This window comes from Planomonospora sp. ID91781, from assembly GCF_015711595.1.
GTDB lineage: Bacteria > Actinomycetota > Actinomycetes > Streptosporangiales > Streptosporangiaceae > Planomonospora > Planomonospora parontospora.
The window spans coordinates 1,758,372-1,873,714 of sequence record NZ_JABTEY010000001.1 but is presented as its reverse complement, the minus strand read 5'-3'; the positions used below and the strand labels follow the sequence as shown (position 1 = coordinate 1,873,714).

90 protein-coding genes and 1 pseudogene (1 of these 91 only partly in view) are annotated in these 115,343 nt (G+C 73.3%); 40 read left to right on the top strand and 51 right to left on the bottom strand.

What is annotated here, in order from left to right:
• A protein-coding gene (locus HS048_RS08735) for an amidohydrolase (RefSeq protein ID WP_196466647.1) crosses the window boundary here: on the bottom strand, positions 1–286 show its beginning. 956 nt of this gene lie to the left of the window's left edge; only the first 286 of its 1,242 coding nucleotides appear in the window; the start codon lies at positions 284–286; its stop codon lies beyond the left edge, outside the window.
• Positions 287–824: 538 nt separating this feature from the next.
• Between HS048_RS08735 and HS048_RS08730 the strand changes: the two genes are divergently transcribed.
• Positions 825–2,201, top strand: a complete 1,377-nt coding sequence (locus HS048_RS08730; protein ID WP_230880776.1) for a peptide ligase PGM1-related protein — start codon at positions 825–827, stop codon at positions 2,199–2,201.
• Here the strand turns inward: HS048_RS08730 and HS048_RS08725 are convergent.
• On the bottom strand, positions 2,160–2,426 hold the full coding sequence (locus tag HS048_RS08725) for an SCO4848 family membrane protein (RefSeq protein ID WP_230880775.1): 267 nt from the start codon (positions 2,424–2,426) through the stop codon (positions 2,160–2,162). The genes HS048_RS08730 and HS048_RS08725 overlap by 42 nt on opposite strands.
• A 109-nt stretch (positions 2,427–2,535) precedes the next feature.
• Here HS048_RS08725 and HS048_RS08720 point away from each other — a divergent pair, with 109 nt between their 5' ends.
• Positions 2,536–3,747, top strand: a complete 1,212-nt coding sequence (locus tag HS048_RS08720) for a D-alanyl-D-alanine carboxypeptidase family protein (RefSeq protein ID WP_084008232.1) — start codon at positions 2,536–2,538, stop codon at positions 3,745–3,747.
• A gap of 90 nt (positions 3,748–3,837) precedes the next feature.
• Here the strand turns inward: HS048_RS08720 and HS048_RS08715 are convergent, their stop codons facing one another.
• The 3 genes from HS048_RS08715 to HS048_RS08705 are packed head-to-tail and all read right to left on the bottom strand — an operon-like array spanning position 3,838 to position 7,225.
• Positions 3,838–4,779: a YihY/virulence factor BrkB family protein gene (locus HS048_RS08715; RefSeq protein WP_068896665.1), complete on the bottom strand. Its 942-nt coding sequence runs from the start codon at positions 4,777–4,779 to the stop codon at positions 3,838–3,840.
• Positions 4,780–4,814: 35 nt separating this feature from the next.
• Complete coding sequence (trpS, locus tag HS048_RS08710; protein ID WP_196466645.1) at positions 4,815–5,819, bottom strand: tryptophan--tRNA ligase; 1,005 nt, start codon at positions 5,817–5,819, stop codon at positions 4,815–4,817.
• A gap of 14 nt (positions 5,820–5,833) precedes the next feature.
• A complete protein-coding gene (locus HS048_RS08705) occupies positions 5,834–7,225 on the bottom strand; it encodes a hemolysin family protein (RefSeq protein WP_307832392.1) in 1,392 nt (463 codons plus the stop codon).
• A gap of 122 nt (positions 7,226–7,347) precedes the next feature.
• Between HS048_RS08705 and galE the strand changes: the two genes are divergently transcribed.
• Positions 7,348–8,307 (top strand): UDP-glucose 4-epimerase GalE, encoded by a 960-nt coding sequence (gene galE / locus HS048_RS08700; RefSeq protein ID WP_196466643.1) that lies wholly within the window; start codon positions 7,348–7,350, stop codon positions 8,305–8,307.
• A 34-nt stretch (positions 8,308–8,341) separates the two neighbouring features.
• On the opposite strand, the gene HS048_RS08695 is transcribed toward galE, so the two are convergent.
• The 3 genes from HS048_RS08695 to HS048_RS08685 all read right to left on the bottom strand — a co-directional run bounded on the left by HS048_RS08695 (position 8,342) and on the right by HS048_RS08685 (position 11,663).
• On the bottom strand, positions 8,342–8,887 hold the full coding sequence (locus tag HS048_RS08695; protein ID WP_307832549.1) for a hypothetical protein: 546 nt from the start codon (positions 8,885–8,887) through the stop codon (positions 8,342–8,344).
• Positions 8,888–9,185: 298 nt separating this feature from the next.
• The gene (locus tag HS048_RS08690; RefSeq protein ID WP_068896661.1) at positions 9,186–10,163 is read right to left on the bottom strand and encodes a malate dehydrogenase; all 978 of its coding nucleotides are present in this window, start codon (positions 10,161–10,163) and stop codon (positions 9,186–9,188) included.
• A gap of 42 nt (positions 10,164–10,205) precedes the next feature.
• Positions 10,206–11,663 carry an MDR family MFS transporter gene (locus HS048_RS08685; RefSeq protein ID WP_068896660.1) on the bottom strand — a complete coding sequence of 486 codons (1,458 nt, stop codon included), beginning with the start codon at positions 11,661–11,663 and terminating at the stop codon, positions 10,206–10,208.
• A 56-nt stretch (positions 11,664–11,719) separates the two neighbouring features.
• Between HS048_RS08685 and HS048_RS08680 the strand changes: the two genes are divergently transcribed.
• Positions 11,720–12,244 carry a PadR family transcriptional regulator gene (locus HS048_RS08680; RefSeq protein WP_068896738.1) on the top strand — a complete coding sequence of 175 codons (525 nt, stop codon included), beginning with the start codon at positions 11,720–11,722 and terminating at the stop codon, positions 12,242–12,244.
• A 136-nt stretch (positions 12,245–12,380) separates the two neighbouring features.
• Here the strand turns inward: HS048_RS08680 and HS048_RS08675 are convergent, their stop codons facing one another.
• On the bottom strand, positions 12,381–14,624 hold the full coding sequence (locus HS048_RS08675; RefSeq protein ID WP_196466641.1) for a serine/threonine-protein kinase: 2,244 nt from the start codon (positions 14,622–14,624) through the stop codon (positions 12,381–12,383).
• Between the two features lie 279 nt (positions 14,625–14,903).
• On the opposite strand from HS048_RS08675, the gene HS048_RS08670 reads away from it, so the two are divergent.
• Positions 14,904–16,499: a sigma-70 family RNA polymerase sigma factor gene (locus HS048_RS08670; protein WP_196466640.1), complete on the top strand. Its 1,596-nt coding sequence runs from the start codon at positions 14,904–14,906 to the stop codon at positions 16,497–16,499.
• 675 nt (positions 16,500–17,174) lie between these two features.
• On the top strand, positions 17,175–17,501 hold the full coding sequence (locus HS048_RS08665) for a hypothetical protein (RefSeq protein ID WP_196466639.1): 327 nt from the start codon (positions 17,175–17,177) through the stop codon (positions 17,499–17,501).
• A gap of 136 nt (positions 17,502–17,637) precedes the next feature.
• On the opposite strand, the gene HS048_RS08660 is transcribed toward HS048_RS08665, so the two are convergent.
• The 3 genes from HS048_RS08660 to HS048_RS08650 form a co-directional block, all read right to left on the bottom strand.
• Positions 17,638–18,855, bottom strand: a complete 1,218-nt coding sequence (locus HS048_RS08660) for an NADP-dependent isocitrate dehydrogenase (RefSeq protein WP_196466638.1) — start codon at positions 18,853–18,855, stop codon at positions 17,638–17,640.
• Positions 18,856–18,971: 116 nt separating this feature from the next.
• Positions 18,972–19,247: a DUF3017 domain-containing protein gene (locus HS048_RS08655; protein WP_068896654.1), complete on the bottom strand. Its 276-nt coding sequence runs from the start codon at positions 19,245–19,247 to the stop codon at positions 18,972–18,974.
• Positions 19,244–20,365: a citrate/2-methylcitrate synthase gene (locus HS048_RS08650; RefSeq protein ID WP_068896653.1), complete on the bottom strand. Its 1,122-nt coding sequence runs from the start codon at positions 20,363–20,365 to the stop codon at positions 19,244–19,246. Before HS048_RS08650 ends, HS048_RS08655 begins: the two co-directional genes overlap by 4 nt.
• 181 nt (positions 20,366–20,546) lie before the next feature.
• Between HS048_RS08650 and HS048_RS08645 the strand changes: the two genes are divergently transcribed.
• Positions 20,547–21,203, top strand: coding sequence for an FHA domain-containing protein (locus HS048_RS08645; RefSeq protein WP_068896652.1), 657 nt, complete (start codon positions 20,547–20,549; stop codon positions 21,201–21,203).
• On the opposite strand, the gene HS048_RS08640 is transcribed toward HS048_RS08645, so the two are convergent.
• From HS048_RS08640 to purN, 4 genes are all read right to left on the bottom strand, one after another.
• Complete coding sequence (locus HS048_RS08640; protein ID WP_068896651.1) at positions 21,200–22,057, bottom strand: bifunctional methylenetetrahydrofolate dehydrogenase/methenyltetrahydrofolate cyclohydrolase; 858 nt, start codon at positions 22,055–22,057, stop codon at positions 21,200–21,202. The two genes, HS048_RS08645 and HS048_RS08640, sit on opposite strands and share 4 nt — an antisense overlap.
• A 144-nt stretch (positions 22,058–22,201) precedes the next feature.
• A complete protein-coding gene (locus HS048_RS08635; RefSeq protein ID WP_068896650.1) occupies positions 22,202–22,384 on the bottom strand; it encodes a hypothetical protein in 183 nt (60 codons plus the stop codon).
• 526 nt (positions 22,385–22,910) lie between these two features.
• Entirely contained in the window at positions 22,911–24,455 is a 1,545-nt protein-coding gene (purH, locus tag HS048_RS08630; RefSeq protein WP_196466637.1) for a bifunctional phosphoribosylaminoimidazolecarboxamide formyltransferase/IMP cyclohydrolase, read from the bottom strand.
• A 139-nt stretch (positions 24,456–24,594) separates the two neighbouring features.
• Positions 24,595–25,221, bottom strand: a complete 627-nt coding sequence (gene purN, locus HS048_RS08625) for a phosphoribosylglycinamide formyltransferase (protein WP_084008214.1) — start codon at positions 25,219–25,221, stop codon at positions 24,595–24,597.
• Between the two features lie 80 nt (positions 25,222–25,301).
• Here purN and HS048_RS08620 point away from each other — a divergent pair, with 80 nt between their 5' ends.
• Positions 25,302–25,712: a hypothetical protein gene (locus HS048_RS08620; protein WP_068896647.1), complete on the top strand. Its 411-nt coding sequence runs from the start codon at positions 25,302–25,304 to the stop codon at positions 25,710–25,712.
• Between the two features lie 94 nt (positions 25,713–25,806).
• On the opposite strand, the gene HS048_RS08615 is transcribed toward HS048_RS08620, so the two are convergent.
• The 4 genes from HS048_RS08615 to HS048_RS08600 all read right to left on the bottom strand — a co-directional run bounded on the left by HS048_RS08615 (position 25,807) and on the right by HS048_RS08600 (position 30,594).
• Entirely contained in the window at positions 25,807–27,465 is a 1,659-nt protein-coding gene (locus HS048_RS08615) for a DUF6350 family protein (RefSeq protein WP_196466636.1), read from the bottom strand.
• A gap of 333 nt (positions 27,466–27,798) precedes the next feature.
• Entirely contained in the window at positions 27,799–28,674 is an 876-nt protein-coding gene (gene sucD / locus HS048_RS08610; RefSeq protein ID WP_068896645.1) for a succinate--CoA ligase subunit alpha, read from the bottom strand.
• Complete coding sequence (gene sucC, locus HS048_RS08605; RefSeq protein ID WP_068896644.1) at positions 28,674–29,855, bottom strand: ADP-forming succinate--CoA ligase subunit beta; 1,182 nt, start codon at positions 29,853–29,855, stop codon at positions 28,674–28,676. Before sucC ends, sucD begins: the two co-directional genes overlap by 1 nt.
• Positions 29,856–30,186: 331 nt before the next feature.
• On the bottom strand, positions 30,187–30,594 hold the full coding sequence (locus HS048_RS08600; RefSeq protein ID WP_068896643.1) for a cobalamin B12-binding domain-containing protein: 408 nt from the start codon (positions 30,592–30,594) through the stop codon (positions 30,187–30,189).
• Positions 30,595–30,812: 218 nt separating this feature from the next.
• Between HS048_RS08600 and HS048_RS08595 the strand changes: the two genes are divergently transcribed.
• The 3 genes from HS048_RS08595 to HS048_RS08585 all read left to right on the top strand — a co-directional run bounded on the left by HS048_RS08595 (position 30,813) and on the right by HS048_RS08585 (position 34,161).
• A complete protein-coding gene (locus HS048_RS08595; protein WP_196466635.1) occupies positions 30,813–31,667 on the top strand; it encodes a hypothetical protein in 855 nt (284 codons plus the stop codon).
• Positions 31,668–32,291: 624 nt separating this feature from the next.
• Positions 32,292–33,059, top strand: coding sequence for a hypothetical protein (locus HS048_RS08590; protein WP_068896641.1), 768 nt, complete (start codon positions 32,292–32,294; stop codon positions 33,057–33,059).
• Between the two features lie 208 nt (positions 33,060–33,267).
• Positions 33,268–34,161: a hypothetical protein gene (locus HS048_RS08585; protein WP_196466634.1), complete on the top strand. Its 894-nt coding sequence runs from the start codon at positions 33,268–33,270 to the stop codon at positions 34,159–34,161.
• A gap of 140 nt (positions 34,162–34,301) precedes the next feature.
• Here HS048_RS08585 and pcrA read toward each other — a convergent pair whose 3' ends face one another.
• Positions 34,302–36,548, bottom strand: coding sequence for a DNA helicase PcrA (gene pcrA, locus HS048_RS08580; protein ID WP_373868845.1), 2,247 nt, complete (start codon positions 36,546–36,548; stop codon positions 34,302–34,304).
• A 227-nt stretch (positions 36,549–36,775) separates the two neighbouring features.
• On the opposite strand from pcrA, the gene HS048_RS08575 reads away from it, so the two are divergent.
• Both HS048_RS08575 and HS048_RS08570 read left to right on the top strand, forming a co-directional pair.
• Entirely contained in the window at positions 36,776–37,495 is a 720-nt protein-coding gene (locus tag HS048_RS08575) for a PIG-L deacetylase family protein (protein WP_068896639.1), read from the top strand.
• 138 nt (positions 37,496–37,633) lie between these two features.
• Positions 37,634–38,377 (top strand): ABC transporter permease, encoded by a 744-nt coding sequence (locus tag HS048_RS08570; RefSeq protein ID WP_196466633.1) that lies wholly within the window; start codon positions 37,634–37,636, stop codon positions 38,375–38,377.
• A gap of 71 nt (positions 38,378–38,448) precedes the next feature.
• Here the strand turns inward: HS048_RS08570 and HS048_RS08565 are convergent, their stop codons facing one another.
• Both HS048_RS08565 and HS048_RS08560 read right to left on the bottom strand, forming a co-directional pair.
• Positions 38,449–39,384, bottom strand: coding sequence for a CPBP family intramembrane glutamic endopeptidase (locus HS048_RS08565; RefSeq protein ID WP_307832391.1), 936 nt, complete (start codon positions 39,382–39,384; stop codon positions 38,449–38,451).
• A gap of 87 nt (positions 39,385–39,471) precedes the next feature.
• Complete coding sequence (locus HS048_RS08560; protein WP_068896638.1) at positions 39,472–39,732, bottom strand: WhiB family transcriptional regulator; 261 nt, start codon at positions 39,730–39,732, stop codon at positions 39,472–39,474.
• Between the two features lie 265 nt (positions 39,733–39,997).
• Between HS048_RS08560 and HS048_RS08555 the strand changes: the two genes are divergently transcribed.
• Complete coding sequence (locus HS048_RS08555; RefSeq protein WP_068896637.1) at positions 39,998–40,543, top strand: PAS domain-containing protein; 546 nt, start codon at positions 39,998–40,000, stop codon at positions 40,541–40,543.
• On the top strand, positions 40,510–41,589 hold the full coding sequence (locus tag HS048_RS38740; protein WP_196466631.1) for a methyl-accepting chemotaxis protein: 1,080 nt from the start codon (positions 40,510–40,512) through the stop codon (positions 41,587–41,589). Before HS048_RS08555 ends, HS048_RS38740 begins: the two co-directional genes overlap by 34 nt.
• A 138-nt stretch (positions 41,590–41,727) precedes the next feature.
• Here the strand turns inward: HS048_RS38740 and HS048_RS08545 are convergent, their stop codons facing one another.
• Entirely contained in the window at positions 41,728–42,366 is a 639-nt protein-coding gene (locus tag HS048_RS08545) for a response regulator transcription factor (protein WP_068896635.1), read from the bottom strand.
• A 76-nt stretch (positions 42,367–42,442) separates the two neighbouring features.
• Positions 42,443–43,711 (bottom strand): ATP-binding protein, encoded by a 1,269-nt coding sequence (locus HS048_RS08540; RefSeq protein WP_084008211.1) that lies wholly within the window; start codon positions 43,709–43,711, stop codon positions 42,443–42,445.
• Positions 43,712–44,011: 300 nt separating this feature from the next.
• Here HS048_RS08540 and HS048_RS36960 point away from each other — a divergent pair, with 300 nt between their 5' ends.
• The 3 genes from HS048_RS36960 (at position 44,012) to HS048_RS08525 (ending at position 46,834) form a co-directional block, all read left to right on the top strand.
• The gene (locus HS048_RS36960) at positions 44,012–45,934 is read left to right on the top strand and encodes a PspC domain-containing protein (RefSeq protein ID WP_230880773.1); all 1,923 of its coding nucleotides are present in this window, start codon (positions 44,012–44,014) and stop codon (positions 45,932–45,934) included.
• Positions 45,924–46,160 carry a hypothetical protein gene (locus HS048_RS08530; protein WP_068896632.1) on the top strand — a complete coding sequence of 79 codons (237 nt, stop codon included), beginning with the start codon at positions 45,924–45,926 and terminating at the stop codon, positions 46,158–46,160. The genes HS048_RS36960 and HS048_RS08530 overlap by 11 nt, the downstream gene beginning before the upstream one ends.
• 98 nt (positions 46,161–46,258) lie before the next feature.
• Positions 46,259–46,834, top strand: a complete 576-nt coding sequence (locus tag HS048_RS08525) for an ABATE domain-containing protein (protein WP_068896631.1) — start codon at positions 46,259–46,261, stop codon at positions 46,832–46,834.
• Positions 46,835–46,877: 43 nt separating this feature from the next.
• Here the strand turns inward: HS048_RS08525 and HS048_RS36955 are convergent, their stop codons facing one another.
• Positions 46,878–47,930 carry a LysR family transcriptional regulator gene (locus tag HS048_RS36955; RefSeq protein WP_307832390.1) on the bottom strand — a complete coding sequence of 351 codons (1,053 nt, stop codon included), beginning with the start codon at positions 47,928–47,930 and terminating at the stop codon, positions 46,878–46,880.
• Positions 47,931–48,016: 86 nt separating this feature from the next.
• Here HS048_RS36955 and HS048_RS08510 point away from each other — a divergent pair, with 86 nt between their 5' ends.
• The 10 genes from HS048_RS08510 (at position 48,017) to HS048_RS36945 (ending at position 60,647) form a co-directional block, all read left to right on the top strand.
• Complete coding sequence (locus HS048_RS08510; RefSeq protein ID WP_068896629.1) at positions 48,017–48,697, top strand: type 1 glutamine amidotransferase domain-containing protein; 681 nt, start codon at positions 48,017–48,019, stop codon at positions 48,695–48,697.
• A 92-nt stretch (positions 48,698–48,789) separates the two neighbouring features.
• Positions 48,790–49,233: a VOC family protein gene (locus tag HS048_RS08505; protein WP_068896628.1), complete on the top strand. Its 444-nt coding sequence runs from the start codon at positions 48,790–48,792 to the stop codon at positions 49,231–49,233.
• A 34-nt stretch (positions 49,234–49,267) separates the two neighbouring features.
• The gene (locus tag HS048_RS38485; RefSeq protein ID WP_196466630.1) at positions 49,268–50,344 is read left to right on the top strand and encodes a pyridoxamine 5'-phosphate oxidase family protein; all 1,077 of its coding nucleotides are present in this window, start codon (positions 49,268–49,270) and stop codon (positions 50,342–50,344) included.
• A gap of 45 nt (positions 50,345–50,389) precedes the next feature.
• Positions 50,390–50,833, top strand: coding sequence for a nuclear transport factor 2 family protein (locus HS048_RS08495; RefSeq protein WP_068896626.1), 444 nt, complete (start codon positions 50,390–50,392; stop codon positions 50,831–50,833).
• Positions 50,834–51,034: 201 nt separating this feature from the next.
• Positions 51,035–51,568, top strand: a complete 534-nt coding sequence (locus tag HS048_RS08490; RefSeq protein WP_196466629.1) for a (2Fe-2S)-binding protein — start codon at positions 51,035–51,037, stop codon at positions 51,566–51,568.
• Positions 51,569–51,603: 35 nt separating this feature from the next.
• Entirely contained in the window at positions 51,604–54,114 is a 2,511-nt protein-coding gene (locus HS048_RS08485; RefSeq protein WP_374058774.1) for a xanthine dehydrogenase family protein molybdopterin-binding subunit, read from the top strand.
• Positions 54,111–55,001: a xanthine dehydrogenase family protein subunit M gene (locus HS048_RS08480; RefSeq protein WP_068896624.1), complete on the top strand. Its 891-nt coding sequence runs from the start codon at positions 54,111–54,113 to the stop codon at positions 54,999–55,001. Before HS048_RS08485 ends, HS048_RS08480 begins: the two co-directional genes overlap by 4 nt.
• Positions 55,002–55,149: 148 nt before the next feature.
• Complete coding sequence (locus HS048_RS08475; RefSeq protein WP_196466627.1) at positions 55,150–56,091, top strand: SRPBCC family protein; 942 nt, start codon at positions 55,150–55,152, stop codon at positions 56,089–56,091.
• Between the two features lie 311 nt (positions 56,092–56,402).
• Entirely contained in the window at positions 56,403–59,180 is a 2,778-nt protein-coding gene (locus HS048_RS08470; protein WP_196466626.1) for a CDP-glycerol glycerophosphotransferase family protein, read from the top strand.
• Positions 59,181–59,324: 144 nt separating this feature from the next.
• Positions 59,325–60,647 carry a glycosyltransferase gene (locus HS048_RS36945; RefSeq protein ID WP_230880772.1) on the top strand — a complete coding sequence of 441 codons (1,323 nt, stop codon included), beginning with the start codon at positions 59,325–59,327 and terminating at the stop codon, positions 60,645–60,647.
• On the opposite strand, the gene HS048_RS08455 is transcribed toward HS048_RS36945, so the two are convergent.
• The 11 genes from HS048_RS08455 to HS048_RS08405 form a co-directional block, all read right to left on the bottom strand.
• Entirely contained in the window at positions 60,637–61,728 is a 1,092-nt protein-coding gene (locus HS048_RS08455; protein WP_196466625.1) for a sulfotransferase, read from the bottom strand. The genes HS048_RS36945 and HS048_RS08455 overlap by 11 nt on opposite strands.
• Before the next feature lie 2 nt (positions 61,729–61,730).
• The gene (locus HS048_RS08450) at positions 61,731–62,738 is read right to left on the bottom strand and encodes a sulfotransferase (protein ID WP_191894009.1); all 1,008 of its coding nucleotides are present in this window, start codon (positions 62,736–62,738) and stop codon (positions 61,731–61,733) included.
• 324 nt (positions 62,739–63,062) lie between these two features.
• Positions 63,063–64,121: a sulfotransferase gene (locus tag HS048_RS08445; RefSeq protein WP_196466624.1), complete on the bottom strand. Its 1,059-nt coding sequence runs from the start codon at positions 64,119–64,121 to the stop codon at positions 63,063–63,065.
• A gap of 191 nt (positions 64,122–64,312) precedes the next feature.
• Positions 64,313–65,182, bottom strand: a complete 870-nt coding sequence (locus tag HS048_RS08440; protein ID WP_230880771.1) for a CDP-alcohol phosphatidyltransferase family protein — start codon at positions 65,180–65,182, stop codon at positions 64,313–64,315.
• 204 nt (positions 65,183–65,386) lie between these two features.
• Positions 65,387–69,052, bottom strand: coding sequence for a CDP-glycerol glycerophosphotransferase family protein (locus HS048_RS08435; protein WP_196466622.1), 3,666 nt, complete (start codon positions 69,050–69,052; stop codon positions 65,387–65,389).
• 76 nt (positions 69,053–69,128) lie between these two features.
• Entirely contained in the window at positions 69,129–71,159 is a 2,031-nt protein-coding gene (locus HS048_RS08430) for a glycosyltransferase (protein ID WP_196466621.1), read from the bottom strand.
• The gene (locus HS048_RS38735; RefSeq protein WP_068896619.1) at positions 71,156–72,151 is read right to left on the bottom strand and encodes a class I SAM-dependent methyltransferase; all 996 of its coding nucleotides are present in this window, start codon (positions 72,149–72,151) and stop codon (positions 71,156–71,158) included. Before HS048_RS38735 ends, HS048_RS08430 begins: the two co-directional genes overlap by 4 nt.
• A 197-nt stretch (positions 72,152–72,348) precedes the next feature.
• Positions 72,349–73,905 (bottom strand): hypothetical protein, encoded by a 1,557-nt coding sequence (locus tag HS048_RS08420; RefSeq protein ID WP_196466620.1) that lies wholly within the window; start codon positions 73,903–73,905, stop codon positions 72,349–72,351.
• On the bottom strand, positions 73,902–74,879 hold the full coding sequence (rfbB, locus tag HS048_RS08415; RefSeq protein ID WP_196466619.1) for a dTDP-glucose 4,6-dehydratase: 978 nt from the start codon (positions 74,877–74,879) through the stop codon (positions 73,902–73,904). The genes HS048_RS08420 and rfbB overlap by 4 nt, the downstream gene beginning before the upstream one ends.
• A complete protein-coding gene (locus HS048_RS08410) occupies positions 74,876–75,943 on the bottom strand; it encodes a glucose-1-phosphate thymidylyltransferase (protein ID WP_196466618.1) in 1,068 nt (355 codons plus the stop codon). The genes rfbB and HS048_RS08410 overlap by 4 nt, the downstream gene beginning before the upstream one ends.
• 114 nt (positions 75,944–76,057) lie before the next feature.
• Entirely contained in the window at positions 76,058–76,432 is a 375-nt protein-coding gene (locus HS048_RS08405; protein WP_255529570.1) for a GtrA family protein, read from the bottom strand.
• 199 nt (positions 76,433–76,631) lie between these two features.
• Here HS048_RS08405 and HS048_RS08400 point away from each other — a divergent pair, with 199 nt between their 5' ends.
• Complete coding sequence (locus HS048_RS08400) at positions 76,632–77,597, top strand: glycosyltransferase family 2 protein (RefSeq protein WP_068896614.1); 966 nt, start codon at positions 76,632–76,634, stop codon at positions 77,595–77,597.
• Positions 77,598–77,736: 139 nt separating this feature from the next.
• On the opposite strand, the gene HS048_RS08395 is transcribed toward HS048_RS08400, so the two are convergent.
• The 4 genes from HS048_RS08395 to HS048_RS08380 form a co-directional block, all read right to left on the bottom strand.
• Positions 77,737–78,504 (bottom strand): formyltransferase family protein, encoded by a 768-nt coding sequence (locus HS048_RS08395; RefSeq protein ID WP_196466617.1) that lies wholly within the window; start codon positions 78,502–78,504, stop codon positions 77,737–77,739.
• A gap of 103 nt (positions 78,505–78,607) precedes the next feature.
• Positions 78,608–79,762: a dTDP-4-amino-4,6-dideoxygalactose transaminase gene (gene rffA, locus HS048_RS08390; protein WP_374058756.1), complete on the bottom strand. Its 1,155-nt coding sequence runs from the start codon at positions 79,760–79,762 to the stop codon at positions 78,608–78,610.
• A 63-nt stretch (positions 79,763–79,825) separates the two neighbouring features.
• Positions 79,826–82,066 carry a hypothetical protein gene (locus HS048_RS08385; RefSeq protein ID WP_196466615.1) on the bottom strand — a complete coding sequence of 747 codons (2,241 nt, stop codon included), beginning with the start codon at positions 82,064–82,066 and terminating at the stop codon, positions 79,826–79,828.
• A gap of 337 nt (positions 82,067–82,403) precedes the next feature.
• Complete coding sequence (locus HS048_RS08380; protein ID WP_068896611.1) at positions 82,404–83,123, bottom strand: class I SAM-dependent methyltransferase; 720 nt, start codon at positions 83,121–83,123, stop codon at positions 82,404–82,406.
• Between the two features lie 334 nt (positions 83,124–83,457).
• Between HS048_RS08380 and HS048_RS08375 the strand changes: the two genes are divergently transcribed.
• A complete protein-coding gene (locus HS048_RS08375) occupies positions 83,458–84,312 on the top strand; it encodes a polysaccharide deacetylase family protein (protein ID WP_196466614.1) in 855 nt (284 codons plus the stop codon).
• 26 nt (positions 84,313–84,338) lie between these two features.
• Here the strand turns inward: HS048_RS08375 and HS048_RS08370 are convergent, their stop codons facing one another.
• Together HS048_RS08370 and guaA are read right to left on the bottom strand one after the other, a co-directional pair.
• Positions 84,339–85,517: an acyltransferase gene (locus HS048_RS08370; protein WP_307832389.1), complete on the bottom strand. Its 1,179-nt coding sequence runs from the start codon at positions 85,515–85,517 to the stop codon at positions 84,339–84,341.
• Positions 85,518–85,814: 297 nt separating this feature from the next.
• Positions 85,815–87,371, bottom strand: coding sequence for a glutamine-hydrolyzing GMP synthase (gene guaA, locus HS048_RS08365; protein ID WP_196467824.1), 1,557 nt, complete (start codon positions 87,369–87,371; stop codon positions 85,815–85,817).
• Positions 87,372–87,800: 429 nt separating this feature from the next.
• On the opposite strand from guaA, the gene HS048_RS08360 reads away from it, so the two are divergent.
• Positions 87,801–89,453 (top strand): glycosyltransferase family A protein, encoded by a 1,653-nt coding sequence (locus HS048_RS08360; protein WP_196466612.1) that lies wholly within the window; start codon positions 87,801–87,803, stop codon positions 89,451–89,453.
• 243 nt (positions 89,454–89,696) lie between these two features.
• Entirely contained in the window at positions 89,697–93,377 is a 3,681-nt protein-coding gene (locus HS048_RS08355; protein ID WP_196466611.1) for a response regulator, read from the top strand.
• Here HS048_RS08355 and HS048_RS08350 read toward each other — a convergent pair.
• A pseudogene (locus tag HS048_RS08350) lies at positions 93,378–94,565 on the bottom strand (DUF885 family protein); the annotation flags it as partial. It lies immediately after the preceding gene.
• A 183-nt stretch (positions 94,566–94,748) separates the two neighbouring features.
• Here HS048_RS08350 and HS048_RS08345 point away from each other — a divergent pair.
• Entirely contained in the window at positions 94,749–95,819 is a 1,071-nt protein-coding gene (locus HS048_RS08345) for a DNA alkylation repair protein (protein WP_196466610.1), read from the top strand.
• A 118-nt stretch (positions 95,820–95,937) separates the two neighbouring features.
• On the opposite strand, the gene HS048_RS08340 is transcribed toward HS048_RS08345, so the two are convergent.
• A complete protein-coding gene (locus HS048_RS08340) occupies positions 95,938–96,783 on the bottom strand; it encodes an NAD(P)H-binding protein (RefSeq protein ID WP_196466609.1) in 846 nt (281 codons plus the stop codon).
• An 86-nt stretch (positions 96,784–96,869) separates the two neighbouring features.
• Here HS048_RS08340 and HS048_RS08335 point away from each other — a divergent pair, with 86 nt between their 5' ends.
• A complete protein-coding gene (locus tag HS048_RS08335; RefSeq protein ID WP_068896603.1) occupies positions 96,870–97,283 on the top strand; it encodes a helix-turn-helix domain-containing protein in 414 nt (137 codons plus the stop codon).
• Positions 97,284–97,492: 209 nt separating this feature from the next.
• Positions 97,493–98,236 carry an N-acetyltransferase gene (locus tag HS048_RS08330; protein WP_196466608.1) on the top strand — a complete coding sequence of 248 codons (744 nt, stop codon included), beginning with the start codon at positions 97,493–97,495 and terminating at the stop codon, positions 98,234–98,236.
• Here the strand turns inward: HS048_RS08330 and HS048_RS08325 are convergent.
• The 3 genes from HS048_RS08325 to HS048_RS08315 form a co-directional block, all read right to left on the bottom strand.
• Positions 98,194–99,642 carry an aspartate aminotransferase family protein gene (locus HS048_RS08325; protein WP_196466607.1) on the bottom strand — a complete coding sequence of 483 codons (1,449 nt, stop codon included), beginning with the start codon at positions 99,640–99,642 and terminating at the stop codon, positions 98,194–98,196. The two genes, HS048_RS08330 and HS048_RS08325, sit on opposite strands and share 43 nt — an antisense overlap.
• Positions 99,643–99,781: 139 nt before the next feature.
• A complete protein-coding gene (locus HS048_RS08320) occupies positions 99,782–101,551 on the bottom strand; it encodes a GMC oxidoreductase (protein ID WP_196466606.1) in 1,770 nt (589 codons plus the stop codon).
• A gap of 44 nt (positions 101,552–101,595) precedes the next feature.
• Positions 101,596–103,161, bottom strand: coding sequence for a succinic semialdehyde dehydrogenase (locus HS048_RS08315; protein ID WP_196466605.1), 1,566 nt, complete (start codon positions 103,159–103,161; stop codon positions 101,596–101,598).
• Positions 103,162–103,270: 109 nt separating this feature from the next.
• On the opposite strand from HS048_RS08315, the gene HS048_RS08310 reads away from it, so the two are divergent.
• The gene (locus tag HS048_RS08310) at positions 103,271–105,448 is read left to right on the top strand and encodes a beta-propeller domain-containing protein (protein ID WP_196466604.1); all 2,178 of its coding nucleotides are present in this window, start codon (positions 103,271–103,273) and stop codon (positions 105,446–105,448) included.
• A gap of 68 nt (positions 105,449–105,516) precedes the next feature.
• Here the strand turns inward: HS048_RS08310 and HS048_RS08305 are convergent, their stop codons facing one another.
• Positions 105,517–106,461 (bottom strand): alpha/beta fold hydrolase, encoded by a 945-nt coding sequence (locus HS048_RS08305; RefSeq protein WP_196466603.1) that lies wholly within the window; start codon positions 106,459–106,461, stop codon positions 105,517–105,519.
• Positions 106,462–106,651: 190 nt separating this feature from the next.
• Between HS048_RS08305 and HS048_RS08300 the strand changes: the two genes are divergently transcribed.
• The 3 genes from HS048_RS08300 to HS048_RS08290 all read left to right on the top strand — a co-directional run bounded on the left by HS048_RS08300 (position 106,652) and on the right by HS048_RS08290 (position 111,641).
• Positions 106,652–107,599, top strand: coding sequence for a YafY family protein (locus HS048_RS08300; protein ID WP_196466602.1), 948 nt, complete (start codon positions 106,652–106,654; stop codon positions 107,597–107,599).
• 252 nt (positions 107,600–107,851) lie between these two features.
• Entirely contained in the window at positions 107,852–110,785 is a 2,934-nt protein-coding gene (locus HS048_RS08295) for a M36 family metallopeptidase (RefSeq protein ID WP_307832388.1), read from the top strand.
• Between the two features lie 160 nt (positions 110,786–110,945).
• Positions 110,946–111,641: a thermonuclease family protein gene (locus HS048_RS08290; RefSeq protein WP_196466600.1), complete on the top strand. Its 696-nt coding sequence runs from the start codon at positions 110,946–110,948 to the stop codon at positions 111,639–111,641.
• A 16-nt stretch (positions 111,642–111,657) separates the two neighbouring features.
• On the opposite strand, the gene HS048_RS08285 is transcribed toward HS048_RS08290, so the two are convergent.
• Positions 111,658–113,400: a glycerol-3-phosphate dehydrogenase/oxidase gene (locus HS048_RS08285; RefSeq protein ID WP_230880769.1), complete on the bottom strand. Its 1,743-nt coding sequence runs from the start codon at positions 113,398–113,400 to the stop codon at positions 111,658–111,660.
• 122 nt (positions 113,401–113,522) lie between these two features.
• Positions 113,523–114,293, bottom strand: a complete 771-nt coding sequence (locus tag HS048_RS08280; RefSeq protein ID WP_068896727.1) for a DeoR/GlpR family DNA-binding transcription regulator — start codon at positions 114,291–114,293, stop codon at positions 113,523–113,525.
• 103 nt (positions 114,294–114,396) lie between these two features.
• Between HS048_RS08280 and HS048_RS08275 the strand changes: the two genes are divergently transcribed.
• Positions 114,397–115,281, top strand: a complete 885-nt coding sequence (locus tag HS048_RS08275; RefSeq protein ID WP_196466599.1) for an SIS domain-containing protein — start codon at positions 114,397–114,399, stop codon at positions 115,279–115,281.
• The last annotated feature ends 62 nt before the right edge of the window (positions 115,282–115,343 follow it).

Below are 115,343 nucleotides of genomic sequence, written 5' to 3'. Positions count from 1 at the left end.
AGGGCACGTCCTTCTCGTCGGGCACCGGGAGCGCGTCGATGTCGGCCCGGAGCGCCACCGTCGGTCCCTCGCCGCTGCCGATCTCGCAGATCAGGCCGGTGCCGCGCGGCAGCACCGTGGGCACGAGGCCGGCGGCGCCCAGCCGCTCGGCGACGCGCTGCGTCGTGCGGTATTCGGCGAACGCCAGCTCGGGGTTCATGTGGAGGTCTCGGCGGAAGCCGATCAGCTCCGCCTCGCGCTCGGCGAGGAACGCGTCGAGTTCCCCCCGCAGATTACGCCCTCGCATTGGTCACCGTCCCATCCGCGCCAGCGGTCTGAATCCTCGACGCACGTGCCACTGCCCAGAATCACCCGATCCATGGGGCAGTCCTGTTGGAAAGCGGTCGCCGCACGGAAGGGCGCGGGCGGGTGCCCCGGACGGGCATCGCGGACACACCGCCGTGGACGACGGATCGCCGGCGCGGAGTCGGCAGGCCGAAGCGAGGCCACCGGCGCGTTGACGATGACATCGACTTTATCCCTCCTCAGCGGCCCCGCGCCGACATCTGCACCAAATGTTTTGTCGCCCCATACCCGTCTCCTGTCCCTCCTGACCCATCCGAACCATGACGAATGACTCGGATTAGCCAGGGAACGGTAGTCCTACCGGATGACGGGCACCTGGCACCCCGGGCCGCGGGGGGTTGAAACATCGCCCGACCTGGCAACTTCCATGACCTCGAGGTACCGCTCATCGAACCCGGCGGACTGATGCAACCGGAAAGAATGCGTGGTTCACTCCGCTTATGATCACTAATATCCCATTTGGGGAGAAGCACTCCAGATTGAGCATCTTCGAACCTAACGAGGGAACCGTGGTGGTCATCCCCTCGCTCTCACTGCCCCAGGACGAGCTCCGGATCATCACCGGGGCGCGCTGCTACGAGGAGCGGCTGCTCTTCCTGCTCTTCACCCTGAAACGGCCGGAGGTGAAGGTCGTCTACCTCAGCTCGGTCCAGGTGGACCCGGCGATCGTGGACTACTACCTGGGCTTCCTCGACGACCCGGGCGAGGCCCGCGGACGCCTTGAAATGATCAGTTTGGATGATCCGCGCCCCCTGCCGCTCACCGACAAGATCCTGAGCCGGCCCGACGTCCTGGCGCGGATCCGCAACGCGCCGGGCGACGTCCGGGACGCGTGGATGGTGCCCTTCGTGGTCAGCGAGTCGGAGGAGCGGCTATCCGGGCTGACTGGGCTGCCGGTCTACGGCCCGGCCACCGCCCTGGCCCACCTGGGTTCCAAGAGCGGGAGCCGGATGGTCGGCGACGAGGCGGGGGTCCCCCTCGTCCCCGGCTTCACCGACCTGCGGTCGCTGACCGAGGTCGAGCACGCGGCCCGCGCGCTCGGCCGGGGCGGCCGGCTGATGGTCAAACTCAACAACAGCTACTCGGGGCTGGGCAACGCCATCGTGGTCAAGGACGACCCGCGCCTGACCGCCTGCCGTACGAGCTTCTCCGCCGCCGAGGAGAACTGGGCCACCTTCGCGGAGAAGATCGCCGCGCGGGGCGCGGTGATCGAGGAGTTCATCGAGGACCGGCCGCTGCGCTCCCCCAGCGCGCTGGCCAGGATCACGCCCGGCGGCGCCTACGACGTGGTCGCCACGCACGAGCAGGTCCTCGGCGGCCCGAACGGCGACGTGTACCAGGGCTGCACCTTCCCCGCCAGCCAGGACTACCGCGCCGAGGTGGGCGAGTGCGCCGGGCGGATCGCCGCGGTGCTGGCCCGCCGGGGCGTGGTGGGGCTGTTCGGGATGGACTTCTTCGCCGTGAAGACCGACGGCGGCTACCGGACGCTGCTGTGCGAGATCAACCTGCGCATCGGCGGCACCACCCACCCCTTCGGGGCCGCGCTGCTCACCACCGGAGCCGTCTACGACCCCGGGACCGGCCTGCTGATGTGCTCGGGCCAGCCCAAGTACTACGTCGCCACGGACAACTGCGCCGTCCCCCGGCTGCGGGGCCGCAAGCCGCGGGAGGTCGTCGAGCTCCTGCGCGACCGGGGTCTCGGCTTCGACGGCGAGGCGCGGACCGGGAACGTGCTGCACCTGCTGGGCGCGATCCCCGAGTTCGGCAAGCTCGGCTTCACCAGCATCGGGAACTCCGCGGAGGAGGCCGCCGAGCTACACCGGCGGACCCTGCGGACGCTGCACCCCGCCGCGTAGGCCGCGCAGTCCCCGAAGTCCCCGAAGTCCCCGCAGGCCGCCCAGCCCGCGCAGGCCGATGAACCCGAGCACGAGCCCGAGCCCGACGTTGACCGCGACCAGGACGCCGTGCACCACGTAGAACGCCGTGGGGTGGCCGTCCTGCAGGTTGAACCCAAGGTTGATCCACTCGACGATCATGAAAGCGGCAAGCGCGACCAGAAATCCGGCGATCTTTCGCGACATTTGCATTATGTCCGTATCCCGCAGCGTGGCTCGTCCCGGGGCCGGGGATGAGCTCCCGCATGCGAACGCAGGCGAATCACCACAAAGCTACCCTGAGATCACTATGGGGATGAAACACGTCGCACCCGCAGGGGTGCTGCTCGCGACGGTCACCTTCCTGGGCGCGCCCGCGCAGGCCGTACAGGCCGCGCCGCCCGCGCAGAGCGTACAGGCCGCACCGCCCGCGCAGGCCCGGACCGCACAGGCCGCACCGTCCGCGTACGGCGCGCCGGCCGGGGCATGGGACCCCAGCGGCCGTGAACCCGTCGGCGGCGTGCGCCTGGGCGAACGGGGCATCGTCTTCCCCACCGGGCTGAAGGCCCCGCCCAAGACCTCGGCGAAGTCCTACGTGATCGCGGACGCCGACACCGGCGAGGTGCTCGCCGCCAAGAACGCGCACGGCCGCTACCTGCCGGCGAGCACGCTCAAGGCGCTGACCGCCCTGGCCCTCATCCCGAAGCTCGACAAGGCGAAGAAGGTCAGGCCGAGCAGGAACGCCGTCAACGTCGAGGGCAGCGCGGTCGGGCTGGTGCCCAAGCCGCTCTACACCGTCGAGGACCTGTTCAAGGCCCTGCTGCTGGTCTCCGGCAACGACGCCGCGGTGGCGCTGGCCGAGGCCAACGGCGGCCTGGACAGGACGCTCGCCGACATGAACGCCGAGGCCCGGCGGCTGCAGGCCTTCGACACGGTGGCCAAGACGCCCAACGGGCTCGACAAGCCCGGCCAGAGCAGCTCCGCCTACGATCTGGCGCTGATCGCACGCGCCGGCCTGGCCAACCCCGACTTCCGGCGGTACGTCAGCCTGAAGACGGACAAGTTCCCGGCGCCCAAGGGCTACTACGAGATCGGCAACCACAACAAGCTGCTCTGGCGCTACAAGGGCATGATCGGCGTCAAGAACGGCTGGACCTCCAAGGCTCTGGCCAGCTTCGTCGGCGCGGCCAAGCGCAACGGCCACACCGTCATCGTGACGATCATGCGGCACGACGGCTACATGTGGGAGGACATCGCCGACCTGCTCGACTGGGGCTTCGCCGCCCGCGGCAGGGCCGTCCCGGTCGGCCGCCTGGTCGAGCCCGTCCCCGAGCCGGCCCCGCTGCCGACCGCCCAGGCCCAGGCCGCGAACCCGCCCGCCCAGGGCCCGGCCGCGGCGCGGGAACCCGCCGGGGCCGCACGCCCCGCCGGGGATTCCGGCTCCGTGCTGCCCTACGCGGCCGCGGCCGCCGTCGCGGCCCTGCTCGGCGGCGCCGCCTGGCTGGTGTACGGCCGCCGCCGCTCGTAGTCCACGGAGCTTCCCCTCGGCGGCGCCGCCTGCCCGGTGTACGGCCGCCGCGGCTCGCAGTCCGCGGGGCTTCGCCGGAGCACGGCCCTCTCAGTCTCCGGCGGCCAGGGCGTCCCCGCCCGGCACCGGGGTCGGATCGGGCGGCGGGCCGAGGGAGGCGGTGGCCGTCCAGGCCGCGGTGTACATCACCACCCGGGCGGAGAAGTTGATCCAGATCAGCAGGCCGACCATCACCGCGAAGACCCCGTAGAGGGCGTTGTTCAGGGTGAACGAGAGCAGGAGCGCGGCGAGTTGCTTGAGCAGGGCGAAGGCGACCGCGCCCAGCAGCGCGCCGCGCAGCACCACCCGGAAGGGCTGGGTGGAGCGGCCCAACCAGCCCAGGACGATGAGGAAGACCACGGTGTCGGCGGCCACGCTGACCGCCAGTCCCGCCGCCCAGACCGCACCGGCTCCGGTGAGTCCTTCCGACCGGCCCAGCCACCGGGCCACGCTCCCGCTGGCCTGCGTGGCGACGCCGCCGACCGCGACCGAGAGGAGCATCGTGAAGCCGACCAGGACCAGGGCCGCCAGGTCGCGGAGCTTGCCGGGCAGGAAGCCGAGCGGCGGCTCGGTGGTCATGGAGATCTCGCGCAGCGCCCCGCGCAGGGCGTCGATCGCGCCGAGACCGGCGTAGAGCAGGCCGAGCAGGCCGAGCAGACCCGCACCGGCCTTGGCCTCGGCGATCTGGTCGATCGGGAGCTTGGCGGCCAGGCCGGGGAGGTATTCGTCGATGGCCTTCCGCAGGGTCTCCTCGGCGCCCGGCCGCTCCGACAGCAGGAAGCCCGCGACGGCGAAGGCCAGCGCGATGATCGGGAAGAAGGACAGGAAGGCGAAGTAGGTCACCGCGCCGGCCAGCCGGTCGCCCGACTGGATCTGGTAGCGCTGCACCGTCCGGATCAGGTGGTCCAGCCAGGGCCACCTGATCCGGTCGGTCTCGACCTCGCGCCCGCCCCACTCGCGCAGCGCGCCGATCCGTTCCCGCAGACCCGTCACGCCGCCTTCCTACCCCGGCGGCGGGCGGGAATCGCTCAGGGAGCGGGGAGGAACCCCGCCCGGTCGCGGACCTTCGCCATGGTCTCGGCGGCCACCGCACGGGCCCGCGCGGCGCCGGCGGCGAGCAGCTTGTCGAGCTCGTCCTCGTCGGCGAGCAACTTCTCGGTGCGCTCCCGGATCGGCGTGAAGGTCTCCACGACGGCCTCGGCGACGTCCTTCTTGAAGGTGCCGTAGCCCTGCCCGGCGTAGCGGGCCTCCAGGTCGGGGATCGGCGTGGCGGTCAGCGCCGACAGGATGCGCAGCAGGTTGGCGATGCCGGGCTTGTTCTCCTCGTCGAAGGCGATCTCGGTGCCGGTGTCGGTGACGGCCCGCATGACCTTCTTGCGGAGCGGCCCCGGCTGCTCCAGCAGGTCCAGGATGCCCGCGGGAGAGGAGGACGACTTCGACATCTTGGCCGTCGGCTCCTGCAGATCGGTGATCTTCTCGACGCCCTTGACGATGTAGGGCTCGGGCAGCGTGAAGGTCTCGCCGAAGCGGTGGTTGAAGCGCTGCGCCAGGTCGCGGGTGAGCTCCAGGTGCTGCTTCTGGTCGGCTCCGACCGGGACCTTGTCCGCCCCGTAGAGCAGGATGTCGGCCGCCTGCAGGATCGGGTAGGTGAACAGGCCGACCCCGGCCGAGCTCTCGCCGTACTTGGCGGACTTGTCCTTGAACTGGGTCATCCGCCCGGCCTCGCCCATCCCGGTGAGGCACATCAGGACCCAGGCCAGCTCGGTGTGCTCGCGCACGTGGCTCTGCACGAAGACCGTGGACCGCTCCGGGTCCAGGCCGACGGCGAAGAGCTGGGCCGCGGCGATCCTGGAGCGCCGCCGCAGCGCCTCGGGCTGGTAGTCCACCGTGATCGCGTGCAGGTCGACGACGCAGTAGAAGGCGTCGTGGCCCTCCTGCAGCGCGACGTACTGCCGCACGGCACCCAGGTAGTTGCCCAGGTGGAAGGAGTCGGCGGTGGGCTGGATTCCGGACAGGACACGGGGACTGGCCATAGTCGGTAATTCTGTCAGGCGCCGGGAGTGCTCGGGGACTCCGACGCGGAAGCCGTACCGGAATCCGCGGTCGCCGATCCGGAATCGGGGGAATCGAGAGGAAGATCCGGGGCGGGCGGGCCCTCCTCGGGGCGGCGTTCGATCCGCACCCGTGCCACCCTGCGCCCGTCCAGCTCCGTGACCGACAGCTCGAAGCCGGGGACCTCGACCCGCTCCCCCACCGCGGGCAGGTGCCCGAGGGCCGCCATCACGAACCCGCCGAGGGTCTCGTAGGGCCCGTCGGGCAGCCGGATGCCGGTCTCGCCCGCCACCTCGTCGAGGTTCGCCAGTCCGTCGAGCTCGACCTGCCCGGCGGGCAGCACCGCCTGCTCGCCGGTGACGTCGTGCTCGTCGCGGATGTCGCCGATGAGCTCCTCGACCAGGTCCTCCAGCGTGACGATGCCCGCCGTGCCGCCGTACTCGTCCACCACGATCGCCAGGTGCTGCCCCTCGTCGCGCATCTCCGACAGCGTGTTCAGCACCCGTTTGCTGGCGGGCACCAGTTTGACCGGCCGGATCGGCACCAGCTCGCCGATCGGCTCGATCGACCCGGTCAGGACCGGGTCGAGCAGGTCCCTGATGTGCACGAACCCGATGACGTCGTCGTAGGAGTCCCGGTAGACGGGGAAGCGGGAGTGCGGCATGGCGGCGGCCAGGACGGCGGCCTCGGCGAGCCGGGTGTCGACGGACATGAACTCCACCTCGGTGCGGGGCAGCATCACCTCGCGGAGCTGCCGCTTGCCCGCCGCGAAGACCTCCGCGATCAGGCTGCGCTCGTCCTCGGCCAGCTCCTGGTGGCCGACCACCATGTCGCGCAGCTCCTCGGTGGACATCTCCTCCCGGTCCGCCTCGGGATCGCCGCCGAGCAGCCTGACCACGCCGTCGGTGGACTTCGACAGCGCCCAGATGACCGGCCGCGACAGCGCGGCCACCCGGTCCAGGAACGGCGCCACCAGGAGGGAGAGCCCTTCGGCCCGCTGCCGGGCCAGCCTCTTGGGCGCCAGCTCGCCCAGCACCAGGGAGAAGTAGGAGATCACCAGGGTCACCAGCACCAGCGCGGCGGGTGCGGCGACGGCGGCCGGCGCGCCCCAGCCGGTCAGCACGGGCACCAGGTCCTTGGCCAGGGTGTCGGCGCCGAACGCCGCCGACAGCATGGTCGCCACGGTGACGCCGATCTGCACGGCCGACAGGAAGCGGTTGGGGTCGCGGGCGAGCTTCGCGGCCCTGGCCCCCCTGCGCCCCCGCGCGCCGAGCCTGCGCACCTGGCTCTCCCGGAGGGAGACCATGGCCATCTCCGCGCCCGCGAAGAATCCACCGATCAGGACGAAGAGCAGGACCAGCGCGATGTTGGCCAGGACACTGTTCACGACACCCGCTCCGTCATGGCCGTCGCCCGTTCCGACTCTCGCCGATATTGGATGAGCCAGCATATGCTGGCGGTAGGCTTACATAAATAAACATCTTCAAACACCATCAAACAGGAGGGCTCGTGAAACTGCTGGTCACCGGGGGAGCCGGCTACATCGGGAGCGTCGTGGCGGCCCAGCTCACCGAGGCGGGCCACGAGGTCACCGTGCTCGACGACCTCTCCACCGGCCACGCCGACGCGGTGCCGTCCGGCGCGCGCTTCGTGCAGGGCTCCATCACCGACGCCGCCGCCGTGCTGGAGGGGATGGACGGCGTGCTGCACTTCGCCGCCAAGTCCCTGGTCGGCGAGTCCGTGGAGAGGCCCGGGCTCTACTGGGCGCACAACCTGGGCGGCACCCTGGCCCTGCTGGACGCCATGCGCACCGCCGGCGTCGGCCGCATCGTGTTCTCCTCCACCGCCGCCACGTACGGCGAGCCGGAGCGCTCCCCCATCGTGGAGACCGACCCGACCCGCCCGACCAACCCCTACGGCGCCTCCAAGCTCGCGGTCGACACCGCGCTCACCGCCTTCGCCGGGATGTACGGCCTGGCCCCGGTCAGCCTGCGCTACTTCAACGTGGGCGGCGCGTACACCGCGGCCGACGGCCGGGTCTACCGCGAGCGCCACACCGTGGAGACCCACCTGATTCCCAATGTCCTCGCCGTGGCGCTGGGACAGCGCGAGTCGGTCAACGTGTTCGGCACGGACTACCCGACCCCCGACGGGACATGCGTGCGCGACTACATCCACGTGTCCGACCTGGCCCGCGCCCACCTGCTCGCGCTGGACGCCTGCACGCCGGGCGAGCACAAGGTCTACAACCTGGGCAGCGGGGCCGGCTTCTCGGTCCAGGAGGTCGTGTCGGTCTGCCGCGAGGTGACCGGGCACCCGATCCCGGCGGTCGTGGGCGGGCGCCGCGCCGGGGACCCGGCCGTGCTGGTGGCCTCCTCCGAGAAGATCCAGCGAGAGCTCGGCTGGAAGCCGGAGCACCCGGAGGTGCGGGACATCGTCGCCGACGCCTGGGCGGCCCTGCCCCGCTGAACCGGCGCCCCGGCGCCCCGGCGCCCCGTGCGGGTCACCGCGCGCCCCGCCTCGTCACGGGGGTCACCGTGCGGACCGCGTTGTCGGTCTCGTCCCCGTCCACGACCCGGGAGGAGAGCACGGCGGTGGCCCGCAGCGGGCCGCGCGCGCCCGGCCGGACCACCCCGGTGATCGTCACCTTGCCGTCGCCTCCCGCCGGCACGTCCCGGCGGGAGGCGCAGACCACCTCGCGCGCCGACCGGCCGGGGCGGCACTCCGCGACGTCGACGTAGCGGATCCGCACCGCCTTCGGCAGCCGGACGGTGAGCACGGGCAGCACCGCGTCGCCCGGCCCCGAGTTGCGCACCCGCACCCGGTAGACCAGCCGCCGCCCCGGCCGCGCGCGCCGCGGCGACGCCTCCATGCGCACGGACAGGTCCGCACCGCCCCACGCGGCCCTGCCGGCCGCCGGAGCCGCCCCCGGTTCCACGGCGCCCACCCGCGCCGTCCTCTTCTCCGCGGCCCCCGCCGTCGCCGCCTCCGGCGCTCCCGCGAGAACCAGACCCATCACTCCGGCGACGACCCGCGCCGCACCATGCACCTTCAACACCGCTCCCCCGACGATCAGTGATCATTGAACGCGTTGATCATGATCGGCGGGCCGAACGACACGTCATGGCTCCGCCATCACCGGGGCATCTGACACCCTCCTCCGCCTGAAAACGGAGGATTTCGATCTGATCCCCGAGGAGGGGACCACGTTGAGGTTCGCGGGTGACACGAAAGAGCCCCGGACCGCGGAGGTCCGGGGCTCCTGCCGTACGCCCGCGTCCTCGCCCGGATCAGACCGGGGCCCGGACGGCACGCGGACGGCGTCGCGCTCAGGTCAGGCGTCGCGCTCAGATCAGGCCGAGGGCGCGGACGGCGTCGCGCTCCTCCACCAGCTCGCGCACCGAGGCGTCGATGCGCTCGCGGGAGAAGGCGTCGATCTCCAGGCCCTGGATGATCTCCCACCTGCCGCCGCGCGAGGCGACCGGGAAGGACGAGATGAGGCCCTCGGGGACGCCGTAGGAACCGTCGGACGGGATCGCGGCGGAGGTCCACTCGGTGCCGTTGACCCAGTCGAAGACGTGGTCGATCGCGGCGTTGGCGGCGGAGGCGGCCGAGGACGCGCCCCGGGCCTCGATGATCGCGGCGCCGCGCTTGGCCACGGTCGGGATGAAGGTGTCGCGCAGCCAGGCCTCGTCCACCTGCTCGGCCGCGATCTTGCCGCCGACCTCGGCGTGGAACAGGTCGGGGTACTGGGTGGCGGAGTGGTTGCCCCAGATCGTCATCTTCTTGATCTCGGTGACCGGGACCTGGAGCTTGGCCGCGAGCTGGGAGAGCGCGCGGTTGTGGTCCAGCCGGGTCATCGCGGTGAAGCGCTCGGCCGGGACGTCCGGCGCGTGCTGCTGCGCGATCAGGGCGTTGGTGTTGGCCGGGTTGCCCACGACGAGGACGCGGATGTCGTCGGCCGCGTTGTCGTTGATGGCCTTGCCCTGCGGGCCGAAGATGCCGCCGTTGGCCTCCAGGAGGTCGCCGCGCTCCATGCCGGCCTTGCGCGGCATGGCGCCGACCAGCAGCGCGACGTTCGCCCCGGCGAAGGCGACGTTCGGGTCGTCGGTGATCTCGATGCCGCTCAGCAGCGGGAACGCGCAGTCGTCGAGCTCCATCGCGGTGCCCTCGGCGGCCTTCACCGCCTGCGGGACCTCCAGCAGGCTCAGCTTGACCGGGACGTCAGCGCCCAGCAACTGGCCCGACGCGATGCGGAACAGCAGCGCGTAGCCGATCTGACCGGCGGCGCCGGTGACGGTGACCTTTACGGGAGTCTGGGCCATGACCTTCCCCCACTCGAAGGATGAATTCTGACGCTGGGGATGTTACTCCGCGGGCCGGGGCGGCCCTCCGGCGAGTGCCCCGATTCGCCCGCCGGGCAGTGCCAGCAGTGCGGCCAGGGCGAGCACGGCCCCGGCCACGGCGAGCCAGGGGACGACGGCGGCCGTCGCGGCGGCGTGCGCCGCCTCCGGGCCGTGCGACGCGGCCTCGTCTCGGACGACCGCGGTGTAGAGGCCGCCCGCCAGGGCCAGGGCGACGGAGCCGCCGATCTGCCGGAAGAAGGTCAGGTTCGCGCTCGCCGTACCGATGAGGCGCGGCGGGACCGCGAACTGGACCGCCACCGTGAGGCCGGACAGCATGGGTCCCATACCCAGGCCGAGCAGGGCCATCCAGCCGGCCAGGGCGAGACCGGAGGTGGCGGTCGTGAGCCCGGCGCAGAGCAGCCCGCCGACCGCGATCAGGAAGGGGCCGGCGACCAGCCAGGGCTTGTACCTCCCGGTCCTGGAGATGAGCGCGCCGGTGACCACGCTGCCCGCCACCATCCCGAGCATGAGCGGGTAGATCCGCAGGCCCGACTCGGTGGCGCTGAGCCCCAGCGCCTCCTGGAAGTAGCGGGGCAGGAATACCACCCCGGCGTAGAGGCAGAAGGCGGTGAGGAACGAGGCGGCGTTGGCCAGGGCGTAGGTCCGGTCGCGGAACAGCTCCAGCGGGATGATCGGCTCCGCGGCGCGCCGCTCGACCAGGACGAACAGCACCAGGCCCGCGGCGGCCACCGCGACCGGCCAGAGCACCGGGGCGTCGGTCCACGACTGGTCGCCCCGGCCCTTCTCGGTGAGCCCGACGAGCAGCGCCCCGATCGCCCCGGTGAACACGGCGATGCCGAGGTAGTCGGGACGGGCGCCGCGGCCCTGCCCGGCCGTGTGCGGCAGCCGCGCCACGACGATCGCGAGCACGGCCAGGCCGATCGGCAGGTTGACCAGGAACGCCCAGCGCCAGCCGGCCGTGTCGGTGAACACCCCGCCGAGGAACGGTCCGGCGATGTAGCTCAGCGCCATCACCCCGCCCAGCGCGCCCTGCACCCGGCCGCTCCGGCCGGGCGGGAACAGGTCGGCGACCAGGGCCAGTGAGAGCGGGAGCAGGGCGCCCGCGCCGAGCCCCTGCAGACCCCGGAAGGCGATGAGCTGGGTCATGTCCTGGGCCGCGCCGCACAGCGCCGAACCGGCGAGGAACAGCCCCACGCCGACGATCAGGAGCGGCTTGCGGCCGTAGACGTCGGAGAGCCTGCCGTACAGGGGGACGGTGATCGTGGAGGTCAGCAGGTAGGCCGTGACCACCCAGGTGTAGAGGTCGGCCCCGCCCAGCTCCTGGACGATCCGGGGCAGCGCGGTGCCGACGATCGTCTGGTCGAGCATCGCCAGGAACATCCCGCCCAGCACGGCAAGCAGCAGCAGCCCGTCGCCGGGGCGGGTCTCCGCGGGGGGAGTCGATATGTCAGTAGCCACATGTAGATATTGATATGTCACTTCTTACATGTCAATCCGCGGCTAGGATGGACGGCATGTCCCTGCGCATGGCGCTCCTCGGCCTGCTGACGGCGTCAGGCCCGGCGAGCGGCTACGACCTCACGAAACGCTTCGAGAGCTCGGTCAACCACGCCTGGCACGCCGGGCACAGCCAGATCTATCCGGAGCTCGCCAAGATGGCCGCCGACGGCCTGGTGACGGTCGGCGAGGAGGGGCCGCGCGGCCGGAAGACCTACACGGTCACCGAGGAGGGCTCCCGGCGGCTGCACGACTGGCTGGTGACGAAGGAGCACTTCCGCCCGGTCCGCGACGAGGGGGCGCTGCGCGCCTTCCTGCTGCCCATGCTGGAGCCGGAGGAGTCCGTGCCGCTGCTCCGCAGGGAGGCGGGGGTCTACGCCGCCAGGCTGGCCGAGCTGGAGGCGCTGGAGGCGTCCAAGCCGCGGGAGCGGGAGACCCGCTTCGGGAGATACGCCCTGGACCTGGGGATCCGCCAGATGCGGATGATGCGGGACTGGGCCGAGGAGACCGCCGACCGGATCGAACACGCCGCCCGGGGTTAGCCGCGGCGGGAGCCCGCGACCGGTCCCGGCAGCCGGTCGCGGCCGGTCGTGATCGGTCCCGGCCGGAATCGCCGCAGGTCACCGCCTGTCCCGGCCGGGGGTCTCGGCCGACCGTGACCGGTCCCGGCCGGTCCCGTCAGCCGCAGTCGGCCATGGCGGGCTGCGCGTCCTCCCGCGTGGGGAACTCGACGCCGGGGAAGTGCTCGTCGAGCATCTCCTTGATCCTGCCCTCCCGGTAGAGCCCGGCGATCACCGCCCGGACGGCCCGGCAGGCGCGCTCGTCGCCCTTCTTCAGCGCCACCGCGTAGCGCTCGTCGGTGAGCTTCAGGCCGAGCACCCTCTTGGGGGTCGCCTCCCGCGCGGGATCGGCGTATCCGGCCAGCACCAGGTCGTCGCCGGGGACCGCGTCGACCTCGCCGGTCAGCAGCTTGTCCATGCACTGGGCGTAGTTGCCCGCGGGGACCGGCCTGAGGCTGGGCACCGCGTCCCGCACCACGCCCACGGCGGAGCTCCCGGCCGGCGCGCACAGCCGCCGGTTCTCCAGCCCGGCCAGGGAGGCGATCGGCGAGTCGTCCCTGACGAGCACGTCCACGTGGGCGAGGTAGTACGGCCCGGCGAACGTGACGTCGCCGTCCTCGTCGATCGGGTAGGTCGCGACGACCATGTCGACCTCTCCGCTCGCCAGCAGCCCCGGCCGCTCCTGCAGGCGGGTGGCCCGGAAGGTGACGCCGCCGGCGGGCACCCCCAGCTCCCGGGCGATCTCGGTGGCGAGGTCCACCTCGAAACCGGCCCACCTCCCGCCGCTCTGCAGCGCGACGCCGGGCAGGAAGTCCCGCATCCCGACGGTGAGCCGCTTGGTCACGGCCACCCGGTCCACGAGCGAGTCGCCCTTCGTCCCACCCTGCCCGCCGGTCTTCTCGGGCCCGGGTCCGGAGGCGGTCCCGGTGAGGAACGACGGACGCCAGCCGGTGGCGTAGGCGGTCGCCGCCCCCCCGATCAGCAGCACGGCCACCACCAGGGCGATCCAGCGCGCCCGGCGCGGACGCCCGGAGGCGCCGGCGGCCCCCGGCTCCTCGAGCGGGACGGGACGGGTCGCCTCCCAGCCCGGCGGCCCGGCGTCGGAGGACGGCGGACGGTCGAACCGCCCGGGACCCGACGGACCGGGCGGACGGTACGGCGCCGTCTGGTCGGAGACGTACGGCACGGGCCGGTCGGAGCCGTACGGCACGGGCTGATCCGGCGCGAAGCGCGGATCCCGGACCGGCGGATCCGACGCGAAACGCGGGTCGCGGAACCCGGTCGAGGGCACCGCGGGCGGCTGCGGGCGCGAACCGGGGACGCGCATGACGCTGGTGGCCTCGCCGGCCTCCCCGTCCTCGTCCCCGTGCCCGTCCGGGGTCCCGGCGGAGCCCTCCCCCGGGCCGGTCCCCGCCGGCCCGGCCTGAGGGCGGGTCCCCGTCTCCGGATCGGGCCCCGTGCCGGGCTCATCACCGGAACCCGCGGGGACCGGTGCCGCCGGGCTGGCGAGCTGCACGCCCCGGGTGAGCACCGCCGGGGAGGCGTCGCCCGCCTCGGGGTGGCCGAGCAGGCGCAGCAGGACCCGGTCGGCCGAGGGCCGGGCGGCGGGGTCCTTGGCCAGGGCCGCGCGGACCGTGCTCCGCAACGGCTCCGGCATCATGCCGACGTCGACCTCCTGGGTCAGGATGCGGCTCAGCACGACGGCGATGGAGCCACCGCCGAAGGTCATCTCACCGGTCGCCGCGTACGCGATGGTCGCCCCCCACGCGAACACGTCGGTGTACGGTCCGACGTCGTCCCCGGAGACCTGCTCCGGAGCCATGTAGGCGGGGGTGCCGACGGCCCGGCTGGTGATCGTCCCGGTGGAGTCGATGATGCGGGCGATGCCGAAGTCGACCACGCGGGGGCCGTCGGCGGCCATGAGCACGTTGTCGGGCTTGAGGTCCCGGTGCACGATCGAGGCGTGGTGGATCGCGGTGAGCGCGGTGGCCGTGCCGACCGCCAGCCGCTGCAGCGGGGCGCCGCTGAGCGGGCCGTCGGCCTCCACGACCTGCCGCAGCGACCTGCCCTCGATGTACTCGCTGGCGATGTAGGGGGTGTCACCCTCCAGATCGACGGCGACGACGGCCGCCGTGCAGAACGAGGCGACCCGCTGCGCCGCCCGCGCCTCGCGCGCGAACCGTGACCTGGCGATCGCGTCACCGGAGAACTTCACGTGCAGCAGCTTGATCGCCACCCGCTCCCCGGCCGCGTCCGTCCCCAGGTAGACGACCCCCTGACCGCCCTCCCCGATCCGCCCGACGACGCGGAACGGGCCGAGCTGGCGCGGCTCCCCCGCTCCCAGTGGCTCGATCTGCGGCATCTTCTTCCCTACGGTCTCGCCCGGCTCCGATGGGAAAAACTTTACGTCCCGGCGAGGGCCCGTCCCTCCGCGTTACCCCGACGTGACCTCGCCGACGCCCGGTCCCGGCGCCCCGGCGCGGGGCCGCCTCCCGGGCCAGGCGACGCCGACGGGGGCACACGGACAGGAACGCACCGGTACGCTTCCAACCGGCCGACTATTGACAATCGTCCCGATTTGGCGCTCCGGCCACCTGGATCGCTACCGTTTGATCTCCCCAACCATGCGGAGTAAGGCCCAATGCGCCGATATATCGGTTTTCGCGACTTCGTCCAGCGCGATCAGCGTTCCCTCGTCGGCACCGGACTCCTGCTCACCGGCAGCCACGAGCAGGCCATCCGGCTGGCCCTGCGCGCCTACCGCACCGTGGGCCTGGCCTGGCCCCCCACGCCGTGGGAGAACCCCGCCACGCACGCCCACACGGCGCTCTACCGCGCCTTCCTCCGCAGGCCGACCGCCGCCGGCGCCACCGCCCTGGTACGGCTCCCGCCGCGCCGCCGTCTCATCGCCGTCGCCTGCCTCCACGACGGCAGGACGCCCGAGGAGATGGCCGACGTCCTCGGCCTGCCCGTGGAGACCGTGGAGTCGGAGCTCACCGAGGCGCTCGACACCCTCACCAAGGGGGACCGCAGGCGCCTGGTCAACCGGTTCGCCACGCAGGCGGGCGAGGCCTCCGTCCCCGACCTGTCCGACCGGTCGCTGGCGGACCTGCGCCGCCGCGGCAGGCGCAGGGTCCTGCTGACGGCCGCCGTCCTCACCCTGCTGGTCGGGTTCATCGTCACGCTGACCCCGCAGGGCCAGGTGTGGACCACCGCGCTGGCCGCGGGCGACCGCGGCTCCGGCGCCTCGGCCGCGGTCCCGCAGGCCGCCACGGCCTCCTCCGGGCCGTCCGCCCCCGGATCGGCCTCCGCCTCGCCCTCTGCGGAGCCCTCCGCCGGAGGGACCGCACAGCCCGCCGTACCCACCGCGTGGAAGGCGCCGCGCACGTCCTACGTGATCCGCTACGCGGTCCCCGGCGAGTGCCGGGGAGCCCGTCCCGCGACGCCGTACGCGGGGAAGGTCCTCTGCTCGGGCTGGACCCTGGCCATGACCTCCGACCGCCCGTCGAAGGACCGGCCCGGTCTCCCCAAGGCGACCTGCGAGCCGGGCGGCTGCAGGGCCACGCTCCACGTCCCCGACGCGGTCCAGGACCTGGGATACGGCGACGACCGCTCGCGGGAGCTCGGCCCGGCCGTCAGCCGGGACGGCCGGCGCCTCGCCTACCTCAGCGCGGCGGAGCTCCGGTACGTCGCCCACGACCTGCCGAGCGGGACGAAACGCTACCTGTCCCCCGCGCTCACCCCGGCCGACCTCGAGCACACCTCCGTCGCCGTCTCCCCGGACGGCCGCCACTTCACCGTGCGCCTGGCCGACCGGCGGCTCCGGACCGACTTCGCCACCGGTTCGACCTCGCCCGTGCCCGCCGGGGAGACGACGCCCGCGGAGAGGTCCGCGGGCTGGCTCGACGAGGAGTACCCGGGCTGGACGGCCTCTCCCAGCGGGAAGTACGCCGCGGCCGCCGTCTCGGGAGAGCCGGGGAACGACAGCCTCCACATCTTGGACGCCGCCTCCCGGCGGGTCGTCAAGCGCATGCCGCTGCCCCCGCTCGGCGAGCCCGTCGCGGCCGAGGCCGTGCACTGGCTGAGCGCCCGCGAGGTCGTCGTCGAGCTGACCGGCCGGACCAGCCGGGACATCCTGGGGTTCTACCGGGTCGACGTGCGCAACGGCCGGATGCACCGCCTGGCCGGGCTCCCCGCCGACGACCGGATCGCCATCGGCGCGGCCGCGGACCGCTGACACGCCGGCGCGGAGCGGACGGCACGGACTACCCGAGCTCGCAGACGGACGTGACCGGACCGCGGATCCACGGCGGTGCGTCCTCGGCGAAGGGCCCGCCCGCCTCCGCCGTCCCCCACCACCGATCCGCCCGGACCCGTAGATCGATCGTCTCGGGGGCCGTCCCGCAGTCGGTGACGGCGTAGGAGAGCGCCAGCCGCAGCGTCTCCGCGATGCCGCTACGGCCCGGGCCTGGATCCGCAGGTCCCCGCCTGCTCCGGCTGGCGGCTGGCCGTGCGGTCCGGGGAGGCCGTCGAGGGCGCGGAACCGGTCGAAGGGAACGGCGCGCTCCGGTCGATCGAGATCCCCGACGCGGCCCGGCAGCTCAGCGTCCTCGGCGGTCCCACGCTCCAGCCCTCGCTGCGGGTGAGCGGCGATGGCCGCCGGGTCGCCTGCGGCACTGGGGGCACCTTACGGCCCTCATCACGGCCGAGAAGGCCCGACGCGGGGCCGTGCCTGCCTTGCCCCTTTTCGGCGGGCTCAGGTTCTTCACTCCGGAGATCGGAACCCGAGTCGGCCCTGTGTTCCGTATGGAGATGCCGGGGACCGGTAGATAACGGTTCATCACCGGTTTCTCCTGCACAAATAGGACGATTATGCACATAACGCCCAAATCGCCACAAAAGGGAGAACGTGATGAACTTCCAGCGATCCGCCGGACTCTTCATCGGGGCGACCAGCACGTTCATCGCCATACTCGGCGCCGCACCGGTCACCGCGACCGCGGACCCCGCCACCACCGCCAGGGCGGAGTGCACCTACCAGGTGCAGAGGGTCAGGACCTTCCTCTCCGTGCGCGAGAGGCCCACAGTGAACAGCAGAGAGATCGACCGCCTCTTCCCCGGTGACTACACCGTCGGCCGCTGCAAGAACTACAACGGCTGGCGGTACGTGGAAGGTTCGCGCTACGGCCTCAACGGCTACTCGGCCAACTACTACCTGAAGCTGGTCATCCAGCGCTGAGTCGGACGCCCCGTCCCCGGGTCCGGCCCGGAGACGAGGAGAGGGCCGCCCCGGACGGGCGGCCCTCTCCCTGTGCGTGGTGCTCAGCGCGGCCGGGGAGCGGGAACCGCCCTCCCGTGCCGCCGGACGGTCGTCGTCAGAGCGCCATCTTCCGCTGCAGGTTCTCGTCCAGGGCCGCCAGGAAGTCCTGGGTGGTCAGCCACTGGGCGTCGCCGCCGACGAGCAGGGCGAGGTCCTTGGTCATCTGACCGCCCTCGACGGTCTCGATGCAGACCTGCTCCAGCTTCTCGGCGAAGTCGGTCACCGCGGGGGTGTTGTCGAGCTTGCCGCGGTGGGCCAGGCCCCGGGTCCACGCGAAGATCGAGGCGATCGGGTTGGTGGAGGTCGGGTTGCCCTTCTGGTGCTCACGGTAGTGACGGGTCACGGTGCCGTGGGCGGCCTCGGCCTCGACGGTGCGGCCGTCGGGCGACATCAGGACCGAGGTCATCAGGCCGAGCGAGCCGAAGCCCTGCGCGACGGTGTCGGACTGCACGTCGCCGTCGTAGTTCTTGCAGGCCCAGACGTAGCCGCCCTCCCACTTCATCGCCGCGGCGACCATGTCGTCGATCAGGCGGTGCTCGTAGGAGATGCCGGCGGCCTCGAAGTCCTTCTTGAACTCGGTCTCGAACACCTCGGCGAAGATGTCCTTGAAGCGCCCGTCGTAGGCCTTCATGATCGTGTTCTTCGTCGACAGGTAGACCGGGTAGTTGCGGGCCAGGCCGTACCGCATCGAGGCGCGGGCGAAGTCGCGGATCGACTCGTCCAGGTTGTACATCGCCATGGCGACGCCGGCGCCCGGGAAGTCGAAGACGTTGAGCTCGATCGGCTCCGAGCCGTCCTTCGGGGTGAAGGTCAGCGTCAGCGAGCCCTCGCCGGGGATCTTGACGTCGGTGGCGCGGTACTGGTCGCCGAAGGCGTGACGGCCGATGACGATCGGCTTGGTCCAGCCCGGCACCAGCCGCGGCACGTTGGACATGATGATCGGCTCGCGGAAGACCACGCCGCCGAGGATGTTGCGGATGGTCCCGTTCGGGGACTTCCACATCTTCTTGAGGCCGAACTCCTCGACCCGCGCCTCGTCCGGGGTGATGGTGGCGCACTTGACGCCGACGCCGTACTGCTTGATGGCGTTGGCGGAGTCGATCGTCACCTGGTCGTCCGTGGCGTCGCGGTGCTCGATGCCGAGGTCGTAGTACTTCAGGTCGACGTCGAGGTAGGGGAGGATCAGCTGCTCCTTGATGAACTGCCAGATGATCCTCGTCATCTCGTCGCCGTCAAGCTCGACGACGGGGTTCTCTACCTTGATCTTGGGCATGCGTGTGGTTCCCCTTCTGAACTAACACGGGCCAGACAGTCCTTTTGAGGCTCACTGGCCGTTGAGGCTATCGGACGGGTGCGCGCGGCCTGAGGGCCACCCGGTCATCCGACGACTTATCGCGGCATGAGCCACGGATACTCCAGCAGCAACGACCCGGCCATCAGCGCGGCGCCGAGGACGGCGAGCGTGACGGCGTCGGTCGTCTTCTTCCGTACGGCCAGCCGTCCGCCTCCGGCCAGCCTCGTCGCGGCGCCCAGCATGATGACGGCGCCGAGCGCGAATCCCCCCCACTCGACGTCGACCAGCACGGCCGCGGCGACGGCGAGGACCGCACCCGCAAGCACCAGCGGGTACGGTCCCCAGCGGTCGTCTGTCGTCCTGGTGTTCACCGCTCGCCGATCGGCTTCCACTTCTGGTCCCGCTCGCCGATGTACTCGCTGTCCGGACGGATCAGCCGGTTGTCGGCGTGCTGCTCGATGACGTGTGCGGTCCATCCTGACATGCGGCTGACCGAGAAGACCGGAGTGAACAGGTCGGTCGGGATGCCGAGGTAGTGGTAGACCGTCGCGGCGTAGAAGTCGACGTTCGGGTAGAGGCCCTTCGTCTCGAAGACGACCTCCTCCATCTCCTTGGACATCCGGTAGTAGGTGTCGTCCCCGGAGGCCTCGGCGAGCTCCTGCGACATCTTGCGCAGGTGCGTGGCACGCGGGTCCTCGGTCTTGTAGACGCGGTGCCCGAAGCCCATGATCTTCTCGCCGGCCGCGAGCCTGTCGCGTACGGCCTGCGCCACGCCGCTCGGGTCCAGTGCCTCCAGGGTGCGCATGACCTGCTCGTTGGCGCCGCCGTGGAGCGGGCCCTTGAGCGTGCCGATGGCGGCGACGACGGCCGAGTGCATGTCCGACAGGGTCGCGGCGCAGACGCGGGCGGCGAACGTCGAGGCGTTCATCGTGTGGTCGGCGTGCAGGACGAGGCAGGCGTCGAAGATCTCCACGGCGCGGGTGTCGGCGGCGCGGCCGGTGATCTGCAGCAGGAAGTTCGCCGCGACGCTGAGCGCCGGGTCCGGCTCCGGGATCCGCGTGCCGGTCCTGGCCGCGTGGTAGCGGGCCACCAGGAGCGGCTGCTGCGCGGTCAGCCGGGCGGCCTTGCGCCGGTTGGCCTCCGGAGCGTTGGAGTCCTTGTCCGGATCGTCCGCGCCGGCGAGCGAGACCAGCGTGCGCAGCGCCTCCATGGGCGCCTGCTTCGCCGCGACCTCCGCGACGTTGGCTTCGACGAGGGCGCCGAGCGTGCGCCCCCGGACCAGCTCCGCGCCGTAGGCGGCCAGCTGCTCCCGCGTGGGGAGCGTGCCGCACTGCAGCAGGTGCGCGGTCTCTTCGAAGGTGGTACGGCCGGCCAGATCGTGGATGTCGTATCCGCGATAGAAGAGGCGACCGGCCTGACCGTCGATGTCACTGAGCGCTGTGGACGCGGCTACGACATCGGCGAGGCCTTTGGTGGGCTTGTCCGCCATGAGTGTTTCCTCCGCTTATCTTCCCCGGAAGTCTACCCGTGAGCAGGGGAAACCTTTTCGAGAGGTCCAGACCAATTTCACGAAGGATTCTGCTTCTGGCAAAGGAGATTCCGCATCCCCTCGTTTGGGTAAGCCGGAGCTGTAGTAACAGTTACGGCGGGCTACCTGGGGAGGAACTGCCGTGGAGGGGCCGTTCATACGCATCGAGGACACCGGCGAGGTGGTCCCGCTGCGCCCCGAGATCACGACGGTCGGGCGAGGCCGGGGAGTCGACATCCGGCTCACCGATCCGAGCGTGTCCCGGCTGCACGCGGAATTCGTCCGGCGCGGACCCTACCTGTACGTCGTTGACCTGGGCCTGTCCCGCAACGGCACGCGGGTGAACGGCAGGCCGATCGCCCGGAGGGTCCTCGACGACGGCGACGTCGTCTCCTTCGGCGCCGCGCGGGGCCGGATCGGCGGGGTCCCGCGCGAGGACTTCGTCCCCGAGGTCGAGCTCCGCCGCGCGGCGGCGCCGGAGCTGACCAGGCGGGAGGTGGACGTGCTGACGTCGCTGTGCCGGCCGGCGCTCTCGGACGAGGCGTTCGTCGCCCCGGCCACGGCGCGGGAGATCGCGGACGATCTGGTGGTGACGGAGGCGGCGGTCAAGCAGCACCTCCTCCGCCTTTACCAGAAATTCCGGATTCCGGAGGGCACCAACCGGCGCACCAGGCTGGCCAACGAGGTCGTGGCCCTGGGGCTGGTCAGGCCCACCCCGGTCGTGCCGCCCCAGCGGGCGACCGGCGGCGGCGCCGAGCCCTCGCCGGCGGCGACCACCGTGGGCCGCCGGGCGTCCTAGCCGATCCCGGCCTGGCGCTCGGCGGCCTCGACCACGTTGGCGAGCAGCAGGGCCCGGGTCATCGGGCCCACCCCGCCGGGGTTGGGGGTCAGGAAGCCCGCGACGTCCGCCACGTCCGGGGCGACGTCACCGGCGATCTTCCCCTCGACCCGGGAGACGCCGACGTCGAGCACGGCCGCGCCGGGCTTGACCATGTCCGCGGTGATCAGGTGCGGCACGCCCGCGGCGGCGACGACGACGTCGGCGCGCCGGGTGTGGGCCGCCAGGTCCTGGGTGCCGGTGTGGCAGAGGGTGACGGTGGCGTTCTCCGAGCGGCGGGTCAGCAGCAGGCCGAGCGAGCGGCCCACCGTGATGCCGCGGCCGACCACGACGACCTCGGCGCCCTTGAGCGGCACGCCGTACTCCTGCAGGAGCAGGACGATGCCGTGCGGGGTGCAGGGCAGCGGCGCGTCGACCATGTGCACCAGGCGGCCCAGGTTGACCGGGTGGAGGCCGTCGGCGTCCTTGGCCGGGTCCATCCGCTCCAGGAGCGCCTGGGTGTCCAGGTGCCGGGGCAGCGGGAGCTGGACGATGTAGCCGGTGCACTCGGCCGAGGCGTTGAGGTCGTCGATGACCTCCTCGACCTCCGCCTGGGTGGCGTTGTCCGGCAGGTCCCTGCGGATGGAGGCGATGCCGACCTCGGCGCAGTCGCGGTGCTTGCCGGCGACGTAGATCTGGCTGCCGGGGTCGTCGCCGACCAGGACCGTGCCGAGCCCGGGGGTGATCCCCCGCTCCTTCAGCGCGGCCACCCGCTCCGCCAGACTTGCCTTGATCTTCGCCGCGGTGGCCTTGCCGTCCAGAATCTGCGCGCTCATGATGCCAACTTTCTCATGAGATCGTCCGTGCCCGGCCGTCGGCACCGCCTGCCGGACCGGCCGAGCCGGGGCCGCGGACCGCCGGTGGACCGCGCACGCGCCGTCCACCGGAGCGGCCCCGCGGACCGCGTGCCGTACGGCGGGTCAGCCGCGCTCGGCCGCCTCGGCCTCGCGCCGCTCGATGATCCGGCGGGTGAAGGGGATGACCTCCACGGCCTTGGCGCCCAGGTAACCCGCACCGAGCGCGAGCGCCACCAGGAAGACGGGGCTCTGCCAGAAACCGGCGATCATCACCAGCGCGGGGAGCAGGAAGTCGAGCACGGCCATGCGAGGTCTCCAAGGGAAAGAGAAGGGATGACACAGGCTAAGCGCGCGCCAAACCTTTTCGAGCCGAAAAATTGTGTTCAACTCGCCACTCTTTTGTCTCCTGTCCCAGTGACCTGTCTCACCCGGCCGGTCCGGGGCCCCGGGGTTCCGGAGAGGAGCGGCCGTGCGGCGCCGGCCGGAAGGCTTCGCGCGAGTGGCACCACCTGTATCGGCGGGCGGAGCCTCCGCCGTAGGGCTTTCCGGAACTTCCCCGCCCGGTCCCCCGCCCGGTCGCTCCGGTCGCCCCACGGGCTCACCGCGTGCGCGGCCGTACGGGCTCGCCGCGTGCGCAGCCGTACGGGCTCCCCGGCTCGGATTCACGGCCCGCACGGGCGGCGGAGGACGGCACGCGGCGGAAGACGGCGCCGGCGGGGAGCAGGAAACGGACACGGCCGCCGCGGAACGCGACGGCCGTGCGGACGGAGAGGGCCCCGAGGGCTCCCGCCGGGGCTCGCAGGCGGGAGCACGGAGGCCCCCACCGGGACTCCTAGTGGAAGAAGTGGCGGGTACCGGTGAAGTAGAGGGTGACTCCGGCGGCCTCGGCCGCGGCGATCACCTCGTCGTCCCGGATGGAGCCGCCGGGCTCCACGATCGCCTTCACGCCCGCGTCGACGAGCACCTTGAGCCCGTCGGCGAAGGGGAAGAACGCGTCGGAGGCCGCCACCGACCCGGCGGCGCGGTCACCGGCGCGGGAGACCGCGAGCTGGGCCGAGTCGACCCGGTTGACCTGGCCCATGCCGACGCCGACGCTCGCACCGCCCGCGGCCAGCAGGATCGCGTTGGACTTCACCGAGCGGCACGCCTTCCAGGCGAAGGCCAGGTCCGCGAGGACCTCCGCCGACGCCGCGGGGCCCGCCTTGAGCTCCCAGGCCTCGGCCGCGTCGCCGGGGGCGTCCACCCGGTCGGCGGTCTGCACCAGCAGGCCGCCGTCGATCCGGCGGAACTCGGCCGGGTTGGCCGGCCCCTGGGGGCAGGCCAGCAGGCGGAGGTTCTTCTTCTCGGTCAGTACGGCCAGCGCCCCGGCGGTGAACCCGGTGGCGACCACGACCTCGGTGAAGACCTCGGCGATCTGCCGGGCCAGCGCCTCGGTGACCTCGCCGTTGACCGCGATGACGCCGCCGTAGGCCGAGACCGGGTCGCAGGCGTTGGCCTTGCGGTGCGCCTCGGCGACGTCGGCCCCGACCGCGATGCCGCACGGGTTCTGGTGCTTGATGATCGCGACGGCGGGCTCGGCGAAGTCCCACGCCGCCCGCCAGGCCGCGTCGGCGTCGAGGTAGTTGTTGTAGGACATCTCCTTGCCGTGCAGCTGCTCGGCGCCGGCCAGCCCGCCGGTGCCCGCGGTGTAGAGCGCGGCGCGCTGGTGCGGGTTCTCCCCGTAGCGCAGGGCGGCCGACAGCTCCCAGGAGGCCCCCATGAAGGCGGGCCAGGTGCCCTCCTCCGCCGTGTAGACGTCGGCGAACCAGGAGGCCACGGCGGTGTCGTAGGAGGCGGTGTGCGCGTAGGCGGCGGCCGCCAGGCGGCGGCGCTCGGTGAGGGTGAAGCCCCCGGCGGCGACCGCGGCGAGCACGTCGCCGTAGGCGGCCGGGTCCACCACGACCGCGGCGGTGCCGTGGTTCTTGGCGGCGGCGCGGATCATCGCCGGGCCGCCGATGTCGATCTGCTCCACGCACTCGGCGTCGGAGGCGCCGGAGGCGACGGTCTGCTGGAACGGGTAGAGGTTGACGACGACCAGCTGGAACGGGTCGATCTCCAGCTCCTCCAGCTGCGCGACGTGGGCGGGGTTGCCGCCGTCGGCGAGCAGTCCCGCGTGCACGCGCGGGTGCAGGGTCTTGACCCGGCCGTCGAGGCACTCGGGGAACCCGGTCAGCGCCTCCACCGGGGTGACCGGGACGCCGAAGGAGGCGATCTTCGCGGCGGTGCCGCCGGTGGAGACGATCTCCACCCCTGCGGCGTCGAGCCCGCGTGCCAGCTCCTCCAGCCCGCTCTTGTCGTACACCGCGATCAACGCGCGCCGGATGGCGATGCGGGTCACTTCTCGGTCCTCCTGTGTCGGTTCCGGTTCTTCCGGGGGCGCCCGGCTCATCCGCCGGGTCGCCCGGCCGCCTGGTCGGCGGGGGTCGAGCGGGTGCCGGGCGGCTGCCGGGCACGTATCGGGGCGCGTGTCGGCCGAGTCAGCCGACGGCGGCGGGCCGGCCGAGGCGGACGGTCCGGCCGGTGACCGTCCAGCCCTCGCGGGCCATCCGGCCGACGGTGTCGACGAGCAGCCCCCGCTCGACGGTCTTGATGCGCTCGTGCAGGGTGTGCTCGTCGTCGCCGTCGTAGACGCGGACGGCCTCCTGGGCGATGATCGGGCCGGTGTCGACCCCGGCGTCGGCGAGCATCACGGTGCAGCCGGTGACCCGCACGCCGTACGCGAGGGCGTCGCGGACCCCGTGCGCGCCGGGGAAGGCCGGCAGCAGCGCGGGGTGGGTGTTGAGCACGGGGAAGGCGGTCAGCGTCGGCGCGCCGAGGATCTTCATGAACCCGGCGCAGACCACCAGATCGGGTTCGTGCTCCGCGATCCCGGCCGCGAGCGCCCGGTCCCACGCCGCGCGGTCGGGATGGTCCGCGACGCGCTCGACGAAGACCGGCACCCCGGCGCGCTCCGCGCGGGCCAGTCCTTCGATCCCGTCGCGGTCGGCGCCCACCGCCACGATCCGGGCGCCGTAACCCTCGTCTGCCACGGCGTCCAGCAGGGCCTGTAGGTTTGTTCCAGATCCGGACACGAGAACCACAAGCCGAGCGGCCTGGGATGACACCGACGCACTCCATTCGGACGGGGACTCACGCCGCTGCAAGGGTATAGGTCCGTCCGCTCGGGCGACGCAAGGAGGTTGGCATGGCGACACCCGTCCAGCTACGGCCGGCGGAGAGCGCGGGGCGGCGGGCCCTGTGGCTCGCGTTCGCGTCGGCGGTGATGACCCTCATGCTCCCGATGGCGGGGCTGGTCATGTCGATCTTCGCGCTCGTCGTCTCGATCCGGGCGATCCCCGCGCTCAGGTCGGTCTCCAAGCCGATCGGCACGGCCGTCGCCGGCATCGCCATCGCGTCGGCGGCGCTCCTGTTCTCGATCATGGCGTCGGCGTTCCAGTTCTACCTGCGCGACGAACTGTCCGCCTACGAGGAGTGCCGCCGCGGTGCGAGCACCGTCACCGCCCAGGACGAGTGCCTCAACCGACTGGAGGACTCGATGAGGAAGAAGCTCCCCTTCGTCGAGCCCGGCCAGCTGCGCTTCCCGTTCGGCCCCTGACCCGGTCGCAGGCTCAGTCGCGGTTGACCCGGTCGCAGGCTCAGTCGCGGTTGACCCGGTCGCAGGCTCAGTCGCGGTTGACCCGGTCGCAGGCTCAGTCGCGGTCCCAGGCGTAGGGGTCCACGTAGATCACGTGCCCGCCCTTGTCGTCGCTCTCGTCCACGATGTCGCGCCGGGGCGGCCGGGGCGGCTCCGGACGCCGGTTCCGCTGCGGCTTCTCCGCGGCGGCGGAGGCGTGCTCGTCCTCCCAGTCGTCCCGGATGACCGGGATCGGCTGGGTGTCGCACTCGGTGGCGTCCAGCCAGTGCCCCGGGAGCGCGCGGTGCTCGTCCGCGTCGGCGGCCCTGGCCCGGCCGGTCACCGACCCCGCGGCCATGGCCAGCTTCGCGCCCGCCTTGCGGACGGGCGCCGCCGCCGAGGCGGCCTTCGCCGCAGCCCTGGTGACGGCGGTGTTGTGGCCCCGGAAGATCAGCCACCAGTTGGCCAGTCCCGCCGAGATGCCCGCGGCGACCCCCGTCTCCAGCGTCACCGAGAGCATGACCTCCCAGGCCGCGGGACCCATCTCGACCAGCCTGCCGCCGCCGAGCGCACCGCCGGACAGCGCCGCCAGCGCACCGGCCGCGCAGCCGGTGGCGATGCCGCATGCGAAACCCCACAGCGGCGCGCCCTCGTAGGTGGGAGAGGGCGCGATCCTGACCAGCACGACACCCGCCACCGCCCCGGCGACGAACGGGACCGCGATCACCGACATGAGCCAGGCCGGGGTCGGACCCGCCTCGGGCAGCGCACCCAGGATCGGCAGGCTGGGCACGGTGCCCAGCTGCACCCCGGTCGGGGCGATCAGCGTGCCGGTCCCGACCGCGAAGCCGGGCCCGGCGATGTAGGCCATCCCCCAGACGAACGCGTTGAGCAGGTAGAGCCCCTGGACCAGCACGAGCAGCAGGCCGCCGACGACCCCGGGGGCCAGCACGTCCGTCAGGTGCCGGACCTCGTCGAATCCCGCCACGACGGCGCCGAGCACCAGCAGGGCGCCCGCCAGCAGCATGATCCCCAGGGCGGCGGCGGTGCCGCCCGCGACCGAGCGCAGCCGCTCGGGCAGCAGGCGCGGCATGACCCGCCACGGCCCGATCGCTCTGACGGTCGCCAGCGAACCCGCGACGAAGGCCAGGATCAGGTGGCTGATCAGCGCCTCCCCCAGGAACGGCTGGGTGACCGGGTTGCGGGCGACGAGCGCGACCACCCCCGCCAGCAGCGCGTACGGCGCCGCCAGCGAGACGCCCGCCTGCGCGATCAGGACCAGCTGGGCCCGCCGCCGGGCGTTGGCCTGCTCCTTGGGGCTGTTCCTGGGCAGCCGGGCGGGCAGCCGCAGCCGCAGGTCCGCGTCGCGGGCCATCCAGATCCCGGCGCGGTAGAGCAGGAAGGCGGGCAGGGCCACCAGCCCGAGGGGGATCAGCCCGACCGACCCGCCGGGGATCGCGAACCCCGCGTGGTGCGCGGCCAGCCAGAGCTGCGCCGCGGTGCGGAAGACCTCGGGCAGGCCGCCGTCGAGCGTGCCCCGGGGAGCGGCGATCCAGCCGACCAGGGTGAGCGTGGTGAGCACCGCGAGGCCGACGCCGAGCGTCCAGGCGGCGGCGAGCATTCCTGAGACGGGGAGCGGCCTGCGGACGTCGTCGTCACCCGTGGCGCCGGGCAGGGGGATGCGACTGAGGACGGTTCGGGGAGCCGTCCGGAAATGGTCGAGAAGGGCCGTCACAGTACCCGATGGTCTCACCGATCTTCCGGTAGGCGGGCGCTCATCGGTCCGCGTGTCGCACGCCGTACGGGAGGAATGCCGCGAGTCGGACCGGTCTCCGGGAAGGCGGAGCCCGCAGGCGCTTCCCGGGAGGCGCACCCCTGCGGGCGCGAGGGAGGACCGGGACGCGTGGGACGTGAGGGAGGACCGGGACGTGAGAGAGGCGTCCGGCGGAACGCGCCGGACGCCTCTGTCGAATCACTTCTGCCGAACCGCTGGAGAACCGCCGAGACCGCCGGATGGCGGCCGGGCGGCGGTCGGACCGCGCCGTACGGCGCGGTCCGGCACGAGCGGTCAGCGGGACCGCATGACCTCGCGCATGAGGCGGGCGGTCTCGCTGGGGGTCTTGCCGACCCGCACGCCGACCTTCTCCAGCGCCTCCTTCTTGGCCTGCGCGGTCCCGGCCGAGCCCGACACGATCGCGCCCGCGTGGCCCATGGTCTTGCCCTCAGGCGCGGTGAACCCCGCCACGTAGGCCACGACCGGCTTGGTCACGTGCTGCTCGATGTAGGCCGCGGCCCGCTCCTCGGCGTCTCCGCCGATCTCGCCGATCATCACGATCGCGTCCGTGCCCGGGTCGGCCTGGAAGGCCTCCAGCGCGTCGATGTGCGTCGTGCCGATCACCGGGTCGCCGCCGATGCCCACCGCGGTGGAGAACCCGAAGTCGCGCAGCTCGTACATGAGCTGGTAGGTCAGCGTGCCCGACTTCGACACGAGCCCGATCCGGCCGGCGGTGGTGATGTCCGCCGGGATGATCCCCGCGTTCGAGGCGCCCGGCGAGGCGATGCCCGGGCAGTTCGGGCCGATGATCCGCGTCTTGCCGCCCTTGGCCACCGCGTACGCCCAGAACTCGGTGGTGTCGTGCACCGGCACGCCCTCGGTGATCACCACGCAGAGCGGGATGCCGGCGTCGACGGCCTCCTTGACGGCGTCCTTGGTGAAGGCCGGCGGCACGAACACCACCGACACGTCCGCACCGGTCTCGGCCATGGCCTCGGCCACGGTGCCGAACACCGGCAGGCCCTCGTGCACGGTGCCGGCCTTGCGGGCGTTGACGCCGCCCACCACCCGGGCGCCGGCGGCGAGCATGCGGCGGGTGTGCTTGGTGCCCTCCCCGCCGGTCATGCCCTGAACGATGATCTTGCTGTTCTCGGTCAGCCAGATAGCCATTACGCACCTACCGCAGCGAGCTCGGCGGCGCGCTTGGCCGCCTCGTCCATCGTGTCGACCAGCTCGACGCCGGCAAGCTTGGCGTCGGCCAGGATCTGCCGCCCCAGCAGGGCGTTGTTGCCGTCCAGGCGGACGACCAGGGGGCGGGTGACGGCCTCGCCGCGGCTCTCCAGCAGCTGGAAGGCGGACACGATGCCGTTGGCGACCGCGTCGCAGGCGGTGATGCCGCCGAACACGTTCACGAAGATCGACTTCACCGACGGGTCGGAGATGATGATCTCCAGGCCGGCCGCCATCACCTCGGCCGAGGCGCCGCCGCCGATGTCCAGGAAGTTGGCGGGCTTGGGCTGCCCGGGGAACGCCTCGCCCGCGTAGGCGACGACGTCGAGGGTGCTCATGACCAGGCCCGCGCCGTTGCCGATGATGCCGACGCTGCCGTCGAGCTTGACGTAGTTGAGGTCCTTGGCCTTGGCGGCGGCCTCCAGCGGGTCCTCGGCGGCCTTGTCGGCGTAGGCCTCGTGCTCGGGCTGGCGGAAGGCGGCGTTGTCGTCGAGGGTGACCTTGCCGTCGAGGGCCTTCACCTGGCCGTCGGCGGACAGGATCATCGGGTTCACCTCGACCAGGGAGGCGTCCTCGTCGACGAAGGCGGCCCAGAGCTTCTCGATGAGCTCGGCGGCGCCGTCGAGCGCCTTCTCCGGCAGCCCGCCGGCCACGGCGATCTCACGGGCCCTGGCCCGGTCGACGCCGGTGAGCGGGGAGACCGGGATCTTCGCGACCTTCTCGGGGGTGTTGTGCGCGACCTCTTCGATGTCCATTCCGCCGGCGGCGGAGCAGATGGCGAGGAAGGTGCGGTTCGCACGGTCGAGCAGGAAGGAGAAGTAGTACTCCTCCGCGATCGCGCTGGCCTCCTCGATCAGGACCTTGTGGACCGTGTGGCCCTTGATGTCCATCCCGAGGATGTCGGTGGCCTTCCGCTCGGCGTCGGCGGCGTCGTCGGCGACCTTCACGCCGCCCGCCTTGCCTCGGCCACCGGTCTTGACCTGGGCCTTGACGACGACACGGCCGGTCAGCTCCTCCGCTGCCGCGCGTGCCTCCTCCACGGTGTGCGCGACGATGCCGCGCGGCACGGGAATGCCGTACTCCGCGAAGAGCTCCTTCGCCTGATGTTCGAACAGGTCCACGAGGGTCCGTCCTTGCTTGTCCGGCTGGTGTACAGATGTCGGCGGTCCGGCTCCACGACAGTGAGGGGAGCCTCGCGATTTTTGCGCCAATGAAGCCTAGCCTCCCCAGCGCCCCGGCGAGGTCACCGGGGCCGTGCTGCGGCTCACATCGTGGGCGCGACGGCCCGCACACGGCCGCCGGCCCACCCGCGACCGGCGCGGCGATCCGGGCACGGTCGGAGTCCGCAAACGGCCGGGGTCCGCGGGCTACCGCCGGTCCGCACGCGATCGCCGGTCCGCACACGACCGGCGGCTCACCGGCGACCGGCGGCCCGTACGGCGGGGAGGCGGGTCAGACCCGGGCGGGAACGGCGCTCCGCACCCACTCGACGATCTCCTCCGTGGTCGCCCCCGGCGTGAAGATCCGGGCGACGCCCATCCTCTCCAGCTCGGGCATGTCGTCCTCCGGGATGATCCCGCCGCCGAACACCACGATGTCACCCGCGTCGTTCTCCCTGAGCAGCTCGATCACCTTGGCGAAGAGGGTCATGTGAGCCCCCGACAGGATCGACAGGCCGACCGCCGCGGCGTCCTCCTGCACGGCGGTGCGCACGATCTGCTCGGGCGTCTGGTGCAGGCCGGTGTAGACGACCTCCATCCCGGCGTCCCGCAACGCCCTGGCCACGATCTTCACGCCCCGGTCGTGGCCGTCCAGCCCCGGCTTGGCGATGACGACGCGGATCCTCGGCTCGGCATCCATGACAGACCTCCTCGTCTGCGTCCCGCCCACTCGTGGGCGGCGGCTGTCCGCAGCGTAACCGGCCCGGCGGGGCCGGACTCCCCGCGCCCGGAACCTTGCGGGGCGCGGAACCCGCGAGACCAGGCCCCGCGTCCCCGGGGTGCGGAACCCGGACTCACAGGTGATCGTTACCTGACAGAATGTTTTCCCCTCATATCTACATAAGGACGGCTAATTCCATGAGGCGATCGATCGCCCTGACCGCCGCGGTGCTGGCCGCGCCGGCACTGGCCACCGCCACCTCCGCCGCCGCGCACGCCGCCCCCACCGCCACCGCCGTCGCCACCGCCGCTCCCGCACCGGCGGACGCGCTCAAGCGGCAGTTCCAGACCGGCCGCGGCGTCCGGATCGCCCAGACCGCGCACATGTTCTCCGGCAAGACGACCCTGCTGAAGGCCGAGCTCAAGGGCAGGCTGGGGTTCGGCCCCACCGGCCCGGCCGCCTACGACCTCGCCATGCGGATGACCTCCGGGAAGGGGTCCGGCAACGACTCCTACCGCGCGATCAACGTCAAGAACCGCCTCTACGCCTCGGGTGACGCCTACAACGGCCTGCTCCCCGAGGGCAAGAAGTGGGTGAGCGGCAAGGGCGGCCCCCTCTTCCTCCAGCACCCCGACGTGCTGGAGCCGGTCGTGCTGGCCGCCCTGGTGAAGGACCCCTCCGGCAAGCACTCCCGCGACGGCCTCCGGCACCAGGGCACCCTGACCTACGCGGAGCTGTACAAGCTCTCCGCGGGCTTCCGCGCCACCCTCCGCACCAAGCCGACCGGTGAGTCCGCCGAGGCCGAGATCTCCTGGCGGCTCTGGCTCGACGGCAAGGGCCTGCCCCGGCGCGCGGCGGTCTCCGAGACCCTCGCCATCGGCAAGTCGTCGCTGACCAGGACGTCCGACACCCGCTTCAGCGGCTGGGGCTCGAAGGTCACCGTCACCGCCCCGCCCGCCGACCAGGTCATCGACGAGAAGGACCTGCCCTCCGACGCGCCCGAGCCCAAGGAACTCGTCAACACCCTGGGTTCGCACCGCAACGGCGGCTGACAGGGTCCGGGCCGGAGGCCCGGGCGGGGTGCGGCCCGCGTACGGCATGCCGTACGCGGGCGCGGCCGGGAAACGGCCGGGAGCGGCGGAAACCGCTCCCGGCCGTTTCCCGTAATGGGCACCCCACCCCGCGAGGCGGCCTTTCCATGACCGGTCCATCCGTCGCCGCGTCTCGCGCCCTCATGCAATCAGTGAACGGTCCTCCACCGCGCGAATATCGCGCGGAACATCGATATCCCGTGGGCATGCATCACCTCCGCCCTCCCCCGGAGAACGCGCCGTTTCCCCATCGGCGGTCCGGTTCCCGGGGCGTTCCCGACCGGAACGGCTCATCCCCGCGCAAAGCCGGAAGGCGGAGTTGTCAGCCCGCGGCATAGCCGCGCGGGCGCGGGTGGCCTAGCTTGGCGGATCCCGGCTTCCGGTGAGAGGGATGCGATGAGACGGTGGGCCGTTCCGCTCGTCACGGTGGCACTGGCCACCGCGCTGCCACAGCCGGGTACGGCGCAGGCCGGGACCGTACGGGCCGATGCCTCGGCCGGGGTGGTCCCCGCCTCCAGGGCCGGAGGAGCCTTGACGGCACAGACAGCACAGACGGCATGGACGACGCAAGGGGCGCCGCCACCCGTGACGGCGCTGAGACGGCACTTCGTCGAGCACACGGGGCTGCGGATATCCGACGTCGGACGGGTCTACCGGGACGGCAGGGCGGTCGTCACCATCTGGCGCAGAGGCCGGGTGGAGTTCGACGCCTCCGGGGTGTACGCCACGGACACGACGGGGCGCACGGAGGCGGGACGCGGGGCGATCCGGGAGTTCGAGGGCCTGATCGGGCGGCGGCTCGGCTCGACCCGGGTGATCTGCTTCCCGAACGAGGCGTACCTGTCCGGGCCCGGTTACGAGACCTGGCTGCCCGAGGGCAAGAGCTGGCTCGGGCTGATCGGCCCGGCGAACATCAAGCAGACCGCGGCGCTGCCGCAGATCGTGAACGTCTTCGAACCGGCCACCCTGGGCGTCCTGCTCTCCCACAGCTCGGTGAAGCGGAAGTCGCCCTCCGGCACGTACCACCAGGGCACCGTGACGCTGCGCACGCTCTACCGCGTCTCCCCCTCCTTCCGCGACCGGCTCGCCGGGCCGCCGAAGGGCCGGAGCGCGAAGATCACGGTCGGCTTCCGGCTCTGGCTGGACCGGTCGAACCTGGCCCGCCGCCTGACGACCACCTGGAAGCAGCCCGTCCCCGGGACGCCGAAGCGGCCCACCATCACGGTCGCGGACACCCGCTACACCGGCTGGGGCTCGGACGTGACACTGGCGCCCCCGCCTCCGGAGGACACCGCCGACGCGGGCCGGGTCGGCGGCGATCTCTCCCCTCCTCCGACGCTGCCGGTCGGCTGACCGTTTCTCTCCACCCCCGGAACCGCCGGTCACCCGACCGACTCTCCGTCCCCGAACCGCCGCTCGACCGGACCGCGGCGTTCTGCACGGAATATCCATCGCTAATTCGACATATACCGCATTTAACGAGACTTCATTGTGATCTGGATTCGGAAGGATGTCCGGGTCCCTCCCGAACGGGGTGGAGGGAATACACGGGAGAATCCACTTGAAGCGTTTCATCGCCGGTCTGGCCTGTGCCGCAGCAGCAGGTCTGGCCGTCCCCACGCTCGCCTCGGCCGCCCACGCGCAGGCGCCCGCCGATCCCCTCGCCGCGCTGCAGGGCAAGCTCGGCGCCGGCCGCGGGGTGAGCTTCTCCGACAGCCTGAAGCTGGCCGAGGGCAAGAAGCGCACGGTCGTCATCACCCGCAAGGGCGTGCTGCAGTTCGGCGGTTCCGGAGTCGTCGCCTCCGACCACACCAGCCGGCCCCGGATCAAGTCCGGCGACCTCGACGAGCTCGTGGTCGCCGGCCAGAACTCCTACGACGAGAACTCCAAGGCGTTCGCCAAGGCGCTCAACGGCATCGCCAAGCCCGAGCGCACCGTCCGCATGAAGAACGTCTCCTACATCTCCGGCGGCATGTTCGGCGAGTTCCTGCCCGAGGGCAAGAAGTGGGTCCGCTATCCCGGCTCCATCAACGGCGTCCTCGACAGCCTCGGCGGGCTGCAGCCCCAGCTCGTGAACGCCGCCGAGCCCGGCACCCTCAAGGCCCTGCTCGCGCACGCCGTCAAGCAGCCGGGAGGCTACACCGGGAAGATCAGCCTGGGTGAGCTGCACAAGGTCTCGCCGTGGTTCCGGGCCTCGATGCCGCTCAAGCCGACCGGCGCCCAGGCGAAGCAGGTGCTGAGCTGGAGGCTGTCCGTCGGCCCCGACGGGCTCCCCACCCGGCTGACGAGCACCTACGCCGTCGGCGGGTCGAGCTCCTCCGTCACGATGGAGACCGACTACAGCGGCTGGGGCGCCAAGGTCTCGGTGAAGGCCCCGCCGGCCGGCGAGGTCGTCGCCTTCGAGGACCTCGACCTGGACGCGGCCGACGTGCCGGTCCCGCTGCTCGCCAAGTGATCACGGTCCGTCCGTCACCGGCCGTCCGGCCGACCGGACGGTGACGGGCGGCGCCGCGGAGCATCGCCGTAGAACGCCGTCCGCCCGGCGTCCCATGACCCGGGCGGGCACCGCGGGAACGCCGCTCCGGTCGCGGACCGCTAGAGCTTCTCCAGCGGCGCGTAGGCCAGCATCAGGGTCTTGGCCCCGCCGCTGCCGAAGTCGACCTTCGCCTTGTCGCCGTCGACCGAGACGACCGTGCCCAGGCCGTACTGGTCGTGGGTGACGCGGTCCCCCGGAGAGAGGTCGGGGATCTTCCGGCCGCCGGGCTTGCGGGCGGGGGCCGTACGGGAGGGCTCGCGGCGGGTCGCGGCGGTCCAGGCGTTCTTCTTCGGGTCGCTGCGCCAGTCGACCAGCTCGGACGGGATCTCGGAGACGAAGCGGGAGGCCGGGTTGAACGACGGGGAGCCCCACGAGCTGCGGACCGCCGCCCGCGAGACGTACAGGCGCTGCTCGGCGCGGGTGATGCCGACGTAGGCCAGGCGGCGCTCCTCCTCCAGCTCCTTCGGCTCGCCGAGGGAGCGCATGTGCGGGAAGACGCCGTCCTCCATGCCGGTGAGGAAGACCACCGGGAACTCCAGGCCCTTGGCCGTGTGCAGGGTCATCAGCGTGACCACGCCCTGCCCGCCGTCCTCCGCCGGGATCTGGTCGGCGTCGGCCACCAGCGAGACCTGCTCCAGGAACTCCACGAGCGTGCCCTCGGGGCTGGCCTCCTCGAACTCCGAGGCCACCGAGACCAGCTCGTCCAGGTTCTCCAGGCGGCTCTCGTCCTGCGGGTCGTCGGAATTCTCCAGCTCCGCCCGGTAGCCGGTGGTCACCAGCACCTCCTGGGCCAGCGCCGACGGCGGCATGCCCTCGGCCTTGACCGACAGGTCGTCCAGGAGCGCGACGAAGTCCCTGATCGCCTTGAGCGAGCGGGTGGCCATGCCCGGCGCCTCGTCCGCCCGGCGCAGCGCGTCGGCGAACGGGATGCGCTCGCGCGCCGCGAACGCCTCCACCATCGCCTCGGCCCGATCCCCGATGCCGCGCTTGGGCACGTTGAGGATGCGGCGCAGCGAGACGACGTCACCGGGGTTGGCCAGCACCCGCAGGTAGGCCAGCAGGTCGCGGACCTCCTTGCGCTCGTAGAAGCGCACCCCGCCCACCACCTTGTACGGCAGGCCGGTCCGGATGAACGTCTCCTCGAAGACGCGGGAGGCGGCGTTGGTCCGGTAGAACACGGCCACCTGGCCGGGGACCACGTCCTCGGTGTCGGTGAGCCGGTCGACCTCCTGCGCGACGAACATGGCCTCGTCGTGCTCGTCGTCGGCCACGTAGCCGACGATCTTCGGTCCGGCCCCCTGGTCGGACCAGAGGTTCTTGGGCTTGCGGCTCTCGTTGCGCGAGATCACCGCGTTGGCCGCGGACAGGATCGTCTGGGTGGAGCGGTAGTTCTGCTCCAGCAGGATCGTCTTCGCGTCCGGGTAGTCGCGCTCGAACTCCAGGATGTTGCGGATCGTCGCGCCCCGGAAGGCGTAGATCGACTGGTCGGCGTCGCCCACCACGCACAGCTCGGCCGGGGCGATGCCTGACGTGCCCTCCCGGACCAGGTCGCCGTCGGCGGTGCGCAGCTCGGGGCGGCCGACGAGCTCCCGGATCAGGGTGTACTGGGCGTGGTTGGTGTCCTGGTACTCGTCGACCATGACGTGCCGCCAGCGGCGGCGGTAGTGCTCGGCCACCTCGGGGAAGATCTGCAGCAGCGTGACCGTCAGCATGATCAGGTCGTCGAAGTCCATCGCGCCGGCCTCGGTCAGCCGCTGCTGGTAGAGCTTGTAGGCCTCGGCGAGCGTGCGCTCCATGTGCGTGGCCGCCTGGGCCGCCGCCGTCTCGTAGTCGACGAGCTCGTTCTTGAAGTTGCTGACCTGGGCGGAGAAGGAGCGCGGCGGGTAGCGCTTGGGATCGAGGTCCATCTCCCGGCAGACCATGGCCATGAGCCGCTGGGCGTCGGCCTGGTCGTAGATGGAGAAGCCGGAGGGGAAACCCAGCCGCTTGGCCTCGCGCCGCAGGATCCGCACGCACGCGCTGTGGAAGGTCATCACCCACATCGCCGCGGAGCGGGGCCCGACCAGCCGGTCGACCCGCTCCTTCATCTCCTTGGCGGCCTTGTTCGTGAAGGTGATCGCCAGGATCTCCTGCGGATGCACGCCCCGCTCGGCCAGCAGGTAGGCGACGCGGTGGGTCAGCACCCGCGTCTTGCCCGAACCGGCGCCCGCCACGATGAGCAGCGGGCTGCCGTGGTGCACGACGGCCTCGCGCTGCTGGGGGTTGAGCCCGTCGAGCAGCGGGTGGGTCAGGGAATCGGCTGGGATCGGCACCTCCCTAGGTTAAGGCGGCTCACCGACAACCGGGTCCACACCCGGACGAGGAACACCGGGGGACGGGCGGCCGTCACGGCCGGACGAGGAACACCGGGGGGCGCACGGGCGGCCGTCACGGCCGGATGAGGAATGCCGGGGGGTGCGCGGGCGGTTGTCACGGTCGGGCGGGACGCCGATCACGGTGCCGGCCGGAGGAACCGAAGGCAGGAAGGGCCCACATGCTCCCCGAGAACGAGATCAGCCGGGTGCTCGCGGTGACCGCGCACCCGGACGACGTCGACTTCGCCGCCGCGGCGACCATCGCGCGGTTCACCGACCGGGGTGTCGAGGTGGTCTACTGCGTGGTGACCGACGGCGACGCGGGCGGTTCCGACCGCGAGCTGGACAACGGCGGCATGGCCGAACTCCGCCGGGCCGAGCAGCGCGCCGCCGCGGAGATCGTGGGCGTGCGGGACGTGCGGTTCCTCGGTTACCGCGACGGGACCGTGGAGCAGAGCCTGGACCTGCGGCGCGACATCGCCCGGGTCGTCCGCCAGGTCCGCCCCGACCTGGTGATCACCCACACTCCCGAGCGCAACTACTCCTTCATCGCCCCCAGCCACCCCGATCACCGGGCCGTCGGCGGTGCCGCCCTGGACGCCGTCTACCCCGACGCCCGCAACCCCTACGCCTTCCCCGGACTGCTGCAGGACGAGGGCCTCGCGGCCTGGACGGTGCGCGAGGTCTGGCTGAACGGGCACGAGACGCCGGACCACTACGTGGACGTCACCGAGACCTTCGAGCGCAAGCTCGCGGCGCTGCGCGCGCACAAGAGCCAGACCGGCCACGTCCAGGGCCTGGAGGACGCCCTCAGGGAGCGCTTCGCCCTCATGGCGCAGCACGCCGGGTTCGGCGCCGACCGCTACGCCGAACCCTTCAAGCGGGTCGTCACCACCTGACGGCGCCCCACCCGCGGTCCCTTCCCGTCCCGTCCCCTGTCCCGCGGTCCCATCCCGTCCCCTGTCCCGCCCACCGCCCCGGCCCGACCGACCCGACCGACCCACCGCCCCGGCCCGCCGGTAGGACATGCTCTTCCCGTGAGCGCCATCGCCCTGTCCCCGGCCACCGCCGCCGTCGTCGTCGCCCTCGCCCTCGCGGGCGCCGCCGTCGCCCTGCTCGGCCGCCTCGGGCACGGCCGGGCCGTGCTCACCGCGTGCCTGCGCGCCGCCGCGCAGCTCGGCGCGGTCTCACTGGTCATCGTGTGGGCCGTCGAGCGACCGGCGACGGCGGCCGCCTTCGTCCTGGTCATGTACGGCGTGGCGAGTCTGACGGCGGGACGCCGGATCACCTCCGGGGCGACCGCCTGGTGGGCGGCCGTGCCCGTCGGGACGGGAACCCTGCCGGTCTTCCTGTTGCTGGCCGGCACCGGGACCGTCCCGCCCGAGGGCATCGCGCTGATCCCGGTCGCGGGCATCCTGCTGGGCGGCTGCCTGACGGCCACGGCGCTGGCGGGCAGGCGCGCGGTCGACGAGCTGACCCAGCGGCGCGGCGAGGTCGAGGCGGCGCTCTCGCTCGGCTTCTCCGGCCGGGACGCGGCCCTGGAGATCTGCCGTCCGGCGGCGGCCCAGGCGCTGGTGCCCGCGCTGGACCAGACCAGGACCGTGGGCCTGGTCACCCTGCCGGGGGCGTTCGTCGGCATGCTGCTCGGCGGGGCCGATCCGCTGCACGCCGGCGTGGTCCAGCTCGTCGTCCTGGTCGCGCTGGTGGCCGCCGAGGCGGTGGCCGTGCTGGTCACCGTCGAACTGGTGGCCCGGGGGCGCTTCTCCCCCGCCGCGCGGTGACGTCTCACCGGGGAGGCGGCTCTGGGCTCGCCCGCGGACGATGACGTGCGGCTCACCGGCCGGATGACGACTCACCGCGGAGGCGGCTCCCCGGGGGCGATCCGGGCGAACAGATAGCCCAGCGAGTTGGTGGCGACGTGGAGCAGTGCGGGGGCCGCCAGACCGCCCCGCCGGCGCAGCCCGCAGAAGAGCGCTCCCGCGATCCCGGTGGAGACCACCGAACCGGCCACCACCCGGGCCGTGTCCGCCGCGGACGGCGCTGCCGACGGCCCCGGAGGCGCCGGAGCGGACGGAACCGCCGGAACCACCGGGGAGCCGGGGGTCTCCGGCGGGCGAGCGACTTCGACGGAGGCGGAGGCGGACGCGGAGGCAGACGCGGAGGCAGACGCGGAGGCGGGGGCCCCCGGTGCGGCCCCGCCGGGCGCCTCGCCCGCGGCCAGGGCGCTCAGCGCGGGGTTGGCCGCGGCCATGTCGATCGCCGGGAGCACGTGCCAGAGCCCGAACAGGGCCGAGGAGACGGCGACGGCCGCGGGCGTCCCGTGGGAGCGGGCGAGCAGGCCGTACAGCACGCCGCGGAAGCCGACCTCCTCCAGCAGTACCGTGCCGACCGGGACCTGGAGCAGGGCCTCCTCCAGCGCGCGGGCGCGGGACAGGGAGAGGGCCCGCTCGTCGCGGAAGAACCGGCGGGTGGCGGGGATCGCGATGCCCGCGCCGTAGGCGACGGCGACGGCGGCGGCGAGCGCGCCGCCGATCCGCAGGCCGCGGCGGCCCTCGGCGAAGCCGAGCTCGGTCCAGGAGAGGCCGGACCGGCGGGCCAGGGCCAGCAGCGCACCGGTGGCCGCGGCGGAGGTCAGCGGCGCCAGGCGCGGCGCCACGCGGTTGTTGAGCACGTTGGCCGCCGCCAGCACGGCCACCGCCCCGGCCAGCGCCGCCGTCCCCTCCCGGCTTCCTCCGGTGGCGACCGCCGCCGTGGGTCCCCCGATCCCCCCGGCTGCCGGCACCGCCACAGGTCTCCTGTCCACCGCGCGCATCCCGCCCCCCCTCGTTCCGGATCCGTCCCCCTCGTTCCGGGTCCGACCCTACGCGCCGACCGGTCAGCCCGCGGCGCGCCGCCATCCCGGCGGAAACCGCAGCCCGCGCCGCTCGCGCACGGTGAGCCCGCCCCAGATCCCCTCCGGTTCCCCCGCCCGTACGGCGTAGGCCCGGCAGTCGGCCAGCACCGGGCATCCGGCGCAGACCGCCTTGGCCCGTTCCTCCTGCTCGGGCGAGGACGCCACCGGGAAGAACAGCTCGGGATCGCTCCCCCGGCAGGCACCCCGTACGGCCCAGCCGATCTCGCGGACCGTCCTGCGCATCGCTCACCCCCTGGTGGTCACCGGCCCTCAGACTAGGTCGCCGCCGGGAGTACGGCATCAGCCTTCCGGTGGATTCGCAGGTCACCGCCACGGCGTATCCCGCGGCTCCCGACGACGGCCGGGAGTGTGACGTGCCTCACCCCGACGGTGCTCAGCTCCCCGGGCGACCGGCCGATCCTCAGGGAGCAGGCCTCCGGAGCACCTGTCGGGGGCGGGCTCCCGACGACGGCCGGGAGCGGGTTCCCAGACACACGGAGACAGCGGAATGCGAGCCAGCGGGCTCCGGCCGACCGGGGTGGAGCGCACGTTCGACCCCGGCGAGATCATCGTCACCAAGACCGACCTGCAGGGGCGCATCACCTACGCCAACGACGTCTTCCTCCGGGTCTCCGCCTATCCCGAGGAAGAGACGCTGGGCCGTCCGCACAACATGATCCGCCACCCTGACATGCCCCGCTGCGTCTTCGCCCTGCTCTGGGAGACCCTCAAGCAGGGGCGGGAGATCTTCGCCTACATCGTGAACCTCGCCGGCGACGGGGCCCACTACTGGGTGTTCGCGCACGTCACCCCGAGCACGGATGCCCGCGGACAGGTCGTGGGCTACCACTCCAACCGGAGGGTCCCCGCCAGGAGCGCCCTGCGGCGGGTCGAGCCGCTGTACGCGTCGCTGGCCGCCGAGGAGCGGCGCCACGCACGTCCCGCCGAAGCCGTCGCCGCGGGCACGGCGCTGCTGGAGCGGACTCTCGAGGAGCAGAACATGTCGTACGAGGAGTTCGTGTGGTCGCTGGCCGGACAGGGGGCGGCGCGATGATCGCCCTGCCGGGCCGGGAGAAGCGGAACACCGCCGCCGAACCGCCGGACTCCGCGGTCGTCGGCGAGGCCGTGGCCGAGATGTTGCGGGTGTGCAGGCTGGGCGCGGCCGGCGACTTCGAGGCCCGGGTCCGCCACGTCCCCGGCAGCGAGGAGCACCCGGAGCTGGTCGAGCTCAGGCACGAGCTCAACCGCATGATCGACCGCATGGACGCCTTCGTCAGGGAGGCCGCGGCATCCCTGCGGGCCGCCAGCGAGGGCCGCTTCCACCGGCAGTTCCTGCTGGAGGGCATGCCCGGATCGTTCCGCACCAGCGCCGAGGCCATCAACCGCGCCCGCGCGACCATGGCCGAGTCCGCGGCCCGCGCCGCCTCGGCCGGGCAGACCCGGCTGAGGCTCGCCGACGAGTTCGAGTCGACGGTCATGTCGGTGGCCGAGCAGGTCGCCGCCGCCTCCACCGAGCTGAGCACCTCCGCGGCCAGCCTGGCGGCCTCGGCATCGGCCTCGGTGCGCGAGGCGGAGTCCGCCAAGGAGGCGGTCGGCCTGATGGAGGACTCCTCCAAGGAGATCCAGCAGGTCGTCACCCTGATCTCCCAGGTCGCCGGGCAGACGCGGCTGCTCTCGCTCAACGCCACCATCGAGGCCGCCCGCGCCGGGGAGGCCGGCCGGGGCTTCGCGGTCGTCGCCTCGGAGGTCAAGCAGCTCGCCACCCAGACCGCCGACGCGACCGGGCAGATCGCCCACCAGGTCGCCTCGGCCCAGTCCGCGGCCAGGGAGGGCATCGACGTCATCGAGACCATCGGCCGGACCGTCCGCGACATGGACACCCTCGCCCACGCCATCGCCGCCGCCGTCGACGGCGGCAGCGGCGGGACGGGGCAGGGCGACGGGATCGGGCAAGGCGACGGGGTCCGGCGACGCCGCGGAGCAGGGGAGGGCCACGCAGCCGGGGACGGCCGGGGGGCCGACGCCCGGGGCCTGGCGCGCACGGCCGAGCTGCTCCGCTCCGAGGTCTCGCACTTCCTCGCCGTCATGCGGGAGGGCTGACCGGCCCGGACGGCCCGGGCTCCTAACGGGCCCAGACCGTCCGGAAGGGCCCAGACCGTCGGAAGGATCCAGACCGCCTGGAGGGTTCCAGACCGTCGGGAAGGGTCCGAGCCGTCCGGGAGGGCCCCGGCGGAACCGTCAGACCAGTCTGCGGGCGGTGGCCCAGCGGGAGAGCTCGTGGCGGTTGGAGAGCTGGAGCTTGCGCAGGACGGAGGAGACGTGGGTCTCCACGGTCTTGACCGAGATGAACAGCTCCTTGGCGATCTCCTTGTAGGCGTAGCCCCGGGCGATCAGCCGCAGGACCTCCCGCTCCCGCTGGGTCAGCGAGTCCAGCTCGGGGTCGATCGCCGGGGCCTCGGAGGAGGCGAAGGCGTCCAGCACGAACCCGGCCAGCCGCGGGGAGAAGACCGCGTCCCCGTCCGCCACCCGGCGGATCGCGTCGGTGAGCTCCCGGCCGCTGATGGTCTTGGTGACGTAGCCCCGGGCGCCGCCGCGGATCACGCCGATGACGTCCTCGGCGGCGTCGGACACCGACAGCGCGAGGAAGCGGACCTGCGAGCCGGAGCCCAGGACGCGGCGGAGCACCTCCTGCCCGCCGCCGCCGGGCATGTGCACGTCGAGCAGGACCACGTCGGGCTGGAGCTCGGCGATCGTCCGCACCGCCGACTCCACGTCCTCGGCCTCCCCGATCACCTCCACCGCGTCGCCCAGCTCGGCGCGGACGCCGGACCGGAACAACCGGTGGTCGTCGACGATCAGAACCTTGATGGCGCCCATGTGCTCCCTCACCGCTCCTCGCTCGCTCCGCCCGGCCCTGGCTCCGGGACCTCCGGGGTTCCCGGCCGCGTGCGGCTCACGAGCCCTCGATCTTCATCGTCAGCATGACTTCCGTACCCTCGCCCGGTTCGGTCCGCACGCGGGCGCTGCCCCCGTTGCGCTCCATCCTGCCGATGATCGACTGGCGGATGCCCAGCCGGTCCTCGGGCACCTCGCTCATGTCGAACCCGACGCCCCGGTCCCGGACGAAGACCGTGACCTCCCCCGGCTCCACCTCCGCGTAGACGGAGACGACCGGAGACCCGGAGTATTTCGCGGCGTTGACCATCGCCTGCCGGGCCGCCTGCACCATCGACGACAATTCCGGCGTCAGCGGGCAGTCTCCCACGCAGACGACCTCGATCGGCACCCCGTGGGAGTCCTCCTCCTCGGCCGCGACCCGCCGCACCGCCGCGGCCACCGACGCGTCGGCGTCCTGCTGGGGCTGGTAGAGCCAGTTGCGCAGCTCGCGCTCCTGGGAGCGGGCCAGCCGCGCCACCTCGCGGGAGTCGTGCGCGTTGCGCTGGATCAGCGTCAGCGTGTGCAGCACGGAGTCGTGGACGTGCGCGGCGAACTCCGCCCGCTCCTCCTGCCGGATGCGCTCGCGGCGCTCCCGCTGCAGTTCCTTCCACAGGCCCGCCAGCCAGGGGGCCGCGATGAGCGCGACCCCGCCCACGACCACGAGCGTGAACACGATGCCGGGGCGGGCCTTGCCCAGCTCGTTGTTGGCGGCGAGGAACCCGATCGCGCCGATGACGACGAGCACCAGGCCCGCGAACGTGCGCACCCGGTTCTTGCGCGCCTGCCCGACGGTGGAGTCCATCCAGCGCTGCCGCCGGTCCGGGTCGGCCTGCTGCCACAGGATCAGTGAGCCGATGCCGCCGGCCGCGATCGGCCACGCGCCGATCCCGCCCGTCGAGGCGCCGGTGATCCAGCCCAGCGCCAGCAGCGCCAGGCCGATCGCGCCGTAGGCGGTGACCTGGCTCCAGTCCCGCGCGGGCTCCCTGCCCTCGTACGGCACGCGCGAGGTGAACATCCACAGCGCCGCGTACGCCACGGCGCCGATCCCGTCCAGCACGGTCAACAGCACGAAGGCCAGCCGCAGCACGACCGGGTCGAGCCCCAGCTGGGCGGCGGCCCCCTGGGCCACCCCGGCCACCAGGCGCCCCTCCACCGGCCGCACGAGCCGGGGGAAGCCGGGTCCCTCCGGCCCCTCGGCGGCCGCGGGCACCGTGCCCTGAGGATCCTGGGCCTGCGGGGATGTCGTGTCCGCGGCGGGTCCGCGCGTCGTCTGTCGGTCAGCCATCGGATTCCCGGCGCCCGCCGCCGGTCGTCCGGCCGGCGGAGGGCGCCGTCGCTCCTCTCGAGTAGAGCTCCCGCCGTTCCACCGGCCGGGGTCCGGCCGTCACCGGCCTCGGCCGGGGAGGGCGAGAGGCCGCCCCCCGGAGGGAGCGGAAGAACCACATCGCCAGCATCGTCACATGCCCGCGGTGCCCGGCGCATCGGGCGTCCCCCTGACCCGCCCCTGAGAAAGGGCGCGCCCCTCGGGGACGACTCAGGGGTGTCCCGGATGCGGCCGGGCCCGCGCAGGGGCCACGATGAGAACATGAACGACACCGGTAGCCCCCAGGGCCCGGCGAGCACCCCGCCCGACTCGCCGTCCGCCACCGCCACCGCCGCCGGCGTGGGTGAGAGCGCGGACGGACGGCGGCGGCTCCGGCGCGACGACGAGGGCCGCATGCTGACCGGCGTCTGCTCGGGCCTGGGACACCACTCCGGAGTGGACCCGGTGCTGTTCCGGGTCGGCTTCGCCATGCTGGTGTTCGCCTCGGGCGCCGGGATCATGCTCTACATCGCGGCCTTCCTGCTGATGCGGGAGCCGAACGGCGGTCCGGGTCACCTGGAGCAGTGGACCCGGCGCGACTTCGACGGCGAGACCGTCCTGGCCCTGCTGGCCGCGGTCTTCGCCTTCGGGCTGATCGTCAACGTGAGCTCCGGCGGCATCGGCACTCCCAGCGTGGTGGCGGGCACCCTGTTCGCGGTCGCGCTCCTCGCGGCCCACTCGCGCGGGGTCGACCTGCTGGCCCTGACCCGGTCCGTGCCCGAGCGGCTCCGCGGCAGCCGCCGGGTCGCGCCCCGCACCGAGGAGCCGCCCGCCTTCCCGTCCACCGGACTCCCGTACTCCCCGCCGGGAGCCGGTGATCCGCACGCGGGGACCCGGCCGCCCGAGGGCGCGCAGCCGTACCGGGCCGAGCCGTATCCGGGGACCCGGCCGCCCCACGGGACGCCGTACGCGCAGGCGCCGGACGTCCCGTCGCAACCGGCGGAGCGGAGCAGCGCCGTCGAGGAGGCGATCGCGGCGGCGAAGGCCCGGATGGCCGCGGCGCAGGCCCGCGCCGAAACCGGCCGGACCTCCGCGGAGGAGACCCGCGCGGAGACCGGCCGGGCCCCCGCGCAGGAGACCCGTGCGGAGGCCGGTCAGGCCTCCGCGGAGGAGACCCGTGCGCCCGGGACCGCTCCGGCCGGAGCGCACCCGGCGGGAGCCGGCGTCACCGCCCGCCTCCCCCTCCCGCCGCACGACGCCCCAGCGCACGAGACATCACCGCACGACACCCCGGCGCACGAGGCATCGGGCCTCCGGCCGCACGAGGCCCCGGCACCGGCCTTCCCCGCCACGTACGACGCGCCGCGGGACGTCCCGCGCACGGACGCCCCGCCGCACGGCGTCCCGGTGTCGGGCCTGCCGACGGGCCCGCGCCGCACGGCCGTGCCCTCGTTCGACTCCTCCGGCGCGCCCTTCGCCCCGCACGGGCCCTACCGACCGCTGGACCCCCGCAGGCGGCCGTCGCCGTACGGCGCCGCCCCCTTCGACCTCGCCGGGTACGGCCCGCCGCCGCGACCGGCGCCCCGGCCGAAGCCGCCGAGGGCTTTCGTCGGGGTCGTCACGATGTTCCTGGCCGTGATCGTTGGAGGCATAATCATGGCGGTCCAGTCCGCTACCGGCTCGGTCAACATGACCTCCGTCGGCGCCGCCGCACTCGTCACCATCGGCGCCGGGCTCATCGTCGCCGCCTGGTTCGGGCGGGGCGCCGCCCTGGTCGCGGCGGGCACCGTCGTCGCGCTCTCCCTGGTGGTGGGATCGGCGGTGAGCGACGTCCCGAAGAAGTTCGGCACCTACGACTGGGTCCCGGCATCGGTCTCGCAGCTCTCCCGCACCTACGAGGTGGGCGTCGGGGAGGGCCGGCTGGATCTCGGCGACCTGACGTTCCCGCCGGGCTCGCGGACCGTCGTCGAGGCCACGGTGTCGGTCGGCGAGATCACCGTCATCCTCCCTCCCACGGTCCGGGCCGAGGTGGACGGATACTCCAAGCTCGGCGACGTCAAGATCGACCATGTGGTGCAGGGCGGCGCCGACATCCACCACGAGAGGGTGCTGGAACCCGAGGTGCCGCCGGAGGGCGAGGTGGCGACCATCGTGCTGAACGTCAGGGCGGGCGTCGGAGACGTGGAGGTGCGCCGTGCGGCCTGAGACGCGACCCGGGCTCCGGCCCGAGCCGGGGTCCGGGGCGGACCGCCCCGGCCGGTGGCACCGGACCGACTGGATGGCCCTGCTCAGCGGCCTGCTCTTCCTGACCGTCGGCATCCTCTACCTCAGCGTGCCGAGCCTGCACCCGGGCGTCATGCTCCCGGTCGTCCTGGGCGGCCTGGCCTGCGCGGGGTTCGTCGCAGTCATCGCCCGTGCGGTCCGGCGGTGACCGCGCGGGAGTCCGGGCCGCCCGGCGGTGACGGCGCGGTCCGGCGGTGGCCGTGCCGGCACGGCGGCCCTAACGGCTCCGGGCGTTAGAGTCGGGGCATGTTGGCTCTGGAGTTCGTCAGCACCGTCCGCGCGACGAGGAGCGGCCTGGTGGACGTGCTCTCGGACCTCCCGGGGATGACCGGGTGGGGCCGGACGCACGCCGCGGAACTGGGGCTCGGCCCGGACTTCACCGCCACCGAGGATCTCCGGCGCGAGGTGGTCGAGCTCCGGCAGGCGGCACGCGCCCTGTTCGCCAGGGCCGTGGCGCCCGGCCCGCCGAGCGCCGCCGACGCCGATCGCCTGCCGGACTTCGCCGCCTCGCTCGACCTGGTCAACGCCGCGGCGCTGGCCGTGCCGTCGGCGCCCCGGCTGGAGTGGCCCGAGGACGGCTCCCCGTTCGCGGTGAACGTCCCGGCGGGCGGGGCGGACGAGTCCTCCCGCGTCCGCGCCGCACTCGCCTCGGCGGTGATCTCCCTGCTGGCCGGGCCGGAGCGCGAGCGGCTCCGCACCTGCCCGGCTCCGCGCTGCGTGCTGTATTTCATCAAGGAGCACGGACGCCAGGAGTGGTGCTCGGTCGGCTGCGGCAACCGCGCCCGCGCCGCCCGCCACTACCGGCAGCACCGGGTCGGCTGACCACCGTGCGGGCTGCGCCGGACCGGCCTCCGGTCCGCACGGACTACCTCGCCGACCGGCCCCAGCGGAGCAGGTGGTCGCGGACGGCCGCCACCGCCCGCTGCGCCGCCGCCCCCTCCCTGACCGCCAGGAACAGCGTGTTGATCGGCGGCAGCTCGGGTTCGGCCAGCCGGACGAGCGTCCCCTCGGCCAGCTCGTCCTCGCACAGGTAGAGCGGCAGAACCGACATCCCGGCGCCCGCCACGACCGCGCCGCGCACCCCGCGCAGGTCCGGCATGACCAGGGCGGCGGACATCGCCGGCCGGGTCCCGAACACCGTCCGCCAGTATCGCCGGATGACCGGGAGGTCCTCCGCGTAGGCGACCACCGGGACCCCGGCCAGCCGGAGCGCCTCCGGGACCCGCGCGACGCCCGTGCCCTCGCCTCCGCCCGTGCCCCCGCCCGCTCCCGGCTCCGCGGCCGTGCCCTCGCCTCCGCCCGTGCCCCCGCCCGCTCCCGGCATCGCGGCCGTTCCCGGACCCTCCGGTGCCGTGCCCCCCGGTACCGGAGGGGGCGAGCCGGGAAGGCCGGCTCGGGCGGCCCAGTGGGGAGCCGCCACCAGGACGAACTCCTCGTCCACCAGGGGTGTCGCGTGCACGCCGCGGCGGCGCGGGCGGACCGCGGAGACCACCAGGTCGAGTGTGCCGGCGGCGAGCCGGTCCAGCAGGTCGTCGGCCAGTCCCAGCTCGACGCGGAGCCGCAGCCCGCGGGCGACCAGGGGTGCGAGCACGTGCACGACCCGGGTGGAGACCAGCTCGGCCGGGCCGCCCAGATGCACCGCGCGGGCCGACGCCTCCGGGTCCAGATCTGCGGCGACCGCCTCTGCCAGTGCGTCGAGGGGCGCCGCGAGCCGCCGGGCCAGCTCGTCGGCCGCCGGGGTGGGGGCGACGCCGCGCGGGAGGCGGTCGAACAGCCTGCGGTCCAGCGCGGCCTCCAGCGCCTTGACCTGCGCGCTCACCGCGGGCTGGGACAGCCTGAGCGTGTGGGCGGCGGCGGTGACGGACCCGGTGCGGTGTACGGCGAGGAAGGTGCGGAGCAGGTCGAGCGATACGGTCACCCATCGATCCTGCCATCACATTCATGATGACATGACATGCGTTCGGCTATTTGTCGTGATGGCAGACGAACGGTGATGCTCTTGCCATGACTTCTACGGCAAAGCGCATCCTCACCGTTCTGACCAGCCACGACCGCCTCGGTGACACCGGCCGGACCACCGGGTTCTACGTCTCGGAGGCCGCCCATCCGTGGGAGGTCTTCCGGAAGGCCGGCTTCGAGGTCGAGCTGGCCAGCATCGCGGGCGGCGAGCCCCCGCAGGACGGCCACGACCCCGCCGACCCCGTGCAGCGGGAGTTCACCGAGGTCTTCGGCGAGGAACTGCGGAAGACCCCGCGGCTCGCGGACGTCGACCCGGCCGGATACGACGCGGTGTTCTTCGCGGGCGGCCACGGGACCATGTGGGACTTCCCCGGCGACGAGGACGTCGCCCGGGTGGCGCGGGCGGTCTACGAGCGCGGCGGAGTGGTGGCCGCGGTCTGCCATGGCCCGTCCGCACTGGTGGACGTCACGCTCTCGGACGGCTCCCACCTGGTCTCGGGCAGGCGGGTCGCCGCCTTCACCAACGCCGAGGAGGCCGCCGTCGGCCTCACCGGGGTGGTGCCGTTCCTGCTGGCCGACGCGCTCACCGAGCGCGGCGCCCTGCACTCGGCGGCCCCGGACTTCACCGGGCACGCGGTCCGCGACGGCCGGCTGGTGACCGGCCAGAACCCGGCGAGCGCCGTCCGCGTCGCGGAGGAGGTCGTCGCGGCCCTCACCGGGAAGTGACGCGCCCCGTTGTCTTCTAACGGTTGCATCCGTTAAGTTGTCCTCGGACATCTAACGGATACAACCGTTAGAAAAGTGATGGGAGAAACACGATGACCCTCCGTACCGGCCACATCGGCCTCAACGTCTCCGACCTCGACGCCTCCCGGGACTTCTACCGGAAGGTCTTCGGCTTCGAGGTCGTCGGCGAGTCGCGCGAGGACGGCCGCCGCTACGCCTTCCTCGGCCGCGACGGCACGCTGGTGCTGACCCTCTGGCAGCAGAGCGAGGGCCGCTTCGCCACCGGCCTGCCGGGCCTGCACCACCTGTCCTTCGAGGTGCCCGACATCGAGGCGGTACGGCGGGCGGAGGCCGTCGTCCGCGAGCTCGGAGCCGTCCTCCACCACGACGGCGTCGTCCCGCACGGCGAGGGCGCGTCCTCCGGCGGCGTGTTCTTCGAGGACCCCGACGGGATCCGGCTGGAGATCTACGCCCCCGACGGCGCCGGCGACCGGCCCGCCCCCACCTCCGGGGCCCCCACCTGCGGCTTCTTCTAGCCCGGCACGCCGGTCCCGGACGGAGGAGGAGACGATGAGGCACGAGGGGGAGGCCGCGGTGCAGCGGCGGTCAGGGGTTCGCCGCGCGGACTGGGGGTCGGCCCGCGCCCGGCCGGAGATCCCGGCGGTGGCGGGTGACTTCCTGCGTGCGCAGCGCATGATCGTCATCGGCGCCGCCGACGCCTCCGGCCGGGTCTGGGCGAGCGCGCTGACCGGGCCCGCCGGGTTCGCCCGGCCCGCCGGTGAGCGGACCGTGGTGGTCGGCGCGCTGCCCGGCCCGCACGACCCGCTGGCCGCCCTGTTCGGCGGCGGCGACGGACACCGTACGGCGACGCCCGCCGGCACCGTGGGCGGCACCGGGCAGGACCCGGGCCACGGCGGCGGGCACGAGATCGGGATGCTCGCCATCGAGCCGGCGACCCGGCGGCGGATGCGGGTCAACGGCCGGGCCCGCCGGGACGGCGACCGGCTGACGATCCGCACCGACCAGGTGTACGCCAACTGCCCCAAGTACATCCAGACGCGGGAGATCATCGGAGAGACCGCGGGCCCGCCCGGCGAGGCCGGCGGCGCGTCCGCCGCGGAGGCGCTCACTCCCCGCCAGCAGGCGTGGATCGGCCGGGCCGACACGTTCTTCGCGGCCACCCGGGTGGAAGGGCTGGGCGCCGACGTGTCCCACCGCGGCGGCGGCCCGGGGTTCGTCCGGGTCCTCGGCGACCGGAGGCTGGTCTGGCCGGAGTACGCGGGGAACCTGATGTACATGACGCTCGGCAACCTGGAGCTGGACGAACGCTGCGGGCTGCTCTTCCTCGACTGGGAGAGCGGAGACGCGCTGCACCTGACCGGCCGGGCGCGCGTCGGGGAGGACCCGGGCGGTGTCCCCGGCGCGGAGCGGCTCGTCACGTTCGACGTGGACGAGGCCGTCCAGGTCGGCGGGGCGGTCCCGTTCCGCTGGACGTTCGGGGAGTACTCCCGCCACAACCCGCCCGTGGCCGCGTCCCACCAGGGAACCCGCCACAACCCGGCCGTGGCCCCGTCCGGCCGCGGGACCCGCCACGGCCTCCCGGAGGCGCGGCCGGAGCGTGCCGGACGATCGGCCGCGCACACCTGACGGACGGAACGGGCCCGCACGGGCGGCACCGCGAAAGGAAGCAGCATGTCCGAGAAACCGACCGGGATGTTCACCGAGGAGACCGCCCGGGCCAAGGTCCAGGCGGCCGAGGACGCGTGGAACACCCGCGACCCGGAGCGGGTCTCGCTGGCCTACACGCCGGACTCGGTCTGGCGCAACCGGGACGAGCACCTCACCGGCCGGGAGCAGATCAGGGAGTTCCTGGCCCGCAAGTGGGCCAGGGAGCTCGACTACAGGCTCCGCAAGGAGCTGTGGGCCTTCACCGGGAACCGCATCGCCGTACGGTTCCAGTACGAGTGGCACGACGCCGGCGGCCGGTGGTGGCGCAGCTACGGCAACGAGCTGTGGGAGTTCGCGGAGAACGGGCTGATGCGGCGCAGGGAGGCGAGCATCAACGACGTCCGGATCGACGCCTCCGAACGCCGGATCCTCGGCGGGCGCGCGCCGGGGCGGCTGCCCGTCTTCTGAGAACGGGCGGCCGGCCCGGGACTCCGGGAACGGGCGGCCGGCCCGGGACTCCGGGAACGGGCGGCCGGCCCGGGACTCCGGGAACGGGCGGCCGGCCCGGGACTCCGGGAACAGACGGTTGACCCGGGGCGGCAGAGGCGTACGTTCGTGGTGGATCCGGCTCTCACTTCCCCTGCCCCCGCGGGTGAACCTGGAGGACGTATGCCCAGAGTCACCGTCACCGTCGACGGAGTCGCCTACGAGGAGGAGGTCGAGCCGCGCCTCCTCCTCGTCCATTTCCTGCGGGACCGGCTCGGCCGGACCGGCACCCCCGTCGGCTGCGACACGGGCAACTGCGGTTCCTGCACCGTGATGCTCGACGGCAGGAGCGCCAAGAGCTGCTCCGTGCTCGCCGTACAGGCCGACGGGAGCGACGTGGTCACCGTCGAGGGCCTCGCCTCCGGCGGCGAGCTGCACCCCATGCAGCGGGCCTTCCACGAGGAGCACGCCCTGCAGTGCGGATACTGCACCCCAGGGATGATCATGGCCGCGATCGACCTGCTCCGGGACGACCCGGACCCGTCGGAGGAGGCCGTCCGGCAGGGGTTGAAGGGCAACCTGTGCCGGTGCACGGGCTACTGCACCATCGTCCGCGCGGTACGGCGCGGCGCCCGCGCGATGTCCGGCGAACCGCCCGGTGAGACGGCCGGTGAGGCAGCCGGCGAACCGGTCGGCGAGGGGGTGGCGGCGCCGTGACCGAGCAGCTCGACGCGGGCCTCGTCGCCCGCCGGATCGCCGAGAGCGACCAGGTCGGCGAGCCCAGGGACCCCGCCGGGGGCCGCGAGGTCGGCCGCGCCCGCAGGCGCCGGGAGGACGCCCGGCTGATCACCGGGCGCACCCGCTGGACCGACAACATCCAGCTCCCCGGCATGCTGCACGTGGCGTTCCTGCGCAGCCCGATGGCGCACGCGCGCCTCACCCGGGTGGACGTCTCCGCCGCCCTGGCGATGCCCGGCGTGGTCGCCGCCTTCTCCGGCCGCGACTTCGACGGCGAGCAGGGCAGCCTGCCGTGCGCCTGGCCGGTCAGCGAGGACGTCGTCATCCCCGACCACCCGCCCATGGCGGTCGACCGGGTCCGCTACGTGGGCGAGGCCGTGGCCTGCGTGGTCGCCACCGACCGCTACAAGGCCGCCGACGCGCTGGAGGCGGTCGAGGCCGACTACGAGCCGCTGGAGGCGGTGCTCGACATGACCGAGGCGCTCGCCGACGGCGCCCCGGCCGTGCACGAGGCCGGCAACCAGGCCTTCACCTGGAAGTTCTCCGGCGGCGACGCCGGCGCGGCGTTCCGCGACGCCCCCGTGGTGATCGACCGGACCTACGTCCAGCAGCGGCTCATCCCCACCGCGATGGAGCCCCGCGCGGTGGTGGCCGCCCCCGAGGGCGAGGGCTTCACGCTCTACTCGGCGACCCAGATCCCGCACATCCTGCGCGTCATGCTCGCGCTGACCACCGGGATCCCCGAGCACCTGCTGCGCGTGGTCGCCCCGGACGTGGGCGGCGGCTTCGGCTCCAAACTCCAGGTCACCGCCGAGGAGGTGCTGGGCCTGCTGCTGGCCCGCCGGCTCGGCAGGCCCGTCAAGTGGACCGAGTCCCGCTCCGAGGGCAACCTGACCGTGCACCACGGCCGCGACCAGATCCAGCGGATCTCCCTGGCGGCGGAGCGGGACGGGCGCATCCGGGGCGTGCGGGTGGACCTGCTGGCCGACATGGGCGCCTACCTGATGCTGGTCACGCCGGGCGTGCCGCTGCTCGGCGCGTTCATGTACAACGGCATCTACAAGATGGACGCCTACGACTTCACCTGCACGGGCGTCTTCACCACCAAGATGCCGACCGACGCCTACCGGGGCGCGGGCCGCCCCGAGGCGACGTTCGCGATCGAGCGCGCCGTCGACGAGCTCGCCGCCGAGCTGGGCCTGGACCCGGTCGAGGTACGGCGCCGCAACTGGATCTCCCGCGAGGAGTTCCCGTACACCACGGTCGCCGGGCTCACCTACGACTCCGGCGACTACGAGGCCGCCACCGAGCGGGCGCTGGCCCTGCTCGGCTACGACAAGCTCCGCGCCGAGCAGGCCGACCGGCGCGAGCGGCGCGACCCGGTCCAGCTCGGCATCGGCGTCTCGACGTACACCGAGATGTGCGGCCTGGCGCCGTCCCGGGTGCTCGGCTCGCTGAGCTACGGGGCGGGCGGCTGGGAGCACGCCACGGTCCGGCTGCTGCCCACCGGCAAGGTCGAGGTCGTCACCGGCACCTCCCCGCACGGGCAGGGGCACGAGACGTCGTGGAGCCAGATCGCGGCCGACGCGCTGGGCGTGCCGTTCGAGGACGTCTCCGTCCTGCACGGCGACACCGCGGTCTCGCCCCGGGGCATGGACACCTACGGCTCGCGCTCGCTGGTCGTCGGCGGCGTCGCCGTGCTGGCGGCCTGCGAGAAGGTCAAGGAGAAGGCGAAGAGACTCGCCGCGCACCTGCTGGAGGCGGCCGACGACGACATCGAGTTCGCCGACGGCGTGTTCCGGGTGCGCGGCACCGGCCTCGGCGGGGCGGGCCGGACCGTCCAGGAGCTCGCGCTGGCCGCCTTCGCCGCGCACGACCTGCCGGACGGCTTCGAGCCGCGGCTGGACGCCGACGCCACCTTCGACCCGGAGAACTTCTCCTTCCCGCACGGCACCCACCTGTGCGCGGTGGAGGTCGACACCGAGACGGGGACCGTCGCGATCCGCTCCTACGTGGCCGTGGACGACGTGGGCCGCGTGGTGAACCCGCTGATCGTCGAGGGGCAGGTGCACGGCGGCATCGCGCAGGGCATCGGCCAGGCCCTCTTCGAGGAGGCGGTCTACGACCCCGAGGGCAACCTGCTCACCACCACGATGGCCGACTACCTGATCCCGTCCGCGGCGGACCTGCCGGACTTCGTCACCGACCGGACCGAGACCCCGGCGACCAGCAACCCCCTCGGTGTGAAGGGGGTCGGCGAGGCGGGGACGATCGCCTCCACCCCCGCCGTGGTCAACGCCGTCGTCGACGCGCTCCGCCCGTACGGCGTGCACGACGTCCCGATGCCCTGCACGCCCGAACGGGTCTGGCGCGTCCTGGCCCGCTCCGGCGCGTCCGCGGACCGCGCAGGACCCACCGACACCGGGCCCACGGGCACCGGACCCGCCGATCCCCGCACCGGCGCCGGAGCGGCGGACCGGGCCGGAGCCGTCCGGCGCGACGAGAACGACGGAGGTGCGCAGTGATCCCCGCCCCGTTCGACTACGTCCGGCCCTCGTCCCTGGACGAGGCCTGCCGGATCCTCGGCGCGGCCGACCCGGCCGAAGGCGACGTCAAGGCGCTGGCCGGGGGCCAGTCCCTGCTGCCGCTGCTGCGCCTGCGGCTCTCCTACCCGTCCGTGCTGGTGGACCTCGGACGCCTGGAGGAGCTGCGCGGCGTGCAGGACCGGGGCGACCACGTGTTCATCGGCGCGCTCACCACCCACGACGAGGTGCTGCGCTCCCCGGTGGTCCGCGAGCACGCACCCCTGGTGGCGCTGGCCACCGCCACGGTCGCCGACCCCGCCGTACGGCACCGCGGCACCTTCGGCGGCTCCCTGGCCCACGCCGACCCGGCCGGTGACCTGCCCGCCGTCGCGCTCGCCCTGGACTGCGTGCTCGTCACCGCCTCCGGCGCGGGCGGACGGGAGATCCCGGCGGCCGGGTTCTTCACCGGCTACCTGGAGACGGCGCTCGAACCGGGCGAGGTGCTGGCCGGCGTCAGGGTGCCCAAGCTCGGTGACGGCTGGGGCTTCCACTACGAGAAGTTCCACCGGACCGCGCAGGCCTGGGCGGTGGTCGGCGTGGCCGCCGCCGTACGGCTCGAGGCGGGGACCATCGCGCAGGCCCGGATCGGGCTGACCAACATGGGCCCCGCCCCGGTGCGGGCGCGGACCGTGGAGACGGCGCTGCGCGGCGTGACCCCGCCGGCCGCGGGCGCCGGCGCGGACGGCGGCCGCGACCCGGTCAGGGACGCCTGCGCCTGGGCGGACGAGGGCACGGCGCCCCCGGCGGACCTGCACGCCAAGCCCGACTACCGCCGCCACCTGGCCCGGGTGCTGACCCACCGGGCCGTGCGGGCCGCGCTCTCCTGAGCCTCGTCCCGCCGGCCGCGCCCTCCCGAACGGCGGGCCGGCGGGGCACCCGCTCTGGCGGAGTCCCCGTCCGTAGTCGTACTGTCACAGGTATTGCAGGTGCCGCGGGCGCGGTCCCGCCCGGCCGACCTCGAACAGGAGCGGATCGATGGCGATGCGGTTCGAGCACGAGTTCACGGTTCCGGTGCCGGTCGAGCAGGCGTGGGCGGTGCTGCTCGACGTCGAGAGGGTCGCCCCCTGCCTGCCGGGGGCCGTGCTCGACACCGTGGAGGGCGACTCCTTCACCGGCCGGCTGAAGGTGAAGGTCGGCCCGATCACCGTCACCTACCGGGGCTCGGCCGCCTTCGAGGACGTCGACAAGGACGCGCACACCGCCGTCCTCAAGGCCTCCGGCAAGGAGGCCCGGGGCTCGGGCACGGCCGCCGCCACGGTCACCGCCCGGCTCCTCCCGGAGGGGACGGGCACCCGGGTCGCGGTCGGGACGTCCTTCAACGTGACCGGCCGCCCCGCGCAGTTCGGCCGGGGCGTGATGGCCGAGGTCGGCGCCCGGCTGATCGACCGGTTCGCCGCCAACCTCTCCGGCCTGCTGAGCGAGCCCGCCGCCGGGGAGCCGTCCGCTCCGGACGGGACCCCGGCCGCCCCCGCGCCGGAGGCGGCGGAGCCCGGCGCCACCGGCGGAGCGGGCGCGACGGTCGCGCAGCTGCCCGGCGCCACCGGCGAAGCGGGCCCGGCGGTTCCGGAGACGACCCGTGGAGCGGGGGCGGCGGCTGCGGAGACGACCCCTGGAACGGGCGCCGCCGGGCCGGACGGCCCGCCCGGGACGGTCCGCCCCATCCGCCGCCTGACGGCGGTGCCCTCCCCCGGCGAGACGCCCGCGATGGAGGAGGCCCGGCAGCAGGACGTCCACCCGGCCGGGACCGCCCGCACCTCCCGCACCCCCGACGAGGAGGCCCTCGACCTGCTGGAGGTCGCCGGCGTCCCGCTCCTGCGCCGTGCCGCCCCCTTCGTCGCCGCCCTGGCGGGCCTCGTCCTGCTCGTCTGGCTCGTCCGCCGCGTGCTGACCACCCGCCGCCAGGCCCCCCGCCGTTAGCCCCGGCCCGTCGCCGGGCCCCCGCCGTTGCCCACCTGCCCTGGCCTGCCCGCCGCGGGACGCGCCCCGCGTAATCCCGTGCATCAGGACATACCTCGCACGACCCGCACGCCGGGACCTGCCCATGTGGCTCCGCATCCCAGGTCCTGCTCACATGGCCCCGCATCCCCGGGCCGACCCTTCCCCGAGCCCTCGTGGCCGCCGGTTCCGGCCGCGGGAGTCCTCCGGCTGCGGGCAGGCACCGGTAAAGACGAAGACATGACTTCACAAGCCGGGCAATTCCGAATTTATTCATGGGAATACCTCAAATCGTGATCAATGAGCCGGACTGCAGTGTGGTCGTCATCGCGTACAACGACGCCGCCCGGCTGCCCCGGGCCGTGCGGTCCGTGCTCCGCCAGTCGTTGCGCGCCGTCGAGGCGGTCGTGGTGGACGACGCGAGCGACGACGGCACCGAGCAGGTGGTGCGGGCCCTGATGGAGGAGGACCCCCGGGTCCGCTACGTGCGCAGGGAGCGCAACAGCGGAGGGTGCGGGGCGCCGCGCAACGACGGGGTGACCGCCGCCCGCGCGCCGTACGTCATGTTCCTCGACAGCGACGACCGGCTCCCCTGGCACGCCTGCAAGAGCCTGCTGGAGGAGGTCGAGCGGACCGGCGCCGACTTCGTCACCGGCCAGATCACCCGCTTCTACGAGGGGAGCCGCAGGAGCCGCCGCTACTACCCGGAGCTGTTCGCCCGGCGCAGGACCGTCGAGGGCATCGCCGCCGAGCCCGAGATGTTCCTCGACTCCTTCGCCACCAACAAGCTCTACCGGGCCGAGCTGCTCCGGCGGATCCCGTTCCGGGAGGACCTGCACTTCGAGGACCACGTCTTCACCGCCGAGCTGTACTGCGCCGCCCGCAGGTTCGCGGTGGTGCCGTGGACCGTCTACAGCTGGCACCGGGCCCGCGCCTCCGCCGCGCCCGCCTCGATCTCGCTGCGCTACGCGGAGCTGGACAACGCCCGCCAGCGCGTCCGGGCGGCCCGCCTCAGCGACGAGGTGCTGCGCGCCCACGGCCATGGCGCGCTGGTCCCCGAGCGGCACCGCCGCTTCCTCCGTCAGGATCTGCGCGTCTACCTCAACACGCTGCCCGCGCGGGACCCGGCCTGGATCGAGGAGTTCGTCTCCGTCGCCGGGCCGTACCTCGCGGAGATCGACCCGGCGGTGTTCGACCGGATCGACCCCGTGGCGCGGGTCTGCTGCTCGCTGATCCTCGACGGCCGCGCGGACGAACTGGCCGTCGCCGCCCGCTCGCTCAACGGCCCGCAGGCCCCGCCGCGCACCGCCGTACGCGAGGGCGGGCGGACCTACTGGGGCACCGTCCCGTCCCCCGGGACGGACATCACCGCGCTGCGCCTGGCCGAGCTGCCGTTCACCGCCAGCCGGCTCCGGCACGAGGCGGCCCTCGCCGTGGACGGGACCCGGCTCACCCTGACGGTCCGCACCTACGACCCGTTCGGGGTGCTGGCCGCCCACCCGGGCTGGACCGCGACGCTGAAGCTCTGGTCCGCCAAGGTACGGCTGGCGCCCCGCCGCCAGGCCGACGGCAGCCACGCCAGCGCGGCCACGGTCGACCTGGCCGCGCTGCGGCACGGCGGCCGGACGGGCTTCGACGGCCGCTACGAGCCCAGGGTCGTCGTCGCCCGCCCCGACGGCCGGACCACCTCCGACGTGCTGCTGCTCGACCCGGCGGCCGGGCCCGTCACGGTCGCCGTCCCCGGGCACACGGTGACGATCCGGCCGGACGGGCACGCGGGCGTACTGCGGCTGACCTGGCGGCGGCGGGGCGTGCTGCGCGCGGTGCCCCGGCTGGCGCGGGCGCGGGCGCGGATCATCAGGAGGCTGAGCACCCCGGAGCTCAAGCTCCGCGTCTACAAGGGGCTGATCCGCGTCCTGCCGCAGCGCCGGGACCTGGCGCTGTTCGAGTCCGACGTCGGCGCGGGCTGCACCGGCAGCCCCCGCTACGTCTACGAGGAGCTGCGCCGGCGCGGGGCGCCGATCCGGGTGGTCTGGTCGGTCGCGCGCAACCGGCGGAACTTCCCGAAGGACGCCCGGCTGGTCCGCCGGATGAGCTGGCGGCACATCTGGACGATGGCCAGGGCCGGTTACTGGGTGGACAGCCACGGCCTGCCGCTGGACTACCCCAAGCCGCCCCGGACCCGCTACCTGCAGACCTGGCACGGCCAGGGCATCAAGTCGATCGGCTTCAACTCGCCCGACCTGCGCGCCGACTTCCCGGGGCCGCGCGCGCGGTGGCGGGCGGCCGTGGCCCGCTGGGACGCGCTGGTCGCGCCGAGCGCGGAGTTCGAGCGCATCTTCGTGCCGTCCAACGAGTACGGCGGGCCGGTGCTCCGGTTCGGCTCGCCCCGCTGCGATGTGCTCGTCCACGGCGACCCGGCTGCGGTGGAGCGGGTCCGGGACCGCCTGGAGCTCCCGCCGGACCGCCGGGTGCTGCTGTACGCGCCCACCTACCGGGACCAGGCCAAGTTCTCCGGCAGGTCGATCCGGGCCGACCTGGAGGCGATGGCCGAGGCGCTGGCCGACGAGTGGGTGGTGGTGCTCCGCCCCCACCCGGTCGAGCGCTACCGGGTCCCGCAGCGGCTGCGCCACTTCGTCCGCCCCGCCGGGGCGTATCCGGAGATCAACGACCTGATGCTGGCCTCCGACGCGCTGCTGACGGACTACTCCTCGGTGATGTGCGACTACGCGGTGACCGGGCGGCCGATGCTGTTCCTGATCGACGACTGGGACGAGTACCGCCGCGTGGAGCGGGGCGTCTACCACGACCTGCCGGCCATCGCCCCCGGGCCGTGCCTGAACACCACCGGGGAGCTGATCTGCGCGCTGCGCGACCTGGACGCCGTCTCGGCCTCGTTCGCCGCCAAGTACGCCGCGTTCCGCGAGCTGTGGTGCGCCGACGAGAAGGGCGAGGCGAGCGCCCGGGTGGTCGAGGCGTTCTTCGGCCTGCCCCCGGCCCCGGCGCGGGCCCGCCCGCCCGCCTCCACTCGGCCGCTGATCCGGGTGACCGTACCGGGGCGACTGCGTTGAGCCCGGAGTGAACCCGACGCAGGGAGCGCAGCGAGTGAGGAGTGGTGAACGACCATGAGCACGGAGTGAGCCCGACGCAGGGAGCGCAGCGGCCGGCCGAGGAACGAGGCCGTCCGCGCAGCGAGTGAGGAGTGGTGAACGACCATGAGCACTGTCCTGTTCGCCTGCCTGGACGCCGACACGCTGGGCGGGATCCAGCGGGTCACCCACACCGTGGCGCAGGGCCTGGCCGAGCGCGGGCACGACGTTCACGTGGTCGGGCTGCACCGGGCCGAGCACCCGTTCCGCTACGTGGAGCGGCCCCGCTACCGGCGGCACGTGGTCCACCGCACGCCGCCGGGGCGGCTCTCCCGTACCGCGGCCCGGCACGAGCGCCGCCGCCTGGCCGAGCTGACCGGCCGGCTGGCACCCGGCTTCGCGGTGCTGTCCTCACCGAGCGTGGTGGCCCGGCTCAGATCCCAGCTGCCGCGGCACCTGCTCCCGATCGGCCAGTACCACGGCTCCTACCAGCACGCCTGCGGCTCCTGGCACCTGCGCTCGGTCCGCGGCCACTACGGCCGCCTGGAGAGGGCGGTGTTCGTCAGCGAGGACGACGCCTGGCTGTTCTCCGAGCACGCGCTGCTGCCCAACACCTGGTCCATCCCGAACCCGCTGCCCGCCTGGCCCGCCGGGACCGCCGACCTCACCGCCCGCCGGGTGCTCGGCGTCGGCCGGCTGGAGGGCGTGAAGCGGTTCGACCGGCTGATCTCGGCCTTCGCCATGGCGTGCGGGAGCGGGCCGGCCTGCCGGGGTCCGGCCGACGGGGTGCACGGCCGGACCCCCGGGGACGGGGCGGACAGCCCGGCCCCCGGGAACGCGGTGGACGGCCGGACCCCCGGGAACGCGGTGGACATCCGGGCCCCCGGAGGAGGAGCGGACGGATGGGAGCTCCACCTGATCGGCGAGGGCGCCGAGGAGGAGCGGCTGCGGGCGCACGCCCGGGCGTGCGGGGTGGCGGACCGGGTGGTCTTCCGGGGCGCGGTGCCCGCGGCGGAGATGGGGCGCGAGTATCTCGGCGGTTCCGTCCTCGGCCTCTCCAGCGAGCACGAAGGGCTGCCGCTGGTCGTCGCGGAGGCCGCGTCCTACGGCGTGCCGTCGGTGGCGTTCGACGTCTCGGGCGGCGTGCGGTCGCTGGTCCGCGACGGGGAGACCGGGATCCTGGTGCCCCCGGCCGACGTGGACGCCTTCGCCGCGGCGCTGGCCGGGCTGATGTTCCCGGCGGGCGCGGCGGCTCAGGCGGGCGGACCGGTTGCGGCGGGCACGGCCGGCGCGACGGACGGGGCCGGCACGGCGCACGGGAGCGGCGCGGCGGACCCGGTGGGCGAGAGGCGGCGGCTGGGCGCCGCCGCCCGCGCGCACGCCGAGACGTTCCGGCTGGAGCGGGTCCTGGACCGCTGGGAGGAGCTCTTCGATCACGTCACCCGGTGAGCCCGTCCTCCGGTGACGGCGGTGACGACGGGAACGCGCCCCGTCCGGCGAGGACGCGCTCGTCCTCCGGTCCCGGGAGTCCGGCCAGCCGCAGCTGGGCGGAGGTGAGCCGGGCCGCGACCGGGTTCGGCTCGCGGAGCCGTACCAGCCGGTCGAGGGCGGCCCGCTTGGTCCGGGCCAGCCTCCGCATGGTCGCGGTCCGCTCGTAGGCGAGCAGCTGCGTCCTCGACGCCTTGGCCGCCCCGCTGAGCTCGTAGCCGAGGCCCTCCAGCCGGTCGCCGAGCACGCTCTCGCACAGGGAGACCTCCCACGGCTCCAGCCGGTCCCGCCACGAGCCCGACCGCGCGGTCGTCACCTCGCCGTGGGTCCGCGCGTGCCAGGTCTTGTGCCCGGGTACGGCGATGCCCGCCACCCGCTTCGGCTCGCACATGACCGGGTCGAAGTCCTCGCCCAGGAAGGCGCAGAGCCCGCGCAGCTGGGTCTCGGGGTCGCGCGTCAGGTCCTCGTAGCGCAGCTCGTGGTAGCTGCCGGCGGGCAGCCTCGGCGCGCGGCCGCGGGAGAAGTCGACCGCCTCGGCCCAGACGGAGACCGAGCTGTGCACGGTCCCGGTGTGCCAGGGCATCTCCTTCAGCGACGCCACGCAGTCGCGGCCGTCCCGGATCAGGTGCACGAACTGCGCGTCCGGGAAGAGCCGGAGCAGCACGTCGACGTTCTGGAAGTAGGAGGGCCGCTTGTCGCCCCAGCGCGGCTTGCCGAACCGGGCCGCGTAGGCGCGCAGCACGATGCCCAGCGCCGAGCCGAGCGTGCCCGGACCGTCGACGATCTCCCGGGTCACCTCGGCCGCGTCCAGCCCCAGCACGTGGAAGCGGGACTGGCGGCGGCCCACCAGCCACTCGGCGAACTCGCGGCGGCAGACGGGTGCGGTGAAGTCACCGAAGTGGAGCCGCCGCTGGTAGGCGGAGATCATGAAGCGGGTCTCCGGCGGCACCGCGATGCGCGGGTGCGCGTGCAGCATGAGCTGCAGCATCGTCGTCCCGGAACGCGGGCAGCCGATCACGAACACCGGCCGGTCGGACTGCATGGTCACACCCTCGCCAACTCGCCCAGCTGCCGGACGGTGAGCTGCGCGGCCACCGGGCCCCGCTCGCGGAAGCGGTTGATCCGGTCCCGGACCTCCTGCCTCCGGCGGGCCCGGCGGCGGCGGGCGGCGATCTCCTCCACCGCGGCGACGTGGGCCCGGTCCGCCGCGGGCGCACCGGTCGGCTCGTACCCGAAGGCGGCCAGCCGCTCGCCGAGCACGGTCTCGCAGAGGGAGACCTCCCACGGCTCCAGCCGCGAGGTCCACGAGCCGGGGCGCAGCGCGACCCCCTCGCCGCGGGCGTTCGGGTACGGGGACCTGGCCTGCGGGATCACCCCCCTCGCCACCAGGCACGGCTCGGCCATTGCCGGGTCGTAGTCCTCACCGAGGAAGGCGCAGAGCTTGCCGAGCTCGATCTCCGGGTCGGCCATCAGGTCCTCGTAGCGCAGCTCGTAGTAGCCGTCCGCGGGGAGCCTGCGGGCCCGGCGTCCGCAGTCGGCCGCCTCGGCCCAGCTGTTCACCGCGTGGAAGACGTCCCTGGTGTACCAGGGCATCTCCTTCAGGGACGCCACGCAGTCGCGGCCGTCCCTGACCAGGTGCACGAACTGCGCGTCCGGGAACAGCCGCCGGATCACGTCCACCTGGTGGTGGTGGCCCGACCGCCGGTCGGCCCAGCGCGGCCTGCCGTGCCGCGCGGCGTAGGAGCGGAAGGCGATGCCGATCGCCGACCCCAGCGTGGGCGGCCCGACGACGACGTCCTCGACGAACCGGTCCCCGTCGAGGCCGAGCTCCTCGAACCCGGTGTCGCCGTCCCGCACGATCCACCGGCCCAGCCGCCGCCGGTTGGGCTCCTCCCGCAGGTCGCCGAAGGCGAACCGGTAGTAGTAGGCGGGCACCGTGAAGCGGGTCTCCGGCGGCACCGCGATGCGCGGGTGCGCGTGCAGCATGAGCCGCAGCATCGTCGTCCCGGAACGCGGGCAGCCGATCACGAATATCGGACGGTCGGACTGCATCACAACGAACCCCCGTGAAAGTCGGCGGACGGCCCGGTCCCGCGGCGGATCCCCCGATCCGGCCGAGCAGGCCCTCGTCCTGCCAGCATGGCGACCCCGCGCCCGCCGGAACCGGCTCTCTGCGACTAACGGAACATCTCCATACCTGTCCTTGACCTTCTTTACCCGCGGACCGCAGCAGGCCGCGCGCCCTTCAGGACGGTGAGCGGACCGGCCCCCGGCCCTCGTACTCCTGGATCCGGGGCGGGCCGCCGATCCGGAGCGAACCGCCGGGCCCCGGGGCGGGCCGCCGATCCGGGGCGGACCGCCGGGTCCCGGGGCGGGTCACCGGTCGACGAGGACGGGCTTGTCCTGGGCCTTCTCCGGGGCGAGGAGGGGCAGCCCGGCCAGCCGCAGCTGGGCGGAGGTGAGCCGGGCCGCGACCGGGTTCGGCTCGCGGAGCCGTACCAGCCGGTCGTGGGCCGCGCGCTTGGCCCGGGTCAGCCTCCGCACGGCCGCGGCCTGCCGGTAGGCGAGCAGCTGCGTCTTCGACGGCTTCGGCGCCCCGCTGAGCTCGTAGCCGAAGTCCTCCAGCCGGTCGCCGAGCACGCTCTCGCACAGGGAGACCTCCCACGGCTTCAACCGGTCCCGCCACGAGCCCGACCGCGCGGTGGTGACCTGCTCGTGGGTGTTCACGTGCCAGGTCTTGTGCTCCGGCACGGCGACGCCCGCCACCCGGCTCGGCTCGCACATCGCCGGGTCGAAGTCCTCGCCCAGGAAGTCGCAGAGCCCGCGCAGCTCGGTCTCGGGGTCGCGGGTCAGCCGCTCGTAGCGCAGCTCGTGGTAGCTGCCCGCCGGCAGCTTCGGCGCGCGCTCGCGGGCGAAGTCCATCGCCTCGGCCCAGATCGCGATCGCGTGGGAGATGTCCTTGTTGTACCAGGGCATCTCCTTCAGCGACGCCACGCAGTCACGGCCGTCCCGGATCAGGTGCACGAACTGCGCGTCCGGGAAGAGCCGGAGCAGCACGTCGACGCTCTTGAAGTACGACGGCCGCTTGTCGCCCCAGCGCGGCTTGCCGAACCGGGCCGCGTAGGCGCGCAGCACGATGCCCAGCGCCGAGCCGAGCGTGCCCGGACCGTCGACGATCTCCCGGGTCACCTCGGCCGCGTCCAGCCCCAGGTCCTGGAAGCGGTTCTGCCGCCGCTCCACCAGCCACTCGGCCAGCTCGTGGCGGCGCGTCGGATCGTCGAGGTCGCCGAAGTTGAGCCGGCGCTGGTAGGCGGCGAGCATGAAGCGGGTCTCCGGCGGCACCGCGATGCGCGGGTGCGCGTGCAGCATGAGCTGCAGCATCGTCGTCCCGGAACGCGGGCAGCCGATCACGAATATCGGACGGTCGGACTGCATCACAACGAACCCCCGTGAAAGATGTGGTCGAACAGGTGTGCCGGGCGGCCGGGCAGGTGCCGCCGCGATGGTCGGAGTCGGGCCGGTGCGCCGGGCGATACCGCCGCACCGGTCGAGGTCGGGCTGTGCCGGACGGATACCGCCGCACCGGCCAGGGCCCGGTCGTGCCGGGCGGATACCGCCGCGGCCGGTCAGACAGGCAGGTGCTGCGGTCTCCGCGGAGCCGGTACGGCGGGCACCGCCGTCCGGGTGAACCGCCACAGCCGGCAGATCAGATACGCCTCGTTCAGCAGGAGCATCCCGCCCGCCGCGGCCGAGACGGGCAGCAGCGCCCAGGAACCGAAGAGCGGGGCCACCACGAAGACCGCGGCGTGGAACTCGATGCCGCTCATCAGGTGGGTGCGCACCCGGTAGCGGGCCAGGAACGGACCGATCAGGCGGTACCTCCCGATCGCCCGGCGGGCGCCCCGGTACGGCCGCCGCGCGGAGGACCGGCCGATCAGCGAGCCGGCCTCGTCCAGGACGGCGGTGATCTCCGCCCTCGCGACGGGGGCCTCCCCCTCGCCCCGGGACTCCCGGATCTCCCTGACCACCTCGCGCACCCGCCGCATCTGCGCCGCGTTCACGTAGCGGAAGAGGTCCAGCACCGTCACCCCGGCGCCGAGCAGGATGTAGGCCACCTCACCGGTCGCCGCGTACTGGCCGAACGCCAGGCCGGCCGCGCAGCAGACCTCCCGGATCCGGTCGCCCACGAAGTCGACCCAGAGCCCGAACGGCGTGCCCGTGCCCTTGAGCCGGGCGATCTTCCCGTCCATGCAGTCGACCAGGAAGCTCAGGTAGAACAGCGCGGCCCCCGCCGCGAGCCGTCCCGCCGCGAACGCGACCGCCGCACCCGTGCCGAGCACCAGCGAGAGGCCGGTGAGCCCGTTGGGCGTGACGTCCGTGCGGTTGGCGACGACCAGGGCCAGCCGGCACGCCACCGGGTCGACCAGGAAGACGGTCCACCAGGAGTCCTTCTGCTTGCACGTGGCACGGACGTCGTCCAGCGAGTAGACCCTCATGCAGATCAGCATGGCGACCCCCCGGTTACCGGAATTGACGGTCTGTAACCAACGGAAGGTCTCCATGCCACTTCTTGACCAACCTCCGGAAAGGGCATCGACTGCTTTGACCTTCTGACGGCCGAGCGGGGGGTCATCCGGGTACCGCCCGTCCGGGACCCCCTCCGTCACTCACCGTGCCGATCAAGGATCGGAGGCCGCCGCTCAGGGACCGAAGACCGCCTCGACCACCCGGGCGGCGGCGGAACCGTCGTCGAGCCCGCAGTACTCCGCCGCGAAGGACGCACGGCGCTCCGCGTACTCCCCGGCGACCGCGTCGAGCCCGCACAGCGCGGCGGCCACCTCCTCGGTGGTGCGCAGCAGCGGCCCGGGGGCCCGCGCGAGGTCGAAGGGGCAGTCGAGGCCCCGGTCGCGGCGGCGTTCCAGGTCATAGGTGTAGAAGAGGATCGGCCGGCCGGTCAGCGCGAAGCCGAAGACCGCCGGGGAGTAGTCCGTGACCAGGACGTCGGCCACCAGGAGGAGCTCCTGGACGTCCGGGTAGGCCGAGACGTCGACGGTGAAGCCGTCATCGGCGCCGGGCACCCCGCCCACGGCGTCGGGATGCCTGCGGACCAGCACCACGTGGTCCGGGCCGAGCCGTTCCCGCATCCGCGCCAGGTCCAGCCGGAGGTCGAACCGGTAGCGGTCCTTTCCCCGGGGTCTGTCCTCGCGGAGGGCGGGGACGTAGAGGACGGCCCTCCTCCCGGGCGGCAGGCCGATCCGCCTCCGGACCCGCGCGGCGAGCTCCTCCCGCCCGGGCCGCACCAGCACGTCGTTTCGCGGGCGGCCGGTCTCCAGCACCTCCCCGGTGAAGCCGGGGGCACCGCGCAGCACGGGCGTGCACCAGGGGCCCGGCGAGACCAGGTAGTCCCACTGCGCGGCCTGCCCGGCCGGCCGCTCCCGGTCGGCGGCCGTCCGTGACGGTCCCGCGGCGCCGGCGCCCGGGTGCCCGGCCTCGCCGTCGTGCCGGGTCTGCAGGACCGTCTGCCCGTCCCTGTGCTCGAACCACGGCGGCAGGTGCACGTCGGTGACGACGTAGCGGCAGCGGGCCAGCGCCTCGTAGTGGTCGGCGCCGCCCCTCCGGACCGGGGTCACGTCCGGCGGCAGCTCCACCTGCCCGTCGCGGACGACCCACAGCGTCTCCAGGCCGGTCCCCCGCCTGCGCAGTTCCTCGTAGACGGCCTTCGGGTCGCCGGCGAACCGTCTGCCCGCCTGGCCGTCGAACAGCACGGCCTGCCGCAGCGGCTCCCCGCGCCAGGCCTGGTAACGCCCGGTCCGCAGCCTGCGCTGGTTCTCCGCGCCCCGCTCGTCGTCGGCCAGGTCACCGTGCACCGTCAGCACGGCGTGCCCGGTGCCGTCGGCCTCGAACGCGAAGCGCCGCCCCGCCGCGCCGCACCCTGCCGCGCCGCGCCCCGCCGGGCCTTGCTCCGCCGGGCCTTGCTCCGCCTCACCGTGGCCCGTCTCCAGGGGCAGATCCCGTCCGGCGGTGCGCAGGGCCAGGCCGTACCGTCCCTCGGGGAGCGGGAGCGTGCCCGCCAGGGATTCCGCCGCGGCGGGGGTGACGACGGCCTCGAAGCGATCCCCCGCGCAGCGGACCGGGAACGACCACTCGCCGTCGCGGTCGGCGGAGAGCACGACGAGCCGCTCCGGCGTCTCACCGGCGTCGGCGAAGCGCCCGGCGAGCAGCAGCCGCGCCCCCGTGGCCGCCGTCGCCCCTCCGGCCGCCGTGAGTTCCCCGGCGGCTGTGGCGTCCGCGGTTCCGGAGGACCATTCGGCGCGTTCCACCGTGGCCGCCGGGGGCTGCACCCGTAGCGTGAGCTCCCCGGCCGGCGACGGCGCCACGACGACCTCCCGGCCGCCCCGCACCCCGCGCCACGCGCCGAGGCCGTCGAGGACCGGCCAGGTCTCCCCCGCCTCCCCGTCGGCGATCCTGGCCCGCCACTCCACCTTCGTGTCCAGGGCCGCGGCCTCCGGACCGGCGGGGTCGAGCCGGGGCAGCCGCTCCGGGAGCACGTCCCGCAGGTCGAACTCGGCCCTGAAGGAACCGGAGGACCCAGGAGAGCCGGAAGGACCGGAGGAAGCAGGAAGATCGGAGGAACCGGGAGGACGACCGGAGGAGGCAGGAGGACCGGGAGGGCCGTCCCCGCCGAGGAGCGGGTAGGACAGGACCGTCCCGCCGGGCTCCCGGACCAGCTCCAGGACGGGTGCGACCGGGGAGCCCGAGGAGCGGCCGGTCAGCCGGAGCCGGTCCCCGGACACCGTCCGGCCGGTGAGCCGGAACCGCTCCGGTTCCAGCCGGATGGTGAAGGCGTCGTCCTCGGCCCGGCCGGTGACCATCCGCGTCCCCGGCGACACCTCGAAACCGAGCTCCGGGACGTTCCGCGGGACGTCCCGCCTGGCGCTCTCCGGCCCGCCGAAACGGAGCCGATCGCGCCGCACCATGCCCCGGTGGACCACCAGCAGCTCGACGTGCCAGGTCGACGCCTCCGGACCGCCGGACAGCCTGCCCGGGTCGACCACGAGGCGGAAACCGCCCCAGTCGCGCCGCCGGGAGCTGCCGCGCGGGTATTCGATCGGGGCCGCCCGCACCGCGGTGACCGGCACCCGGATCCGCCGCCCGTCGCCGGACCGGACCAGCGAGGCGAAGACCTGCTGGTGCACCCGCTGCTCCGGCCGGAGGTGCCGTACGGTGGCCCGCCCCTCGACGACCAGGCGGCCGCCCTCCCGGCGCACGTCGTCCACCCGCTGCAGCAGGGCGAGGTCGTCCCGCAGCCGGGTCACCTCGGCGGGCACGCCGTCCACCGGGGCCTTGAGGTGGTAGCGGCCCCCCCGGCGGACGGCACGCGGCTCACCCGTGCGCTCCCAGACAAGCGCTTCGAGGACGTCGGCCAGGCGGCCCTGCCGTACCAGGTGCCAGAGCACCCGGCGCGGCGCGGGCAGCGAGGCCGGCACCCCGGGGCCGGCCTCGTCGAGGTAGGCCCCGGCCAGTTCCATGAAGCGCCGCCGGAAGTCGTCATCCCCCCTGGGCAGGGCCTTCATGAAGAGGAACAGGTCGCTGTCGAGGACGGTGCGGTCCCAGGCGGGGACGTGCTCGGCGAATCCCGAGGAGAGCAGGAAGCCGCGCACCGACCGCACCGCGGCGAAGCGGTCCTCGACCCCCTTGACCCGCGCGCGGTCCTGGGTGATCGACTGCTGCTCGCCCTCGCGGTCCCGCCACAGGTAGACGTCGGCGGTCAGCACGTCCACCGCCTTGGCCAGGAAGTGCGCCGGCAGCGCGACCCCGATGTCCTCGTAGAGCACCCCCTCGGGGAAGGCGAACCCCTGCTCGTCCCAGAAGGAGCGGCGCCAGAGCTTGTTGGTGACCAGCCTGTCCCGCATCAGCGCCTCGTACGAGGCGATGTGCGCGCGCCGCAGCGGGCGGGCGCACACCGTCCGGTGCATCGCGGACCGCCGCAGCCCCCGCCCGCTGAACCGCTTCACGTTCCCCGACACCAGGTCGGAACCGGTCTCCAGCAGGCTGCCGGCCATGGTCTCCAGCGCGTGCAGCGGGAGCATGTCGTCGCTGTCGAGGAACGCCACGAACTCCCCCGACGCCCGCCGCAGCCCCGCGTTGCGCGCCGCGCCGAGCCCGGCGTTGGGCTGGCGCAGCAGCCGGAAGCGGGGGTCCCGCTCCCGGTACTCCTCGGCGATCCGGGCGCCGTCGTCGGTCGAGCCGTCGTCGACCATGACGACCTCCAGGTCGCGCCAGGTCTGCGCCGCGAGGGACTCCAGGCACGCGCCCAGATAGGGCTCCACGTTGTAGACCGGCACTATGACGCTGAGCAGGGGCATGTCCCGTCCTTGTCCCGTTCTCGTCCGGGCCGCGGGGCGTTCGCTCCCGGCCGCTCCGCCTGCGCAGCCCGCGGGGTCAGCGGCCCCCCGCGCCCGCGGCGGCGGTTCCGCCCGCGGCGAGGGGGCCCGTGACGAGGGCGTCGCCTTCCATCTCCATCAGTGCGTTCGCGTACAGCCCCCGCCACTGCTGGCGGTACTTCTGCAGGAACCTGCTGAGCGGCTCCTGCCACGTGTGCCCGGACAGGCTCCGCCGGCTGACGAGGTAGTTGAGGCCGTGGCAGCGGTAGATCCTTCCGCCCGCCGCCGAGACCGACTCCAGCAGCTGGCCGTCCACGGTCCGGGAGATCGGCCGGAATCCCCCGACGCCGTCGAACACCCCCCTCGACACCAGGATGGAGCTGCCGGCCACGTGCTCGGAGTAGAGCTCCGTCCTGAACTCGCGGCGGACGGTGGTCCCGATGGGGGCCAGGTAGAAGAACTCCGGCGCGGCCCCCACCAGATCGGCGCCCGAGTAGCTCTGCGCGAGCAGCAGGTCCGCCAGGTGGTCCGGGCCGTACCAGTCGTCGTCGTCCATCTTGGTGAGGTACTGGCCGGACGCGCGCCGGGCCGCCCGGTTGAGCACGTCGCCGAACACGACGCCGGGGTCCTCCTCGATCACCGTGATCACCCCCGGGTAGGACGACACGGCCTCCGCGACGCCGGGCAGGTCCGCGGTGAACCCGTGCAGGGTGAGGACCACCTCGGTCTCCACCCCCCGCTGCCGTGCGATCTGCCCCAGCGCGAACCCCACCAGCTCGGGCCGGCGCGTGCACAGCAGCACGGAGACCGTGGGCGGGTCCGGCGGCCGCAGGCCCCTCGCCACGGCGAGCGCGCGCCACCTGGCCGCCACGCTGTGCAGCCCGAGCGCCGACCGGCGCAGCCGGATGCTGAACTGCTCCCGGGTCAGCGGGTCGGACAGCCCCGCCGGATCGAACCCGTTCAGCAGCGCCGCCAGCTCCGCTCCCAGCACTCCGCTCCACCGCGACCCCGGCCTGGCCACGACGGGCACCCCCGCCGCGGCCAGGCCGCAGACGACGCGCGCGACCCCGTACGGCTCGGCCCAGTCGCCGTCGAGGTCCACCGCGACGCCCGTGAGTTCGCGCACCCGGGCGACGTCCGGCTCCGTGAGGGCCCCGGACGGGGCGATCAGCGTGGCGACCTCGCCGCGGGCGGTTATCTCGTAGGTCCCGCTCCCCTCGCGGAGTTCGCCGAGGGGCCCGTCCACCACGGCGGCGAACCCGATGGGACACACGGAGAGCTCGTCCACCGGCGGGAGGTCGTCGACGGAGAGCAGCGGGCCGGCACCCCTCCCCCCGTGGACCTGCGGCGGAGTCTGGGCCGGGACCAGGTCCCGGGCCGGGGTCCGGGGCGGGATCGCGCCGAGCCCGCCGGGGCCTTCGCCGGACACGGGCCGGTCGATCGGCGCCGGCCCCCCCTCCTCCTCCTGCCAGCCGGGGGCCTCCGCCCCCGGTGTCCGCAGCACGAGGTCGCACCCCGGCGCGGCCCGTCTGGCGGGGACGGGACCCGTCACCGGGGCCGGCACGACGTTGGGGTCGCCGGGCCGCCAGTGGTGGGAGCCCACGCCCGCGAGGGAGACCACCGGCTTGTACAGCACGCCCCGCTGACCGCCGGCCAGGCCGCGCGCGAGGGCCTTCAGCACCCCTCCGGACGGCACCGCCCTGGCGAAGTCCGTCTCTACCCTCCAGGAGTCCCCCTGTCCTCTGCGGACCCGGAGGTCGAGGAGCCTGCGCCAGTACTGCGCGTTGTCGGCGACCGGCACGGGCGCCGGCCGCCAGCGCGGCGATTCGGAGACCACCACGACGATCGTGCGCGCCTCGGGGAGCAGCGCCGCGAGCGGAACGGCCCGACGCAGGTCGGCGGGCGTCCTCGCCAGGAGGAGGAAGCGCTCCACCTCCGACTCCGCGATCGGGCGGTCCGTCGGGGCGCCGTCCAGATCCGTCCACACCTCGTCGGCGCCCTCGCGCAACCGTGCCAGCGGCTCCGGATACCCCTCGAAGCCGATGTGGCATCCCAGGACGGGGATCGCCTTGCCCGGATCGGTGTTCACGTGCGGCTCCTCATGAATGTGTCCAGTCCCTTCTCACCCCGGTGGCGGGAACGGACGAGTTCGGGGAACTCGGCGGCCCACCGGTCGCTCACCGCCCGGTCCTGCTCTCTGGCCGCGTCGTCGAGGAAGACCGCGACCGTCTCCGCGCACAGCGGCAGGAGGAGGGGGAGGGCCGGGTAGCGGGCGGTGGGTCCCGTGGCGCCGGGAGGCCCGTCCACGAAGATCAGTCCGATCTCGGCCAGGCCCGCCAGGGCGTCCCGCGCGTACCACCGCCACGTCTCCCCGCCGCTCTCCCATTCCTCGAGGGGGGCGAGGCGCACCTCGACGACGTCGGAGAGACCGTGGGCGCGGACGAGCTCACGGGTCGCCCTCGCGTGGTCCGCGTCGTGTTCGAGCGCGACGACCGCCGAGCCGGTCCGCTCGGCGATGTAGCCCAGCCACACGCTGGACGACCCGCTGCCGCACTCCACGATCGTCTTGGGCCCGTTGTCGAGGATCCAGCCGATCATCGGCCGCAGCACGCCGGCCGACGCGGCCCAGCCGCCCAGCGCCGGGAGGGGCGCCCGGGGCTGGACGAGCGCGCGCAGGTCGACGAACGCCTCGGTCTGCGCGTGTGTGTCGTGGACGGCGCGGTCCAGGGAGGAGAACCTCTTCTCGACGAGCCTGAACTCCTGCTCCATCCGGGCTCGGGAATCGGACACGGCTCTGAGGCACTCCTCGTGCCGGGACTCCCCCAGTTCCTCCCAGGAGGCCGTCCTGCGCTCGACGCGGTACAGCTCCTCGTGCAGCCGCTGGATGCGGTCCGTGTTCCTGTCGGTCCTCCGCAGGATCGCTCCCGTCCGGGCGAACACCGCCAGGACGGTCGCCGTCGCCACCACGGAGAACAACGACAGGAACGGCCGCTGCCCGATGGCGCCGAGGCCGTACGCGGCGGCCAGGGCCGCCTGGACCGCACCGGCCGACAACAGGGCCGAACGGCTGGAACACCTCACCGGTGGAACTCGCACAGGGTTCTCCGAATGCCTTCAGAACGGCGCTGAGGCCGCTGCATGCCTATTCGCTGGAGATCGGGAGGCACCCGGGTCCGCGACCCGGCTCTCCGACCGGGTCAGCCTGCCGCGGACCGGGTGCCTGGCGTTTCAGAAGCATCGAGGCGCCGGCCGGCGGGATCCGGCGCCGGTTCACCGCGTCAGTGCGCGGGGGCGGGATCCGCCCCGCCGCCGCTCAGCCGGGCGTGCCATCCGCTGGACGTCAGCCGGTGCTCCGGCCAGGCCGCGAGTTCGGGCGCACCCGCGTCGGCGTCGTCCCGGTAGACCGCGATGACCGTGTAGCCCTCCGCCGGCTTCGCCAGGACGGACGCCGGCGTCGCGGGCAGCGGGCTTCCGCCCGCCGTGCCCAGCGCCTCGCAGCCCAGCGGGTGCGCGATCTGCGGGGCGTGCCATCCGTAGACGAGGCACGGACGGCGGTGGCCGAGTCTGCCGAGCGCCTCCGCCACCAGGGCGTCCTGGGCGCGGGAGGACGTCATCGGGCCGACGTTCACCGCCAGATACGCCTTCTGCAGGTGGAGGTGGCCTCCCACGACGAGGACGCAGCACGCCACCGCGGCCGCGAGCCCGGCCCGCCGCCGGGCCTCCCCCGCCAGGCTCAGCAGGCCCTCCGCGGCGGCGATAGCCCACAGCCCCAGGACGGGCAGCATGTAGCGCGGTGCCGTCACGCCGCCGTAGTAGAGGTAGGCGACGGCGAAGCACGCCCCGACCGCGGCCGGGACGGCGATCGCGGTCCGGCACTCCCTGCGCCAGGCCGCCAGGAGGCCCGCAACCCCCAGCAGGACGACGGCGGCCAGCCACACGGGCCCTCCGCCGGGAACCGGTCCGCAGCTCTCCGGGGCCCGGCAGAGCGTCGGCCCGTCCAGAGCCCGCAGATGGTGGTCGAGGAGCCACCGCGGTGCGCTGAAGTTCTGGGTCGCGCCGTCGAGCCGCTGCGCGACGCCTCCGTACTCCAGCACCGCCTCCAGCAGCCACTGGCCCCACCCGGCGGCCAGGCCGGCGCCGAGCGCGGTGAGCGTGATGAGCATCGGCCCCCACCGCCGCCCGCGGGCGAACAGGAGGACCGCCGCCGCCAGGGCCAGGGCGACGACCGTGGCGTCGGTGGGACGGAACAGGGTCATGGACGCCGCGACGACCGCCACCGCGACCGGCAGCGCCCTGCCGACCGGTCCCGCGGCGGTGACCGCCCGGAGCACCAGGCCGGTGAGCGCGACGGAGCCGAACGCGGTGTAGAGGTTGGGCATGGCCGCGTTGCCGTAGAACACCGTCGACCAGCAGCCCGCGTAGAGCGCCGCCGCCAGGGGGACGGTGTAGCCGGGCCGTACCGCGAGCCAGATCCGGAACGAGCCGAACAGCAGCAGGGACGAGACGACCGTCAGGTAGACCCGGAGGGCCGCCACCGAGTTCGTGATCATCACGACCGGCGCGACGACGAGGGACGTGCCCCAGCCCCGGGAGGGGTGGAAGTCGAGCGGGGTGTCGTTGGCGGAGAACTGGCTGAGGTAGACCGCCTCGTCCCAGCCGATCTGGAAGTCCACCGACACCAGGACGACCTGGGCGGCGGCGTAGCAGAGTGCGACGACCGCCAGGAGGGCCGCCGGGCTGAGCCGGCGCCGGTCCTCCGGTGCGGCCCCCGCTCCCGCCGGGACTCCGCCGGGCTCTCCCGCCCCCTTCGGCCCGGGTCGCTGCAGCCCGGTCATCGCACCGCCTCCTTGAGAGGGCGCCACCAGTCCTGGTGGTCCCGGTACCACTTCACGGCCTCGGCCAGTCCTTCGCCGAAGTCCACCCGGGGCTCGTAACCGATCGCCCGGATCTTGCCGCTGTCCACGGAGTACCGCAGGTCGTGCCCGAGCCGGTCGGGAACGCGCACGACCATGTCCCACCCGGCGCCGAAGGCGGCCAGCAGCCGCTCGGTGAGCTCGACGTTGGTGAGCTCGACGCCTCCGCCGATGTTGTAGACCTCTCCGGGGCAGCCCTTCTCCAGCACGAGCTGGACGCCCCGGCAGTGGTCGTCCACGTGCAGCCACTCGCGGACGTTCCGGCCGTCCCCGTAGAGGGGGACCCGGTGGCCGTCGATCAGGTTGGTGACGAAGAGCGGGATGACCTTCTCGGGGTGCTGGTAGGGGCCGTAGTTGTTGGAGCAGCGGGTGATCCGCACGTCGAGGCCGTGCGTCCGGTGGTACGCGCGGCACAGCAGGTCTCCGGAGGCCTTCGCCGCCGAGTAGGGCGAATTGGGCAGGAGCGGCTCCGACTCGTCCCACGAGCCTTCGGCGATCGAGCCGTACACCTCGTCCGTGGAGATCTGCACGAATGTGCCGACGCCGGCTTCGAGCGCGGCCTGCAGGAGCCGCTGGGTACCGAGGACGTTCGTCGTCACGAAGTCGCCCGCTCCGGTGATCGACCGGTCGACGTGGGACTCCGCGGCGAAGTTCACCACGACGTCGTGGCCCGGCACGACGTCCGCGAGGAGCCGCGCGTCGGTGATGTCGCCCCGGACGAAGCGGTGGTCGCGGTGGTCGGCCACCGGGGCGAGGTTGGCGAGGTTGCCGGCGTAGGTGAGCTTGTCGAGGACCGTGACGCGGGCGCCCTCCCAGCCCGGGTAGGCGCCCCGCAGCAGGGACCTCACATAGTGGGAGCCGATGAAGCCGGCCCCTCCGGTGACGAGGATCCTCATGCGCGCACCTGGATCCTGCTGTGGTCGCCGACCATGAGCCCGTACGTGTTGGGCGTGCCCTCCGCCCGGCTCACCTCGACGTTGCGGCCGATGAGGGAGTGGGCCAGCCGGGAGACGCCGTGGACGGAGGAGTCGTCGAGCACGATCGAGTACTCGACCTCGGCGTCCTGCACGACGCAGCGCGGCCCGATCGAGGTGAAGGGCCCGATGTACGAGGACTGGATCTTCGCGTCCGCCCCGACCACGATCGGGCCGCGCAGGACGGAGTCCTCCACCACGGCCCCGGGTTCGATGACGACCCGGCCGGTGACCTCGCTCAGCCCGTCGACCGTGCCCCGGTTGGCCGGTTCCACCGTCTCCAGGATCATCCGGTTGCACTCCAGCAGGTCCTGCAGGCGCCCGGTGTCCTTCCAGTAGCCGGTGACCATGTGCGAGTGGACGGAGTAGTCGTTCTCGATCAGCCACTGGATCGCGTCGGTGATCTCCAGCTCGCCGCGCGCGGACGGGGTGATCGCCCGGACCGCCTCGTGGATCGCGGGAGAGAACGAGTACACCCCCACGATGGCCAGGTCGCTGCGCGGGTGGGAGGGCTTCTCCTGCAGCCCGACGATCTCCCCCGTGGCGCCGAGCTCCGCGACCCCGTAGAACCGGGGTTCGGCGACCCTCGTCAGCAGGACCTGGGCGTCGTACCCGCCGAGGCGGAACGCGCCGACGAGGTCGGCGATCCCGCCGACCAGGAAGTTGTCCCCGAGATACATGACGAACGGCTCGTCGCCGAGGAACTCCCGCGCGATCAGGACGCAGTGCGCCAGGCCGAGCGGGGCCTCCTGCGGGATGTAGGTGATGTCGAGCCCGAACCGCGAGCCGTCGCCCACGGCCTCCCTGACCTCGGCGCCCGTGTCGCCGGTGATGATCCCGACGCTGGTGATGCCCGCCGCGCGTATCGCCTCGAGCCCGTAGTAGAGCACCGGTTTGTTGGCGACGGGGACCAGCTGCTTGGCGGAAGTGTGTGTCAGCGGCCGTAGTCTGGTGCCCCTTCCACCCGCCAGGACAAGCGCTTTCACCCTTTTTTCAACTCCCTATGCTCCGGACGCGGCGACCGGGTCGGCCACTGCCCTCAGATTGTGATAGGGGGGTGATTCACCCATCCGCCGCTTTACGCCTCGGCGCCTTTCCCCTTACCAACGCTTTACCTTCGCCGGATCCCGGAAAGCCCATGACCTATTGATCGTATAGGCGAGGACGGTGCTCACCGGAATCACCAGCGACTGGGCCAGGAGAACGGGGACGCCGGCGAGCTCGACCAGGAGCGGGAGCCCGATGACGGAGGTGGCCAGAAAGCTCAGGCCGACCAGGTAGAAGCGGGCCAGGCCGGTGAGCCAGGAGCCCGTGGAGACGCGGAAGACGACCAGCCGGTACCACGGGTAGACGGTCGCGACGGCGAGGAGGTGGCTGACCACGACCAGGAAAAGGTAGGGAACCCGGTCCTCAAGGATCAGCAAACCGAGGGCAAGAAGACCAAAATAGACCGCGACCGTCATGACACCTCCCATCAAATATGTGATGCGCTGTCCACGGAGACCCGATGTCAAATCCCTCATCGGGTGGTCGGGTCGGGGTCGGGGAGCGGTCCGTACGTCCAGTTCAGTCATCCGGTGACACCTCCAATGATTGTCGAGAATGGTCGCCGAAGAATTCTGAAGGATCGTACAGGGTTCATGGACATTCACGGTCGATAGTCGGGAGAATAACGTGTCCGTTTCGGTTGTCATTCCGTGTTACCGTTCGGAGATAACCCTTCCGCCGCTGGTCACCAGGCTCGTCTCGGTGCTGCGTGACATGTCCGTCCGGCACGAGGTGATCCTCGTCGTCGACGGGAGCCCGGACGGCACCTGGAACGTGGCGGAATCACTCGCCCGCCGGATCGACGTCGTCCGCGCGATCCGGCTGTCCCGCAACTACGGTCAGCACAACGCGCTGGTGGCCGGCATCAGGGAGGCGAGGTTCGACGTGGTCGTCACGATGGACGACGACCTGCAGCATCCTCCGGAGCAGGTCCCGCTGCTGCTGGCCGCCCTCGAAGGCGACCGCCTGGATCTGGTCTACGGCGTGCCGCACCAGGAGGAGCACGGGTTCCTGCGCAGCCTCGCGTCGCGGTCGGTGAAGACCGGGATGTCACGGGCCCTGGGCATCCGCAACGCACAGAAGATCAGCGCGTTCCGCGCCTTCCGCACCTGCCTGCGCGACGGGTTCGAGGATCTGTCCGGACCGCACGCCTCCGTCGACGTGGCCCTCTCGTGGGGCACCGCCCAGATCGGCTCGGTCGGGGTGCACATGAACGACCGAGAGGTCGGGGAGTCGAACTACAACGTGCGGATGCTGGTGCGGCACGCCGTGAACATGCTCCTCGGCTACAGCACGGCCCCCCTGCGCATGGCGAGCTACCTGGGGTTCCTCACCGGGATCATCGGGCTCCTGCTGGGCGGCCTGGTCCTGTGGCGCTTCGCCACGGGCGACACCACCGTCGCCGGATTCACCACGATCACCTCGATGATCGCGATCTTCTCGTCCGCCCAGCTGATATCCATCGGGGTCCTCGGGGAGTACATCGGCCGCATCCACGGAGGCGGACTGGGGCGGCCGACCTACGTCGTCCGGGAGAGGGTCGGCCTGTCGGCCGCCGTGGACGTCCCGGTCCAGCCGACCGGATCACGCTGACACCGCCCCCGCGCCGGGGCCTCCGCGCGGAAGGCTCCCGGCGGGTGCGCGGTCTCCGTGGACCGCCGCCCGCCGGGAGCCTTCGTGCCGTTCGTGCCGTTCATGGCGCTCACGGCGCTCACGGTGTTCCGCCGGACGGTCAGTCCGGGATCAGCTCCAGGAAGAGCCGGACGGTGCCGCCGTCGGGCGTGCGGAGCCGTACGCAGTCGTCCCGGTTGAAGCAGCGGGCGCGCAGGATGTCGATCAGCCGGCCCACGGGCATCGACCGGTCCGGGTCGAGGTGGGCGAGCTCCTGGAACTCGGTGATCGGGTGCCCGGTGGCCCTGTCGTGGTCCTGCTCCACCGGTGCCAGCGCGTTCTCGCACAGCGCCGGCCACGACCGCAGGAACAACTCGACGGCGGCCTCCTCCAGCCTCCGGTAGAGCGAGCTTCCGGTGTCGTGCGGACGGACCGCCACCTCCTGCTGGGCGAGCAGCGGCCCGGTGTCGATCCCCTCGTCGATCAGGTGCAGGGTCACCCCCGCGGGCGTCCCGTCGATGATCGACCAGACGGCCGGCTGCCGCCCCCGGTTGTACGGCAGCAGCGACGGGTGCAGGTTCACGATGCCCCGGGGGAACGCCTTCATCAGGGCCGGGGTGAAGATGTGCGCGAAGAACAGGGAGATCCCCAGTTCGGCGCCGAGCCCTTCGATCCGGCGCACCGTCTCCTCGCTCCTGAGTGTGTCGCCGGTGAGGACCAGCCCCAGGCGGTCCAGGTCGGGGAAGAGGCTCCTGATCTCGTCCGCGCGGCGGGGGCGCCGGTCGGGGGCGTTGAGGACGACGGCGGCGATGTCGGCGTCGGGCCGGCCGCGAAGCCAGGTCGCGATCTCCAGGCCGCTCCGGTCGTTGCAGAACAGGACGACGCGCATGATGCTCCTTATCGGCTTGTGGGGATCCCCGGCCGTCTCCCGGCGGGATCGGGACTCGGACGGGGAGTGCGGGAACCCGCGGACAGCCGGGCTCCCCGGTCTCTCAGACCACCTCGTACGCCCGGACGGCGTCGATCACACGCTCCGCCTCCGGCAGGTCCAGATCCGCGAAGAGCGGCAGACGCACCAGGCGGTCGGCGACCCTCTCGGTGACCGGGCAGCCCTCCGCCGCCGGGCGCCCGTACCGGATCCCGGCGGGCGCGGTGTGCAGCGGCTGGTAGTGGAACGTCGCCTGCACCCCGCGCTCCGCCAGATGGGCGATCAGCGCCTGCCGGTTCCGCAGGTCGGGCAGGAGCAGGTAGTACAGGTGCGCGGGATGCGCGCACTCGTCCGGCACCACCGGCTGGGAGACCTCGCCGGCCGCCGCCCAGTCCGCCAGCCCTTCGTGGTAGGCGTTCCAGACCGCGTGGCGCCGGGCCTGGATCGCCGGGAACGACTCCAGCTGAGCGGTCAGCTGAGCGGCGAGCAGGTCGGACGGCAGGTAGCTCGACCCGATGTCGACCCAGCGGTACTTGTCGGTCTGGCCGCGGAAGAACTGGCTGCGGTTGGTCCCCTTCTCCCGGATGATCTCGGCCCGTCCGGCGAGTCCGGGATCGTTCAGGACCAGTGCGCCGCCCTCGCCGCACTGCACGTTCTTCGTCGCGTGGAAGCTCTGGGCGGCCATCCGGCCGAACGACCCGAGCGCCCGGCCCCGATAGGAGGCGCCCAGGCCGTGGGCGTTGTCCTCGATGACGGCCAGGCCGTGCCGCCGCGCGATCTGTCCGATCTCGTCCATCCGGCAGGCGACACCGGCGTAGTGGACCACCACGATCGCCCTGGTCCGGGATGTGACCTCCGCTTCGATCAGCCGTTCGTCCAGGTTCAGGGTGTCGGGCCTGCAGTCGACGAACACCGGGACCGCTCCCCGCAGGGCGAAGGCGTTCGCCGTCGACACGAACGTGAACGACGGCATGATGACCTCGTCGCCCGGCCGGAGGTCGAGCAGGAGCGCCGCCATCTCCAGCGCGTGGGTGCAGGACGTGGTCAGCTGGACCCCGCACGCGCCGGTCAGCTCCTGAATGAGCGCGCTCGCCCTGCGGGTGAACGGGCCGTCCCCGGCGGTGAACCCTCCCTCCAGCACCGCGGCCAGATATCCGAGTTCATTTTGCGAAACGTAAGGACGATTGAATGGGATCGTCGTGGATTTGTTCTCGCTCACGCGTGCAGTCAACAGCGGCACTTCACCGCGTACACCGCTCTTATCTTTTTCTTTGTTTTCCCATTACCAGGGTCCTTCACCTGCCCGCGGCCTGGAGGCCCTCCTGCCCGGGACGGCGTAGACGGAGTAGTCTCCGGACCTGAAGCGGAGCTTCGCGAACTCCCCCACCTTCGCCCGGTCGGACCTCCTCTGGCGCTCGTCCACGAAGAGCCAGCGCACGCCGTACCGCTCCCGCAGGTGCCGGATCGCGGCCGCCGAAGGGCTCTGGAAGGCGTTCTTGTTGGCCTCGAACCTCGGCTGGTCCCAGAACGGCAGCTGCAGCGACTTCCCGGGAGTCCAGTTCCTGAGGTTCGTCGGCGTGTACCCCCAGCCCTCGATCAGCACGCGCCGCTCGCTGAACGCGGTCACCCAGAACTTCAGGGTCTCGCACTGGTCCTCCAGACGCCACCAGCGGCAGTGCACGGCCGTGGCGACCAGATCGTCCGGGTGCGAGTGCGCGCGCAGCCACCGCAGGGCCGCCAGGGCGTCCGCCGAGACCCGGTTGCTCACCGCCTGTTTCCGGAGGATCACCTTCGTGTTCTGGTGGCCGAGGCGGTCGCGCACGTTGCCGGGCAGGCTGAGCGCCATGAGCACGACGACCGTGACCGCCCAGGCCCGCCGCGCGCCGACCTTGAGGAGCAGGACGCAGACCATCGCCCCGACGGCGAGCGTGAAGGCGATCTGCGGCGGGTACAGGACGCCGTCCCGGCCCTCCTCCAGAGGAAGCGTCACACCGAAGAGCGCGGGGAGAGGCAGGGACGCCGCCGCCCCGGCGACCGCCGCGAGCACCGCGGCCCGGCGTGACACCCGCGCCCACCTCAGCAGCACGATGAGCCCGTACACCGCGACGACCACCACGTACGGCACCGCGCCCATGAGGAAGAAGAGCTGGCTGAAACCCGGGTGGCCGAACAGGAACGCGACGCCCAGACCCGCCGCGCCGATGCCGAGCATGAGGCAGACCGCGGGCCGCGCCAGCAGCCTCGGCCGGGCCAGCAGGCCGAAGACGCCGGACCACGCCACGGTCCAGCCCAGCACGTACAGCAGCATCAGGCCGAGCACGGACAGCTGGGAGGGCTCGAGCCGGCCCCCCATGCCGCTCATCCGCATCCAGCCCAGCCGGAACAGGGACAGGGGATCGATGGTCATCCCCTGCTTGGCGCCGTCGAAGAGCACGAACTGCGCGAACAGCAGGCACGCTCCCGTCGCCCCGAGCACGGTCAGCGCCGGCCAGGGGACACGGCGCCTCCTGACCGACTCGACCGCCGCCACCACGGCCAGTCCCGCGCCGAGCAGGGGCAGATAGGTGGCCTTGGCCCCGGTGACCGCCACCAGGAAGATCCCGGTCAGCACCCACCGGCCGGTGTCGCGCCGCCGTTCCAGGACGTCGATCAGGAGCAGGACCAAGGGCGCGAACAGCAGCGCCCCGTAGGTCTGCGTGGGGCTGCTCCAGGTGATGTCCTGCAGTCCGCCGTAGGTGAGGACCCAGTTGTCGCCCTGGTAGAGGTTGGGCGCCTTGAGGAAGACGGTGCCCACCACGGCGAGCAGCCCGCCCACCCAGGACCCGGTGACCCGCCGCCCCGTGCTCCCTACCAGGACCAGCAGGGCGATGAGCATCGGCAGCATCGCCAGGCGGAACAGCAGGACCATCGGCTCCAGCCCGGTCACCCAGCTCGCGGCCGCCAGGTGCGCGTAGACGAACCAGTGGTAGAGGAGCGGCTCGCCGGCGACCGCCGGCACCGTGGGAGGCATGTGGTACTTCAGCTCGGCGATCAGCGACAGGTGGAACGGCAGATCGGCCCCCGCCGACCAGCTCCCCGGCTGCGTGATGTCGTACTTGGTGAAGAACACCACCCCGGGCCGCAGCACCATGAACGCCGCGACCAGCGCGAACGACCACGACCACCACAGCGGCGTACGCGGGCGGGGCCGCCCCCTCCAGTGCCCGCGCAGTCGGGGGACGGTGAGGAAGACCGCGTAGACGGCGACCGGCCAGGCCGCCACGAGCAGCGGCGCCCCCACCGTCCGGGCGGCGATGTAGGCGACCGACTCCACGGCGTACCCCAGTGCCGCACCGAGCGCGATCTCCTCGACCAGCGTCTTGCGGCCGCTCCACAGCGCGCGGATCATCAAGGTGCCCGGGAGCACGACGCCCAGCACGAGGTAGAGCCCGAAGACGGCCGTGTCCCGGACGGAGACGCCGTAGAGGCCGAGGACCGTCAGGATCAGGGCGACCGCGCAGACCGCGGGGAGCCATCCCGTCACCCGCGTCCGGAACCCCGTCCGGCTTCGGGCGGAGCGCCGGGACCCGGTCGTCCGGACGGCCGCCGCGGTTCCGGAGAGGCCCGATGGGGAGTCCGCCGCGGTTCCGGAGAGGCCCGATGGGGAGTCCGCCGCGGTTCCGGAGAGGCCCGATGGGGAGTCCGCCCCGGGGGGAGCTGTGTCCATACGGAGAGTCTGGTGAGGCGCCCCCTCAGCGCAGGGAGGGTGCACCCATGCTTGGCCGGGGCTTTGCGGTTCCCTTACCCGCCCCTTCCGGGCCCTGGCCGGACCGGATGGGGGATCGGACGGAGGCGGACCGGACGGACCGGACGGCCCGGGCTCAGGCGCCGCCGGACGGAGAGGCGGCCGGCTTGCGCGCGCGGAGGAAGATCGAGACGCCCCGCATGGACTTCACCGGCAGATACCGCTCCAGGACGATGATGGCGGTGAGGCCCGCATTGACGATCCAGGGCAGCTCGGTCAGGTCGTTGCCCTCGCTGTTCTTCCGGCGGCGGGCCACGACGGGCCTCAGGAGCACGTTCCAGCTCCAGACCCGCTCGACGACCAGGCCGGCCTTCTCCATCAGGCCGACGAGCTCCTCCCGCGAGTACCTGCGGACGTGTCCCACCGCGTCGTCGTGCGCGGACCACAACGCCATGTCGCAGGGGACGGCGATCAGGGCCGTGCCTCCCGGCTTGAGCACCCGGGCGATCTCCGCTGCGGCGAGGTGGTCCTCCACGATGTGCTCCAGCACGTCGAAGGCGGTGACCACGTCGAACCGCCCGGATTCCAGCGGCAGGTCCCGGGCGTCGGCGTGGATGGCCTTCAGCCCCCGCTCCCTGGCGACCTGAACCGCCGCCTCGGAGTAGTCGGCCACCAAGGCCTCGTAGCCGAGTCCGGCCAGCACCCTGGTGTTGCCGCCCCCGGCCGCGCCGATGTCCAGCGCCTCCCCCCGGGTGCGGGAGCCGCGCAGCTCGCGGCGCAGGATCGCCCGGCGTTCACGGAACCACCAGTGGCGGTCCTCGATCCCGACCATGAGAGAGATCTCCGTGTCCTGCATAATCGCTCATCCGTCCATCGCGCGCGGCCGTGTCGGCCCGGGTGGTCTGGTCCCCGTGGCCCAGCCACAGTGTTCTCGGCGGGGACGGTGCGGCACCGGGGCTTCAGGCTCCGCCTACCGGCCGATGACCGGGCTTTTACCGAAGTCCGCGGGGGGCCTCGGCCTCCGAGCCGGGGAGCGGGTCGGCGGGGACGGGCGGGAGGCTGGGAGGAAGCTCAGAGGAACCTGACCATCGGCTGACAGGTGAGCCGATCCGGGCACCTTGGGGCGATTGTCTATCTACGATACGTTTTCTATACCGACAGCCTCATCCGCAACTCTCGGAGTCCCCCTCATGAAGTCCTCCACCCGAATCGTCCTAGCGGGCAGCTGCGCCCTGGGCCTGCTGTCCGCACCGACCACCGCGTGGAGCGCGGAGCAGCACAAGCCGACCCCCACCCCCAAGCCGACGGCCACGGCCAAGCCGACGGCGAAGCCCACCCCCGCGCCCAAGCCGGTGGACTGCACGAAGGTCAAGTGCATCGCGCTGACCTTCGACGACGGTCCCGGCAAGTACGCCGACAAGCTGCTCGCCACCCTGAAGAAGCACAACGCCAAGGCGACGTTCTTCCTCGAGGGCCAGTACGTGAAGTCGCGTCCCGCGTTCGCCAAGCTGATGGTCACCGAGGGCCACGACATCGGCAACCACAGCTACACCCACCCGAAGTTCACCGAGAGCTCCATCGAGAAGATCCGCGAGGAGCTCAAGAAGACCCAGGACGTCGTCAAGAAGGCCACCGGCAGGTACCCGACGACGATCCGCCCGCCGTACGGCCTGCTCGACGACGACACCAAGACCGTCGCCGCCGAGATGAAGATGCCGATCGTCCTGTGGAACGGCGGTTCCCGCGACTGGGCGACCAAGAACGAGAAGGCCATCTACGACGAGGTCCTCAAGAACGCCAAGCGCGACGGCGTCATCCTCATGCACGACTGGGTCGCCCAGACCGTCACGGTCATGCCCAAGCTCCTCACCGAGCTGAAGAAGCAGGGCTACCACGTCGTGGCGGTCTCCTCGCTGCCCGGTTTCAAGACCCTGAAGCCGGCCGACGTCTTCCCCGCGGCCGCCGCCCAGGACAAGGACCTGTCCGCCGACTCGCCCACCGGCGACCCGGACGACTTCGCGCAGTCCCCCGAAGACGGCAACTGAGCCGCCACCGGCCGCCCGCGGGATCGCTACGGCCTGCGGGCGAGCCGCCTGCCCAGGTTCTGCATCGGCAGCTCGACGTAGCGGTAGGTGAGCCGGCTCAGGCCCAGCACCGCCGCGACGAATCCCGCCGTCACCGCCGCCTGTACGGCGGGCGGCATGGACCGCGTGTCCCCCACCACGGCGTGCGTCAGCCGGAGCAGCGGGTGGTGCAGCAGGTAGACCGAGTAGCTGACCAGGCCGAGCCAGACCAGGAAGCGCGGCAGGCGGCGCCCGCGCAGGGCCATCGCGCCCGCGAACGTCGCCCCGGCCAGGGCGATCGTGGTCGTCCACACCCCCGGCCGGACCCACCACCAGCCCGCCTGCTCCGCCCAGACCGGGGCCGCCGCCACCAGCGCGGTCGCGGCGGCCACCGGCCAGAGGGTGCCGGTGCCCTGCTCCCAGCGGCGGACCGCGGTCCCGGTGAACATCACCGCGAGGATCGCCGCCCCGAACCACGGCACGAAGCCGGCGAAGAGCAGCAGCACCACGGCCATCACCCCGAGCACGCAGGCGGCCGTCCTGCGCAGCCTCCCGGTGACCAGGCAGACCATGCCCGCGGCGAACACCACCCCCGAGACGTAGGCGGGCCAGAAGCCCGTCAGCAGCGGCGCGGTGAGCACCAGCCCCGTCCCTACCGCGACCGCGCCGAACCCCACGGCGAGCGTCCCGCTCCTGCGGTGCAGGCCGTACACGAACAGGGCGGTGACCAGCAGGTAGAAGACCATCTCGTAGGAGAGCGTCCACATGGTGTCGGCCAGGCCGCCCAGGTGGACCACGTCCAGCAGCATCGTCAGGTGCGCGGAGACCGAGGCGACGTCGCGCGGCACCTCCTGGCGGACCGGCAGCCAGAAGGCCATCACCAGGACCCCGGCCGCGACCAGCAGGTAGATCGGGTAGAGGCGGAAGAACCGGCTGATCCAGAAGGCCCGGACGTCCCCGCGGCCCTCCAGCGAGACCGGGATGATGTACCCGCTCACCATGAAGAACACCAGGATTCCGTACAGCCCCAGGCTGAACCAGTAGGGTCGCAGCTGCGGCATGAACCAGGGCAGCGCGTGCTCCAGCAGCACCGCCGTCGCGCCGAGCCCGCGCAGCGCGTCCAGCCAGGCCAGCCGGGTGGAGGTGCCGGGGCGGGCGGTCCGGGTGCTGGCAGCGGTCGTCGACACCCGCCCCAACATACCGGGCATCTCATCCGGTAAAGGGAGTTATCCCCATTTAGTGACGGACGATCGCCCCTGAACCGCCCCCGGTACGGCGAGGCGTCCGGTGACGGACGATCGTCCCTGAACCGTCTCCGGTACGGCGAGCCGTCCGGTGACGGACGATCGCCCCGGGACCACCCCGGACGCGGCGGCGGGGCCCCGGGGGGGGCGGCCCGGGGGCCCCCCCCCCCCCGCGCGCCCCCCCCCCGGGGGGGCCGGCGGCCCCGGAGGATCTCCTCCGGGGCCGCCGCCGCACGCCGGCTACTCCCACTCGATGGTGCCCGGCGGCTTGCTCGTCACGTCCAGCACCACGCGGTTGACCTCGCGGACCTCGTTGGTGATCCGGGTGGAGATGCGGGCCAGCACGTCGTACGGCACGCGGGACCAGTCGGCGGTCATCGCGTCCTCGCTGGAGACCGGGCGCAGCACGACCGGGTGCCCGTAGGTGCGGCCGTCGCCCTGGACGCCCACCGAGCGCACGTCGGCGAGCAGCACCACCGGGCACTGCCAGATCTCCCGGTCGAGCCCGGCCCGGGAGAGCTCCTCGCGGGCGATGGCGTCGGCCTCGCGCAGGATCTCCAGGCGCTCGCGGCTGACCGCGCCCACGATGCGGATGCCGAGCCCGGGGCCGGGGAACGGCTGGCGCCAGACCATGGCGGCGGGCAGGCCGAGCTCCTCGCCCGCGCGGCGGACCTCGTCCTTGAAGAGCGCGCGGAGCGGCTCGACCAGCTGGAACTGCAGGTCGTCGGGGAGCCCTCCGACGTTGTGGTGGGACTTGATGTTGGCGGTGCCGGTGCCGCCGCCGGACTCGACGACGTCCGGGTAGAGGGTGCCCTGCACCAGGAAGTCGACCGGGCCGTCGGCGATGATGGCGCGCTGCTCGTCCTCGAAGACCCGGATGAACTCCCTGCCGATGATCTTGCGCTTCTCCTCGGGGTCGGTGACCCCGTCGAGCGCCTTGAGGAAGCGGTCGGCGGCGTCGACGACGCGGAGCTTGACGCCGGTGGCGGCGACGAAGTCGCGCTCGACCTGCTCGGCCTCACCCTTGCGCAGCAGTCCGTGGTCGACGAAGACGCAGGTCAGCCGGTCGCCGATGGCCCGCTGCACGATCGCCGCGGCGACCGCGGAGTCCACCCCGCCGGACAGGCCGCAGATCGCGCGGCCCTCGGGGCCGATCTGGGCGCGGACCGCCTCCACGGCCTCCTCGACGATGTTGAGCATCGTCCAGGAGGGGCGGCAGCCGGCCGCGTCGAGGAAGTGCTTGAGCACGCTCTGGCCGTGCTCGGAGTGGAGCACCTCGGGGTGGAACTGCACGCCGTACAGGCCCTTGACCGGGTGCTCGAAGGCCGCGACCGGGGTCTCGGGGGTGAACGCGGTGACGTCGAAGCCCTCGGGGGCCGCGGAGACGCTGTCGCCGTGGGACATCCAGACCGACTGCTCGGCGGGCAGGCCCGCGAAGAGCACGCCCTCCCGCGACACCTCCAGCCGGGTCCCGCCGTACTCCGCGACGCCGGTCCTGGCCACGGTGCCGCCGAGCGCCTGCGCCATGACCTGGAAGCCGTAGCAGATGCCGAAGGTCGGCACGCCGGTCTCGAACAGGCCCCGGGGAACCGGGGGCGCGCCTTCGGCGTAGACCGACGAGGGCCCGCCCGACAGGATGATGGCCTTGGGCTTCTTGGCCATCATCTCCTCCACCGGCATCGTCGAGGGGACGATCTCGGAGTAGACGTGGCACTCGCGCACCCGCCGCGCGATCAGCTGCGCGTACTGCGCGCCGAAGTCGACGACCAGGACGGTGTCGAACAACGGGTCGGACAACGGGTCGAACTCTGACACCAAGACCCCCAAAGGAAACCACAGCGGTGAGTCCAGTCTATCGGCGACCGGTCCTGCGCCGGGGACCGGGAGCGGCCGGGCGGGCGGACGCCGTCCCGCTGGTCGAGCACAGGCCCGCTGGTCGAGCACAGGCCCGCTGGTCGAGCACGGGCCCGCTGGTTAAACACGGGCCCGGCCGCGGTAAAGGCGGCGCCAACGAGCGGTTTCCGGGTGGGGGCGTGGCTAGATTCCAACCGAGGTGATCCCCGTTGCGTCTCCGACGTTCCTTCGCAGCGATCCGGGGGGGCCGCCGGCTACGGGCATCGGCAGGGCGGGGAGTCCCACGCACCCGCTGACGGAGCAGGAGGGTCCTCTCCCGACGCGAAGCGTCGCACCGCGAACGACAACGCCGCCGCGAGAAAAGGACGAGTGATGGACGTGTACGCTGCGAGCGCACCGGCGACCGGGATACCGAGACCGCGGATCCGGCTGAACGACTTCGGCTGCCTGACCCCCCCGGAACTGGGTGCGTGGACGCCCCGGCGCAGCGTGAGCGTCGTGATCCCGGCGTACCGGTGCGAGGAGACCCTGTCCCTCACCCTCGCCAGCCTCGCCGGTCAGAGCTACCCGGGTCACCTGCTCGAAGTCGTCGTCGTCGACGACGGCGAGGGCGAGGGGGAGGCGCCGTTGCGCCTGCCCGACCTGGTTCCGGAGAACACCCGGGTCGTCCGGCCCGAGCCCGGCTGGGGCATCGCCAACGCCTTCCACAGCGGGGTCAAGGTCGCGGACGGCGAGATCGTGCACCGGGTCGACGCCGACCTGGTGCTCTTCCCCGAGCACGTCGAGGCCCAGATGCGCTGGCACCACCTGGCCGACTACCTGGTGCTCCTGGGCAACCTGCGGTTCAACGAGTACGCCCCGGGCAGCATCAGCCCCCTGGAGGTGCACGCCGCCGTGACCGCGGGGACCGTGGACAAGCTCTTCGGCGACGACGGCGTGCCCCAGTGGACCGAGGCGAAGTGGGACCGCACCGGCGATCTGCGCCAGGCCGGCCTGGCCGCCTGGCGCCTTCTCGTGAGCGCCACCGCGTCCATGCCGAAGGAGCTGTACCTGCGGGCGGGCGGCATGGACACCTCGCTGCGCCGGGGGTCGGACACCGAGATCGGATACCGGCTCGCCCAGGCCGGCGCGGTCTTCGTCGGCGACCGGGAGTCGCGCTGCCGCCATCTCGGCGAGTCCACCGTGATGCGCCGCCGGGACGAGGTCACGCGGTACACCCGGCCGTACATGAACGAGCGGATCCCGGGCTTCCTGGAGCGGAAGGCGAAGACCTCCAGCCGGCAGTACCTCGTGCCGACGGTCGAGGCGGTGGTCGACGCCGAGGGCCGCACGCTGGAGGAGGTGCGGGCGACCGTCAACGGCCTCCTGTCGGGATGGATGGCCGACGTGTCCGTCGTCCTGACCGGTCCCTGGCACCTGCTCACCGACGAGCGCCGCCCCCCGCTGGACGACCCGATGCTCGACCTCCGGCTGATCAGGGAGACCTTCCGGGGGGAGAACCGTGTCCGGTTCGTACGGAAGGCCGCGGAGAGCGCCTTCCCCGTGCCGTTCCGGTTCGAGTGCCCGGCCGGCTGGGTGCCCGCCCCCGACTCCCTGGTACGGCTGGTGAAGTTCGCCGACGACGAGACCGCGGGGCTGGTCTCGCTGGTGCTGGACGAGCACGAGGAGCTGACCACGGCCAGGCTGGAGCGGACGTCCGCGGTCAGTCGCGCGCGGTTGCTCGTCGAGCCGGGAGACAGCCTGGAGGAGGCGATCCACCAGGTCTCCGGCACGCTCTGGGAGGACGGCCGCAAGTGGGGGATCCTCCCCCCCGGTGACGAGACCTCCGCCTCCGCGGCGGCGCTCGCCTCCCAGGTGGAGTACTGGCGGGATCGGGCGGAGAAGTGGGAGGGCCAGGCACGGCGCTGGAAGCGCAAAGCGCGCGAACGCCGGGTGGAGCGGGTCGAACGCGCGTCGGCGCAGCGGCTGCGCCGGGCCGTCGGGAAAGGGCTCCGGATGGTCGGGGTGACCCGCGCCCGCCGGTGAGTCGTATCCGCCGGTGACCCGCGCCCGCCGGCGAGTCGTTCCCTTCGGCGACCCGTACCCGCCGGTGAGTCGTTCCCTTCGGCGACCCGCGCCCGTCGGCGAGTCGTTCCCTTCGGCGAGTCGTCTCCCGGCATCCCTCAAGGCCGGTCCGTCCCCGCCGATGGGAACGCGATGACAGCCGACGAGCGCAGGGGGCCCTGGCCGATGAGGCGTTTTCTCCGACTGCCGTTGATCCTCGTTCTGGTGGCGCTGGGGACGCTGCCCGTGGTGCGGGCGGTGCAGTCCTCCTCCGAGCACCTCCTCCCGGCCGCCGTGGTCTCGCTCGCGCTCACCGCACTCGCGCTGGCGCACGTCGTCGTCTCGGCCCGGCGCACCCTCGCTCACGCCCCCGCCCGGACGGCGCTGCGCAACTCGATCCTGTCGCTGACCGCCGGCGTCGTGCTGCTGGTCCTCCTGCCCCTGGCCGGGCTGGCCTACCTGTCGGTGCAGGAGAACACCGGCGCGGTGCGCGCCGAGGTCGAGCGGCGGCTGGTGACCGGCGCCGACGTCAGCGCCGGCTACATCGGCAGCCGGATGAACGCGACGCGGGAGCTGGTCTCCTCCTACGCCCAGCGGCCGTCGCTGAGGAAGGCCATGACCGCCGGCGGCGACCTCGACCGGCACCTGGCGGAGCTGCAGGCGCACGACCCGTCGCTCTTCGGCGCGTGGGCGCTGGACGGCTCCGGCACGCTGCTGGCGATCAGCCCGTCCTCCCCGGTCACCGGGACGGACTTCTCCGGCCGCGACTACTTCCAGGGCGTGCTGCGGACCGGCAGGCCGTACGTGTCGGAGGCGTTCGCCACCTCGGCGGCGGACGACCACCGCGTGGTGGCGGTCGCCGCGCCGGTGAAGGACGGCGAGGGCCGGATCGTCGGAGTCGTCGCCGCGGGCTACCCCGTGCAGGTCCTGACCGCGTTCACCGACCGGCTGGCCGGCGTGCAGCAGGTACGGCTGACGCTGGCCGATCAGAAGGGCACCCTGCTGTCCGGCGGCGACGACGGGTCCGGGCTGCTCATGGGCACCCGAGACGAGCACGTCTGGGCCGCGCTGGCCGGAGGCAGCGGGACCGGGCGGCGGCTGGAGGGCGGCGCGTACCGGGAGGTGGCCTACCGGCCCCTCCCCGAGCTGGGCTGGGCGGTGAGCGCCGAGATCCCGACCGCCGAGGCCTTCGCCCCCGCGGACGCCTTCGCCGGGCGGATGACGGCCGCCGCCCTGGCGCTGACGCAGATGCTGATGGGCGGGCTGGTGCTGACGGCGTACGCCGAGCGCCGCCGCCGGTTCGCCGAGGCCGACCTGGTCCGGCGGGAGGAGCAGGTCGGCGCCATCCTCGACGCGGCCGGCGAGGCGTTCCTCGTCGTCGACCGCAACAGCCGGATCATCCGGTGGAACCGCCGGGCGGAGGCGACCTTCGGCTGGTCGGCCGAGGAGGCGCTGGGCCGGAATCCGGTCGAGCTCACGATCCCCGAGGGGCAGCGCGCCTACCACTCCGCGGCGCTCGCGCGGGCGCTCGCCGGCGGCGCGCTGCCCGCGACGGGCAGCTACGTGCAGCTCGACGCCCTCCGCCACGACGGCACGGTCTTCCCCGCCGAGATGACCGTGTGGTCGTCCTCCACCGACGACGGCGTGACCTTCAACGCGTTCATCCGCGACGTCACCGAGCACCGGCGCGCCGACGCCGAACTGGCCGCGGCCCGCGACGAGGCGCTGACGGCCTCGCGGATGAAGTCGGAGTTCGTGGCCAACATGAGCCACGAGATCCGCACCCCGCTGAACGGCGTCATCGGCATGACCACCCTGCTGCTGGACACCGGACTCGACGACCGGCAGCGCGACTACCTGAACACGGTGCAGAGCTCCGCCGACGCGCTGCTCAACGTGATCAACGACATCCTCGACTTCTCCAAGATCGAGGCGGGCAAGCTCGACATCGACCCCGTCGACTTCGACGCGCGGCTGCTGGTCGAGGACGTGGTCAGCCTGATGGCCGCTCCGGCGCAGGCCAAGGGCCTGGAGATCGCCGCGGCCGTGAACCCGGCCATCCCGCCGGCGCTCCGCGGCGACGTGCACCGCATCCGGCAGGTGCTGACCAACCTGGTCTCCAACGCCGTCAAGTTCACCGAGCGCGGCGAGGTCGTCGTCGAGGTCGGGGTCGGCCCCGCCGAGGACGGCTCCGGGATCCGGCAGGTGCTCTTCGCCGTCACCGACACCGGGATCGGCATCCCCGCCGACCGGCAGGACGGCCTGTTCGACGCCTTCACCCAGGCCGACACCTCCACCACCCGCCGCTACGGCGGCACCGGCCTGGGCCTGACCATCAGCCGCCAGCTCGTCGAGCTGATGGACGGCACGATCGGCCTGTCCAGCACGGCCGGCGAGGGCAGCCGCTTCTACTTCACCCTGCCGCTGCCCGGCGCGGCCGCGCTGCCGGCCGTGCCGCAGCACCCCGCCGCGGACCTGACGGGGGTGCGGGTGCTGGTGGTCGACGACAACCTCACCAACCGCCGGGTGGTCAGGGACCTGCTCGCCGGCTGGGGCGTGCGGGCGCACAGCGCGCCGGACGCCCGCAGCGCCCTGGCCGTCCTGCGCGAGGCCGCCGAAGCGGGCGACCCGTTCACCGTCGCCCTGCTCGACATGCGCATGCCCGACCTCGACGGCCTGCGGCTGGCCCGAGCCATCGTCGCCGACCCCGCCCTGGACGGCACCCGGCTGGCCATGCTGACCTCCACCAACCAGGCCGGCGAGGCGCAGGCGGCCCGGGAGTGCGGCATCGAGGTGTACCTGACGAAGCCGGTGCGCGCCGCCCAGCTGCGCGGCGGGCTGCTGCAGCTGCTCGGCCGCGGACCCGCTCCCACGGGCACGGCTGCCCCCACGGGTACGGCCGGCGCCGCGGGATCGGGCGCGGTCCCGGCTCCGGAGGCCGCGCCGTCCACTCCGTCCGCTCCGTCGGTGCCGGGCGCGCCGTCCGCGGTGGACCGCGCGGGCGGGAACGGCCTCCGGATCCTGGTGGCCGAGGACAACGAGGTCAACCAGCAGGTCGTCGTGGAGATGCTCGCGGGCCTCGGCTATGCCGCCGACGTCGCCGGAGACGGCGAGGAGGCGCTGCGCCTGCTGCGGGCGGGCCGGTACGACGCCGTGCTCATGGACTGCCAGATGCCGCGTCTCGACGGCTACCAGGCCACCGAGCGGATCCGGCTGCTGCCGGCCCCGCTGAGCACCGTCCCGGTCATCGCGCTGACCGCCTCCGCCCTGGCCTCCGACGAACAGCGCTGCCTGGCGGCCGGCATGGACGCGTTCCTCACCAAGCCGCTGCGCAGGCAGCAGCTCGACGCCGTACTGCGCACGGCCCTGGCCGGACGTACCGGCGGCACGGGCAGTACGGACGGCACCGGCGGCACGGGCGGCGGACCGGAGCACCCGGTCGTCCCGGCCGCACGCCCCAGCGAACCGGAGCACCCGGTCGTCCCGGCCGCACGGCACGGCGGCGCCGCCGCGGAACCGGAGGCTCCGGCCGCCGGGTCCGGAGACCCCGCCGACGCCGAGGACCTGCTCGATCCGGACGTGCTCGACGAGCTGCGCGACATCGGGCCCAAGCTCACCGAGAAGTTCCTCCCGTCCTACCTGCACAACGCCTCGGCGGCCAGTGCCGCCATCGTCGACGCGGCCGACCGCAGGGACCTGCGGGAGCTGGCCCGGCTCGCCCACAAGCTCCGGGGCAGCAGCGCCGCCTTCGCCGGGCGGCGGCTCTCGGCGACCTGCACCACCCTGGAGGAGGCCGCCAACGCCGGCGACGCCGACACCGCCGCGGCACTGGCCGGCACCGTGGCCCGCCAGGCCGACGCCACCTCCCGCGCGCTGGTCGCCACACTGGCGTCGTCCGGGCACTGAGCGGTCGTCGTCCGGGGCGAAGCCCTCCTCGACGCAGAGTTCCTCGGCGTAGTGCGCCCAGCCCTCGCAGAACGCCAGCGACATCAGCGTCCGGCGCACGTCGGAGGACGCGCGGCGCAGGGCCCGGCCGTGCGAGAAGTGCCCGGGGGCGACCTCGTGCACGTTGATCGCGGGCAGCGTGGTGGCGCTGAAGACCTCCAGCCACTCCTCGATCTCCTGCTCCGGCCAGGAGGGGTCGGGCGGGGTGATGTGGTACCAGGACGGGCTCTCGGGCTCGCCGGGCGCGGCCCAGCTGATCATCGCCATGGCCCAGCGGCGCGACTCGGGCGCCAGGCCGACCAGGCACTCGCCGTCGTGGTAGGGCACCAGGTCCTTCTCCCGGGTGAAGGCGATCGCCCGCTCGGTGCCCTCCCGGGCGGCGTCGATCACGCCGTCGATGCCGGGGTGGTCGCGGACCAGCTCGCGGCAGACGTCCAGCGGCGGCCGGTCCCCGCGCCCCAGCTTCGCGCACGACTCGGCCAGCCGCGCCATCAGCCGGTCGCGCTCGGCGTCGGCCCGCCCGGCGAGCCGGCCCAGGTCCACCGTGAGGCCCTCGCCCGCGCCCATCAGCCGGGCCAGGCCGTCGGCCCCGAGGGAGGCGTCGGGGTCTCCGGCGCGCGCGGCCTCCTCGACGTGCTCGGCCAGGCGGGCGTGCGCCTTGAGCGCCGCCTCCCGCACCGCGTCGTCGACACCGTGCCGCGGCACCCCGGCGGCCAGGCCCCGGACGGTGCCGAGCAGCGCGGTGGCGACCGGCGCGCTCAGCCGGTCGAGCGCGGCGATCGCGTTGTCCACCGCCTCGGGCCAGCGGGCCAGGTGGGCCAGCCGGGCCGCGGCCCGCTCCTCCGCCGGGGCGTACTCCCGGTCGTAGCAGGCCAGATCGAGGCTCTCCAGGTGCTCCATGGGACTGCGCCGGTACAGCTCCAGTTCGCCGTACGCGACCCGGGCGTGCTCCTCGAAGATCTCCAGGTGGGCGGCGTCGTAGGGGTCGTCCGGGAGCGGTCCCCGGCCCAGCGCGGCCAGCCCGGCGCGCACGCCCTCGGGCGAGAGGTCCTGGATCCGCCCGTCGTACTCGTGCCGGCCGGCCATCTCCCGGACACCGGCCACGGACAGGTCGCACACCGCCCGCAGGCGGGAGTCGAGTTCGCTCATGCGGCTGACGCTATCCCACGGCGCCTCGCGACGGCCCGCTCCGGCCGGGACGATCGCGGAAGGTCCGCCGCCCCTCGTCCACAGAGAGCCCGCGCCTCCCGTCGTCCCCTCCCCGGCCACGACGGAACCGCGAGGTCCGCACGCCGCCGGTGGGATGTCGGTGGCGTCTGGCACCGTACCGCCATGGCGCAACCTCTCAAGGAGATGATCAACCCCGCTTCGGCGGGCGTGCTCGCCGACGGCGTGGCGGCGGTCTGGGCGGCGTTCCCCCGGGACCGGTTCGTCGCGGAGGCGTCCGCCGGGCTGGACGGCCTGGAGCTCAAGGAGCGCGTCCGGCACGTCGCGCGGGCGCTCGGCGCCGCGCTGCCGCCGGGGTTCCCCCGCGCCGCGGAGATCCTGCGGGAGAGCGCGGCCCGCGTCCGGCTGGACATGTGGAGCGGCTGGCCCGCCACCGAGTACATCGCGGTGCACGGCCACGACCACCTCGACGAGGCGATGACCGCGCTCGCCGCGCTCACCCCGTACGCCACCGGGGAGTTCGCCGTCCGCCCCTACCTCGACCGGCACCGCGGCGACGCCATGAAGATCATGTACGGCTGGGCGGAGTCGGACGACGAGCACCTGCGCCGGCTGGCGTCGGAGGGGTCGCGCCCCCGGCTGCCCTGGGGTTCCCGGGTGCCGTGGCTGATGGAGCCCGGACCGGCGCTGCCGATCCTCGACCGGCTCCGCGACGACCCCAGCGAGTACGTCCGCCGCTCGGTGGCCAACCACGTCAACGACATCGCCAAGGACCACCCGGAGGTCGCGGTCGGGCTGCTCGCCCGCTGGCGCTCCGAGGGCGGCTCGCACGTCGAGAGGGTGCTGCGCCACGCGGTGCGCGGCCTGCTGCGCACCGGTCACCCCGGCGCGCTGGAGCTCGTGGGCGCCGCCCCGGGCGGCGGCTCGGTCCGGGCGCTGGTCCTGGACGCCGACCGGGTGGCCGTCGGTGACCGGCTGCGCTTCACGGTCACCGTCTCCGCGGACGCCCCCGGCCCGCTCGTGCTCAAGTACGCCGTCCGGCGCGACGGCTCGCGCCGCGTGTTCCACCTCGGCGAGCGCACGGTCGCCGCCGCCGGCCAGGAGATCACGGTGTCCAGGTCCCACTCGTTCCGGCCCGTGACGACCCGGACCGAGCCGCCCGGCCCGCGCGTCCTGGAGATCGTCGTCAACGGCGCCGTCCGGGCGAGCGCCCCCTTCACCCTGACCGGCTCGTGACCCGCCCCCGCCGCCCGACCGATCCGGCGGTCACTCGTCCCCGCCGCCCGACCGGCCGTGACCCGTCCCCGCCGCCCGACCGGACCGTGAGCCGCGCTCTTCCCCGCTGCCGTCCCCGTCAGCCGGGCTGGGACGCGGCGGCGATCTCCAGGGCGGAGCGCGGGGCGCGGCCGAGCAGATCGCGCAGCTCGCCTCCGGTCCCCGACAGGAAGCCGCCCGCGACGGCGGAGTAGGTGCCCACCAGCATCGGGACCTGGAAGGGCGCCAGCCCGAGGGCGGTGAAGGCCTCCCGGGCCTGGGCGAGGGTGCCGGGCTCGTAGGCGACGGCGGTCCCGGTGGCCGCCGAACGGGCCCGGGCGAGGTCGGCCCCGCCGACGGCCTCCTCGCCGACCAGTTCGCAGATCCGGCCCGCGCGCGCCGCGGCGTCGGCGGCCACCAGTGCGGCGGCCTCGGCGAGGTCCTCCCGGGCGACCGCGGCCAGCCGCCCGTCCCCCAGGGGCGCGGTGATCGCGCCGTCCACGACCGGGGTGAGCGTGGCGAGCAGTTCCGCGTACAGGCCGTTGCGCAGGATCGTCCAGCCCGCCGTACCCGAACGGAGCCTGCGCTCGGTCCAGCGGTGCGCGAGCGCGTAGGGCAGGTGGTCCCCGGCGGCGCTGAGGCTGGTGTAGACGATGTGCCCGACCCCGGCCTTCTCGGCGGCGTCGATCGCGGCGCCGTGCCGGGCGATGACGGCGTCGTCCTCGCCGTATCCCGCGGAGACGAGCAGCAGCGTGTCCACCCCGTCGAAACCGCCCGCCAGTGAGGCCGGGTCGTCGAAGTCGATCCGGCGCACCGGCACCCCCGCCGGGACGCGCTCCGGATTCCTGGTGCCCGCGACGACGTCCGGCGCCTCTGCCGGACGAGCGGCCAGATGCTCGATGACGAGCCTTCCCAGGGCGCCCGACGCGCCGGTGACAAGGATCATGCGATTTCCTCCTCGATCGAGTGGTTATTTCCGGTAACCAGGACCATCATCGGAAACCGGAACGGATCACATAAGGAGGCACTTCGATGTCAGTGGGGCACAGCGGGGTAACCACGGAGCCGGTCGTCTCCTGCGGCGGCGAGCACGAGGACTGCGGCATCCGCGAGGTCCTCGACCGGATCGGGGACAAGTGGTCGGTCCTGGTGATCGTGGAACTGGCCCAGGGCGTGCGCCGGTTCCGGCAGCTCCAGCGGGCGGTTCCCGGCATCTCGCAGCGCATGCTCACCCTGACCGTCCGCCGCCTGGAGCGCGACGGCCTGGTCTCCCGGACGGTCCACGCCACGGTCCCCCCGCAGGTGGAGTACGAGCTGACGCCCACCGGCCACAGCCTCACCCACCTGGTCAGGGCCCTGGCGGACTGGTCGGCCGAGCACCGCGAGGGCATCGCCGCCTCCCGGCGCGCGTGGGACGCCGCGAACCCCGGCTCCGGCGTCCACTGAGGCGCCCTGCCGGGGCGCCTCGCCGAAGCGTCCGCGAGCCACCCCGGAGAAGACCTCGGAAAGACCGTGAGGAGTCCTCGGGAAGCCCCCCGGGAGTCCTCGGCGAGGACCGCGGCGAGTCCTCGGCGAGGAGCGGACCGCAGGGGCCCACGGGAGACAGGCCCGCAAAACTCTCGCAACGGGCGGAACCGGACTGGGACGATGTCCGGATGACCCTGCGGATCACCACCCTCGCCGAACGCCCGGAACTCGCCGACGCCATGTGGTCGATGGAGAACTCCTGGCCGGAGTTCATGATGCGCGACCCGCTGGCGAACCTCTACTACGAGGTCTGCACGAGCCGCTACCCGGAGTTCGTCCTGGTCGCCGACGACGACGCCGAGCCCGGGCGGATCGTGGCCAAGGCGTTCAGCGTGCCCTTCGTCCCCCGCCGGGAGGAGCTGCCGGACGGGGGCTGGGACTCCGTGATCCTGTGGGCCTGGCACACCCGGAGACTGGGCGAGGTGGCCACCGCGGTCTCCGCGCTGGAGATCACGGTCCGCAGGGACCTGCTCGGCACCGGCCTGTCCCCGATCATGCTGGGCGCGCTCCGGGACAACGCCGCCGGCCGGGGCTTCACCGAGCTGATCGCCCCGGTGCGGCCCAACGCCAAGCACCTGGAGCCGCGCACCCCGATGGCGGAGTACGCCGCGCGGACCCGGCCCGACGGGCTCCCGGCCGACCCGTGGCTGCGGGTGCACGTCCGGGCGGGCGGCGAGATCGTCAAGGTGGCGCCCCGGTCGATGACGGTCTCCGGCACGCTCGCCGAGTGGCGCGAGTGGACCGGCCTGCCCTTCGACGCGGCCGGCCCCGTCGAGGTGCCCGGCGCCCTGGTCCCGGTCCACTGCGACACCGAGCAGGACCACGCCGTCTACGTCGAGCCGAACGTCTGGGTACGGCACCCGCTGACCTGATCGAGCAGTGACTCCAGGGTCTTGTCGTCGGTGGCCGGGGCCATGACGGTCGCGCGCAGGTGGCGGACGCCGCCGATCTCGGCGGAGGTCAGGTGGAAGGAGCCCTCGGCCATCAGCCGCTCGCGGATCTCCAGCTGGTCGCCGGTGCCGTACCGGAAGCAGACGATGTTGCTCTCCGGCTCGTACGGGAACGTGAAACCGGGCCGCTCCCGGCCCAGTTCCCAGAGGCGGCGGGCGGTGGCGTACTGCCGTGCGACGTAGTCGCCGAGGCCGCGCTCACCCCGCCAGGCCAGGTTGAGGAAGACCTTCAGGCCCAGCTCGGCCTTGCTGCACTCCACGGTCCGGCCGATCGAGTCGATGCCCCGGCCGCCGCGGGCGCCGGAGTCCCGGCCGCCGGAGTCGCCGTCGCCGTGGGGGTCACCGTAGAACAGGTAGCTCGCCTCCTGGCGGAAGGCCGCGTCCAGGTCGCTCCCGCGCCGGGTCAGTACGGCGGCGGCCAGGCTGGAGGTGCGCAGCATCTTGTGCGCGTCCCAGATCAGCGAGTCGGCCAGCTCCACCCCGTCGAGCCGGTGCCGGTGCTCGTCGCTGAGCAGCGCCGACATCCCGTGGGCGCCGTCCACGTGGAAGCGGACGCCGTGCTCGGCGCAGAACTCCCCGATCCCGCGCAGATCGTCGTGGAGGCCGGTCCCGGTGGCGCAGGCGCTCGCCACCAGGGCCATCGGCCGCCGCCCGGCCCGGCGTACCCGGTCCAGGGCGTCGGGCAGCCGCGCGACGTCGATCCGGCCGAGCGGGTCGGTCTCCAGCGGCACGACCGCCCGCTCGCCCAGGCCGAGGATCGCCGCGGCCCGGGTGAGCGAGTAGTGCGCCGACGCGGGGGCGAGCAGGGCGAGGTCGCCGGGGACGCCCCCGGTCCAGGCGTCCGGCGCGACGGCCGCCCGCGCGGCCAGCAGCGCGGTGAGGTTGGCCAGCGACCCGCCGTGGGTGAGCACGCCGCCGCCCGCCGCGCCGTACCCGGCCTTCTCCAGCATCCAGCGCACGACCTCGTGTTCGACGGTCGCCGCCGCGGCGCCCATCTCGTAGACCGCCATCGGGTTGTTGGCCGCGCCGTGGACGAGGTCGGCGAGGGCGGCGGGGAAGTCGGGCGCGGCCACCTGGTGGCCGAGGGAGGCCGGGTGGTGCAGCCGGGTCCCCTCCTCCAGGTAGGCGGCCAGGAACCCGGCGTGGTCGTCCGGGGTCATCCCGCCCTCGCGGATCCACCGGGCCAGGCCGAGCCGCTCGGCCAGTTCGCCCGGCGGGCGGCGGGCGATGACGGGCGGCAGGCCGCGCTGGCTCTCGTCCACGTAGGCGGCCAGCCGCTCGACGGTCGCGCCCGCGGCCCGGGTGAACTCCTCGACGTTCCAGATCACACGGGGATTCTGCCGGACGGTCGTCCGGCGCCCCGGGGCGGGACGGCGCTCGAGACTCCGGGCTCCGCACTCGGAACTCCGCGCTCCTCACTCGGGCGAGCGGGCGGGGCGTACGGGCGGGGGCCGCTCCGCCGGGCGGTCAGGTGATGCCGACGATGGGCAGGCGCAGGGCGCCGGGGGCGGCGGCGGGGACGACGGGGTTCTTCGGTGCGACGGGGGCCAGCCGTACGTAGGCGGAGCCCGGAGCGGGGCGCGGATCGGGTTCGCCCTTGTTGGGCCACAGGGCCATGGCGCGCTCGGCCTGCGCGGTGATGGTCAGTGAGGGGTTGACGCCCGGGTTGGCGGAGACCGCGGAGCCGTCGACGACGTGCAGGCCCTCGTGGCCGTGGACGCGGTGGTAGGGGTCGATCACCCCGGAGGCCGGCGAGTCGCCGATGGCGCAGCCGCCGAGGAAGTGCGCGGTGGCGGGGATGTCGAACAGGTCGAGCCAGGAGCCGCCGGGCATGCCGCCGATCTCCTCGGCCGCGTGCCGGACGAACTCGTGCCCGGCCGGGATCCAGGTGGGGTTGGGCTCGCCGTGGCCCGGCCGGGAGCGGAGCCGCCACCCTCCGAGCGGCCCGCGGCTCGGGGACAGGGTGATCGAGTTGTCCTTGGCCTGCATGACGAGGGCGATGAGGGCGCGCTCGGACCACCTGCGGTGGTCGAACAGCCTGGGCAGCAGGTGCGGGCGCCGGGCCGCCTCTCCCAGGAACCTCAGCCAGCGCGGCGTGCCACCGCCGGTCCCGCCACCGGCCGCGCCGCCGGTCCCGCCGTCGGTCCCGCCGTCGATCAGCAGGGTGCGGAGCATCGCCATCGCGTTGGAGCCGTCGCCGTAGCGGACGGGCTCGATGTGGGTGTGCGCGTCGAGGTGGACGGAGGAGGTGATCGCCAGGCCGCGGTTGAGCTTGTCGCCCTCGGCGGACAGGCGCTCGAAGCCGAGCAGCGCCTCGGAGTTGGTCCTGGTCAGGGCGCCGAGCCGGCCGGACAGGCGGGGCAGCGCCCCGGTGGCCCGCATCCGGTGGAGCAGGCGCTGCGTGCCGTACGTCCCGGCGGCGAAGACCACCTGCCCGGCGGTGAGCCTGCGGCGCCGCCACGGCGCGCCCGTCTTGCGCACCTCGACCGCGTAACCGCCACCGGACCCGCCGCCGGCCCCGCCGTCCCGCCGCAGGGGGCGGACCGAGGTGACCGTGGTCTCCGGGTGGACCCTGGCCCCGGCCTTCTCCGCGAGGTACAGGTAGTTCTTGGTCAGCATGTTCTTGGCGCCGTGGCGGCAGCCGGTCATGCACTCGCCGCACTCGGTGCAGCCCCGGCGGCGCGGCCCGGCACCGCCGAAGTACGGGTCGTCGGCCTCCGCGCCGGGCGTGCCGAAGAAGACGCCGACCGGGGCCCGGTGGAAGCTGTCGCCCACGCCCATCCGCTCGGCGACCTTCTTCATGATCTCGTCGGCGCGGGTGACGGTCGGGTTCTCCACCACGCCCAGCATCCGCCGGGCCTGGTCGTAGTACGGCCCCAGCTCGGCCTTCCAGTCGGTGATGCCCGCCCACTGGGGGTCGGCGAAGAACGGGTCCAGGGGCTCGTAGAGGGTGTTGGCGTAGACCAGGGAGCCGCCGCCGACCCCGGCGCCGGCCAGCACCATGACGCCGGTGCCCTTCTTCCCGCGCAGCACGTGGATGCGCTGGATGCCCTTCATGCCCAGGGCGGGCGCCCACAGGAAGTCGCGGACCCGCCAGGAGGTCTTCGGCAGCGTGCTCTCGTCGAAGCGCCGCCCGGCCTCCAGGACCCCGACCCGGTAGCCCTTCTCCGTCAGGCGGAGCGCGGTGACGCTGCCGCCGAACCCCGATCCGATCACCAGCACGTCGTAGTCGAACACCCCGGGCACTCCCTCCACTCACCGTCCCGCCCCGCGCCGGGCGCTCACTTCAGGTGCAGCGCCTTCATGACCTTGAGCAGGTTCACCACCACGTCGGTGTACCGGTCGTAGGCCATCCCGGGCAGCGGTTCCAGGCCGAGCCAGGTGGCCTGGGAGGCGATGGTCTGCGCCTCGGTGTACTTCAGCAGCCCCTCGGCGCCGTGGCGGCGGCCCAGGCCGGAGGACTTCATGCCGCCCATGGGGGCGTCGTAGGAGGCGAAGGCGGCGCCGTACCCCTCGTTGACGTTGACGGTCCCGGCCTTGATCCGGGCGGCCAGCGCGCGGCCGCGCGGCAGGTTCCGGGTCCAGACGGAGGCGTTGAGGCCGTAGACGGTGTCGTTGGCCTTGGCCACGGCCTCGTCCTCGTCGGAGAAGCGGTAGAGCGACACGACCGGGCCGAAGGTCTCCTCGCGGCACAGGTCCATGGTCTCGTCCACGTCCGCCAGGACCGTGGGCTCGTAGAACAGCGGTCCGGCGTCGGGGCGGGCCCGGCCGCCGGCCAGCACGCGGGCGCCCTTGGCGACGGCGTCGTCCACGTGCGCGCCGACCGCCTCCAGCTGCCGCCGCGAGGTGAGCGAGCCCATCTGCACGTCCCAGTCGAGGCCCGCGCCGAGCTTCATGTTCTTCACCAGGCGGACGAACTTCTCGGTGAACGCGTCGTACACCGCGTCGTGGACGTAGAGCCGCTCGATGGAGATGCACAGCTGCCCGGCGTTGGTGAAGCAGGCGCGCAGGGCGCCCTGGGCGGCCACGTCGAGGTCGGCGTCGTCGAGGACGATCATCGGGTTCTTGCCGCCGAGCTCCAGGGAGCAGCCGATCAGCCGCTTGGCTGCCTCCTCGGCGATCTTCCGGCCGGTCCGGGTGGAGCCGGTGAACGCCACGTAGTCGGCGTCGTCGAGGAGCGGGTCGCCGATCTCGGCGGGGTCGCCGAGCACGACCTGCCAGATCTCGCGGGGCATGCCCAGGGAGACCAGCAGGTCGATCGTCCACAGGGTGGACAGGGCGGTCTGGGTGTCGGGTTTGTGGACCACCGCGTTCCCGGCGAGCAGGGCCGGGACGACGTCGGTCACGCCGAGCGAGAGCGGGTAGTTCCAGGGCGAGACCAGCGCCACGACGCCCTTGGGCCGCCGCGCCTCGACGGCCTTCGTCGCGAGCGGGAACAGGCCCGCGCGCCGCTTGGTCTCCAGCAGTCCGGGGGCCCGCCGCGCGTAGTAGAGGCTGCAGCCCGCGACGTCGGCGACCTCCTCGAAGGCGTGCCGGCGGGCCTTGCCGGTCTCCCACTGGACGACGTCGAGGATCTCCTCGCGGCGCTCCAGGATCGCGTCGTGCAGGCGGAGGAAGGGCAGGGCGCGCGCCCGGGCGGGCAGCGCCGCCCACGCCGCCTGCGCCTCGCGGGCCCGGGCGTGGGCGGCGCGGACGTCGTCGGCGGTGGAGAGCGGCAGCTCGGCGAGGGGTTCCCCGGTGAAGGGGGCGGAGACCTCGCGGGTCCTCCCGCTGGAGGTCACCTGCCGGACGACGCGCTCGATCATGTCCCGGTCGAGGGTCCGGATCGCTCCGAGAGTGGCAGCCATGCCGGAAGGGTATTCGGTAGAACGGCGTACGGCTACTGGTCGGTAGGAGGCCGAGCCCGCCGATCGGCGGGCGGCTGAACCGGACGCGCCCCCGATCCGTCGTAGGGGCATGAGGACATCGATTCGCACGGCCGGCGCGACCCTGGCCGCCGCCGCCCTGCTCGCCACGGCGTGCACCGCCGCCCCGGGGGGATCGGGCGCGGGCCGTACGGCGCCGGTGGAACTGGGGGACGTGCGACTGGTCGCCTACAGCGGCTGCGACGACCTGCTCGCCGGGCTGCGCGCCGCGACGGCGGAGCACGTGGGGCCGTGGGGCCTGGGCGGGCCGGTCACGTACACGCTCGAGGACTCGGCCGCCAGGAGCGCCAAGCAGGAGGCTCCCGAGCACTCCACCACGAACACGCACGAGGCCGGGGTCGACGAACCCGACCTGGTGAAGACCGACGGCAAGCGGGTGATCACCGTGAACCGGGGGGTGCTCCGGGTGGTGGACGCCGCCACCCGGAAGGTCACCGGCACGCTCCGGCTGGTCGACGCCGAGCAGGCGTGGGCCCCGGCCGATCTGCTGGTCAGCGGCGACCGGGCGCTGGTGCTGTTCTCCGGGGGCGGGATCATCCCGTACGGCGCGATGGCCAAGATCGCCCCGAGCCCGGGACCGCGCTACGTGCTCGTCGACCTGTCCGGCGAGCCGGAGGTGATCGGTTCGATCACGCCGGACGGCTCGCACGTGGACGCGCGCATGGTCGGCTCGACGGTGCGGCTCGTGGTCCGCAGCCAGCCCGCCATCACCTTCCCCGACGCCGGGCCCGACGCCACGGACGCCGAGCGGACCCGCAGGAACGTCGAGGCGGTGAAGACCGCGCCCGTCGAGGCGTGGCTGCCGACCTACCAGGTGACCGGCGCGGACGGCCGGACCGAGAAGCGCACGGTCGACTGCGGGCGGATCAGCCACCCGCGCGAGTACACCGGCACCTCGGTGCTGACCGTGCACAGCCTCGACCTGGCCGGCGGCGGGCAGGCGCTCGCGGAGACCGCCCCGATCGGCGTGGCCGCCGACGGCGACACCGTCTACGGCACCGGGTCCAGCCTGTACGTCACCAGCAACCCGCGCTCGTGGTGGGGCAGGCCGATCGACAGCGTGATCGTCGAGGAGGAGCCCGAGCCCCGCCCGAGCTCCACGATCGTGGAGCAGGAGCCCAAGCCGCTGCCCGACTCCACCGCCCAGAGCCCCGCCCCGCCCGGCGGCGCCGCTCCGGAGGTCGAGCCGACCCCGGCCGAGGAGACCGTCACGGTGCCCCCGCGGACGGAGACGTCCGCCCCGGCGACTCCCCCGGCCGCGCCCCGGACCACGGCGCCCGTGCCGGAGACCACCCCGGCCGCGCCGGAGGAGACCTCCCGGCCCGCGGAGCCGGAGAGCACCCCGGTCCTGCCGCCGGAGGAGACCGAGATCCACCGGTTCGACGTCACCGCGCCGGGCGCGCCGCGCTACGCCGCCTCCGGCAGGGTCCCGGGGAGGCTGCTCAACCAGTACTCCCTGTCCGAGCACGAGGGGCACCTGCGGGTGGCGACCACCCTGGAGACCGGGAAGACGAGCTCCAGCACCGTGTACGCGCTCAAGGCCGACACCCTGGCCGAGGTCGGCCGGGTCGGCGGCCTGGGCGAGGGCGAGCGGATCTACTCGGTCCGGTTCATCGGCCCGACCGGCTACGTGGTGACGTTCAGGCAGGTGGACCCGCTCTACGTGCTCGACCTGCGCGACCCCGCCGCGCCGCGGAAGACCGGCGAGCTGAAGATCACCGGTTACTCGGCCTACCTGCACCCCGCGGGCGACGGGCGGCTGATCGGCATCGGCCAGGAGGCCAGCGAGCAGGGCCGCACGCTCGGCACCCAGGTCTCCCTCTTCGACGTCCGCGACCCGGCGAACCCGCGCCGGCTGGCGCAGTTCTTCCAGAAGGACTCCGGCTCGGAGGCCGAGTGGGACCCGCACGCCTTCCTGTACTGGGCGCCGACGGGCACCGCCGTACTGCCGCTGAGCACCTGGAACGGCACCGAGCAGACCAACGGCGCCGCCCTGGTCCTGACGGTCGGCGACGCCGCCGTCACCCGGGCCGGGACCGTCGTCCACCCCGCGCCCAAGCCGGTGGAGAACACCCGGATCGCCCCCTACGACCCGGGCATCCGCCGCTCGGTCGTGATCGGCGACGCGCTGTGGACCGTCTCCGACCTCGGCCTGGCGGTCAACGCCCTGGACGGCCTGGACAAGCGGGCCTGGATCCCGTTCGACTGACCCGCCGCGGCCGGGCCCGTGCCGTGCGGCACGGGCCCGGCCGCGGGACGCGGCCCCGGCGCAGGACCCTAGGCGGCATCCTGCCTCTCCAGCCACTTCAAAATCACCTGGTTCGTTTCTTCCGGCCTCTCCTGCTGGATCCAGTGACCGGAATCAAGGCTGACCACCTCCACGTCGGGCACGAACTCCGCCAGGTTCTCACCCCGTGCGACCAGGTCCCTGTCGCCATAGATCATGAGTGCGGGCTGCCGGATGACCGGGTCCACGTCCGCCAGCAGGTGCCAGTTGCGGTCGAGGTTGCGGTACCAGTTGATGCTCGCCGTGAATCCTGTCGATTCGAAGGCGGAGGCGAAGACGGCCAGCTCACCGTCGCTCATGAGAGGCTCACCGAGCGGTGTCCCCGCTCTGGCGAGGTTGATCATCGCCATTCCCGGCTGAGGTTCGCCCGCGGGCTCGTTCTTCCGGAAGATGTTGCGGAGGAACCGGGACGTGTGTTCTTCGAGCACCGCGTCCGCGACGCCCGGCCGTCGGTTGAAGTGGACGAAGTAGAAGTCGCCGCCGAGCGCGGCCTCCATGGATTCGACCCACGGCCGCTCTCCGCGCTCGGGATAGGGCAGGCTGAGCGCGACCACTCCGTTCACCCTGTCCGGATGCAGGAGGGTGAGTCCCCACACCACGAACGCCCCCCAGTCGTGACCTGCGAAGGTGGCGTCTTCGTACCCGTAGTGGTCGAGAAGTGCGACGAGATCGCCCGACAGGTGTCCGATGTCGTAGTCGGTGACCTCGCCGGGCCGGGACGAATTGCCGTAGCCCCGCTGGTTCGGGACGATGACGTGGTAGCCGGCTGCGGCGAGGGCGGGCATCTGGTGGCGCCAGGAAAAGGCGTGCTCCGGCCAGCCGTGACAGAGCACGATGGGTTTCCCGGCGTTTCGCCGGCCTGCTTCGAAGACTTCGAGTTCCACACCGTTGACCGGAACGAGGGTGGGCTCAGGGAAGTCTGCTGGATCGAACATTGAGTTTCCTCTCTGTCTTTTTCGGGGTGATCAGGCGGCGGAGGTTCCCGAAGCCGGCGCCGGCGCACCCCAGGCAGGCCGGGGGTCGGTACGGTCGCGGACGGCGGGACTCGCCGGTGAGGTGATGTCGCCATCCTGCCGACCGGAACCGGTCACCCCATGACCGGTTTCGTGTGAAAGTGTGGCCGGCGTGCGAACCGACCGGCTGGTGGCCGTCCTCCTGTTGCTGCAGCGGCGCGAGCAGGTGACGGCGGCAGAGGTCGCCCGGGAGCTGGAGGTCTCCGAGCGCACCGCCCGCCGCGACCTCGACGCCCTGGCCATGGCCGGGGTGCCCGTGTACTCCGTGCAGGGCCGAGGCGGCGGCTGGCGCCTCGTGGGCGGCGCCCGCACCGACCTGTCCGGGTTGACCGCGAATGAGGCCCGCGCCCTGTTCCTGGTCGCCGGCCCGGCCGCGGCTGCGACGCCGACCGTGAAGGCGGCTCTGCGCAAGCTGGTCCACGCCCTGCCGGAGCCCTTCCGGGTGCAGGCCGAGGCGGCGGCGTCGTCGCTGGTCATGGACCCGCAGCGATGGGGGTCGAGCCGGATCGAGCACCGGCCCCCTCGCTTCCTCGACGAACTCCAGGACGCGGTGATCCGCGGCGTCCAGGTGCGACTCGGCTACGTCGACCGCGAAGGCGCCGAGACCGAGAGGACCGTCCACCCGCTGGGCATCGTCGCCAAGGGTCCGTCGTGGTACCTCGTCTCCGGCACCGAGGCCGGCCGGCGGACGTTCCGGATCGACCGCGTGTCGTCCGTCGACCCGACCGGCGACCCCGTGCACCGGCCCGAGGGATTCGACCTCGCCGAGAGCTGGAGGGAGATCGCCGACGAGGTCGACCGCAGGCGAACGCCCCTCGAAGTCCGGGCCGTGTGCACTCCCGAAGGGATCGGCAAGCTCCGGATGGGGCTCGGGGACCGGCTCGAGGTCGGGGGTTCCACGGTCGACGGCCGCATCGAGGTCGTCATCCGCGGCTACAACGAGTACGCGCTCGCCGGTGAGCTCGCCGGGCTGGTCGAATGGCTCGAGGTGACCGGCCCCCCGGGTGTGCGAGACCAGCTGGCCTCGATCGGTAACGCGCTCGCCGAGCGATACGGCTGAGACCGTTCCGTGGTGATGCGCGCGGGTGATCGCGGGGTCCGCGCCGACGCCCTAGGCGGTCCACCCGGCCTTCTCACCGTGCCGCCCCCCTCGGAGTCCTTGGCGGGCCGGGCAGCGGCAGGACCTATTACACCGACATATCACCCTTTACAAGATCTTGTCAGACTGTGTGAACCGGTGTTACCTCTTGCGCAGCACACGTGATCCACGCGTGGCATGGCCAACGACGGCCAGCTCCCCGCAGGAGGCCCGGTGTCGACCAAGACCTGGTCACGCATCACCGTCATCGCCGCCGCTACGGCGTCCATCGCACTCCCGTCCCTCGCCCTCCCCCTCCCCGGAGCCGCCCAGAGCGGGCCCGCCGGGCGATCCCCCGACGTCCACGACTTCCAGGCCGAGCAGCACGCCAAGCCCGACGTCGACAACCGGCGCGGCGCCGTCGCGCCCCCGGCCGCCGCGCTCGCCAAGCAGGCCGGCGCGGCCACGATCCGCTGGAACGCCCTCGGCACCCCCGCCGTCGTCACCGGCTCCGCCCCGCTCGCCGAAGGGCTCGGCGACGACCCCGAGCGGGCCGCCCGCGCCTACCTCAAGGCCAACGAGAACCTCTTCGGGCTGAGCCCCGAGGCCGTCGACGCGCTGGAGAAGGTCGCGGCCAACCCGATCGGGGACGGCCACGCCGTACTGCTCCGGCAGAGGTTCGGCGACCTGCCCGCGGGCGTGGACGGGCAGGTGGTGGTGGGCGTGACCGGCGGGAAGGTCGTGCACGTCACCTCGACGCTCTCCCGGTCCGCCGCCGCCCCGCCCGCCGCCGCGCTCACCGGTCGGCAGGCGCTGGAGGCCGCCGCCCGCGACGGCGGGATCGACCTGGCCACCGCCGCCGTCAAGCAGGCCACCGAGGTGGCCGTGCCCGCCCCCGACGGCGTCCACCGGGCCTACCAGGTGGTGCTGATCGGCGGGGGCCCGGGACAGGAGGCCGAACCCGCCGCCTACACCACCCACGTGGACGCGGTCAGCGGCGAGATCCTGACCCGCGAGAACCTGGTGGACCACCACCACGAGCCGGACGGCCCGCAGTGGGAGGCCTTCCCCGCCAACCCGCCGGCCGACTACTCCTCCGCCGACACCCGCTCCCGCTGGTGCTTCGCGGCCGGGCCCGGCTGCGACCTGGTGACCGGCGGCGACCCGGCCACCGGCAGGGCGTGGGACGTCGACCACACCACGGGCGCGCCGACGGGCACCAGCCTCGGCAACGCGGCGCGCACGTTCGAGAACCGCGCCAGCGGCGACCCGTACACGGTCGGCACCCGGAGCGGCGCCCCCGCGCCGGACCGCAAGCACGCCCATCCGTGGAAGAACACGTGGTACACGGCCAAGTGCGACCCGGCCGTCTTCGACCTGCCCGGCGAGGCCGACCTGGAGGCGGCGATCACCAACCTGCACGTGATGCACAACCGCATGCACGACTGGTCCTACCGGCTCGGCTTCACCGAGACGGCCTGGAACATGCAGGCCGACAACGGCGAGCGCGGCGGCCTCGGCGGCGACCCCGAGCAGGGCAACGCCCAGGCGGGCGCCCGGGTGCCCAACGTGCGCGACAACGCCAACCAGATCACCGGCCCCGACGGGGTCGCCCCGATCACGAACATGTACCTCTGGCAGCCGGTCGCGGGCTCGTTCTACTCCCCCTGCGTGGACGGCGACTACGACATGTCGGTGATCGGCCACGAGTACGGTCACGCGATCTCCGGCCGCATGGTCGGCGGCCCGAACGCCGGGTGGAGCGGCGCCCAGCCGGGCGCGATGAACGAGAGCACCTCCGACCTGCTGGCCATGGAGTACCTGGCCGAGTACGGCTTCCGCCCCGCGGGCGACACGCCGTACGTCACCGGCGCGTACGTCACCGGTGACCGGAAGGCCGGCATCCGCAACCACGACATGTCGAAGTCCCCGCTGAACTACGGCGACGTCGCCTACGACATCGTCGGCCAGCAGGTCCACGCCGACGGCGAGATCTGGAGCGCCACCCAGTTCGACGTGCGCGAGGCCTTCGTCAGGCGGTACGGCAAGGGCACGGCGGCCCTGCAGCGGGCGTGCGCCGACGGGAAGGTCCCGGTGGGCAGGTGTCCCGGCAACCGCCGCTGGGCGCAGCTCTCCTTCGACGCCCTGCTGCTGATGGCCACCGGCGCGGTCAGCTACGTCGACCACCGCGACGCGCTGCTCGCGGCCGACGCGCTCCGCTTCGGCGGGAGGAACCGGGACATCATGTGGCGGGCTTTCGCCTCCCGCGGCCTCGGTGAGGGCGCGGCGAGCCTGAACCAGAACGACCCCGACCCGACGCCGAGCTTCGTCGACCCCGAGGGGAGGAACGGGAAGATCCGCCTCAAGCCCCTCGCCGACGCCTCCGGCGCCGCGCTCCGGCTCTACGTCGGCCGCTACGAGGCCCGCGCCGTGCCGGTCGCCGACACCGACCCGGCCACCGAGCTCGGTGACACGGTGGAGATGACCCCGGGCCTGTACGACTTCGTCGTCGCCGGCGGCGGCTACGGCCACACCCGGGTGAGGTTCGCGGTGCTGCCCGGCGTGACGCTCCCCCTCCCGCTGCCGCTGACGGAGAACGTCGCCTCGGCGGCGCTGGGCGCCACGGCCGCCGGCGACGGCGTCAACCACGCCAAATTGATCGACGAGACCGAGGCCACGAACTGGGCCTCGCTCACCGGTCCGGTCCGGGGCAGGACCGTGACCGTGGACCTGGCCGGGTCCGACCCGGTGAAGATCCGCCGGGTCCAGGTCAGCGCCATGCTCCGGCCGAACGTGAACGACCCCGCCGACCCCGGCGGCCAGAACCGCTTCAGCGCCCTGCGCGCCTTCGAGGTCCTGGCCTGCGACGCCACGAAGAAGGACTGCTCGCGGCCCGAGTCCTTCTCCGTCGCCTACACCAGCCCCGCCGACGCCTTCGACACCCGGCTGCCCCGCCCCCGGGGCGCCGACCTGCTGATCGAATCGTTCAGGATCCCCACGACGACGGCCACCCACCTGGCCCTGCGCGCGGTCTCCACCCAGTGCACCGGCAACCCGCGCTACGCCGGCGAGCAGGACGCCGACCCCGGCTCCGCCACCGACTGCGCCACCGCGAGCCCGGCCCGCGACCACCTCCGCGCCGCCGAGTTCCAGGCGTTCACCCGATAAGCCCGCCCGGTACGGCTCCCGCCCCGGCCCGGGCGGGAGCCGTACCGCTCTTCACCGAAGTGAACGATCCTCGCGAATCCCGAATCGATCACTATCCGTATCGAATCGGGTTCTCCTTGCTACGTTCGGCTCCTCCGTACCACCGGCGAAGGAGTCTCCCGTGACACCTGTCCTCCGTGCGTCCCTGCTGGCCTGCACCGCCGTCCTGGCCGTGCCGCTGACGGCGGGGCCCGCTGCGGCGGCCCCACAGGGCGTGCCGAAGGGGGCGCAGAAGGTCGTCGTCGTGAAAATCGTGGACGGCGACACGGTCGACGTCCGCCCCGGCCGTACCGGCCCGGTCTTCCGCGTCCAGCTCCTGGAGGTCGACACCCCCGAGCGCGGCCGGTGCTGGTTCAGGACCTCGTCCGCCCGCACCGCGGCGCTCCTGCCCGTCGGAAAGAGCGCCTACCTGCTGAAGGACAGGGACCCGAAGGACCGCTACGGCCGCCACCTGCGCTACGTGTGGGGCGCGACCGGCACCTTCGTCAACCGCAACCTCGTACGCTTCGGGTACGGCAGAGCCGTGCTGTACAAGCCGAACGACCGCTACATCGACCTCATGCGGGCCGAGCAGGCCAAAGCACGGCGGGACGGGCTCCGGATCTGGTCGGGCGGCTGCGACGGCACGGGTTCGACGCCCGCACCGGCCCCCACCCGGACCCCGCCCCCGGAGCCGCCGTCCACCGGGACCGATCCGCGCTTCCCCACCTGCGGCGCGGCCAACGCCGCGGGCCACGGACCGTACCGGCGGGGCACCGACCCGGAGTACGCCTGGTACCAGGACCGCGACGGCGACGGCCTCGTCTGCGAACGCTGACTCTCTGACCGCCGGATCAGGCCAGGTTGGTCTCCGGGGCGGCGACGGGGACGATGTCGGGGGCGCCGAGGCGGATGGCGTCGGCCTCGTGGTCGGTGTCCTGCTCCTGGGAGAGCCGCTCGGCCTCCACGCGCTTGGTGTAGTGCTCGATCTCCCGCTTGACCTGCTCGTCGTCCCATCCCAGCGGGCCGGCGAGCAGTCCGGCGGCCTCCTCCGCCACGGCCAGGCCGCGGTGGAAGGTCTCCATGGCGATGTGGGTGCGCCGGGTCAGCACGTCGTTGAGGTGCCGGGCGCCCTCGTGGGTGGCGGCGTAGACGACCTCGGCCCGGAGATAGTCGTCCGCCCCGGTCAACGGGCGGGCGAGCGCCGGATCCTCCTCGATCAGCGCCAGCACCTCGCCGATCATGGAACCGTACCGCTGGAGCAGGTGCTCGATCCGCGCCACGTGCAGCCCGGAGGAGCGCGCCAGCCGCTCGCGGGAGTTCCACAGCGCCTGGTACCCCTCCGCGCCGGCCAGCGGGACGCGGTCGGTGCAGGAGGGCGGGACCCGCTGGTGCAGGCCGTGCGCGACCGCGTCCACCGCGTCCTTCGCCATGACCCGGTAGGTGGTGTACTTGCCGCCGGCCACCATGACCAGCCCCGGCACCGGGTGGGCCACCACGTGCTCGCGCGAGAGCTTGGAGGTCTCCTCCGACTCCCCCGACAGCAGCGGCCGCAGCCCCGCGTAGACGCCCTCCACGTCGTCGCGGGTGAGCGGCACCGAGAGCACCGCGTTGACGTGCTCCAGCACGTAGTCGATGTCGGAGCGGGAGGCCGCCGGGTGGACCTTGTCCAGGTCCCAGCGGGTGTCGGTGGTCCCGATGATCCAGTGGCGGCCCCAGGGGATGACGAACAGCACCGACTTCTCGGTCCGCAGGATGATCCCGGTGTGCGAGTGGATCCGGTCGCGCGGCACGACCAGGTGCACGCCCTTGGAGGCGCGCACGTGGATCTGCCCGCGCCCGCCGACCAGCTCCTGGATCTCGTCGGTCCACACGCCGGTGGCGTTCACCACCTGACGCGCCCGCACCTCCAGGTCGGTCCCGGTCTCCAGGTCGCGCACCCGCACCCCGGTGACCCGTTCCCCCTCCCGCAGGAAGCCCGTCACCTGCGCCCGGGAGGCGACGTGCGCCCCGTAGCCGGCGGCGGTCCGCAGCATGGTCATCACGTAGCGGGCGTCGTCCACCTGCGCGTCCCAGTACTGCACCGCGCCGGAGAAGGCGGTACGGCGCAGCGCCGGGGCCAGCCGCAGCGCCCGCCTGCGCGACAGGTGCCGGTGGCCGGGGACGCCGCGGTTGAGCCCGGTGGAGAAGCCCAGGGTGTCGTACATCACCAACCCGGTGCCGACGTACGGCCGCTCCCAGCCCAGGTGGGTGAGCGGGAACAGGAACGGCACCGGCCGCACCAGGTGGGGGGCGATCCGCTGCAGCAGCAGCGCGCGCTCCTGGAGCGCCTCCCTGACCAGGTCGAAGTTGAGCTGCTCCAGATAGCGCAGGCCGCCGTGGATCAGCTTGGAGGAGCGGGAGGAGGTCCCCGAGGCGAAGTCGCGCGCCTCCAGCAGCCCGACGCTCAGCCCTCGCGTCGTCGCGTCGAGCGCGACCCCGGCGCCGACGACCCCGCCGCCGATCACCACCACGTCGAGCTCGGCGGAGCCCAGCTGCGCCAGTGCGGCGGACCTCTCGGCAGGGCCGAGCCGTGCGGTGCCCATGCGCGCCGTCATGCTGCATCCCCCCGGGGTACGCGGATCGTCGTCTTGTCCGGGATATGTACCCCCGCCCCCGGATGTCACTACCAGCCGGTAGTCGTGCTCGCGGTGATTCGCGCCACCGTCCGCCGCCCCGGTCAGGCGCGGACGACCTTCACGCCGGCGTCGGCGAAGCGGGCCGCGTCCTCGTCGGTGAGGCCCTCGTCGGTGACCAGCGTGCCGACGGCGTCCAAGGCGCAGATCCGGGCGAAGGCGCGACGTCCGATCTTGGAGGCGTCCGCGACCACGACGACCTCGGCGGCCCGGCCGATCAGCAGGCCGTTGACGCTCGCCTCGCCCTCGTGGTGGGCGAAGGCCCCCGTCCCGGCGTCGATCGCGTCGACGCCCAGGAACGCGACGTCCAGCGTGATCCGGTCCAGCACCTCCGAGGCCAGCGGCCCGATCAGCTCGTAGGACTGCGGCCGCGCCACCCCGCCGGTCACCACGATCTTGACGTTCTGCCGCACGGTCAGCTCGGCGGCGATGTTCAGGGCGTTGGTGACGATGGTGAAGCCGAGCTCGGGATCGGCCCGTACGGCCAGCGCCCGCGCGACCTCCGAGGTGGTGGTGCCGCCGTTCATGCCGACGATCGCGCCGGGCGCCGCCAGCGCGGCGGCCGCCTCGGCGATCCGCTGCTTCTCCCCGGCGTGGCGCGCGGTCTTGTAGCGCAGCGGCAGGTCGTAGCTCACGCTCTGCGCGACGGCCCCGCCCCGCGTGCGCATGAGCATCTGCTGCTGGGCCAGCTGGTCGAAGTCGCGCCGGATCGTCGCGGTGGAGACGTCCAGCCCCTCGGCGGCCTGCTCGACGGTCAGCCGGCCCTCCCGGGCGAGCAGTTCGAGGATCGCGTTCCAGCGCTCGTATCGGCTCACGGTCAACAGGGTGTCACAGCGCAGGATCAAAACCCACCTCTGCCCAAACATGCTCACTTCTGCTATAAATCACTCATAAATGAGCCAAACCGGGAGGCGTGTCGTGACCACCCACACCGAAGCAGAGATCGCGTCCCAGCCGGACTGCTGGCGCCGCGCCGCCGCCGCGGTCCCGGCCGACGCCCTCCCGCAGCCGGGCGAGCGGGTGGCCGTGGTCGGCTGCGGGACGTCCTGGTTCGTCGCCCAGGCCTACGCCGCGCTGCGCGAGCGCGCCGGGCACGGCGAGACCGACGCGTTCGCCGCCTCCGAGGCGCCGGCCGGCCGCTCCTACGACCGGGTGCTCGCGCTGACCAGGTCCGGCACCACCACCGAGGTGCTGGACCTGCTGCGCGACACGGGCGCCCGGACCACCGCGATCACCGCGGACCCGGACACCCCGGTCATGGCGCTGGCCGACCGGGTCGTCGTCCTCGACTACGCCGACGAGCGGTCGGTCGTGCAGACGCGGTTCGCCACCACCCAGCTGGCCCTGCTCCGCGCCCACCTCGGCGAGGACCTGACCGCCGCCGTCGCCGACGCCGAGCGCGCGCTCGCCGAGCCGCTTCCCCCCGAAACGCTCACCGCCGAGCAGATCACCTTCCTGGGCCGCGGCTGGACCTACGGCCTGGCGCTGGAGGCGGGACTGAAGATGCGCGAGGCCTGCCGCGCCTGGACCGAGGCCTACCCCGCGATGGAATACCGGCACGGCCCGATCAGCATCGCCGGGCCCGGCCGGATCACCTGGATGCTCGGTGACGCCCCCGAGGGGCTGCGCGAGGAGGTGGAGGCGACCGGCGGCGCGTTCCTGGCCGGCGGCCTGGACCCGATGGCCGAGCTGGTACGCGTCCAGCGGGTGGCGGCGGCGAGGGCCCTGGCCCGGGGGCTCGACCCGGACCGGCCGCTCCACCTGACCCGCTCGGTGATCCTCCCCGCCCGGGAGTCCCGGTGACCGGCCCCGCGACTACCGGGTCCACCACGGCCGCTCTCCGGACCGGCGCTCTCCCGGCCTCC

Excerpts from the sequence above, each read along its gene's own strand:
- HS048_RS08725 (WP_230880775.1), bottom strand. The coding sequence starts at position 2,426 with ATGTCGCGAAAGATCGCCGGATTTCTGGTCGCGCTTGCCGCTTTCATG.
- HS048_RS08720 (WP_084008232.1), top strand. The coding sequence starts at position 2,536 with ATGAAACACGTCGCACCCGCAGGGGTGCTGCTCGCGACGGTCACCTTC.
- trpS (WP_196466645.1), bottom strand. The coding sequence starts at position 5,819 with ATGGCCAGTCCCCGTGTCCTGTCCGGAATCCAGCCCACCGCCGACTCC.
- HS048_RS08690 (WP_068896661.1), bottom strand. The coding sequence starts at position 10,163 with ATGGCCCAGACTCCCGTAAAGGTCACCGTCACCGGCGCCGCCGGTCAG.
- HS048_RS08680 (WP_068896738.1), top strand. The coding sequence starts at position 11,720 with ATGTCCCTGCGCATGGCGCTCCTCGGCCTGCTGACGGCGTCAGGCCCG.
- HS048_RS08675 (WP_196466641.1), bottom strand. The coding sequence starts at position 14,624 with ATGCCGCAGATCGAGCCACTGGGAGCGGGGGAGCCGCGCCAGCTCGGC.
- HS048_RS08670 (WP_196466640.1), top strand. The coding sequence starts at position 14,904 with ATGCGCCGATATATCGGTTTTCGCGACTTCGTCCAGCGCGATCAGCGT.
- HS048_RS08665 (WP_196466639.1), top strand. The coding sequence starts at position 17,175 with ATGAACTTCCAGCGATCCGCCGGACTCTTCATCGGGGCGACCAGCACG.
- HS048_RS08660 (WP_196466638.1), bottom strand. The coding sequence starts at position 18,855 with ATGCCCAAGATCAAGGTAGAGAACCCCGTCGTCGAGCTTGACGGCGAC.
- HS048_RS08650 (WP_068896653.1), bottom strand. The coding sequence starts at position 20,365 with ATGGCGGACAAGCCCACCAAAGGCCTCGCCGATGTCGTAGCCGCGTCC.
- HS048_RS08640 (WP_068896651.1), bottom strand. The coding sequence starts at position 22,057 with ATGAGCGCGCAGATTCTGGACGGCAAGGCCACCGCGGCGAAGATCAAG.
- HS048_RS08635 (WP_068896650.1), bottom strand. The coding sequence starts at position 22,384 with ATGGCCGTGCTCGACTTCCTGCTCCCCGCGCTGGTGATGATCGCCGGT.
- HS048_RS08620 (WP_068896647.1), top strand. The coding sequence starts at position 25,302 with ATGGCGACACCCGTCCAGCTACGGCCGGCGGAGAGCGCGGGGCGGCGG.
- sucD (WP_068896645.1), bottom strand. The coding sequence starts at position 28,674 with ATGGCTATCTGGCTGACCGAGAACAGCAAGATCATCGTTCAGGGCATG.
- HS048_RS08600 (WP_068896643.1), bottom strand. The coding sequence starts at position 30,594 with ATGGATGCCGAGCCGAGGATCCGCGTCGTCATCGCCAAGCCGGGGCTG.
- HS048_RS08595 (WP_196466635.1), top strand. The coding sequence starts at position 30,813 with ATGAGGCGATCGATCGCCCTGACCGCCGCGGTGCTGGCCGCGCCGGCA.
- HS048_RS08575 (WP_068896639.1), top strand. The coding sequence starts at position 36,776 with ATGCTCCCCGAGAACGAGATCAGCCGGGTGCTCGCGGTGACCGCGCAC.
- HS048_RS08560 (WP_068896638.1), bottom strand. The coding sequence starts at position 39,732 with ATGCGCAGGACGGTCCGCGAGATCGGCTGGGCCGTACGGGGTGCCTGC.
- HS048_RS08555 (WP_068896637.1), top strand. The coding sequence starts at position 39,998 with ATGCGAGCCAGCGGGCTCCGGCCGACCGGGGTGGAGCGCACGTTCGAC.
- HS048_RS08545 (WP_068896635.1), bottom strand. The coding sequence starts at position 42,366 with ATGGGCGCCATCAAGGTTCTGATCGTCGACGACCACCGGTTGTTCCGG.
- HS048_RS08540 (WP_084008211.1), bottom strand. The coding sequence starts at position 43,711 with ATGGCTGACCGACAGACGACGCGCGGACCCGCCGCGGACACGACATCC.
- HS048_RS36960 (WP_230880773.1), top strand. The coding sequence starts at position 44,012 with ATGAACGACACCGGTAGCCCCCAGGGCCCGGCGAGCACCCCGCCCGAC.
- HS048_RS08525 (WP_068896631.1), top strand. The coding sequence starts at position 46,259 with ATGTTGGCTCTGGAGTTCGTCAGCACCGTCCGCGCGACGAGGAGCGGC.
- HS048_RS08510 (WP_068896629.1), top strand. The coding sequence starts at position 48,017 with ATGACTTCTACGGCAAAGCGCATCCTCACCGTTCTGACCAGCCACGAC.
- HS048_RS08505 (WP_068896628.1), top strand. The coding sequence starts at position 48,790 with ATGACCCTCCGTACCGGCCACATCGGCCTCAACGTCTCCGACCTCGAC.
- HS048_RS38485 (WP_196466630.1), top strand. The coding sequence starts at position 49,268 with ATGAGGCACGAGGGGGAGGCCGCGGTGCAGCGGCGGTCAGGGGTTCGC.
- HS048_RS08495 (WP_068896626.1), top strand. The coding sequence starts at position 50,390 with ATGTCCGAGAAACCGACCGGGATGTTCACCGAGGAGACCGCCCGGGCC.
- HS048_RS08490 (WP_196466629.1), top strand. The coding sequence starts at position 51,035 with ATGCCCAGAGTCACCGTCACCGTCGACGGAGTCGCCTACGAGGAGGAG.
- HS048_RS08475 (WP_196466627.1), top strand. The coding sequence starts at position 55,150 with ATGGCGATGCGGTTCGAGCACGAGTTCACGGTTCCGGTGCCGGTCGAG.
- HS048_RS36945 (WP_230880772.1), top strand. The coding sequence starts at position 59,325 with ATGAGCACTGTCCTGTTCGCCTGCCTGGACGCCGACACGCTGGGCGGG.
- HS048_RS08455 (WP_196466625.1), bottom strand. The coding sequence starts at position 61,728 with ATGCAGTCCGACCGGCCGGTGTTCGTGATCGGCTGCCCGCGTTCCGGG.
- HS048_RS08450 (WP_191894009.1), bottom strand. The coding sequence starts at position 62,738 with ATGCAGTCCGACCGTCCGATATTCGTGATCGGCTGCCCGCGTTCCGGG.
- HS048_RS08445 (WP_196466624.1), bottom strand. The coding sequence starts at position 64,121 with ATGCAGTCCGACCGTCCGATATTCGTGATCGGCTGCCCGCGTTCCGGG.
- HS048_RS08440 (WP_230880771.1), bottom strand. The coding sequence starts at position 65,182 with ATGAGGGTCTACTCGCTGGACGACGTCCGTGCCACGTGCAAGCAGAAG.
- HS048_RS08435 (WP_196466622.1), bottom strand. The coding sequence starts at position 69,052 with ATGCCCCTGCTCAGCGTCATAGTGCCGGTCTACAACGTGGAGCCCTAT.
- HS048_RS08420 (WP_196466620.1), bottom strand. The coding sequence starts at position 73,905 with ATGACCGGGCTGCAGCGACCCGGGCCGAAGGGGGCGGGAGAGCCCGGC.
- rfbB (WP_196466619.1), bottom strand. The coding sequence starts at position 74,879 with ATGAGGATCCTCGTCACCGGAGGGGCCGGCTTCATCGGCTCCCACTAT.
- HS048_RS08405 (WP_255529570.1), bottom strand. The coding sequence starts at position 76,432 with ATGGGAGGTGTCATGACGGTCGCGGTCTATTTTGGTCTTCTTGCCCTC.
- HS048_RS08395 (WP_196466617.1), bottom strand. The coding sequence starts at position 78,504 with ATGCGCGTCGTCCTGTTCTGCAACGACCGGAGCGGCCTGGAGATCGCG.
- HS048_RS08380 (WP_068896611.1), bottom strand. The coding sequence starts at position 83,123 with ATGCAGGACACGGAGATCTCTCTCATGGTCGGGATCGAGGACCGCCAC.
- HS048_RS08375 (WP_196466614.1), top strand. The coding sequence starts at position 83,458 with ATGAAGTCCTCCACCCGAATCGTCCTAGCGGGCAGCTGCGCCCTGGGC.
- HS048_RS08360 (WP_196466612.1), top strand. The coding sequence starts at position 87,801 with ATGGACGTGTACGCTGCGAGCGCACCGGCGACCGGGATACCGAGACCG.
- HS048_RS08345 (WP_196466610.1), top strand. The coding sequence starts at position 94,749 with ATGGCGCAACCTCTCAAGGAGATGATCAACCCCGCTTCGGCGGGCGTG.
- HS048_RS08340 (WP_196466609.1), bottom strand. The coding sequence starts at position 96,783 with ATGATCCTTGTCACCGGCGCGTCGGGCGCCCTGGGAAGGCTCGTCATC.
- HS048_RS08335 (WP_068896603.1), top strand. The coding sequence starts at position 96,870 with ATGTCAGTGGGGCACAGCGGGGTAACCACGGAGCCGGTCGTCTCCTGC.
- HS048_RS08330 (WP_196466608.1), top strand. The coding sequence starts at position 97,493 with ATGACCCTGCGGATCACCACCCTCGCCGAACGCCCGGAACTCGCCGAC.
- HS048_RS08315 (WP_196466605.1), bottom strand. The coding sequence starts at position 103,161 with ATGGCTGCCACTCTCGGAGCGATCCGGACCCTCGACCGGGACATGATC.
- HS048_RS08310 (WP_196466604.1), top strand. The coding sequence starts at position 103,271 with ATGAGGACATCGATTCGCACGGCCGGCGCGACCCTGGCCGCCGCCGCC.
- HS048_RS08305 (WP_196466603.1), bottom strand. The coding sequence starts at position 106,461 with ATGTTCGATCCAGCAGACTTCCCTGAGCCCACCCTCGTTCCGGTCAAC.
- HS048_RS08285 (WP_230880769.1), bottom strand. The coding sequence starts at position 113,400 with ATGACGGCGCGCATGGGCACCGCACGGCTCGGCCCTGCCGAGAGGTCC.